The sequence below is a fragment of the Pseudomonas sp. UTLPPB19802 genome (genome assembly GCF_059730225.1).
Genome location: NZ_AP048545.1, coordinates 3,294,722 through 3,410,064, shown reverse-complemented (window position 1 = coordinate 3,410,064; position 115,343 = coordinate 3,294,722). Strand labels below are relative to the sequence as shown.

The following is a 115,343-nucleotide window of genomic DNA, read 5'->3' as shown; positions in this document are numbered from 1 at the left end:
TGATCTGGTGGAAGCGCCGGTCCGGCTCGACACAACTGTCGCCGCTGGCCAACGAGGCATCGTAGTCATCCAGGGCCTGGCGCATGCGCACCAACTGCTCGTCGCTGCGACGCGAGGCGGCCAAGGCCACCGCCTGCACTTCCAGGCCCAGGCGCAACTCGATGACGCGACGAACGTTGGCGGCGGTATCGACCGTCAGGCGCAACCCCAGCCGGGACTCCCGGGCCAGCACGAAGGTGCCGATGCCATGGCGGGTCTCGACCAGTCCGGAGGCCTGCAGCTTGGAAATGGCCTCGCGCACCACCGTCCGGCTGACCCCATGCTCACGCACGATGGATGGTTCCGACGGCAGCTTTTCGCCCGGCGCGAACTTGCCCAGCAATATCTGCTGGGTGAGAAACGCCACCAGTTCATGAGCCAGGCCGTTGGAGCGTTTGCGCCCGGTCGGTGCGCTGTCAGTCTGCATGCAAAAACCATCCACCAAGATAGAACAGCAGCCAGCTTAACACTCCTCAATCCCAACACCGAAAACAACCGCGGCAGTATCCATTCGAGAGCCAACAGGCGAATCAACTTGTCTGACATGCAACCTGTAAATCTGACTCTCACCCACCAAACCAAAACCCTAGAGCCTCAAAAAATCCAAAATCACACCAAAGAACTTATAAAAGTCCTTAAAAATCAATGTTAATAACCAAAAATACGTAAAAAAGGCAAAACCATTCGAATTAGTTCTCTGAAGCATCATTGCCAGAAAAAGACCTACTTGTATGATGTCTATCAAGAAAGCGGCAATGCTGCTGATCTTGACCCCCAACCCGCATAAAAATAATCAGTGGGAGATTTCAATTGTGACCCATTCAAGCAATGCGTCTGCCGCGCCTGGCAACGATGCGATCCTGGCCCGAACCGTCGCCAAGGTGAAGAGCCATGTACTCCCACTGTTCGTGATCATGTTCATCGTCAACTACATCGATCGCGTCAACATCGGTTTCGTCCGTACGCACCTCGAACACGACCTGGGTATCGGGGCTGCCGCCTACGGCCTGGGAGCCGGACTGTTCTTCATCGGCTACGCCCTGTTCGAAGTCCCCTCGAACATCCTGCTGCAGAAAGTCGGCGCCCGGATCTGGCTCACCCGCATCATGCTCAGCTGGGGCCTGGTTGCCACGCTCATGGCGTTCATCCAGAACGAAACCCATTTCTACATCCTGCGGGTGCTGCTGGGCTTTGCCGAAGCCGGCTTCTTTCCCGGCGTGATCTACTACTTTACCCGCTGGTTGCCAGGTGCCGAGCGCGGCAAGGCGATCGCCATCTTCCTCAGCGGCTCGGCCGTGGCCTCGCTGATCTCCGGCCCGTTGTCCGGCGCCCTGCTGCAGATCGAAGGCCTGGGTCTTCACGGCTGGCAGTGGATGTTCGCCATCGAAGGCCTGGCCTCGGTGGTGCTGGGTTTCTTCGTCTGGTTCTGGCTGGACTCCAAGCCCCACGATGCCAAGTGGCTGACACGTGAAGAACAGGATGCACTGGTAGGCGCCATCGACCAGGAACAACGCGAGCGCGAGGCCCTCAGCACGATCAAGCCGACCATCGGCCAGTTGCTCAAGGACAGGCAGATCATGCTGTTCTGCGCCCTCTACTTCTGCATCCAGCTGACCATCTACGCCGCCACGTTCTGGCTGCCGAGCATCATCAAGAAGATGGGCGCCCTGAGCGACATCCAGGTGGGCTTCTTCAACTCCATCCCCTGGCTGATCTCGATCATCGCGATGTACACCTTTGCCGCGCTTTCGGGCCGCTTCAAGTTTCAACAGGCCTGGGTCGCGACCGCCCTGCTGATCGCCGCGGCGGGGATGTTCCTGTCCACCACCGGCGGGCCGATCTTCGCCTTCGTCGCCGTGTGCTTTGCCGCCATCGGTTTCAAGTCGGCCTCGTCGCTGTTCTGGCCGATCCCACAGGGTTACCTGGATGTTCGCATCGCCGCCGCGGTCATCGCGCTGATCAACTCCATCGGCAACCTCGGCGGTTTCGTCGCACCGGCCACCTTCGGCTTCCTGGAGCAGAGCACCGGCTCCATCCAGGGCGGCCTCTACGGCCTGGCCGGCACCTCGGTGCTCGCCGCCATCCTGGTGTTCTTCGCCAAGACCAAACCCGGAACCACCCCGGCAGTGCTCGACGCTGTCTCCGTTCCCAGCCCGGCGCCCCTGGGCAAAACACACTGACTTCCCGATTGCCGACTGACCTGATCAACAGGAAACGCCCATGACCACTGCATCGATCAAGAACGCCCCCGTCGTCACCAGCCTGCAGGTGATCCCTGTCGCCGGCCATGACAGCATGCTGATGAATCTCAGCGGCGCCCACGGCCCATTCTTCACCCGCAACATCGTCATTCTGAAGGACAGCGCCGGCAACACCGGCGTGGGCGAAGTGCCCGGCGGCGAACGCATCCGCGAAACCCTGGAAGACGCCCGCAGCCTGGTGGTCGGCCAGCCGATCGGCCATTACCAGCGCATCCTCAACCAGATGCGTACCACTTTCGCCGCCCGCGACTCGGCTGGCCGGGGCCTGCAGACCTTCGACCTGCGCATCACCATCCACGCCGTGACCGCCATGGAAGCCGCCCTGCTCGACCTGCTGGGCCAGTTCCTGGAGGTACCCGTGGCCGCCTTGCTGGGCGAAGGCCAGCAGCGCGACGCGGTGAAGATGCTCGGCTACCTGTTCTACGTCGGTGACCGCAGCGCCACCAACCTGGCCTACCGCAGCGAGCCGGACGCCAGCGACGACTGGAGCCGCCTGCGTCACGAAGAGGCCATGACCCCGGAGGCTGTGGTACGCCTGGCCGAAGCGGCCAAGGCCAAGTACGGTTTCAACGACTTCAAGCTCAAGGGTGGCGTACTGCGCGGCGAAGAGGAAATCGAGGCAGTCACCGCCCTGGCCGAACGGTTCCCCGAGGCGCGTATCACCCTGGACCCCAACGGCGCCTGGTCGCTGAAGGAAGCGATTGCCCTGTGCCGTGACCAGCACAAGGTGCTCGCCTACGCCGAAGACCCTTGCGGCGCCGAAAACGGCTACTCGGGCCGCGAGGTCATGGCCGAATTCCGCCGCGCCACCGGCCTGCCTACCGCTACCAACATGATCGCCACCGACTGGCGTGAAATGGGCCACTCGATCCAGTTGCAATCGGTCGATATCCCGCTGGCTGACCCGCACTTCTGGACCATGCAGGGCTCGGTACGGGTCGCGCAGATGTGCAACGACTGGGGCCTGACCTGGGGTTCGCATTCCAACAACCACTTCGACATTTCCCTGGCGATGTTCACCCAGGTGGCCGCAGCCGCGCCGGGTGACATCACCGCCATCGACACCCACTGGATCTGGCAGGACGGCCAGCGCCTGACCCGTGAGCCGCTGAAAATCGAAGGCGGTTTCGTCCAGGTGCCGAGCAAGCCGGGCCTGGGCGTGGACATCGACATGGACGCCGTCGCCAAGGCCCACGAGTTGTACAAGAACATGGGCCTGGGTGCCCGTGATGACAGCGTGGCGATGCAGTTCCTGATCCCGAACTGGAAGTTCGACAACAAGAAACCCTGCATGGTGCGCTGAGCCTGTTCCGGACCATCGGGCCGGGGGCTTCAGCTTCATCTCCAGGTAACACGGGGGCACGATCAGTGCCCCTGTTCATTTGCGCCTGCCACCCGTTTTACCAGGCCAATAATGGACGGTTCCATGACCACGCAACCTCTAGTCAGCCGTTCCGCGCTGAATGGCAGCAAACACTCGAAGAATCTCTCCTGCCTGCTCGCCCAGGTACTGACCGATCGCATCACCGATGGCCAGCTGCAGCCGGGACAGAAGCTACCCACCGAAATCAGCCTCATGTCCGAGCACGGCGTCAGCCGTACGGTCGTGCGCGAAGCCATTTCGCAACTCAGTACCCGTGGGCTGGTCGTCACCATCCATGGGCGAGGCTCGTTCGTCAGTGAAACACCCTTCTCTGCGCCCCCGAGGCCGGATGAGTCACTGGAAGACGTCATTGCGGTCATCGAATTGCGTATCAGCATCGAAGTTGAAGCCGCCGGCTTTGCCGCCGAGCGCAGGACGTCGCAGCACCTGGCGTGCATGGCCGAGGCCCTGGTCGCGCTCGCCAATCCGACCAACAGCCGCGATGCCGCTGCCGCAGCCGACCACGAGTTCCACCGACAGATCGCACTGGCCACCGGTAACCGTCATTTTGTCGACATCACTCATTACCTCGGGACCGAGCTGATCCCCCGCAAACGAGTGGACAGCGCCGCCCTCGATGGCACTGACCACACGACCTACTGCCAACGCCTGCACAGCGAACACCAGGCCATCTACGACAGCATCGCCTACCGCGATCCGATTGCCGCGCGGGCCGCGATGCACATCCACCTGAGCAACATTCGCGAACGGCTTCGCCAGGCCAGCTCGCCTCGCCGGGGCTGATCAATGAAGCTCGGGGCCGACGCTTGGCGACCGGGCGGATCGATGATGGGACGCCCTCCCAGCGAAAGCTTGCAACGCTGAAAGGTCACTTTTCTGGTTTGCCGATGTTGTACCGCCCGCCGTGCACTTATCCTGCCTGACCGAGGATTTATCGATAAACCAGAAATGGCAGAGAACCATGATCGAAGTGACCGAACTCTCCATCGCCGAGTTGCGCGATGCACTGGAATCCGGCCGGACCACCGCGGTACAGCTGGTTGAAGCCTACCTGGCGCGCATCGACGCCTACGACACCCCCAACACCGCCACCGCCCTCAACGCCGTGGTGGTGCGCAACCCGCACGCGCTGGACGAGGCCAAGGCTTCGGACCTGCGTCGGGCCCAGGGCAAAAGCCTGGGGCCACTGGATGGTATTCCCTATACGGCCAAGGACAGCTACCTGGTCAAGGGACTCACCGCGGCCTCGGGCAGCCCGGCCTTCAAGGACCTCGTCGCCCAGCGCGACGCCTTCACCATCGAGCGCCTGCGCGCTGCCGGGGCGATCTGCCTGGGCAAGACCAATATGCCGCCCATGGCCAATGGCGGCATGCAGCGCGGCGTCTATGGCCGCGCCGAAAGCCCCTATAACGCCGCCTACCTGACCGCACCCTTCGCCTCCGGCTCGTCCAATGGCGCCGGTACTGCCACGGCGGCCAGTTTCGCCGCCTTCGGCCTGGCCGAAGAAACCTGGTCCAGCGGCCGTGGCCCGGCCTCCAATAACGGGCTGTGCGCCTACACGCCGTCGCGCGGGGTGATTTCGGTACGCGGCAACTGGCCGCTGACGCCGACGATGGACGTCGTGGTGCCCTATGCCCGGACCATGGCCGACCTGCTGGAAATCCTCGACGTGGTGGTCGCCGACGACCCGGACACATCCGGCGACCTCTGGCGCCTGCAGCCCTGGGTGGCAATTCCGGAGACGTCGTCCGTACGCCCCGAGTCCTACCAGCAACTGGCCGCCGGTGCGGGCGTGCTGGCGGGCAAGCGCCTCGGCGTGCCGCGCATGTTCATCAACCAGGACCTCGAAGCCGGCACCAGCGAGAAACCCGGAATCGGCGGCCCGACCGGCCAGCGCATTCACACCCGCCCGTCCGTCATCGCCCTGTGGGAAGCGGCCCGCCAGGCACTGGAAGCAGCGGGTGCTACCGTCGTGGAAGTCGACTTCCCGCTGGTCTCCAACTGCGAGGGCGACCGCCCCGGCGCCCCAACGGTGTACAACCGAGGCCTGGTCACCAAGGCATTCTTGCACGAGGAACTTTGGGAGCTGTCCGCCTGGGGCTTCGACAATTTCCTGCGGGACAACGGCGACCCGGCGTTGAATCGCCTGGCCGATGTCGACGGACCGAGCATCTTCCCCCACGACCCCGGCACCCTGCCCAACCGCGAGGACGACCTCGCTGCCGGCATGGCCGAATACGTGCGCATGGCGCAACAGGGGATCAAGCCGTGGCATGAGCTGCCGTCCTTGCCGGACGGCCTGCGTGGCCTGGAGCAGACCCGCAAGCTTGACCTGGAAGACTGGATGGAAGGCCTGCAACTGGACGCCGTATTGTTCCCGACGGTGGCCGACGTCGGCCCGGCCGATGCCGATGTAAATCCAGCATCCGCCGACATTGCCTGGAGCAATGGTGTCTGGGTAGCCAACGGCAACCTGGCGATCCGGCACCTGGGCGTGCCGACTGTCACCGTGCCCATGGGCGTGATGGCCGATATCGGCATGCCGGTCGGCCTGACCTTCGCTGGCCGTGCCTATGACGACAACCGGTTGTTGCAGTTGGCCTCGGCCTACGAGGCAACCGGTTCGAAACGCGTCATCCCGCCACGCACCCCGCCGCTGAGACGTGACTGACCAGCCGGCCCTCGCAGCAACAGCTGTTGCGGGGGCCGCTGCGCTCTTCTCAGTTCCTTGTCACCATCGACAACGTCCCGCCCAGGAAAAACGCCGGGGTACGCCAACGGGCATACAGCATCAACACCAGGCCAAGCAGCAGGATGGTCATGGCGATGATGAACACCAGGCCCACGCCCGCGATATGCGAACCACTGCCGAACTCGGGTGACATGCTGTCGTAGGCCGTCTGCCAGAAAATCACCGAGAGCATCGACGCCCCCAGCAACGGACAGAGGCCGCGCATCAGGAAATGCCGCAGGCTGAAGAACAGGCTGTGGCGGAAATACCAGACGCAGGCGAACGCAGTCAGCGAATAGTAGAAGCAGATCATCATGCCCAGGGCGGTGATGGTGTCGGCCAGTACGTTGTCGCTCAGGGTGCGCATGGTCACGTAGAAGGCCCCGGTGGCAATGCCCGCAGCGATCGTCGCGTAGCGCGGCGTGCGCGAGCGCGGGCAGATGCTGGCGAAGCGTTGCGAGACCGCCCCGTAGTAACCCATGGCCAGCAGGGTCCGGGCGGGCGAGATGAAGGTCGACTGCAAGGACGCGGCGGTACTCGCCAGCACCGCCACGGACATCAGGATCGCCAGCGGCCCCATCACCGGGCCGGCCAGGTGGGCGAAGACGTTTTCCTGGATCTGCGGATTGCCCAGGCCCCAGCCGGTCTCGCCGATACCGGCGAACTGCAGGGTCGCGGCGGCGGTGAACAGGTACAGCGCGAGGATCACCAGCACCGTCAGGGTGGCGGCGCGGCCCGGCACCTTCTCGCTGCCGACCGATTCTTCACTGACCGTCAGGCACAGGTCCCAGCCCCAGAAGATGAAGATCGACAACGACAGGCCTGCGGCGAATGCCGAGAACGACTCGATATTGAACGGGTTGAACCACTCTGCATGGAACACCACCGGGGCCGAGTTTGGCGCCGCGTGGAACGCCGCGATGGAGAAGCCGATCAGCACCAGCAATTGCAGGGCGACCAGAGCGTACTGCACGCGCATGGTCATGCCGATGCCGCGGCAACTGATCCACACCGCCACGCAGATGAACACGCAGCAGGTGATGATGTTCACCAGCAGGTTTTCCCGCAATGCCGCCAGTTCCGCGATGCCGGTGAGCTGGGCGAGGAACAGGTAGAAGAAGTCCACCGCCACGCCGGCGAGATTGGACAGCACGATGGTGGTCGCCGTGACCAGCCCCCAGCCGCCGATCCAGCCGATCATCGGGCCGAACGCCCGCGCCGACCAGGTGAACGAGGTGCCGCTGTCCGGCTCGGCCGCGTTCAGTTCGCGATAGCCCAGGGCGACCAGCAACATCGGCAGGAAGCCGACGATGAACACCGCCGGCAGGTAGACCCCCACTTCGCGCACGGTGGGGCCCAGTGCACCCGTCAGGGTGTAGACCGGGGCGATGGTCGATATCCCCAGTACGACACAGGCGAACAACCCGACCTTGCCCTGGGCCAGGCCCTTGGAGTTGACGGTGTCGCCCGTGCCAGTCGTCTCGTGGCCCTGGGCGGCCTCGATGTATTCACTCATAAGCCTTTGCCACCTTTTAGAATTATTTTCAGTGCCGCTGGAGCGGGTCAGAGCGGACTCATCGCGCTCGGCGTACCTCGGCGTAGCGTTGACAGGCATCCTTGAATGCCTGGAACAGCGTGCGTGATTCGGGGTTGTCGGCGAAGCGCCATTCCGGGTGCCATTGCACCCCGACGACAAAGCCCGGCGCATCGCGGACCGAGACGGCTTCGACCAGGCCGTCCGGAGCCAGTGCCTCTACCCGTAGCGTCGGTGCCAGGCGGTCGATGCCCTGGCTGTGCAACGAATTGACGCGAAACTCGGGTGGCAGGCCGAACTGCTCGAACACCCCGCCAGGCTGCACCTGCACTGCATGTTGCGGCGCGTAGTGTTCGGCCAGGGTTTCCCCCTGCGGCTCGCGATGGTCGAGAAAGCCGGGCAGCTCATGCACGCGCTGGTGCAGGGAACCACCGAGGCTGACATTGAGTTCCTGGAAGCCGCGGCAGATGCAGAACACCGGAATGCCCCGGTCGATGGCCAGGCGTAGCAGCGGCAAGGTATTGGCATCGCGGGCCGCATCGTGGGCCGTGCCCGCAAGGCTCGGTTCGCCCTGGTAGAGCGAAGGGTCGACGTTGGAAGGAGAGCCGGTAAACAGCAGGCCATCCAGGTGTTCCAGCAAGTCCTGTGGATCGCTGGGAATGCTGCGCGCCGGCAGCAATACCGGCAGCCCGGCATGGGCTGCGGCTTCGACATATTTGTCGCCGACGGTGTGGGAGTCGTACTTACCCAGCAGTTGTCGGCAGGCGGTGACACCGATCAGGGGCACGCGGGACATGGTTATTCTCCAGGAAATGCCGTCAGCGCCGGGCCGACGACAGGAACTCAGACACCCAGGCGATCACGCAACTGGTAGTAGGCAGCGCCCATGGCCGTGAACGGCACACGCAGCAGTCGCCCGCCGGGGAATGGGTAGTGGGTCAGGCCGGCCAGGGCGTCGAAACGCTCGGCCTGGCTGCGCAGGGCCTCGGCCAGCACCTTGCCGGCCAGGTGCGTGTAGGTCACGCCGTGGCCGCTGCAGCCCTGGGAGTAGTAGATGTTGTCGCCCAGGCGACCGACCTGTGGCAGGCGCGACAGGGTCAGCAGGAAGTTGCCGGTCCAGGTGAAATCGATCTTGACGTTCTTCAGTTGCGGGAAGGTCTTGAGCATCTTCGGCCGAATGATCGCCTCGATGTCCGCCGGATCGCGCGCACCGTAGACCACGCCACCACCGTAGATCAGCCGGCGGTCGGCGGTGAGACGGTAGTAGTCGAGCAGGTAGTTGCAGTCCTCGACGCAGTAGTCCTGGGGCAGCAGGCTGCGCGCCAGGTCCTCGGACAGCGGCTCGGTAGCGAGCACCTGGGTGCCGCAGGGCATCGACTTGGCGGCCAGCTCCGGCACCAGCCCGCCGAGGTAGGCGTTGCCGGCCACCACGACGAACTTGGCGCGGACCTGCCCGTGCGAGGTGTGCACCACCGGGTTCGCGCCCCGCTCGATGCGGGTCGCCGGGCTCTGTTCGTAGATGGCGCCGCCCAGGGAGGCAACGGCCGCCGCTTCACCTAGGGCCAGGTTGAGCGGATGGATGTGACCGCCACTCATGTCGAGCATGCCGCCGACATAACGGTCGGTACCGACCACTTCGCGGATGCGCCGCTCGTCCATCAGTTCGAGCTGGGTGTGCCCGTAGCGCTCCCAGAGCTTTTTCTGCGATTCCAGGTGCGCCAGCTGCTTGGGGGTGATGGCGGCGAAAACGCCACCGTCCTTCAGGTCGCAGTCAATGCCGTAGCGGGCGACGCGCTCACGAATGATCCGCCCGCCCTCGAAGGCCATCTCGCCGAGCAACTGCGCCTGGCGGGCGCCGGTCTGGCGTTCGATGACGTCGATATCGCGGCTGTAGCTGTTGACGATCTGCCCGCCATTGCGGCCCGAGGCACCGAAGCCGACCAGCGCCGCCTCCAGCACCGTGACGGTGAAACCGTGTTCGAGCAGGAACAGCGCGGTGGACAGCCCGGTGTAGCCGGCGCCGATGATGCAGACATCGGTCTCGACCGACTCGCTCAGTCGTGGGTAGCGGGTGTCGAGGCTGCGCGATGCCGCGTAGACACTTGCAACGTGGTTGTTCATGGTTGAATTCCTCACGGGGCCGGCCCCTTAGACGGTGTGCAGGTACCAGTTGTATTCGAGGTCGGAAATGGTGGTTTCGAACTCCTGCATCTCGGCCTCCTTGCACGCCACGAAAATGTCGATGTACTCGGGGCTGATGTACTTGTTCAGCACTTCGCTGTCGTCCAGCTCGCGCAGGGCGTCGCGCAGGTTGTTCGGCAGGCTCTGCTCCAGTTGCTCGTAGGAGTTGCCGTCGATGGGGTCGGACGGTTCGAGCTGGTTGCTCAGCCCGTGGTGAATACCGGCCAGGATCGAGGCCATCATCAGGTACGGGTTGGCGTCGGCACCGGCAACGCGGTGTTCGATGCGAATCGCGTCGGAGCCACCGGTGGGCACCCGCACCGCCACGGTACGGTTATCCAGGCCCCAGCTCGGCGCGTTGGGCACGTAGAACTGGGCGCCGAAACGCCGGTACGAGTTGACGTTCGGGCACAGGAAGGCCATCGACGCCGGCATGGTTTCCAGCACGCCGGCGATCGCGTGACGCAACGGCGCGTGTTCCAGTGGGTTTTCGGTGGCGAAGATGTTCTTGCCGGTCTTCTGGTCGATCAGCGAGATGTGCACGTGCAGGCCGTTGCCGGCCTGGCCCGGATAGGGCTTGGCCATGAAGGTCGAGTCCATCTCGTGGTCGTAGGCGATGTTCTTCACCAGGCGCTTGAGCAGTACCGCGTAGTCACAGGCCTTGAGCGCGTCCTCGACGTGGTGCAGGTTGACCTCGAACTGCGCCGGGGCACTTTCCTTGACGATGGCGTCGGCCGGGATGCCCTGCTCCTTCGCCGCTTCGAGCATGTCCTGCAGACAGTCGACGTACTCGTCGAGGTCGTCGATCAGGTACACCTGGGTCGAGATCGGCCGTTTGCCGGAGATCGGCGAGCGTGGTGGCTGCGGCCGACCGTTCACGTTTTCCTGGTCGATCAGGTAGAACTCCAGCTCGAACGCCGCACAGATCGTCAGCCCCAGGGCATCGAACTTCTGCACCACCTGGCGCAGCACTTCCCGCGGGTCGGCGAAGAATGGCCGGCCGTCGAGTTCGTGCATGGTCATCAGCAACTGCGCGGTGGGCCGTTTCTGCCAGGGCTCGGGGCTCAGAGTGTTGGGAATCGGGTAGCAGATGCGATCGGCATCGCCGATGTCCAGGCCCAGCCCGGAGCTTTCGACGGTCGAACCGTTGATGTCCAGGGCGAACAGCGAAGCCGGCAGGTTGATGCCTTTCTCGTAGACCTTGTGCAGGCTGGCGCGCTCGACGCGCTTGCCCCGCACCACGCCGTTCATGTCGGTGATCAGCAGATCGACGAACTGAATGTCGGGGTGGTCCTTGAGGAAGATATTCGCTTCGTTGAGCTGCACGACACGGGGAGAGACTGGGGAGTTCATGGGGGGTACATCCTTGGTGCTGCCGCGCTCGAGCGAAACACTTCGCGAGCCTGGGCAGCGTATTTGTAGTGGGGTGGCTGCGGGCGGCGATCCTGCGGGGACCGGCGCACCTTTCCATGTGCCATTGATTCGAGGTTGCGCGCCGAGTATAAGATGGCACCAGCGCAAGCCACATCGGCAAACTGGCAAAGGAAGATTGCAACGATGCAATATCAAGTCACCCACAGTGACCTGCACCTGGTGCTTGCCCTGGTTCGCGGACGCACCCTGGCCAGAGCCGCCGAACAGTTGCAGGTGGATGTTTCGACGGTGTTCCGGGCGATTCGCAAGCTCGAGGCCAACCTGGAAGTGGCGCTGTTCGACAAGAACCGTCGCGGCTACACGCCGACCGAGAGCGCCAAGGCCATCGCCGAGCAGGCCGAACGGGCCGAGCAGGCCCTGGAGACGGCGCGCATTGCCCTGGCCCACGGCGAAAACGTCATCAGTGGCACGGTGCGCCTGACCTGTACCGATGCGGTACTGCGCAGCCTGCTGCTGCCCGGCCTTTCGACGCTGATGCCGCGCTACCCGGCGATTTCCCTGGAGATTGCCACCTCCAACAACTTCGCCAGCCTGAGCCGCCGCGACGCGGATATCGCCCTGCGCCTGTCCAACTCGCCCCCGGAGCACCTGGTGGGACGCCGGCTGGGCAAGAGTTCCTACTACGTTTGCGGGCACAGCAGTTATCGCGAAGGCTATCGGCAATCGCCGACCGACCAGCCGTGGATCGCCCCGAACGACTCACTGGCCGACCACCTCTCGGTGGTCTGGCGCCAACAGGCCTACCCCGGCCTGGTGCCGCGCTATCGCTGCAGCAGCATGTCATCGGTCGGCGGCCTGGTCGGCGCGGGCCTGGGCGTGGCCGCCCTGCCCGACTTCATGGTCGACAGCCTGGAAGGGGTCGAACGGCTGAGCGAGCCGCTGGAGGGCTGCGATACCGATATCTGGCTGCTGACGCGGCCGGACAATTTGTCGTTGCGTTCTGTGCAGATTTTGTTTGATGAGATGGCTAATTTGCTGCGGGGGATGATTGAAAACGGTAGTGGACGGTAGAGCTGGGTGGTGTGCACGTCAACCAAATGACAGGGCTGGACATACAGCTCGCCACCCTTGTCGAGAGAGATAGACAGAAATCCGTATGGAGACCATGTGGTTGGCGATGATCTATTACTCTGCGCTCAAGGGCGGCCGATGAGCACCATGTGCCTTGGAGAACAAGGCTTGGGCACGACGGTCCACCCAGTAACGCTCGGCACGGCGGGGTGCTTCAGGCCATAAGCCGCACGGTCCTTGCGCGAGCACAGAGCATCCAACGCCCACCACGCGGCGCTGCGAAACGGCTTGCGAGGATGACTGACGTAGGTACTGATCAAATCGTTCCAACCCTCATGGGCCTCTACCCAGCGGCCGGCCTTGAGATGCCCTTCTACGTGGTGCCAGCTCGACAGCAGCGAATCCAGATGATCGTTCACGTCGTCAAGGCGAAAGCCCAGGTTCAACACCTCGAGGGTCATGTCACCCTTGCGATCGCGGCCCACGACGGTCCATTTCCAGCGGCGCTTGGGCTTGCTCCTGTCTACCGGGAGCCATTGAATATGGTCCAGCGGGTTATCGATACGAGGGTTCACCAATAAGGGCGACTCGCCCGAGGTGTCGAAGTATGCGTCCGGCAACGGATGTGTTGCCCCCACAACAGGTGCGGTGACGCGGACCGAGCCTGACTCGATGGGGAAGCAACTTCCCTTGTTGCCGGTCATGTTGCAGTGGTCGCAGGCGAACAGCAGGTTCTCCCAGGTCCAGGCCAGCCACCAGTAATGCGTATCGACCCCAACCCAGACGTTGTTGACGAAATCCTGGGCGATCTTCTTGGGACGAAAATGCTCGACGGGGCGTTTGAACGCATCTTCCTTCTGCTCGCAGAACGCGCATTTACCGTATTGGCGCTCGTGCAAGGCGGTACGGGCTACTCTGTAACCACGATCAAGCAGCTTCTTGAAATCCGCATGGCCAACCCCTAACCGGTTGAAGGCTGCAATGGCAGCCGGCAGGTGCTTGTTTCGCTGCGCGGTGAGTTCCGCGGGCTCCTTGCCCAGCGCAAGCTTAATCATCGTCTTCACCCTGTACCGGTTCGACCAAGTCGCTAACCAACGACTGCGTCAGTTGCCGGTGAAGCGCCTCCATGCGTTCCTGCTGGTGCGCGGTGCGATGAGGGTTGGTCGCCAAGGCCGTGTAGCTTCTGATCGCTTCGCCGTTCTCGTTGAGCGTCAGGCGGTCGAGGCCGAAGTACTCCTGATACAGCTCGGTACCGGTCATTGCCCGAGGATCGGGTTGGGTGTGCAGGTCCTCTTCACGTTCGACACGGTCCCACTCTCCGGTCAAGGCATCCGGGGTGATACGCTCGACGTTGCCGGTCTGCGGGTTGGCCTGCACGCGGATTATTTCTTCCGGCGACAGCGTCGCCAGCACCACGGGGCTGTGCGTGGTGGCAACGAACTGAAGCCTGGGGAAGGTCTTGCGCAAGGCCGGGATCAGGCGCGTCTGCCAACGCGGGTGAAGATAGAGGTCGATTTCGTCGATCAGGACCAGACCTTCGAAGTCATGTGGTTCGATATCACTATCGGCCTCCAGCAGGATATGTCCGACCAGATCCGCAACCCAGGCGATGGTGGATTGGTAGCCATGTGCGAGGGCTATCGCCGGCACCTTCTCGGCCTTGCCGCCCATGACTTGATGAAACCGGTTGCTGTCTACGAAGTGCGCAGCGTGCGCAATGCCGCCCTGCCCGCGCAATTCAATATTCTTGATGTCTTCTGGCAGCACACCCGTATTGACGATCGCACTGCGAAGGATCGATGAATAGGTACGGGACTTCTTGGTGCGGCCAAAGTGCCCAAGGAAGCCAGTACTCGCCAACCGATGATCAGGGTCGAACAATGGCTTCATCCGATCAACCGACGACCGCGCCAACTCAGGCATACGAGCAGACTCCGGCAGGATGCGATGAACCCCATAGCCGATGACGAACCACAGGTGCGCTTCGCTTGCGCGCGCATTATCCAACGGATCCGGGATCCCTTTGGGCGACTCGTCGCTCTCACCATACCAGGACTGAGCGCGCAGCGAGGTTTCCTTGGGTTTGAGGCTGACATGCGAAGTCAGGCGCAGGTCGTTCTTTTCGCCCTTGTGCAGGGGATGGCACTTGGCATCAAGCAGCGACGAGGGCGTGAATGCATAGCGCGCCCGGACCTCCATGGTCGACTTCTGCCGTAAATCCACCAAGTGGGCGAAGGACTTTCCGGCAAGATCGTTGACACGTAGCGTGCCCGCAGCGGTCAGCGCAATGGCTTGCAGGATGCTGGTCTTGCCGGTGCCATTTTCACCGATCAGCACCGTCCACATGCGTGGACTGCCGTCGGCATGGGTGAAGTCGAGGGAAAGGTCGCGCAGACGTTTGAGATTTTTAATGTGCAGGGAGCGGATATACATAGTCGCCTCGGCCACAGCCTTGTGTTTTTAAAGTCATATCCGCTTTGCCGACAGACCATCCAATCGGCGCCACTATGTCTGTGTCACCGCAGCTTTAACAGAACCCGTCAGGCTAGCGCCAAGTGCTGCATTTTCCAGCATTGCCCAGCACACATCAATGCTCGCTCAAGGAGCCTGGGAAAATGCGGACAACTTTATTTTTATCAGCGTTGCAAATCGTGAAAAATGCAACTGCGCCCGTTTCCGAGGAGAAAGCAGAGTACAGGGCATCGGAAGGGTATTTTTCTGGCAGAACATTGAGAAAACAGAGCGGTTTTTGATCGTCCTTTCCTACGAGACGTGCATTGAACGCACCCGGTTAGCCGCCTACTGTGGGGCTATCGCTGCAAAATCAGCGATGCGGACTGGACACCCGTGGTTTATTTAGGATTAATCGCACAATGCCGTGATGAACGGTGTCGTTGTGCCCGCGTTATGGCGGGCTGTGCGCGGGACACTCTGTGTGTGCCGGGTCCTAATCCCCCGGTTTGTCCACCCGCGTACAGTTCGCCACCCTTTCACTGGACAGGAAAAGACTGACGAACTCCTCTCAGTAATTCGGAAGGAGTTTTACTCGTGACCAAGAAAATCACGCCCGACCCACCACCCTGCCGTACATCCAGCCTGTCTGAAAAAGGCGACTATTTACGCCGCGTCCTGCGTAACGCCCTGGACCAGATCAACTCAGACCCACCTGCGCCGCTGCTGCTTGATACCCTCGTGACCACCGCTTTTGATCCCGCCACCACTAACGCCACTCAGGCGCCGTTGTTTGTCGTTCAGCCGGGCATTACTGCCCAGGTGGCACTGGCTCATGTCTCGGATCTGTTGAAAATCGCTGAACTGAATGGAGATGAGATTGGGCCGCGCCTGGGTGGTGTGGAGCGCGATCTGTTCATCGGTTTGATGCACTCGCTGGAGCTGTCGCGAGCAGTGGTGGATTCGCTGTTGGCGGGAGCGGATGCTAGGCCCTCGATCTAAAGCTGCCGTTCATTCAATACGCCCAAGGAAGCAGTCTCATCGAGGCTGCTTCCTTGGGCGCCCCCAGTGGACGCCCATTAGCCGGCCCCGAATCAAGGTCAAAAGCCTTGAAGGGGTCGAACTACGGAGCGAGCCGTTGGAGGGCTACGATACCGATATCTGGCTGCTGACGCGCCCGGATAACCTGTCGCTACGCTCGGTGCAGATTCTGTTCGATGAGATGGCTAATTTGCTTAGGGGAATGATCGAGATCAGCAGCGCCCCGTAGGCACTGGGTCAACCGCACCCAACAGAATTTTGAACTCCTGCCCCCGCACAAAACTCCATCGCTAAGAGAAACACCGTCAGCGAACAGGAGTGACCATGACAACCCAGACCCTGGAAAGCACGGCAGGCGCTTCAGCGGACGAGCGCTGCTACAGCACGGATATCCCCGCCCGCCTCGACCGCCTGCCGTGGACCCGCTTTCATACCCTGCTGGTGCTGGCGCTGGGCATCACCTGGTTGCTCGACGGCCTCGAAGTGACTCTCGCCGGGGCCGTGTCCGGGGCGCTCAAGGACAGCCTGCACATGAGCAATACCGAGATCGGCGTGGCGGGGGCGACCTATATCGCCGGCGCGGTGCTCGGCGCCTTGTTCTTCGGCTGGCTGACCGACCGCCTGGGCCGGCGCAAGTTGTTTTTCATCACCCTGTTCCTGTACATCGCCGCCACCGCAGCGACGGCCTTCTCGTGGAACCTGTGGAGCTTCCTGTTGTTCCGCTTCCTTACCGGCGCCGGGATCGGCGGCGAATACACGGCAATCAACTCGACCATCCAGGAGTTCACCCCGGCCCGTTATCGCGGCTGGGTCGACCTGACCATCAACGGCACCTTCTGGATCGGCGCCGCCTTGGGCGCCGCGGGCTCGGTGATCCTGCTCGATCCCGACGTGGCCGGCAACGAACTGGGCTGGCGGCTGTGCTTCGGCATTGGCGCGGCACTCGGCTTGATCATCATGCTGATGCGCCTGTGGGTTCCGGAAAGCCCGCGCTGGTTGATGATTCACAACCAGCCGGAGGAAGCCGAACGCATCGTTGCCGGGATCGAACGCCATTACCACGAGCGCGGCATCGAGGTGCCGCCCGTGGAAGAGCCGCCCCTGCGCCTGCATGCCCGTGACCACACGCCGCTGCGGGAGGTGTTCCACAGCCTGTTCGTCGACCACCGCCGCCGGGCGTTCGTCGGCCTGACCCTGCTGACCGCCCAGGCGTTTTTCTACAACGCGATCTTCTTCACCTATGCGCTGGTGCTCACCGACTTCTACGACGTGCCTTCCGCCCACGTCGGCTGGTACCTGCTGCCCTTCGCCCTCGGCAATTTCTGCGGGCCGTTGCTGCTCGGCCGGCTGTTCGACGTGGTCGGCCGGCGCATCATGATCAGCAGCACCTACCTGATTTCCGGCGTGCTGCTGTGTGTCAGCGGCTATCTGTTCCAGCAGCAGATGATCGACGTCACCCAACAGACCATCGCCTGGGTGGTGATTTTCTTCTTCGCCTCGGCGGCGGCCAGCTCGGCCTACCTCACGGTGGCCGAAACCTTCCCCCTGGAAATCCGCGCCCTGGCCATCGCCGTGTTCTATGCGTTCGGCACCGGCCTGGGTGGCCTGGTCGGCCCGACCCTGTTCGGCGCCCTGATCGAAACCGGCGAACGCACCAACGTGCTGTACGGCTACCTGATCGGTGCGGCGCTGATGATCATCGCGGCAGTGGTCCAGGCGCTGTGGGGCGTGGCCGCCGAGCGCCGTTCACTGGAGCATGTGGCCAGGCCGCTGTCGTTGGTGAGTGATTGAAGCGAGGGGTATGGCAGAATCTCTTTTACCTGACGACTAGGAGATGACTGTGCTGCGAACCTTCGAACGATGGCTCGACCCCTTCCCGCCCGACGAGGTGCCACCACCGCCCATGGGCCTGCTGCGGTTCCTGTGGGCGTGTACTCGCGGCGCCCGCGGCTACATCCTGGCACTGGCGCTGTTCAGCGCCGGCGTATCGATCTACGAAGCCTGGCTGTTTTCCTTTCTCGGGCAAGTGGTGGACCTGCTCTCCCACTGGAAGGCCAGCGATGGCGTGAGCGCCGAGGAAAGCCGCGTGCTGTGGGGCATCGGCATCGTGCTGCTGACCAGCATCGGGCTGGTGGCGCTGCGAACCATGCTGCAACACCAGGTGTTGGCGATCAATCTGCCGCTGCGGCTGCGCTGGGACTTCCACCGGCTGATGCTGCGGCAAAGCCTGTCGTTCTTTTCCGATGAGTTCTCCGGCCGGGTCACCACCAAGGTGATGCAGACCGCCCTCGCCGTGCGCGAGGTGCTGTTCACCCTGATCGAGATCGCCCCCGGTATCGGCGTGTATTTCATCGCGATCATTGCCCTGGCCGGCGGCTTTGCCCTGAAGCTGATGCTGCCGTTCGTGGCCTGGATCGCCCTGTTCGGGCTGGCCATGGTGTATTTTGTGCCGCGCCTGGGGCAGGTCGGCCAGGAACAGGCCAATGCGCGTTCGTCGATGACCGGCCGGGTGTCGGACGCCTACACCAACATCACCACGGTGAAGCTGTTCTCCCACTCCAAGCGTGAGGCGCAATTCGCCCGCGCGGCCATGGAAGACTTCAAGGACACCGGCTTTCGCCAGATGCGCCTGGTCAGCCAGTTCGAGATCGTCAACCAGGCGCTGGTGGTCGGCCTGATCCTCGGCGCCGGCGGCTATGCCCTGTGGCTGTGGCACCAGGGCGAGATCGGTACCGGTGCCGTGGCGGCGATCACCGCCATGGCCCTGCGGGTCAACGGCATGTCGCACTGGATCATGTGGCAGATGACCTCGCTGTTCGAAAACATCGGTACCGTGCAGGACGGCATGGCCACCCTGACCCAGGGACCCAAGGTGCAGGATGCGCCGAACGCCGGCGAGCTGGTGACCACGGGCGGCGCGGTGACCTTCGACAACGTCAGCTTCAACTACAACGGCGAGCGCCAGGTGCTCGATGGCCTGAGCCTGCAGATCCGTGCGGGGGAAAAGATCGGCCTGGTCGGTCGCTCCGGTGCGGGCAAGTCGACGCTGATCAACCTGCTGTTGCGTTTCTACGACGTCGACAAGGGCGAGATTCGCATCGATGGGCAGAACATTGCCCAGGTCAGCCAGGACAGCCTGCGCAGCGCCATCGGCATGGTCACCCAGGACACCTCGCTGCTGCACCGCTCGATCCGCGACAACATCGCCTACGGCCGGCCCGACGCCACTGAGGTGCAGATCCGCGACGCCGCGACGAACGCCCAGGCCGACGGGTTCATCAGCCAACTGAGCGACCGCCAGGGCCATACCGGCTATGACACCCTGGTCGGTGAGCGCGGTATCAAGCTGTCGGGCGGCCAGCGCCAACGCATCGCCATCGCCCGGGTAATGCTCAAGAACGCGCCGATCCTGCTGCTCGACGAAGCCACCAGTGCGCTGGACTCGGAAGTCGAAGTCGCGATCCAGGAAAGCCTCGATGAAATGATGCAGGGCAAGACCGTGATCGCCATCGCCCACCGGCTGTCGACCATCGCGGCGATGGATCGGCTGATCGTCATGGACGATGGGCGCATCATCGAACAGGGTACCCACAGCGAGTTGCTGGAGAAAAACGGCACCTACGCCCGGCTCTGGCAGCACCAGAGTGGTGGATTCCTCGGCGAGGACCTGGGGGTGGTGGAGACTGTGGAGTAACCGCAATGAGCGCCCCGCAAGCCTGGCACAGAAGGTGTCGGTCTGCGGGGACGGCAACGCTTTCCTAGCGAATGTAGCTGCCGCCATTGACGTCCAGCGTCGCGCCATTGAGCGAGGCCTGGGACGGCCGCAGGGTGAAGGCGACCAGTTCGGCGATTTCCGCCGGGCTGGCCATGCGCCCCACCGGAATGTCGGCCACGGCGGCGGCTTCGCCATGCTGGGCGATGAACTGCTCGGCCATGTCCGTGCGTACCCACCCCGGCGCAATCGCCACGGCCACGACACCCTCGCCGCCGACGCTGCGCGCCAGGGATTTGGTGAGGTTGATCAACGCCGCCTTGCTGGAACCGTAGGGCAACGCCTCGGCAGCATAACCGCGCTGGGCCGCGCGGCTGGCGATATTGATGATGCGTCCGCCACCGTGGGCACGGAAATGCCTGACCGCTTCACGGCACAGGTCGGCAGCAGCGAAGAAATTCACCTGGAACTCACGGCGCCAGGCAGCGCGCCATTGCGAAGCCGGGGCATCCAGGGGAATCTCGGTGCGAATACCGGCGTTGTTGACCAGGCCATGGATGCGTCCGCCACTGCGTTCCAGTGCGGCCTGCCACAATTGGTCCGGCCCGGTTTCCTCGCTCAGGTCACCCTGGACGATCCAGCCGTGGCCACCGATGCGCTCCAGCAGGCGCTGCGCACCCTGGGCGTCACGGCTGTAGTGAATCAACGGCCGGGCGCCTTCGGCCGCCAGTTGCTCGACGATCGCCGCCCCGATCCCCCCCGAGGCACCGGTTACCAGAATGGTCTGCCCGGCCAGGGGGCGCTTGAAGTCACTCATCTGTGCTCTGCTCCTTGTGTTGAGACTCACTGATACCGCCTGCCCCGCAGAAGCAGGCGGCCTGTTCACTTGCCCGGCACTACTTCGCGGCATTGGCCTCGATCGACGCCTTGTCGACCAGCTGCTGGATATCACCCGTGTCGCGTTTCTGCCGAAGGTAGATGTTCAGCACTTCCAGGTCCGCCGGCGAGATGTCACGCCGGACACCGAACGACACACCCTGCTTGGCCAGCGCCGGCTTGGGCAGGATCTCGCGGGTCCAGCCGGGGTTGGCCAGGGCGAACAGGTGGTTGGTGTCGCTGGCATCGACCAGCACGTCGGCCCGCTTGGACATCACCGCCAGGCGCGCCTCATCCATGCCCGGCAGGCGCATGATCTTGCCGTTGCGGATCACCGAGGATATCGCCTTGTCCTGGGCGGTGCCCGACATCACCGCGAAGGTCAGCTCGGGCTTGTCCAAGGCCGAGAGATCGTCCTTCACCTCGGCGAGCCTGGGGTTGTCCTTGTTCACCAGCAACGAGACCTGGTAGTCGGTCGCGGGTACGGTGAAGGCCACCGCCAGGGCCCGCTCCGGTGTCTGGTTGAGGGCCATGGCCAGGTCCCACTTGCTGCTCTGCAGCCCGGCCACCAGGTTATCCCAGTTGGTGTCGACGAAGGACACCTTGACCTTCAGGACCTTCTCGCCGAAGTCGCGGCACAGGTCGACGAAGTAACCGCTGTAGTCGCCGGTCTTGGCATCGCGCATCACATAGGGCGCCGCCACGGCGGCCCCACAGCGCAACACCCCGGCCTTTTGAACGTCCTGCCATAGCGAAGTGTCGGCGGCCTGGGCAGCCGACTGCGCCAGCAGGGCAGCGCACAAGCCGGCACCGACCAGGAAAGCCTTGAGGGAGGACGAGCGGGAAAGAACCATTTTTGAACCTCACTGATAGTCATTGTTTTTGGCAGAAAGGTAAGACATCGAGCTGCATGCTGTTTTGTGTGCATGTTTGTATTCACAATAAAAACTACCAAGGAAGCTGTCAACAGTCCCGAAATCTCCCTCCCTGCAAAAAATCTTCACGGCGTGTTGACAGCTCCGGCGATATCGAAATAGCCTGAATGCATTGCTGTGCACAACACAGCATCCAAAAAAACAGACACGTTTCTTTGCTTGCTCTTCTGTCTACAAAAACAAATCACTGGAGAGATTCAAAATGGCACGGTTCCTTTCCCGCAAGACATCCCGCCACGCTGGTGGTGGCGTTGTCGGCCTTGCTGCAGCCTGGGCACTGCTGGCACAGCCCTACGCTCAAGCCGAAACCCAAACCGGGCAAAACGTGCACCAGGCCGTGGCCTTCTCGGTACCGGCCCAGCTCGATACCCACCTGAGCCAGCGTCGCCAGGCGCTGGTGGAAAAGGCTTGCGCCGAGATCCTCGCGGGCGGAAAAGCCCAGTAACTCCAGCTGACATGCCGGGGGCCCGGCTCAGGGCAGCCCCGCGGAGACGACGGTAATGAACATCCCTCATTTGGTGGCTACCCAGCCACAGGCTTCGCTCACCCCGAATTCGCCACAGGGTGGCGATTTCATCCAACTGCATGACGTGCGCAAGGCCTATGGCGAGCAGTTGGTGGTGATGGACCGGATGAACCTGGACATGCGCGCCGACGATCGCCTGGTGATCATCGGCCCGTCCGGCAGTGGCAAGAGCTCGCTGTTGCGCGTGCTGATGGGCCTGGAGGGCATCCAGGGCGGCAGCATCGAGTTCCAGGGCAAGCCCTACATCGATGGCAGCCGCAAGCTGGGCAAGCCGCTGGACGAAACACTGCACAAGCAGATCGGCATGGTGTTCCAGCACTACACCCTGTTCCCGCACCTGTCGGTGCTGGGCAACCTGATCCTCGCGCCGGTCAAGGTGCATGGCCTGGGCAAGGCCGAGGCGACCGAGAGGGCCCGCGCCTACCTCGCCCGGCTGGGCCTGGAAAGCAAGCTGCACGCCTACCCCAGCCAGCTCTCCGGCGGCCAGAAACAACGCGTGGCCATCGCCCGGGCGCTGATGCTCGAACCCAAGCTGATGCTCTTCGACGAGGTCACTTCGGCCCTGGACCCGGAGATGGTCATCGAGGTGCAGAACGTGATGATGCAACTGGCCGAACAGAAGATGGCGATGATCATCGTCACCCACGACATGCACTTCGCCCGCAGCATCGCCACCCGCGTGGTGTTCTGCGCCAACGGCAAGGTGGTCGAGCAGGGACATCCGGACCAGCTGTTCACCAGCCCCCGCGAGCCGCGTACCCGCGAATTCCTGGAAAAAGTCCTGCACCTGGATTGAGGCCGTGGCGATGAACTATCAATTCGATTTTCACTTCCTGAGCGGCAGCCTGCCGGCGCTGCTCGATGGCCTCAAGGTCACGCTGGAACTGGCCCTGGTGTCCAACCTGATCGGCCTGACCTGCGGCTTTCTGTTGTGCCTGATGACCCTGAGCCGCTGGTTCTTCATTCGTTGGCCGGCGCAGTTGTTCATCGAGTTTTTCCGCTGCACCCCGGCGCTGCTGCAGATCGTCTGGTTCTTCTACTGCGTGCCGATGCTGTTCAACGTGTTCATCGACCCGATCGCCATGGGCTTCCTGGCCCTGGGCCTGAACCTCACCGCATTCAACGCCGAAGCCTATCGCGCCGGGGTCCAGGCGGTACCGCGCGAACACCTGGACGCCTGCGTGGCCCTGGGCCTGCGGCCCTGGCAGCGAACCCTGTACGTGATCCTGCCGCAGTCGCTGCGCAGCGCCCTGCCGGTACTGATCACCAATGGCATCGGCACCCTGCAACAGAGCGCGCTGGTGGCGATCGTCGCCGTCGCCGACCTGATGTACGTGGGCAAGAGCCTGGCCACCGAGGCCTATCGCCCACTGGAAACCTACACCCTGATCGCCCTCATCTACTTCGCCTTGTCGCTGCCGATCGCGCAGCTGGTGCAGTGGTTCGAGCGGCGCCAGGACCTGGCCGGCCAGCGTTGAGGAGACAGCCATGCCACTCGATTTCTCGGTTGTTCTGAACTATTGGCCGGTGCTGCTCAAGGGCCTGGCCCTGACCCTGGCCTTCACCGGCATCTGCGCCCTGCTCGGCAGCCTGTTCGGTTTCGTGGTCAGCCTGCTGCGCCAGGTCAAGACGCCCCTGGTGCGCCTGCCGCTGACCCTGTACGTGGAGTTCTTCCGCGGTACGCCGCTGCTGATCCAGCTGTTCTGGGTGTTCTTCTGCTTCCCGGTGGTGTTCCACCTGGACATCCCGCCGTACGTGTCGGTGCTGATCGCGTTGACCCTGTACATGGCGGCGATCACCAGCGAGACCTTCCGCGGCGCACTGAAGTCCATCGCCAGCGAGCAGCACGACGCCTGCACCGCCCTGGGCCTGACCTCCAGGGTCAAGGTGCTCTACGTGATCTTCCCCCAGGCCCTGCTGCGCGCCGTACCGCCGCTACTGTCGAACGTGGTCAGCCTGTTCAAGGAGAGCGCGCTGATTTCCTCGGTCGGGGTCGCCGACCTGATGTTCGTCGGCCAGAACATCTCCAACAGCACCGCGCGCCCGGTCGAGTTCCTGTCGGCGGTCGCGGTCATCTACTTCCTCGTCGCCTTCCCGCTGACCCGTCTGGTTGGCGTGGTCGAAGGGCGCCTGTTGCGCCGCTACGCCTACTGAAACCCAACCGATTGAAGCTTACCCACCCAAGGAGAGAACCCACATGAAACTCAATGGCATCCTGCCTGCCCTGGTCACCCCATTCGACGCCAACGGCAAAGTCGATCACGACACCCTGGCCTCGATCCTCGAACACCAACTGGCCGCTGGCGTCAGTGGTTTCGTGCCGCTGGGTTCGACCGGCGAATACTACGCCCTGGCCAACGACGAACGCCGGCAGATCCTCGCCACCGTCAAGGAAGTGGTCGGTGACCGCGGCACCCTGATCGCCGGTGCCAACGGCTCGTGCACCCGCGAGGTGCTGGAGCAGATCAGGCAGACTGTCGACGCCGGCTACACCAACCTGCTGATCGCCCCGCCGTACTACGCCCTGCCGTCCCAGGAAGAACTGCTGGCCCACTACAAGACCATTCTCGAGACCTTCCCCGAGATCAACGTGGTGCTGTACAACTACCCGATCCGCACCAACGTCGAAGTCGGCCTGGACGTGATCGCCGAACTGCACCAGCACCCGCGCGTCATCGCCATCAAGGAAAGCAGCGGCAACCTGCTGCGGGCGATCGAGATCGGCGAGAAGTACAAGGGCATCCAACTGTCCTGCGGTTCCGACGACCAGGCCCTGGACTTCTACCTGTGGGGCGCCGACAGCTGGATCTGCGGCCCGGCCAACATCTTCCCGGAGAAGGTCGTGGCGTTCCACAAGGCCTTCACCAGCGGCGATATCCGTGGCGCCCAGCAGGTCATGCGCAGCCTGTTCCCGGCCATGGCCAACCTGGAAAGCGGCAAGTTCGTGCAGAAGGTCAAGTACGGTGCCGAACTGGCCGGCTTCAAGGTCGGTAATGCGCGCGCCCCGCTGCTGCCGCTGACCGACGAGGAAAAAGCCGAGTTCCGCAAGGTCTTCGAGGCTTCGCAGCGGTAATCCAGCGGCCAACCTGCTGGCACGCCTTCCGGGCGGCTGGCAGGTGATGAATCAATCAGGGTCCCGACCCTGCGCACACCCGTGCTACCAGGAGCATCTGCATGAACCGCTACGATCAGTTCTATATCAATGGCCAGTGGGTCAGCCCAATCAAGGGCGGCAGCTTCAATTCCCATGACCCGAGCGACGAAAGCCTGATCGCCACCGTGGCGTCCGGCTCCGCTGAAGACGTCGACGTCGCGGTCAAGGCCGCCCGCGCCGCCTTTGACGAAGGCCCGTGGCCACGCCTGAGTGGCGCCGAGCGCGGCGCCTACCTGCGCAAGATCGCCGATGGCATCCGTGCCCGCCAGGAAGAGCTGGCAACGATTGAAGTGCGCGACAACGGCAAGCCGTTCCCCGAAGCGATGTGGGACATCGGGGATACCGCCGGCTGCTTCGACTTCTACGCCAACCTGGCCGAAGAACTCGACGCCCAGCGCGAAAAACCCGTGACCCTGGCCGATGACCGCTTCAGCTCGCTGGCCCGCAAGGAGCCGATCGGGGTCGCCGGTGCCATCGTGCCCTGGAACTTCCCAATGCTGATGGCTTCGTGGAAGATCGCCCCGGCGCTGGCCGCCGGTTGCAGCATCATCCTCAAGCCGGCCGAGCAAACTTCGCTGACCGCCCTGGAGCTGGCGCGTATCGCCGATGAGGCCGGCCTGCCGGCCGGCGTGCTGAACATCGTCACCGGCCCGGGTTCCACCGTCGGCGCGGCGATCACCGCGCACCCCGGCGTCGACAAGCTGGCCTTCACCGGCAGTGTGCCGGTGGGCAGCCGGATCATGCAGGCGGCCGCCCAGGACATCAAGAACGTGACCCTGGAGCTGGGCGGCAAGTCGCCCTTCGTGATTTTCGCCGACAGCGACATCGAGCAGGCGGTCGAGTGGATCATGTTCGGGATATTCTGGAACAAGGGCGAAGTCTGCTCGGCCACCTCGCGGGTGCTGGTGGAGCGTTCGGCCTACGAACCGCTGCTGGCCCGCCTGGCCGAGGAAACCCGCAAGATCAAGATCGGCAACGGCATGGAAGACGGTGCGCTGCTCGGCCCGCTGGTCAACAAGAGCCAATACGACGGCACCCTGCAGGCCATCTCCCGCGGCCTGGAGGAAGGCGCTCGCCTGGTCTGCGGCGGCGAACGTCCGGCGCACCTGGACAAGGGCTTCTACCTGCAACCGACGGTGTTCGCCGACGTACCGGAAGACAGCTGGATCTGGAACGAGGAAATCTTCGGCCCCGTGGTCTGCATTCGCCCGTTCGACAGCGAGGAAGAAGCGGTAAAATCAGCCAACAACTCGCGCTTCGGCCTGGGTGCCGCAGTGATGTCCAGGGATCTGGAGCGGTGCGACCGCGTGGCGCGCAAGTTCCGCGCCGGCATCGTCTGGATCAACTGCTCACAGCCCACCTTCACCGAAGCGCCGTGGGGCGGCTACAAACAAAGCGGGATCGGCCGCGAGCTGGGTGAATGGGGCCTGAACAACTACCTTGAAACCAAGCAGATCACCCGCTACGACAGCCAGCAGCCCTGGGGCTGGTACATCAAGTGAGGTAACACCATGCGCTGGAAACAGACCCTGCAACTGGCCGAAGTGCACTGCGAGGGCGAAATCGGCAAGGTCATCACCGGCGGCGTGCTGGGCATACCCGGCGCCACCATGCTGGACAAGATGAACCATATCAACGAGGTCGATGACAGCCTGCGTCGGCTGGTCACGATGGAACCACGCGGCTGCCTGCAGATGTCGGTGAACCTGCTGCTGCCGCCGACCCGGCCCGAGGCCCATGCCGGCTTCATCGTGCTGCAGGCCGACAAGGCGCACCCGATGTCGGGCAGCAACTGCATCTGCGTGGTCACCGCCCTGCTCGAACTGGGCATGGTGCCGATGCAGGAGCCGGAAACCACGGTGGTGCTCGACACCCCCGCCGGGCTGGTCACCGCCCGCGCCCAGTGCGCGGACGGGCGCTGCCTGAGCGTGTCGCTGGACATGGTGCCGTCGTTCGTCGAACACCTGGACCTGGCCATCGAGACCGAGGCGTTCGGCACGCTCCACATCGATGTCGCCTTTGGGGGCGTGTACTACGCCCTGATCGATGTGGAACAGACCGGGCTGTCCATCGCTCCGCAGAATGCCCGTGCCCTGGCGGACGCCGGCGTGGCGTTGAAAGACGTGATCAATCGGCAACTGAACATCCAGCACCCGCTGCTGCCGACGGTGAATGAGGTTGCCTATGTGATGTTCCGCAACCGGCTGGATGAGCGCACCTACCAGACCTGCACCACCCTGCCCCCCGGGCGGGTGGACCGTTCGCCCTGCGGCACCGGCAGCTCCGCCAACCTGGCGACGCTGGCGGCCCGCGGCCTGGTGAATCCGGGGGACCACCTGGTGTCGCGCTCGACCATTGGCGGGCAGTTCCAGGTGGCATTGCTCGGCCATACCGAGGTGGCCGGCCGCCCCGCAGTGCTCCCGCGGGTCACCGGACGGGCCTGGCTCTACGGCCTGCAGCAGATGGGCGTGGACCCGGACGATCCGCTGAGCGCCGGCTTCATGCTCAGCGATACCTGGGGCGCCGGCCTGGGCCAGTAACCCATCGCGGACGATGCCCGGTTCCGGCCCAGGCATCGCCCGCGATGTCTCCTGGAAAGCTCGACCCATGGATGGGTAACGATTGACGTAGCAGCCGTCTTCCTCCCATGCTGCGGGTCGCACAGTTGGCAATCGACTGCAATATAACGAAGGCTGGCCTGTATGATATGAGCCAGACCCACCGAGACCTGATGATGGCAAAAGACAACGACACCGAAAGCGGCCCTCGTCGGCACAGCGGACGCTACATTTACGAAGAACTGCGCAAGCAGATCCTGACCCTCAAGCTCAAGCCCGGGGTCCAGCTCGACGAAGTCTCGCTGGCGGCGCAGTTCGGCCTGTCCCGTTCGCCCGTGCGCGATGCCCTGGCACGCCTGATCACCGAGGGGCTGGTGGTCATCCTGCCCAACCGCACCACCCTGGTCACGCCGTTCGAGATCGAGGAGTTCCCCAACTACATCTCGGCGCTGGACCTGATCCAGCGCGCCGTGACCCGCCTGGCCGCCACCCAGCATCGCGCCGAAGACCTGGAGGCCATTCGCAAGGCCGACACCGCCTACCTCAATGCAGTCACCAGCGGCGATTTCCAGGCCATGTCGGAGCTGAACAAGGCGTTTCACATGGCCATCGCCCAGGCCGGCCGAAACCCCTACTTCATCAACTATTACGAGCGCCTGCTCGGCGAAGGCCAGCGCCTGCTGCACCTGCATTTCGACCATGTCGTCAGCTCGGCCAGCGCCCACCGCCTGGGCCGCGACCACGACGAAATCATCCAGGCGATTGCCTCGCGCGATGCCGATGCCGCCGAAGCCGCCGCCCATGAACACACCATGCTGTTCCAGCGCCGTTTCCTGGACTACATGCAACAGAACCTCACGGCCCGCATGTCCGTGGTCTGATCGGCCTGCTCCCCTCTCCCGTCTCCCCTGATGATGTCCCTGGCCGCCAACGCGGACCAGGGGGCATTGCTTGCCACCTCTGAGAACCCACCGATAGCTGCCCTTGCGTGCGCCGGCAGTTGACGGTTTCACTCGTCGCCGATTACATTGCATGCAGAACTGCACACATTAAATCCTGAACATTGCGCATTACAAAAACCACAGGAGTCGACGATGAACAGATTCGAGAACAAGGTAGCGATCGTGACCGGTGCGGCCGGCGGTATTGGTTCGGCCATCGCCGCCCGGCTGGCACGGGAAGGAGCCACGGTGGTGGTCAGTGACGTCAACCTGCAAGCCGCGCAGGCCGTGGTGCACGGCATCGAGGCGGAGGGTGGCAAGGCCTTGGCATTGGCCGCCGACATTGGCGCCGGTGACGCCTGCCGCACACTGGTCGAAGACGTCATGGCGCAGTTGGGACGGATCGACATCCTGGTCAACAACGCCGGGATCAACCGCCGTGGCAACCTGCTGGCCTTGAGTGAGGATGACTGGCACAGCAGCTTCGCGATCAACCTGGACTCGATGTTCCACCTGTGCCGCGCGGTGCTGCCGATCATGATCGAGGCCGGTGCCGGGGCCATCGTCAATACCGCATCGCAGTGGGGCCTGTACCCGGCGCCAGGGCACATCGCCTACAACGTCACCAAGGCCGCCGTGGCGTCGTTCACCCAGAACCTGGCGCGGGACTACGCCCCGCAGAATATCCGGGTCAACGCGGTATGCCCTGGCGAAATACACACGCCGATGCTGGAAGCGGGCGTCCTCAAGTCGGGACGCACGATCGCCGACCTCGACCGGATGGTGCCATTGGGCCGGATCGGCAAGCCGCAGGAAGTGGCCGCGCTGGTGGCGTTCCTGGCCTCGGATGAAGCCGCCTTCATGTGCGGCTCACTGGTCGAGATCACCGGAGCGCAGGCGGTGGCCTGAAGCGGGTCGCCTGTCGCGAGCAAGACGGCGGCTCGCGACAGGCACGTGTCACTGGAACTGGTACTCGAGCCCTGCCCCGGCGTACCACGAACGGCCGGGGGCGGCCTCGTAGTAGCGTCGATTGGTGTCGCCGACGATGACGGAGCCGACATACTGTCGATCAAGCAGGTTGTCCAGGCGGAGCAACTGGTGGAACGTCCATTGGCCGTAGTGCTGCTCGAAACGCGTCCTCCAGTTGAAGACGGCATAGGCCGGTGCCGCCTTTGCGGTGTTGCTGTCTTCCACGTAGACCTGGCTGCGGTACTGCCCTTCCACTCCCATGCTGACGAATGAAGCAGGTTTCCACACCAATTCCCCGTACAGGTTGTTGAGCGGCACACCGGGCAGCCGGCTGCCGCTGTCGATGGTCTGCGTGCCTTGCGCAAAATCTTCGTAACCGATCCATAAACCCCACCTACCCAGCAGTGGGTTCACGGTTTACCGTGGCATCTCTGGCGAGCAGTTCCACGGCAGCAGGGCTTCGTAGTCGGCTACTGACGAGGCATGCGGCAGTCGCTCCAGTACGTGGCGCAGCCACGTATAAGGCTCTTGGCCGTTGACCTTCGCGGTCTCGACCAGGCTGTAGATCTTCGCGCTGGCACTGGCGCCGTTGACGGTATCGCTGAACAGCCAGGCCTTGCGCCCGATGACAAACGGCTTGATCGCTCTTTCGGCGACATTGTTGTCGATGGGCAAGTAACCTGCTTCGACGTAGCGCTCCAGCCGGCCCCAGTTATTCGCCAGATAATGCACTGCCTTACCCAGCGCACTTTGCGCCGTCACCTGCGGCTGGGTTTTATCCAGCCAGCTTTTCAGTTGCGCCAGGATTGGCAGGCTTTTCTCCTGACGGCCGATAAACCGCTGTTCATCGCTGACGTCCTTGAGCTCGCGTTCGATGCCGTACAGCTTGTTGATCATCGTCAGCGCGATATCGGCCCGTCCGGTTTTCCCCTTGGGCTGCACTTTTTGCGCGTCCACGAACTTGCGTCGTGCATGGGCCATGCACGCCAAGCGCTCCACACCTGGCTGCAACGACAAGGCGTTATAGCCGGCGTAATCATCGGTCATGACATAGCCGCGATAACTGTCCAGCAAGCGCAGCGGCACATCCTGCGCACGACTGGACGTGTAATCAAACAGCACAACTTTTCGATCCGGTGGGCCACTGGCTTGCACCCACATCCAGGACTGGCTGGTTGGGTCGCGATCCGGTTCTTTCAGCACCTGCACGCGCGTTTCATCGCAGTGGATGACCGGACTATCCAGTAATCGATCACGCATCAGATTAAGCAGCGGCTGGAAGTATTCGCTGCATTGGATCACCCAGCGCGCCAAGGTTTGACGCGGGATATCAATGCCGTGGCGGCTCAGCACACTTTCAAACCGGTGCAGTGGCAGACCGTCGACATACTTGGTGGTGAGCAGCATGGCCAATACGCTTGGGCTGGCCATGCTCTTTTCGATCAGTTGCGCAGGTTTGTCAGCCGTGACCGGGGCTGCTTCGCAGCCCCGGCAACCATAGACCTTGCGGACATGTTTGATGACACGGATCTGCATCGGCACGATGTCCAGTTGCTCACTGGTTTCTTCACCGATGGCATGCTTGCGGCAACCGCAGGCACAGGTCAGCTCATCTTCAGGCAGTTCGTGGATAACTTCGATACGCGGCAGATCAGCCGACAGCGGCTTGCGTTTGCCACGGCGTGATGTCGGTGCAACAACTTCTTCATCGGCGTCACCGACTGAAGGCATCGGCTCGCTTTCAGGCTCGTTGAACAAGGCCAGTTGCGGCGTGTTGGGCTCCACGGTTTGCTCGGACTTGCGTCCAAACAAACGGTCGCGCAACAGCTTGATCTGTTCTTTCAGATCGACGATGTGGGTCTGATAAGCCTGGGCCGATTCCTCCTGGCGATTGAGTGCCTCAAGCAGCAGTTGCTTGAGCAAGACAGGATCATCAGGAAGGTCATCGGGCAGAGAAATCATGGCCCGGATTATACCGGGTCATGCCACGTAGCGCGGGGTCAAAACTTGATGAGGGCGGTTGCGCCAGAGATCAAAACCGTCGAGCAACCAGTTCAGTTCCTGGACGCTGAGGAGACGCCGTGCGAAGCCACGGCACAGATGGGGTGCTGTCACAAAACGCTACGGCCATCAGCATTGCCGAAACGAAGACCTGTTAATTTTCACAATTCACAGCGCTAAAAGTTAATCCGCCCCCATTTCCCGATGTCGGATTAAACTGGAAAAATCTGTAGGCGACCTATATAAACCTGAATCTTTTCACCTGCCTACCAATATAACCCAAAGTACGTCACAGGATGCATCGCGCCATCCAAAATTTGAAAAGCACAAATTATTGAAATTGAAAAATCTCACAACCATACGAGAAGAATGAACTCCCCGAAACACAACCTAGCCTTTGAAAGCGACCAAACTTATAAATAAATATAAAACCTGAAAACTAAAACACTTTCAGCTTGAGCCCATACAATCCATTATAAGCCATTACCCCCCTAAAGCTATCACAAAGACTTGTAAGCAGCCACTCAGGAAATCTGATTATAAATAAAATTAGCTTGAGCACCTACCAACAAAGCCAGAAACCCTAATACTTATGGCTACGTACCGTTTAGGTTAGTACCCAGACTGACCCTACTCCATCTCCCCAATCCAGCTGTATGTGCCGGTTAGCCAAACGAAGACGCTGTTGAGTACCTCGCGCAAGTGCCGGATGTTGATGTGCGTAACGTCTGGGAGATGGTCTTTACCACTGTTGGTCGTCGCATACCGAAATGCCATCGAGTCCGGGTCAACGTTGTCCAACTGGCGAATGAACTCGTGAACAGCGGTAGCATTCGCGTCAGAGCGCTCCAGACCCAAATCCTTGAGCAGATGCCGCAATTCCGACCACAGAGGCATCAACGGATGCTTGTCGTAGTTCTTGGGCTCTTTGCCTGTCAGAGCGCGAGCACTCTTTAACATCAGTTTGAACAGCAGCTCTAAGGAGTGGCGGTATAGAAAAAGCAAAGGGTAAATGCCGCTATCCAATGGCACCTGACGATTCGCCATAGCCTCCACAAGTCCATCAGCGGCGTCTTTGTATGCAAAAGCATAGAGGTCGGCACGAAAGTGAGACCAGTTCAGCATCGCGTTGTACTGCCAGTCCTCACCTTGGATAAACAGCTGCTGGCCGGAGAAGTCTGCCGGCCACTGGATGGCCTCAAGCTCCGGGTCGAGCATCGGTAGCGATTCATCATCCATATCGTCTCCTCACGTTGGCCAGTCCATAGTGTAGAACTTTACTAGCCTGGGTGGACTACCGGCAACCAGTAAGGGGTTTTCTGGCTTTGGGCTAAGGTGCGAGAAAGCGTGATCCCAAGTTGAGGTCACGGTGCCCTTTTTGCGGGGTACTGACCCCATCAAAAACAAAAGACAAGCTTCTTATTATTAGTTTCAAGCACTTCATAAAGATCGCCGGACAACGAAAATCAGATTATCACTTTGAATCTTGCGCCAGCCAAGCTAGAAAACAAAAAACTCACAAATAGAAACACTTCACACTCACAACATCGACCACTCTATAAAGTCTAGTGATCAAAATTTTCTGACACAAAATTGACTTTTTCCCTGAGCAAAAGTTGGCGGTACGAAACCATGTACTGATGCGGTCTGCTGCCCTGTACGACGTTCTACGAGCCTCACCTGTACTCACTCCTTCAACCGCAGAAAAGGATTGTCGTAGGGTTGCTCGCTGAAAATCAGCATCGGGTCCTTGAGCAGGTAGCCCTTGATGTCGCGGGTCTTGCGGGGGCCTTTGATCTCGCAGCTCCAGAGGTTCTGGCCGTCTTCGCTTTTGTGGTGAACACCCAGCCTGTCGAAACTGCGCTGCAGCCAGCGCCAGTCGCTGGTGCCTTGTAACCTGGCAAGCTGGGCAACCTCGGGATGTTCGTCGGTGTAGCGTTTGAAGATGCCGGGCGAGATCAGAAAGGCCGTGCCGGCTACGCAGTGAACCTTGGCCGTCGCGTCGTTGATGGGAATCTTGTTGGTCAGAATGCCGTGGCGTAGCCATTTGATGAATGCCCTGCCTAGGTCATTGGTTTCCGCTTGAGGTTGAGGGGGGCGAGATCTGGCTTTGAGGGTGACTGGTGCGCAAGAACTGGGCGCTTTCGGGGATGGAGGTGGTGACTTTCGACTGAGCGTGAGTGAAGGGTCTGGCTCTGCTTCAATCGTCTGGCCCTCTGGCGCATCCTCGTCCCAGACGGATCTCATATCCGAGCCAGCGTTGCAGGCTGTGAAATTGTCCTCTGCCTGCTCCCAAGGCGGTAACTCTCCCATACCGTAGTCGGGAATATCCATGATGTGGTGCGGTGGCGGTTCGAGGATGAATGCGCCCTGGATAGGCGTTTGCGGGTTCCGTGGTGGAGGCGATGCAGGGACATTGTCCTCTGGATTTATCAGGTTCGGCTCACTGGCTTGCGACTGTCCGCCCTCCTCGCTGGCCTCTGAGTCCAGCTCGACCGTCACCGAGCCGGTAAACGCAGGTGGTCGCTCTGCGGTGTCCCAGATCAGCGCCGGTGCGACCTTGAAGAAGGTCAGGGTCTTCTTCCATTTGCCGTTCTGGATCGTGACATTCCAGATAGCCTTGCCATGGGCGTTGGGCACAATCAGCGAGTTGTCCTGCATGATGTTGAACAAGATTGCGTTCGACGATGGCACGCCGTCAGCGCCGTTGGACAGCAAGTGTGCACGGAGTCTGTCCGCGACCGTTTTGCTGACCAGCCAGAGTGCATCCTCAGTCAGCCAGCCGTCAGAGGCTTTGACCTGGTTGATTTTCAACTGCTCGGTCACGAGAAAGCGCAGCCCCTCCACCAGACGTCGTTGCAGAGACGACTTCGGAGCGGCCAGTGCCCTGGTGGGATCGCCTCCCAGTTCCTTGGCGACCGAGGCCTGGTCGGCCTGAACGACCAACTCGCCCAGGACACCGGCGTGCTCGTACTGCCCGGCCAGGACATACAGCAGCGCACTCCAGGGCTCCCGGTAGGTGGTCAGCCAGTCGAGTGTCGACTCGGGCAGGATTCGGGTCAGCAGAATGCCTGCCGCGGCGCCGTGGAGTTTGTACTCCCGGCCTTTGACGTACTTGAAGCGATAGGGTTTGTTGAGCGGGCCTTTCCAGGGGTGCCACCAGGCACCGTTGGAGGTTTGCACCTCGACGTCGACGATGATTTTGCCCATGTCATGCAGCAATGCAGCGTAGGCGGTCACCAGGGTCCAGGCCTCGGTCTGAGTCGCTTGGATTTCAGCACCGGAGCCAGTGGGCATCAAATGCGACTGTCGCAGTTTCAGGGCATACACGATGATTTCCAGGCCATGATCGAGCATACCACCGAGATAGGCATGGTGATGGTTTTCCGAGGCGGGCAATTGCTGAACCAGCTCGGCGTATCGCTCGATGGGATACAGGTAGAGATCGGCGAACTGCTGGCGTGACAGCGAGGTAAGTTGCCAGATCTGCGCCATGAGCTTCTTTCGGCGCGGGGTGGCGAGCAACTCACTGGCCGACTGTGGCGTGGTGTATTGAGGCGGCGGTTCGTCTTCGTCTGTGGTGGGCGTCGCAGTCTTTTTTCCTAGCATCCAGCGCCAGAGCATGCAGTGTCGTCCGTGTGCGTTGTCGTGGAAAAGCGTTTCCTTTGGGGAGCTCGACAGCCTTTTCGGGTAGGCCTTTTACCCTTCGTTTTGTTTCCCTTGATGGCCCTTTCCTTTTGACCTTTTCCCTTTGCGTTATGACCCTTTCGCGCCGGCATTTCGAGGGAAAAACAGGACAGCATCTGGCGCGTTTTTCTGGCGAATGCAGGTGAGTTGAGAAATGGGTTGCGAAGATTTCGAAGTGAGTTCTCCTACAGCGGCGGTCGAAGAAGTGGACTGGACCGGCCTGATCTACTTTTCCATGCTGCAGACGTGTTCAGCTGACATTGTCGGCGGCATTTACAGGTAGCCATGATCTGAGAGGCTGCTCCGTGCTAGTCGCGGGATCTGATGAAGGCCGCTGAAGCGTTCGGAAATGCGGTCACTCTCCCAGCCATCTGGGTGAGCGAACGCATGCTGGACAACCCTCGGGGAAGTAACTTCCCTTTGGGGCAAGTGCTTCCCTATTTCCGTGTTGAGAAAGGAGAAGCACATGAATGAGAACGATCCAGTCCAGAAGGACTATTTCAACCAGCACCTCTACGGCGTTGGTTACATCAACAATGTCCGTACCATTACGCCTCCCAAAGGAGATCCGTACATGGTGGTCAGAGTTGCCTCACTGTACGGTCCCGTTGATGACCACAGCTACACCTACTTCGATTGTCGGGTCTGCGGCACGTTGGCCAAAGAGGTCCTCAAAAAGTGCGCGCAAGCCGTTAACTCGGGAGAAACCGTTTTTGTACGGTTCCTGCTGAGTGGCATCTGGGTCGTACCCTTCACCTTCCAACAAGGCGAGAATGCGGGACAACCTGGAGCCAGTATTCGAGCAAACCTGCTCTCGGTATTGATGGTGATGATCAACGGCGAGGTGTTTTACACCGCGCCGACGAAGGAGGAGAACAAGGGTTCTGAGCCACCGGCGCAAGCTGATGAGGATGAATCCACCGATCCGGTACTGCCTCCTGATGAACCTGCTCCCAGCGGAGCACCTGCTGCACTACCCCTGACAGACGTTGAAGAAGCGGCCTGATCATTCAGTTAACCGAGGCGCCCTTACCGGCGCCTTGTTTCACTCACGAGGGAGCGCCGTCCCTCGGGATGGTTGCGTCTTCGTGGAATTGGACGGAGGTCGTAACCATGGCTGTCACCAACGCGTTGCGCAACGCCCCAGTGCTTATGGCAATGGAGCGTGACGAGGAGGATCGAGTGATCGAGCAAGCGATGCAGATTCTGGATCGCCGACTGTTTACTCGGGGAGCCTCGTTGCAGCGTTCTTCAACAATCGGCAATTACCTGAAAATGAAGCTGGCGGCGATGGAGGATGAGGTTTTCGCGGTGGTCTTTCTGGACAGCCTCAACCGAGTCCTGAAGTTTGAGGTGCTGTTTCATGGGCGTCTCGATGCCGTGGTAATTCATCCCAGGCAGGTGATCAAGCGGGTCTTGGAGCACAACGCTGCAGCCATTATCGCGGCTCACAATCACCCCTCAGGGTGTTCGCTGCCAAGTGATGAAGATCGCCGGCAAACCCAGCGCCTGAAACAGGCTCTGGAAGTAGTGGATGTGCGGATGCTGGACCACGTCATCGTCGGCGCTGGCAAGCCGTTGTCCATGGCTGAACAGGGTTGGCTCTGATCTACCGAAGCGCCCCTTTCAGGCGCCTCTTGAAAGTGTTGTCGGCGGGCGTGAGCCTGTCATTCAAACAGGTTGGAGCGCTGGCATTGCTGACGCTTTGATCTGAAACGTATTGCCCATGCGGGGAACACTCCCCGTTCGGGCGAGGTGTCTCTCCGTGATGGGATTATCTGGAGAGCCCATGATGTCGAATACACAGAACGAGCAGCATATTCAGTTGCTCAGATTGCCAATCGTTTTCTCCGAGAACGCCAAGCAAGCAATGAACCTAGAAGGACAGGCCGAGCCTGCGCAGATGTTCCAGCGCAGAAACGTCACGATCCACATCGCACTGATGACCATTGCGTATTGCGCCTCGCCTGAGGTTCAAGCGTTCTATGACATCGAGGTGCCTTGCGACGTCACCACTGGTGATTTGTCTGAGGAGCATTGGTTGAAGCTGCGTGTTGTCGTAGTGCGGCAACGGGATGAACCCTGCGGCTTGCGCATCATGCTCAGGGATGAGGTCCATGACCCTGCACTGCGCATCCCTGGGATCTTTTTCCCACCGGGTTGCCTTGTGACAACGAACGGTGTGCAGGCCTTGATGATACAAGGGCTGCTGGGCGCGTCGACCTACCTCAATCGTCACTTGGTGGGCGATTGGGGGGACGTGTGCAATGACGCCTGGCAGAGCAATGAACACGCGCTGGAGCATGGCCTAAGGCTGTTCTCTGGGTACAAGATCCAAGCGGGAGGAGAAGACAAGCTCTGGATCATCACTGAAGCGGACAGAAGCAGCACTACGCTGCTCTTGCCGTCGGAGTACTAATACCCCTGCCCCAGCCTGGCTGAGGCTCATGAGCCGCTTACTTGCCCTTTTGGGTAGGTAGGCGGCCCATCTATAGCGAATCGTCGCTGCGGTGAGCCGCCGCCGGTATAGCTCCTACCATGGGGAGCATGGCGCCGCACCGGAGAACCTAGTCAACAATGACTTCAAGTCTGATGCGCCAACAAAAAATAGCTCACCGATATCACAGAATCCCAGTTGCGGGCGGGCAAGGACTACCTGTCGCCCATGAACGACTGCTTCGACGGACTCCTGATCATCTGGTCCGAGGGTACTCTTCCAGACGCTGAGCTTGTAAACACCATGATGGATACCGACATCGAGACAATTACTGAAAGTCCCGATTGACCGATTGTACACTCTGACCGCGGCGGCCCATTACCGCTGGCCTACGTAGCTCTCGTGAATGCACAAGGTGCGCCTCATTCGCTCCATATCTCGCAACAGGTGCTCACCGGACAACGCAGCCTGTGAGGGTTGCTCCGGACGACTGAAACGAGATGTACGGCAAGTGGCATCCTACACCGGAGGGTATGACCAGCATCGATTCAAACTCTCACTCGGTGGTTTGAGCCCTTTGGAGTACCGCTAGTATCGGGGAATTACAACATAGTCAGCTCAAGAAAACGTTCGCACCTCCAAGGACTCAGTTCTACATTGGCGGTGACAGGCACCTTGTTAGCGAGAGCAATCCCTAGGTAGCGAGCGCGACCTTACTGTACTCAATCAACTATCACGACCATGACCGCCACGCCAAGCATCACGCCATGCACATTGAGGCATAACCAATCTGCAGAGGTGCCTCTGCTGCAGATTTAAGGGTGAGGCATCTGACCATTGTCATGACAACTGAAATCCTTTCACGCCCAGGGTGCACATGACAAACAATCGCAGTTGCAAATGCCTATCATTTAAAATAGTATGCAATCTTGTTTTGGCGCAAGCCGCATGACGCTAACGAAGTAATCTGAAAAATTTTCATGGAGGGAAGATTTTTGCTACCAACTATCCCGATTTCTTTTTCCCTCCAGAAGTACTTTTCAGTCGATTTCCATATCTCGAATTCTCGAAACCATACTTGAAAGTATAAAAACAATTCATCGATTTCAATTCATTCAAAAATGGGTGCCCAGTTAATTCAAAAAAACGCAGCTAGCTTCCACTTAAAACTCATAGCCGCCCTCACAATCTGTTCAAAGGACAGAACATAAATGCCATACATTAAAATCGGCCATGCCGCTGTTTTTACAGCCATATTTTATTCCACCACTGCAACATCAGCAGAACCACTAACCAATTTGGATAAAGTTCCCAATCGCATCCAGGACCCGTTACCCGAGAGAACATCATATGTAGATACCATTGACCCTTCTAATGGTAATTTAAGCATTCGTCATATGGATCTGAGGATACCTGGAAACGGGCTGCCCATTGAAATTTTTCGAAATTACGACATGCGCAGCACATCTGCGGGACTAAGCCTTACTCATAACGTCTCACATAACTGGACTGCGCTGGGCCTAGGGTGGCGACTAGATACTGCCCCAACAATTTCGGTGCAAAATCAATATATACCCAGCGAAGAGGATCCTCAAACAGCACCTCCAGCGTACTATGTTGAGAACACATTCGACTTTGTTTGTAGGAACATGCCCCTCCCTCAGTGGGCCAAAATGATTCAGCTACGATTACCTAACGGCGGCAATGAAGAATTATTCTACACTGGCAATCACACTGCCAGTAGCAAAAGTAATTGGCGACTTCGATGCGTTAACGACATTATTACTGTCAATTCTCCCGGCGGAATAATTTACGATTTTGGCAACTATCATGCCCAACGCAATATAGGTATCTTCAATAGTGACAATATTGCATGGAAGCAGGTGGAAAATAGCGAGACCTACCTGCAAGCATTAAAAGCAACCGACACCAACGGAAACTGGTTGACTTACACTTATGCCTTTCAGGGACACCGCTACCCAACCTGGAACAATCCAGCATTCTCCAGCATTCCATATTATTCCGATCCAGAGACTGGACCCATGATGGAAGGCACTACCAACCTTCTGAGAAAAATTGAGTCAAGTGATGGTCGGCAGGTTACGTTCCAATACAATCCTACAAGCGGTCGATTGCAAAGTATCTCGGACAATACCGGAAGAACCATAAAATATGGATACTCAGAAATAAATGAGAATACTTTTCATGCTCTTCTGACATCAGCAACAATGCCTACAGGCGACACTTGGCGCTATGACTACCAACCTAGCTTCTTTAACTCGAGTGAGAACTATGCTCCAATATCACCATTAAACAATACCACGGCAGCCAACAGAAAAATAATAGCTCTGCACTACCCAAGCGGTGGAAAAATCACTTACGGCTATACCTTTGTCAATCAAGGAGCACAGGTATATACAAGAAGTCGCGGATATAAATCCGAGCAACCAATGTGGCTTCGTGAAGAGCGTATTGGCACGCGCACCCTATCCTCTGGCGGCTCATGGAGTTACAGCTACTTGCGAGGCGGACCGGGTCAAATGAATCAGACAACAGTCACCGGCCCCGACGGTATACGTATATTTAAATACTTCAGCCTAGGTCATTCTATTCTCACTAACCTCACTATCCCCGCCTCAATCTTCGGCAATGTTGGTTGGAAAGCCGGATCACCCATGGAAGAGCACATACCAAACGGCAACAGCATTATCTATGACTGGCAACCACGCACAATTGCTGCCGGCAAACGCATTTGGTATGAGATGGGTGCAGTCTACGATAGCCAGATCTGGGGGCCTTTATTGAATTCCCGTACGATCAATCGTGACGGTGCGACTTATAGTAGTGTGTTTTCGGGTCATGATGCTTACGGCAACCCAGCGACAATCGTCGAGAGTGGTCCTAATGGTGGCTCCCTTACCACTCAACTTAGCTACCTGAATGACACCAACAAGTGGATTATTGGCAAAGTCAAAAGTAAAACGTCCCAGGCCGGCTCGATGAATCGTAGCTTTGATGCCAACGGCAACATCCTCAGCGAGACCCAAGACGGCGTAACCACCAGCTACACCTACGACACTCAGGGCAACGTGGCCAGCATGACCCTGCCCGGCAACCGCGTACACACCTACTCCAACTACAAGCGCGGTATACCGCAAACAGAGGTGCAGCCAGAGGGGATCACCTTAACCCGTGTGGTCGACGACGCCGGTAACATCATCTCCAAAACCAACGGTGAGGGTAAGACCACTCGTTACACTTACGACGGGTTGGGCCGCGTCACCTCAAGAACACCACCTCAGGGTAACGTTGAAATCACCTCTTATACACCTACTAGCAAAATCACCAGCCGCGGCAACCTAGTCGAGACCACTCAGTACGACCCATTTGGCCGTGTCGCCAAAATCACTCTTGGTGGTATCACAACCAGTTATGAATATGACGGTCTAGGACGTCGCACATTCGTTTCTGCTCCAGGAGCGACCACTGGTACCCGCTATGAGTACGACGCCCTTGACCGTGCCATCCGCATGACCAACGCCGATAATAGCCATCAAGAAATTACCTATGGTGCGGCGAGCCGCACCATCACTGACGAGCGGGGCAAGGCCAGCATCGAAACTTACCGTGGCTATGGTACACCCGACAAATTGCAGTTGATGGCCATCACCGCTCCCGAACCGAGCGCCAGTGTCACCCTTACTCGGGACGCAGCGGACCGCGTTACTTCGGTCAAACAGGGAGCCTTTACACGTACCTATGGCTACAACGCTAACGGCTATCTGACCAGCGTCGCGAATCCGGAAACAGGCAATACGATGTACGGCCGCGACATCGCAGGCAACATGATTTCCAAACAGGTAGGCGCCTCGAATATAACGAACTACACGTACGATGGCCTGAACCGCCTTGTTTCGACGGTCTACTCCGGTACCACCCCGGCTATCACCAACACCTACAACAAGCTCAACAAACTGCTGACCAGTAACACCGCCGGAGGGAACCGCAGCTTCGCTTATGACGACGCAGGCAACCTGATTCAAGAGAGCCTGGCACTGGATGGAAAGGTCTTCACGGCAAGCTATGCCTACAACGCCAACGACCAACTGAGCAGCACAACCTATCCGCAGTCCAATCGCGTCGTGAACTACAACCCCGATGTGCTGGGGCGTCCCACCACTGTCTCGGGCTATGTCAACAACGTGCAGTACTGGCCTTCGGGCCTGATCAAGCAGATCACCTACGGTAACGGTACGGTCACCTATTATGACCAGAACTCGCGCCTATGGCCCGCTAGCTTCAGTATTCAAAAAACTGCAGACGGCGTGTGGTACCTCAGCAGTTCCTACACCTACGATGGAGTTGGCAACCTGACCACCATCAGTGACGCCACCAGCACAAATTTCAACCGCACCCTAGGCTACGACAACATCAATCGCCTGATTAGTGCAACCGGCCCATGGGGTGCTGGCAGCATCAGCTACGACGGCGGTGGCAACCTCACCGGCCAGACCTTCGGCCCCTCCAGCCTTGCCTACAGCTACGATGCCAACAACCGACTGAGCAGCGTCAGCGGCGCGCGCAACAGCACCTACGGCTATGACAGCTACGGCAACATCAGCAGCAGCCAGGGCAATACCTATACCTACAACGATGTGCCCAACCTCGTCTGCATCAACTGCGCAACGCCGGCCACCAAAGTCGAGTACAGCTACGACGGTCTCAACCAGCGCAGCGCCGTGGCCAAGGCCAGCGGCAAGGCTTACGAGATGCACGACTCCAACGGTAAGCAACTGATCGAGCTTGATGCCGGCAATCTCACCGAATACTTCTACCTGGGCGACAAGCGCATTGCCCAACAGGTCAGTCCTTGACTTGGCGCACAGGAGATACACACATGGATGCTTTTAGAAAAATGAGCAAGTGGATTAGCGTCACACTGCTGTCAGTGATGCTGAGCAATGTTGCCCTTGCCGACACCGTCACCTACTTCCATAACGACATCTCGGGCAGCCCTATGGCGGCCACCGACTCGGCGGGCAACCTGCTGTGGAAGGAGAACTACCAGCCTTACGGCGAAAAGATCAATCGGTCGGCCAGCAGTGGCGAGAACAAGATCGGGTTTCATGGCAAGCCCTATGACGATGGTACCGGCCTTTCGTACATGGGGGCTCGCTATTACGATCCTGTGCTAGGACGCTTCATGGGGGTCGACCCAGTCGATTACCAAGAAGACAACCTACACAGTTTCAACCGCTACACCTATGCGAACAATAACCCGTACAAGTACGTGGATCCTGATGGCCAGTATGCGTTTCTTATCGCGCCAGCCGTCTATTTGCTGACAGCTTTAAGCGCCGCGTTCACAGTGAAAACAGCCATGAGTGGAGGTGGTAATACCGCTTCCAACGATTTTGGCATGAGCACCCCCTCTAATTCAGAGAAAAGCTTTGGTAGTCCTGAAACATGGAGTACAGGCAGACCCTATCTACAAGAGAGTTCTGAAGACAACAAGAACATCACAGACGGTCGTATTGACCACGGGAACAAACGGGCCGAGGAAGCAAAAACCGACGCGAACCGTCAGGTTGGAGACAAAAATAAAGTCGTAGAGGGTGGCCGCCACTATGTAGACAACGATACAGGGCACAACGTGCATGTCAAAGGTGATAGAGTGGTTATCACTGACGATAGGGGAAATACAGTATCACAATTTAAAAACTCCAGAGCCAACACTAATGACCGAGTATCCAGAGGAAAGTGGACTCCGGCAGATTAAAGGAGAGTATATGTTTAAAATTCATGAGCTTTGGAAGAATTTAGACTCGAGCACGGTCGCCGTTTACTACTGCTTCGAGGATATGGAAAATAGCACATACTGCGTTCAAAATATGGAGGTTTACAGATTACCCCTAAGCAATGAGCGAGATTGGCAGGCTCGTAAAAACGCAATGGAGCTTTTCATGGAGGAGAGCCCATTGACTCGGTGCGACTGGGCGCCGTCACTCATCGCTGCGGTAAAGCTGCATGATGAGTATTTTAAAGATATTTAAAACTCAATTAAATACGAGAACCTGGAGTGCCTTCTCCTAACAAGAGGCGGCACTTTAAAATACATATGGGAGAAATCACTTCCCCACTTACCAGAAGCTTAACAAGCCCAACCTCCCTATACCTAAACGCTAATAGCCGTTTCTGCACAGTGCCTGTGGTAGGATGGCGGTGAGTGATGATTATACGGAAGTCGACCATGATGCCCTCCAATGAGGCTGGTATACCAGCGAATAGTGGTCCGCCCTATCCAAAGACAACAATATCATTCACTCTTGCTACCCGCAGCCTAAAGGTGAATACACCATGTTATCCCGAGATTTTCATGACGAAAAATTGATATCCATTACTGCGACGGATGACACGCTCACCCTTGAGATATCCGCCGAAAATGGCGTTTACCGGATTATCGTCAGCGACCTGGAAAAATTACGCGTTTCCGACTTCAAGGAAGGCAACATAATAAGCGCCGCTCGCATAGTGCACCCAAAGCAACCTAGCAATAGCGAAAGCACAGCTGCCTCATTGCTTAAGTACGCCTATGAACTGGGCGATGCCAACTTGCAACACAATGCAAAAACCGCATCATTCCTAGAGAAGAAAATCAAACAACATGAGGAAGGCTCTCTTATCATTTTAGAAATAGAGCCTTCCTACGGAGCTTACTTAGTGGCTATAGGCAAAAAAGTTACAGAGAAAAAACGTCCGACTAACGTATCCAAATAGATCTACCGCAAGTTCCATGGTTTACCTGACATCTAACCATAACGCCAACATAAACAGCGCCGATGCTTCCTGCTCGGCGCTGTTCCTCCCCTACAAACCATCGCCAAAGGTGCTCCAAACACGCCTGCGCGTTGATTTGTGAGCTGCATTTTTTTGTGCTCAGGCCACCTGATACACGGCATCATTAGGAAGGAAAGCCAATGCGATATACACTTCCCTCCTCAATTGCTCCTGATTTAGAAGGACCTGAATCCATGCCCCTGCGCTGCTCCATCGGGTACTCCAACAGCCGATCGGTATTTGATGAAGTAGCACGCGCAGAACAATCCTCCAGCTATTGGGGCGCACAACCATGAATACCCTGTCGCCCCCGGACCTGACGCAGAGCGCCGTTGACTGGCTGGTCAGTGCAGGCCGCCTCAAGCGTACCGATGTCGATCGTGCCCAGCAGTTGCAGACAGGGCCGCGCATACAGGCCCCCACCGAGGTTCTGTCGCGTCTGGGGCTGCTGTCCGAGCAGGATCTGGCGTTGGCCTGGTCACAGGTATTGGATGCCCCGCTGCTACTCGCCACCGACGCACCTGAGCTCAATGACAACTTTCCAGAGCTGTCCGTGCGTTTTCTCAAGCACCACGGACTGGTGCCATTGTCAGCGGTCGAAGGCGAGCTGCATGTGCTCATGGCGGATCCGACGCAGACCAGTGCGATCGAAGCGCTGGTCTACGCCTGCCAATGTCCGGTTCGGATCTCGATCGGTTTGCGCAGCGAAATCGAGCAACTGATCGAGCGCTACTACGGCCGTGGCAGAACAGCCATGGGCACGCTGATCGAGAACCTGGAAGAAGACACCAGCGATCAGTTGGCTGATATCGAACACCTTAAGGACCTGGCCTCCGAGGCCCCCGTCATCCGCCTGGTCAACCTGATCCTGCAGCGTGCGGTCGAGCAACGCGCTTCCGACATCCATATCGAGCCGTTCGAAAGCCAGCTCAAGGTCCGCTACCGCATCGACGGGGTGCTGCAAGTCGCAGAGGCCCCTCCTGTCAGTTCTTCGGCAGCTGTCATCTCGCGCATCAAGATCATGGCCAAACTGGACATCGCCGAGCGGCGCCTGCCTCAGGACGGACGCATCATGCTGCGTATCCAGGGCAAGGAACTCGACCTTCGTGTGTCCACTGTTCCCACCAGCTTTGGCGAATCGGTGGTGATGCGCCTGCTGGATCGCGAGACGGTGACGTTCGATTTCCCGAGCCTGGGTTTTGACGGCGAGCGCCTGGACGGTTTTCTGGAAGTGCTGGAGCGGCCCCACGGCATCTTGTTGGTCACAGGCCCGACAGGGTCTGGCAAGACCACCACGCTCTATACCGCCCTGTCTCGGCTCAACACCACGCAGCGCAAGATCATCACTGTCGAGGACCCGGTTGAATACCAACTGGAGGGCATCAACCAGATCCAGGTCAAACCCACCATCGGCCTGGATTTCGCCGGCGTACTGCGCTCGATCGTGCGCCAGGACCCAGACGTGATCATGATTGGTGAGATGCGCGATCTGGAAACCTGCCGGATCGCGATCCAGTCGTCGCTAACGGGTCACCTGGTACTCTCAACCCTGCATACCAACAGTGCGGCCGCCAGTATCACGCGCCTGCTGGACATGGGCGTCGAGAGTTACCTGATTGCCTCGACCGTGAACGGCATCCTGGCTCAGCGCCTGGTGCGTCGATTAATGCCGCAGTGGCGCGAGGCTTTCGAGGCGCCGCCTGAACTGATCGCCGAGCACCAGCTCGACAGATTCACGGATGAAAGGCCGATCCTGCTCTATCGCCCCAAACCGGATGCGCCTGGAACGGGCTATCAGGGACGTAGTGCCTTGACCGAGCTGCTGGTAATGAACGAGACGCTCCGTTCGTTACTTATGCGCCAAGCCGACGCCGCAACGCTCGAAGCCGCGGCACGAGCCTCTGGACTATGCACGCTCTACGAAGACGGGCTGCGCCAGGCGCTGGCCGGTATCACCAGCCTTGAGGAAGTCCTCCGTGTTACCCGCAGCGAGTGAGCATGCAGTCCTATAAGTACCGGGCGCTCGACCCAAACGGCGCCGCCCAGAGCGGTCTGCTCGATGCCGAGAGTACGGAGAAAGCCGCGAGCCAGCTCCAGGAACGCGGCTGGCTGGTGCTGCACATTGAGTCCTCCACCGGCAACGCCGCTCCTGGATTCAAGAACTGGTTCCAGCGCCCGCCGTTGAGCGCCGTCGAACTTGCCCGTTTCACCCAGCAGCTTGCCACCTTGATGGGCGCAGGCCAGCCGCTGGAGCGGGCCCTCAATACCCTGGTGCGCCAACCCGGCAAACCGCAGGCCCGACTGTTACTGGAGCGCATCCGTGATCGCGTCAAGGGTGGACAGACGCTGTCCTCGGCCATGTCACTGGAAGGCGCGCAGTTTTCTGCGCTGTACCTGGGCCTGGTGAAGGCCGGCGAAGCCGGTGGTGAATTGGCCGAAACACTCACCCAACTGACCGCCTACCTGGAGCGGGCGCAGAAGGTGAAGAGCGAAGTCATCAACGCACTGATCTACCCGGCCTTTTTGATCATCGGTGTGCTGGGCTCGCTGATCTTGCTGCTGGCCTATGTGGTGCCACAGTTCGTGCCCATCTTTGCCGGGTTGGGCGTACCGGTTCCGCTGATCACCGAAGCGATTTTGGGCGTTGGCCAGATGCTGAGTGACTACGGCCTTTACCTGATGCTCGCGTTCATCGCCGCCTTGCTGTTGTTCAATCGCCGCCTGCGCAGCCCGGCTGGGCGCCAGGCCTGGGACACACGTATCTTGCATTGGCGCATTGTCGGGCCGTTGTTGCTGCGCCTGGAAACCGCCCGCCTGGCACATACGCTGGGCACCTTGCTCAGCCAAGGGGTGCCGCTGATTGCCTCGTTCGACATCGCGCTGCTGGTCTGTCGCAACCAGGCGATCCGCAACGCGGTGGAGCACACCATCATCAAAGTCAAGGACGGCACTCGCCTCTCCAAGGCGCTGGAGGCCGAGAATGTCTTGCCTGACCTGGCGATACAGATGATTCAGGTCGGCGAAGAGTCGGGCACCCTCGACACCATGTTGCTCAAAGTGGCCGCGGTGTATGACGAAGATGCCAAGCGCAGTATCGACCGTCTGCTCGCGGCCCTGGTCCCCTCCCTCACGCTGGTCATGGCTGCCTTGGTGGCGATGATCATGCTGGCTATCATGCTCCCGCTGATGAACCTCACCAGCAGCATCTGAATGGAATCCACCATGAAACGTGTTCACTCCCTCTCCTCCTCCCAGCGCGGCTTTACGCTCCTTGAGATGCTGGCCGTCATTGTGTTGCTCGGCATCGTCGCGACGATTGTCGTGCGCCAGGTCGGCGGAAACGTCGACAAAGGCAAGTACGGCGCCGGTAAAGCACAACTGGCGAGCCTTTCCATGAAAATCGAGAGCTACAACCTCGACGTAGGTTCTGCCCCCAAGGACCTCAGTGCCCTGACCAGCAAACCTGCCAATGCCCGTAACTGGAACGGCCCCTACGCCAAACCCAGCGACCTGACCGATCCGTTCGGCAATGCCTTCGGCTATCGCGCGCCGGGTGAACACGGCCCATTTGATCTGACGTTCTACGGTAAAGACGGCCAACCCGGCGGCGACGGCTACAACGCTGACGTCGGCAACTGGGAGTAACAGTGAGGCACCGCCATCAAGCCCAGCAGGGCTTTACCCTGCTGGAGATGCTGGTCGTGATCGTCATCATCGCGATCGGCTTCAGCTTGCTGGCCTTCGGGGTTTCCAAGGGATTGCAGAACAGCCGTGATCGCCAGGCCAAGACGGACCTGGCCATTGCCTTGCGCAGTGCACGTACCCAGGCCATCGTGAGCGGCCAGTCGACGCTGCTGCATATTGACCTGACTCGCAACGCTTACCGGGTGCCAGGCCAAGCCGAACACCTACTGCCACAAGGCATGAAAATGCGCCTGACCACCGCCGCCAACCTGACCCCGCAAGAAGGTGCAATTGCCTTCTACCCCAATGGCAGTTCCAGTGGCGGCAACCTCTATCTGGAAAAAGGCACACAGGCCTGGCGGCTGGACATTGCCTGGCTGACCGGCCGGGTCTCCTGGACGGCAGTCGACCAGCCATGACCCCGCTCAAGCGTTCTGCTCAGCAAGGATTCACCCTGCTGGAAATGCTGGCAGCCATTGTGCTGCTGAGCATTGGCTTCGCGGTTTTCCTCAACGCCATGGGATACGCCACCCGCACGCTGACCCAGAGCAACCAGACCACCCATCTCGCCCTGTTGGCCAAGTCGGTGCTCGATGAGCAGACTACCGGCCTGCTCAAGTCCGGACGCTGGGAGGGCAAGGTTGATGATGTGAATTGGCAACTGACGTCGACCTTGCTCCCCGGCCAATCCATGGCACAGCTGTACCGGCTGGAATTGTCTCTGGAGCAAGGCAGCCGCCAGGCACGCTTCACAACGCTGCGGGCGCAGGGCAAAGCCCTTGGATCGGCCAGATGAGATCACGTCATCGGGGCTTCACGCTGCTGGAAGTGCTGATTGCACTGAGCCTGCTCGGCCTGTTGATGGTCCTCATTGCCTCGGCCTTGAGCATGGGCAACCGCACGCTGGAAATGAGTGAGCGGTATTCCGATCGCCTGAACGAAGTCAGAACCGCACAACGCTTTTTACGCAGTGCCATACAGCAAAGCCTCCCTGTTCCCTTTTTGCAGGATGGCAAGAATGTCCGCTGGGTGTTGTTCGAAGGGGAACGCGAGACGATGCGCTTTGTTGCGCCCCTGCCCTCACAGCTGGCAGGAGGCGTTCAACTGCACGCCTTCACGCTGGTGGACAGTGACAACGCCGCTCATGATCTGCAGGTGAGCTTCTCGCAGATCACCCGCGACGGATCACGTCCATGGGGCGAACCCCAGCGCTTGCTGCAGCACCTGGGCCACCTGCGCTTCAGTTATCGAGGGCTGGACAACAACCTGCGCGTAACCGACTGGCTGGAGCGCTGGCCGTGGCCGGAACGACTCCCGCAATACGTACGCGTTGAGCTCTCGGCTCAAGGGCCGATCGACTGGCCACCCTTGGTGGTCGCCATACACCTGAGTCCGGCGGTGAACCCAAGCGGGGTAACGCCATGAAGCATCAACGTGGCGCGGCCCTGATCATCGCGCTGTGGGCGCTGGCACTGCTGAGCCTGCTGATGGGCGCCGTGGTGCAGTCCATACGCCTGGAGAATCGTCAAAGTGCCTACGAACTCCAGCACGCCCAGGCGCAGCTTGCCGCCGAAGCGGGACTGGCATTGGCGATTCAGGCAATGAGTACCTCGCCGGCCGGCATGGTCGCAGATGGACGCCCCTATACGTTGCCGTTCGAAGACGCCCAACTGACCCTGCGGGTGTACAGCGAGCGCGGCAAGCTGGACCTGAACTTTGCGAACGCTGAACACTTCGCGCGCCTGGCCGGCTACCTGGGCGCTTCTGCTGATCAAACCGCGCAGCTCACGGCGCAACTGACGACCCGTCGAGCAGACGGCAAAACCCTCAGGGCCCTTGAAGAACTGCAGCAGTTTGCCGGCATGGATCCATCGCTTTATGAGCGCCTGATACCTGACTTGACGCTGTGGACAGGACTGGGTCAACCTGATCCCTCGTTTGCATCCGACACAGTTCGTTCAGCCCTCAGGCTTGGGCCCGCCGTGCCCGGAAGAAACCCCGGCACCGCCCTGAGCGCGCGCATACGAGCCGTGCTTGCCAATGGGACGTCAGCAGATCTGAACGTGGCTTTTATCCTCAACCCTCAAGGAGACGGCACGCAACTCTACCGCGTGCTGCGTTGGCAAGAATGAAGACAGCAATAGGGAATGGGGCTTCGGCACTGCGGATGCTGAAAAGTCGGCTGTCGCACCAGTGGCGCAGTTCAGAGCTGCCTGCCTTTTTCCAGTGGTGGCGACGGGAGCTGATGGCCTGCCTGCCCAAATCATGGCGCGACGCCTTGCTGGCCTCTGAGCAGGAAGTATTGCTGGTGCAAGGTGTCGATGGCACCTGGATGCCTCAAGGCACACCGCAGCCACTACCGCCCCTCTCGTCGGGTCAGCAACGCCGGCATACCCTCGTGCTGCCACGTGAACAGGTGCTGGTGATCGCGGTGCAACTGCCGCTGGCAGCCTCGCCAGACGCTGATGCTGCGCTCGCGTTCGAGATGGACAAGTACACCCCGTTCAAGGCCGGCGACGTCTATTTCGATAAGGTGCGCGTGCGGGGCTCTCACTCGCACCCTGATTTCCTGGATTTTCAGTTGGTCGTGGTTCTGCGTGAGCGGCTCAACGCCGTACTGGAAGCCGCCGGCCAGGCAGGTCGAGCCATTGATGCCGTCGATGCCTATGGCGACCAAGGCACGCGCCTGAACATTAACCTGCTGCCCGCCGAGCAGCGTCCCAAGCGCCAGCATCCCGTGCGCCGCCTCCAGCAGGTCCTGGCCGGTGTGGGTGTGGTTCTGCTGATATCGGTCATGCTGCTGTGGGTGCATAACCGCCAGGGCGCGCTGGAGGAGATGCAGCGCCAGGTAAAGGTGCTGCGCAGCGATACCCAGCAGATCCAGGCCTTACAGCAGCAGCTCAGCGAACTGCAGGATGCTGGGCGCTTCGTCGAGGACCAAAAGACCCAGGCCATCTCCAAGGCCGCCTTGTTACAGGAGCTGACCACCTGCATTCCTGACAACACCTGGCTGGAACAGTTGGACATCAGCCAGCAAGGCACCGTCAGCCTGAGCGGACAGAGCAGCCAGGCCAGCGAGTTGATCGAGAAAATGAAAGCCTGCTCGCGCTTGGAGGGCCTGCAGTTTCAGGGCATCATTCAGCCTGACCGCAACACCGGCCTGGACCGCTTCAACCTGACTGCCCAACTCCGTATCAAGGATGATCGCAATGCGTCTGCGCCTGACAGCCCGTGAGCAACGAGGCGCGGCCCTGGCCTTGGCTGCCGGCGTGCTGTTGAGTGCCTACTGGTTGGGGATTCACTGGTGGTTTACCGCGCCACTGCAGTCCATTTCGGATGACATGGACACCTTGCGCGCCAACCAGCAACGCTACCAGGCCCTTCAGGCACAGCGCCCGATCATCGAGGCGCAGTTGGCCGAGGCCAGGAACACACCGCAGAACAACGAACGCCTGCTGTCTGACTCCGACACGGGCGCGGCCACCGCGCAGTTGATGCAACTGGTCTCCTCGAAGCTTCAGTCCGTAGCCGCTTCAGGCAACGACTGCAACATCACCAACCGAATGCCAATCGCCGCCAGCGAGTCAGGGCCCTACAAGCAGGTCAAGGTCAGCATCAACCTGGACTGCACGATCCAGCCGCTGTCTGCCCTGCTCTACCAACTGGAAAACGACCGGGTCTCGCTGTTTGTGGATGTGCTCAGCCTGCGTCGAGGCTCACAACAGTCACCTGAGCAAAACCATCGCCTCACGGCCCAGATTCTGGTCAGCGCCTATGTGCGCCACCCCGCCAATAAAGAGGCTGCCCAGTGACCGTCAAAGACTTTGGCCGCTTGAACCTGGCGATGGTGGTGTTCATCGCACTCCTGGCTGCAGCAGGACTGGCGATGCTCGGTGGCTGGGGAACGGCAATCGAATGGCACCCCAGCGCCGAGCCCAAAGCCGCTCGGCCCCAGTCAGCAGCTCTCGCGGCGCCAGCAGCGGTGCCCCTGCAGAACTACAGCGCTATCTGGAACCACTCCCTGTTCAATCAGGACCGGGCAGCGGACCCCGTGGCGCCTGCCGCTAAAGTCGAGACCGCTGCGCCCGTTCTAACAGGGTTGTCACTGACCGGAGTCTTGATTTCACCGCCCCTTCATAAAGCTTTTTTCAAGAGCGCCGATGGCAAGAGTCTGAGCCTGAATGAAGGTGAAGAGCTGCCTAACGGCTGGGTCGTTGAAAAGATCGAAAGCGAGAAAGTCTCGCTGAGCTTCAAGTCCGTCCGCCAGGACCTGCTGCTCCCTGTATTGAAACTCCCGGAATCGGCCTTGCGCTAAACACGCCAACGCTCCCAAGAACCTCTTTATCTTTGCCAAGACCGCCACAGGATTGCTCAACGTGATCAGACGCTTCGCCTTTCCATGCATGACCAGTCTTCTTCTGCTGTCTGGTTGCATGTCCAGCTCCACCGACGAAGCACGGGATGACAGCATTCTCCAGGCAGGCCTGGCCGGTACCGGCCCGGACCGCCAGCCCGTTGCAAGTGCACCGGTAGCAAGCCCTGCGCCGCTGCCGATCAGTGCCGCCACGGTGGCGCAAGCGCCACAACACCAGATCATCCGCGGCACCCGCGGCCTGGTGACCCCCAAAGGCACTGCCGTCAAACCAAAGCCCACTGCGGCGCCCGGTGAAGCCGGCACCATGTTCAACTTCTCGAGCATTTCGATCCAGGCGGTGGTCAACACCATCCTGGGCGATGTCCTCAAGGAGAACTACAGCATTGGTCAGGGCGTGACGGGTGACGTGACCTTCTCCACCTCCAAGCCGGTCGACAAGCAACAGGCGTTTGCCATTCTGGAAACCCTACTGTCCTGGACCAACAACGCCATTATCCGTCAGGGCGATCGCTACCTGGTGCTGCCGGCCAACCAGGCCGTCGCCGGCAGGCTCACCCCCAGCATGTCGATTCCTGAGCCTGGCAGCGGCCTGACCGCACGCTTCTTCACGTTGCAGTACATGTCGCCTGTCGAGATGCAGAAACTGCTCAAGCCCTTTGCCCGTGAAAGCGCGTTCCTCATGGTCGACCCTTCGCGCAACGTCATGGTCATGGCGGGTACTCCCGACGAGCTGAACAACTACCAGCAGACCATCAGCACCTTCGACGTGAACTGGCTCAAGGGCATGTCGATCGGTGTCTTCGGCTTGAAACGCGCCAATGTCAGCCAACTGATGCCGGAGCTGGATCGACTGTTCGGCCCTCAAAGCGGTACGCCACTGGCCGGCATGCTGCGCTTTTTGCCAATCGAGCGCACCAACGCCATCGTCGCCATCTCCCCGCAGCCGGAATACCTGAACGACGTGGCCCGCTGGATCGATACCATCGACCAGGGCGGTGGCAACGAACCGCAGATGTACGTCTATGACGTGCGCAACATGAAAGCCACTGATTTGGCCAAGTACCTGCGCCAGATCTACAGCGACGAGGCGGTGGCCGATGACGCGCCGGCCCAGGTTGCTCCAGGCCTGCGCACGGTGACCTTGTCGAGCAGCGGATTTGGTAATGGTGCCAACAGCGGCCCGACCAGCCTCGGCGGCGGTGCGAACAACATGGGCAGCGGCAACCTGGGTGGTCTCAGCGACAAGCAGCGTACTTACCCAGAGGACGGCACCCAGGAAGACTCATTCGGCAATGGCAACAACAGCAGCAACCGGCTCAAGGGCGGCTTCACGGATGCGGTACGCATCACCGCCCAGAAGAGCAGCAACCAGTTGCTGGTGCGCAGCCGCCCGAACCAATGGGCAGAGATTCAGTCGGCCATTCAGCGGCTCGACGCCATGCCCATGCAGGTGCAGATCGAAACCCGCATCCTCGAGGTCAGCCTCACCGGTTCGCTGAACCTGGGCGTGCAGTGGTACCTGGGGCGCCTGGCCGGCAACTCCACCACCAAGGGCATCGAAAACGTTTCGGGTAGCCAGGGGGCTATCGGCAGTGGCGGTGCAGCGCTCGGTGCCACCGATTCGCTGTTCTACTCCTTCGTGAGCAAAAACCTGCAGGTGGCGCTGCATGCCCTGGAGACCGAAGGCAACACGCGTGTCCTGTCCGCACCTTCCCTAGTCGTCATGAACAACCAACAGGCGCAGATTCAGGTCGGCAACAATATCCCGATCAACCAGACCACCATCAACACCGGCAGCACCAACCTGACCACCAGCACCGTGCAGTACGTGCAGACCGGCGTCATCCTGGACGTGGTGCCGCGCATCAATCCGGGTGGCTTGGTGTATCTGGACATTCAGCAACAGGTCAGCGACGCCAGCAACGCCGTCGATGCCAACGGCAACCCGACGATTTCGACGCGGGCGGTCTCGACCCAGGTCGCGGTGCAGAGTGGCCAGACTATCCTGCTGGGCGGGCTGATTCAGCAGAACGACTCCAAGACCGACAACAGCGTGCCGTACCTGGGCAAGATTCCGGGGCTTCAGTGGTTGTTCGGCAATACCGAGCGCAAGAACGGCCGGTCTGAGCTGATTGTCTTGATCACTCCGAGGGTGATCACCGGCAGCAGTGAAGCTAAAGATGTCACGGATGAGTATCGGCAGAAGATGCAGTTGATGACGCCGATGAAGAGCACAATGACAGATATCTAACTAATTGTTGCAGAGGGAACTGAACATGAAGCTAGCAAATTCACAGAAAAGCTGCCTAGCGCACTATTTTTCAGGCAGCAGGAAGCCCCCTCGGAAACCTCGCTACAGTACAGCAGCAATCACAATGCTGACCTTAATTGGTGCAAGCCAGGCATTTGGAGAACCCTACTACTGGTACAACAATGACCGTACCGCCAAATTTTCATCGGCGCAGGCGGCCTGCAACGGCACTATGTATGCGTTCAGCGAAATTCAACCCGCTAGAAACCCACGAGTAAGCCCATATACAGATGTCGCCTACCATTGCACTTGGGATTGGTATCAACCCTTTGACGGAAACTGGTACGAACAAAGCTGGCAAATGTATTTTGTTTATCGATACGGTGATACCTGCGGACCTGATGCGACCGCTGATTGTGATGCACAGGAGCAAAAAGGAACACCGCCTGCACTAAGTTGTGTCGGCAATCCTATCAATATAGCGATTGGCAACAAGTACGAAAAAGAAGACGATTATGTCTCACCGGACCAAAACGGCAGAGGCTTTTCTAGATACTACAACAGTGTGGATGGGCTCTGGCGACACACATACTCGGCATATCTCAGATTCTCTCTTGATAAATGGGCTCTGATCGCACCCGATGGTAAGGAGCATTACTTCCATACAGTCTTCCGCTATTCTCTTTCTGGCGGAAGTAGCTTGAACCAAGTCGGCGACACATGGGAATGGGTATCAGAAACAGGTGACACATACAAATTCAATTCTGGCGGCGGGTTGATTGGGATAATTAGTACTGCTGGCGCCGAGCAAAAAATTACTGTTGTAAACGGTCAGTCGATCGTCACTGACAGTAGTGGCCGTCAACTCACTTTCACCGAAGACGCTCAGCATCAACCTCTGAGCTTTTCAGCGGGGGACTTGAACATTGCCTATGTCTACGAGGACGGCGCGCACCTCTCCCAAGTCCAACGCACGGCAGCCGGTGCCACCACCGTGCGAAAGTATCTTTATGAGGACACCCGCAACAATGGCCTGTTAACGGGCATTATTGATGAGCGTGGCGTCCGCTTTGCCACCTGGAGCTATGACGCTCAATGGCGTGCGGTCTCCAGTGAACATGCCGGTGGTGCCCAGAAAACGCTCGTTGCCTATAACGCCGATGACTCAAGGACGGTTACCAACGAGCTGGGTAAGAACACAACCTATCGCTTCGTGACAGTGGGCAATGTCAAACGCGTGAGTGCGATTGAGGGAGAACCTTCAGCCAACTGCCCAGCAAGCAACTCCAGCTTCACGTACAACACCCTCGGCCAGATGCTGACCAAAACCGATGCGAAGGGATTGATCACCACGTACACCTACAATGACCGCGGCCTGGAGACCAGCCGAACCGAAGCCAGCGGCACCCCGCTTGCCCGTACAACTACCACTGAGTGGGATCCTGTGCGGTACCTCAAGACCAAGGTTGTTGAACCCTCCCGAACCACGGTATACACCTATGACGCCCAAGGAAGGTCGCTGAGTCAGCAGACATCACCCAACTGAGCCTAATCGTTCTATAGAAGGATCTGACAATGATATCTCCAAAAATCCTGGAAAAACCTTACAGGTTACTTTCTCACTCACTCCTAAGAAGAAGTATTGTACTCGTAAGCCTTGCGACTTCCGCTATGTGCCTTAACACTGCGGCGGCCGAAGACTACTATTGGAGCTACTGGGTTTTAGGACCAAACGTCCACTTCCCATCGGCGTATGAAGCATGTGCCATTTACCTAGACGAAAATAATACCTTAACCATCGAAATGGGGAGTGAGATATTAGCGTGGTGTAGATACAAAAGGTTATCTGACGGAGCTATTGAAATGGGCATGGGCGTAGACCGTCGTGGCGATGGATGCCCAGTAGGTAAAATCCATGACCCGCAGTTTGGGCGATGTTTAGCTGGACCAATCAATGATAGCTTTTGCTCAGCTAGCCCTGGCGTGAGCGCTACGGGTGAGCGCCTATCTATCACTCAACCGAGCACTACAAGCGTCAATTTAAACATCCCAAATGTATCAATGCACTACAATAGCTCTTCCGCTGCGTGGAACGACAACTACTCTGACAGACTTAACATCACAAATGGCGACATACTGGTTATCAAGAGTGATGGTCAAGAGCTTTCGTTCTCAAGAAGCCAAAACACAGCCACTGCGATTAAAGGCGTCATAGGGTCTCTACAAAAAAATCTTGAAGGGTGGAAACTTGAAACGCCTAACGAACCTGACCTGATTTTCGATGAGCAAGGGACACTAATTAGAACACAGGGCGTAAGCCCAGGGTCAAACTTAACCATCCAGCGAACAGGTCTAGCGCGTGTAGTGACTAATGAGTTCGGAAAGAGCACTACGCTGACTGAAAATAATGCGCACCAGGTAACATCAATTTCCTCACCTGAACTCATCACAGATTATGTGTATGACAGCAACGGGCGACTAGCATCTGAAACGCACATCCAAGGCACGCAAACATCAACTATAAATTATGTTTACGAAGATACAGCCAATAACAAGCTCTTGACAGGAATCATTGATGAACGCGGTGTGCGGAGTCATTCTTGGTCATATGACAGCAAAGGGCGAGTACTGACTAGCAGCTTGTCTGGCGAAACCAATCGAGTAACATACGATTATAGCAGCGAGGGAGCCGTCAAGGTCACGAATGCGCTCGGAAAGCGCTCGACTTATAACTTCCAAACATTCCAAGGTACCCGGCGAATCACCTCCGTCGCAGGAGAGGCGTCTGCAAATTGTTCGGCTAACAACTCAAGCTATACATACACCGACAACGGCCAATTCCAGAGCAAAATAGATAGCGAGGGCTTAGTTACTACATTTAGCTACAACGATAGAGGCTTGGAGACCAGTCGGACCGAGGCCAGCGGCACCCCGCTCGCCCGAACCACCGTTACTGAGTGGGATCCTGCACGGTACCTCAAGAGCAAGGTTGTGGAGCCCACCCGCACCACGGTATACACCTATGACGCCCAAGGAAGGTCGCTGAGTCAGCAGACCACGCCCAACTGAACCTGGCTCATTTTCTCAAGGATTTGAACATGCAGCACACGATCTTCCGTTTTAGCGCTCTCGCACTCGCTTGCGGCTTCTGGGCCTTGCCCGTTTCAGCCTCGACCATCAGCTACACATACACAGCTCTTGGCCAGATTGCCACGGTCGATGGTCCTCGTACTGATGTGTCAGATATCACCAGCTTTGCCTATGACGCTCAAGGCAATCTGACCACCATCACCAATGCGCTGGGCCAAATCTCGACCCGCACGAACTTCGATACCTACGGCAACCCGCAAACTGTCACTGATCCCAATGGCGTAGTCACCACACTAACCTACACCCCTCAAGGTTGGCTGGCCTCGAGCACGACCGCCGGCGCCACCACTCAATTCGCCTACAACGCCGTTGGGGACCTCATTAAGATAACCGCACCTGATGGGAATTTCTTGGCTTACACCTACGACAGCGCTCGACGTCTGACTGCGGTGACCAACACCCAAGGGGAGACACAGAGCTACACCTTGGATGCTATGGGCAATCGGACCTCAGCTCAAATTAAGGACCCTTCTGGAAGCCTTTTACTCCAGCAGCAGCGCACCTTTGACGAACTCGGCCGCCTATTGACTCAAGTTGGGGCTGGCGGTCAGGTCACTCATTACGCGTACGATCTCAACGATCAAGTGACCCAACAAACTGATGCGCGCAGCAATGTGACGAATCAGGCATTTGACGCATTAGGTCGTGTGGCTCAAGTCACTGATCCGCTTGGTGGTATCACTGCACTGACCTACAACACCGACGACCAGCTCACCCAAGTGGTTGATCCGCGAGGTGTCACGACGCAGTACGCTTATGATGCTGAAGGGCTTCTACTGCAGATCAAAAGCCCTGACGGAGGAACGGCCTCCTTCACTTACGATGATGCTGGAAACGTCAAGCAAAGAACCGACGCACGCGGAGTGGTCACCGACTATCAGTATGATGCTCTGAACCGATTAACCGCCCAACGTTATCCAGCTAGCCCAGCACTGAACGTGAGCTATATCTACGATCAGACAGAAGACGGTAACAAGGGTGTTGGCAGGCTCACTTCAGTTCAGGATGCCAGCGGCACAACGACCTATGTTTATGATGACAATGGTCAGCGAACTAGTCAGAGTCGACTTCTAAATTTGGCTGGTCTTAATGTCAGCGCCGTTACAACCTACAAATACGACAGCGCTGGTCGGCTCGTCCAGCAAGGTTATCCCGACAACATATCGGTCAGCTATGTTCGCAATAGTGCGGGACAAGTCAATGCCGTCACACTTACCCTCAACGGGCAAAATTTCCCCATTGCCAGTAACATTGAGTACGCCCCCTTTGGCCCAGTCAAGCAACTGACTTGGGGCAATGGCTTGACCCTAAACCGCACTTACGACCAAGACTACCAGCTGACAGCTCAATCCATGGGCGTGTGGCAAAACCAATACAGCTTCGACCCGGTCGGTAACCTAGGCAGCCAGCAGAGCAGCCTGTGGGGTACTGTGCAATACCAATACGACGCGTTAAATCGACTGACGCGGGAGCAAAACTCGGCCACACAGAAAGACTACACCCTTGACGCGACAGGAAACCGTACGGAGCGCAAGACCACTGACCTAGCCACCGGTACGATCATCGAAACGCAGACCTCAACTATCGCCGCAGGCAGCAACCGTGTGGAGACACTGGCAGGGTTACCTCTTCCCTATGACACTGCCGGAAATCTGCTGCAGCACACTACAGGCCTGCGCTACACCTACGATGATAGCGGTCGAATGAATGCGGTTTACCAAGCAGGTGCTCAACGAGTAGCTGCTTTCACCTATAACAGCCAAGGCCAGCGCACCCTCAAGGTAAGCTTTGATCCTGCAAGCGGTTCTCTAACCGGTGGCACCACATACCTCTACTCTCCTGATGGAGACATCATTAGCCAGGCCGACTACGCGGCCAACGGCCAACACCTGCTCACTCGCTATTGGGTCTGGCTGGACGGCATGCCTTTAGCTCAAGTGGAACTCAACTATCTAAACGGCGCCGCCAGCGGTTTTCAACTGATATTTCTGCATTCGGACTATCAGAACACTCCACGCCTAGCTAGCACACATCAGGGAATTGTTTGGAGCTGGGCCAGCGACGCTTACGGTGCAGCCGTCCCCAACGAGGATGTGGCAGGAACCGGTAAAGCAACCCATATACCCCTGCGGTTCCCAGGGCAGATCTACGACGCCCAAACACAGCTCAACTACAACTACCACCGGGACTACGATCCGAATTTAGGACGGTATGTACAAAGCGATCCAATTGGCTTGAACGGTGGGCTCAATACATACGGTTATGCCGATAGCAATCCCGTCAACAATGTCGACCCTGATGGACTTGCAGCCTGCGTGGTACTGTTCCCTGACTATCCCATTGAATATGCTGACGGGCAGACCAGTACTTGGCTTGGCGGACACGGTGGTGTCTTGGGATACGATTCGAAAGGTGTTACTCAGTACTATGAATATGGAAGGTACAACCCAAACTCCTCTGGCGTAGTCGGAAAAAAACTAAGCTCTGATGATGGCAATGTTCGGAAAGTTAGTATCCCGAATCTAAAAATAGGTATTGACGGGCAACCGACAGCCGACTCCATGGATAAACTTAAAAAATCTCTATCTTCCGCCGCAGGAAAAAACACCACTGCAAATCTAACGTGCGACGCTAAAGCGGACGAAGAGAAAGTCTATGAGTACGCCATGAGCATCGCCAACAACGATAAACGCCCCAAATATAACTGGACTCCATGGAACGCGAATCAGTGTCGGACATTCTCACAGAAAGCCTTCAACGCAGGGCACAAGGAAGAAAAATGAAAATATCCGTCTCCAAAACAGCACTAGTTCTATCCCTAGGAGGATGCCTTTATCTGTCTTACCTGGTAATCGATCGCTCCATATCCTTAAGCTATTCAAATCAGAGCATCGAAACCACTGCACGTACAGCCTGCCAACTGAGCAGCCTACTAACAAGTACCTGGAGAGGGTTACCCAAGGAAGTAGTCTTTCAACGACTACAGATGGAAGCCGAAAAAAATAAAGACAAAAATATAGTATTGAAAAAAGAAAATGAAATTATCTGGCTCAATCAGACCGCCTTCTATTTTGAAAATGGAAAGCTGAAGAAAATTGGCGAAGACTGCGAAATAACCAGATAAGTACTAGAGCCACCACAAAACGATCTGAGTCCAATGACTCAGATCTAAAAAAAATATTTACCCTCCACATGACTTGGAAAATCAATTTAGAGCAGCATAGGAAAGATAGCAAAATTCCGCTTAGGCTTTCCTCTAGCACCAAGCTCGCCAGCTTGCTCACATCGAAACTCTGGAAATAGGGCGCTGACAACAACGCCTGGCTCAGTTAATAATCAAATAAACAGAAAATTAACAAAAACACCAGTAACAAGTTATCCATCATGGCCAAGGCAATTGCAGCCTTGGTCATTGCAGTTGCAGCAGTATTTTTGTGGCAGACGAAAAACTTCCATCCAAAAAATACGTACCATTATCCACTTTAGTCGATGAAGCAGGAAGAATCGCCCTACCAAATGGGGCCTCTCTTATTGAAATATCTAAGAACCATAAAACCAGTTCCGCAATCGTTTCAAAAAAATACAAAGCCTCGCTAAACCAAGGCGAGATTTTCGAGCATTACAAAAAAACCTTAGGGGCAGCTGGGTGGCGCCATATCACCAATGACACAGCGCTCATTGATTCCTATTGCAAAGGAGAGCTTGAAGCGGAGATCCAATACAACACATCTCTTAGCTCTTATAATTTTTCCGTTGCGTGGTTTCAACGCGGAAATAATAAATGTGGAAGCCCAACAAAATAGCCGAAAATTTTCACCTACCTAGGTTATGCAAATGTGTACCCATTATCATACATAAATCATTTTGACCTTCACCCTGGCGACAAACTGTTTGGATTGCCAAAAGCTTTTTGGAAATGGCTTCACAAACAAGGCGACATGAATGATCTGAAAGGGCCCAACGGGCAGGTCACAAAATAAACGACTGAAGAATACTATAAAGAGTGGCTAGAAAAAAGACAAACCTAAACCAGATTCAAAAGGCCGACTCAATGATATATTGGAATTTATTCTGCCTCCTGGATTCGAGGAAGCGTGCGAGCTAAATCCCACAATGCTCGGTTGTCCCAAACCAGAAATTCCAATGTGCTAAACCTAGGAGCGAAAATAACCATATTAGAATACAGCCTCTCAATAATTGGAACCAAAGAAACCTCCGCACGGTTTCTGGAGGCTTATGAAGGTGATAAGAACCACACAATCAGAAAGACTAACGGTACAGCCAGCGTACCCATAGAAGATTTTGAATTTTCAGAGTGGTCAGACTTCAACAAAAGAGCCTCCGAATTCCTTCAAAGGCTACATGTACTTACTTCACCCCCTCCATCCAACAGCAAAGCCACTTTGCGCACAGGGCTTTATTAAAACATCAACGAAACTAGCACTTTAGAAATAAGCTTATCAAACGAATTGCTTTCAAAGATATCAGAAACCGGCCTAAACTTAGAGGTATCATGCTATCCATGCAGTGACTAAATGTGTAGTGGTCAACAATTCCCGGACACAGAATTGAGTTTTTCTTCCGCCACCGCCGGCGGTACGAAACCGTTGTGCTGATGCGGCCTTGTCCAGTTGTACCGCTGCATGAGATAGCGGCCGATGTCCTGCTCAGCCAACGCTGTCGTCATGTAACCCACCGTCGGCACCCACTCCGTTTTCAGGCTACGAAACAGCCGCTCCATGGGGGCATTGTCGTAACAATTTCCTCGTCGGCTCATGCTTTGGGTCATCCGATAGCGCCAGAGCCGCTGGCGAAAACTACGGCTGCCATATTGACTGCCTTGGTCGCTGTGAAACAGGACACCCCGTGGTCTGCCACGCATCTCGTAAGCCCTGTCGAGCGCCTTGATGACCAGTTCGGCATCAGGCTTGGCCGACATCGCCCAGCCCACCACTCTGCGGCTGAACAAGTCCAATACAACGGCCAGGTAATTCCATCGACCCTGTGCCCAGATATAGGTGATGTCACCGCACCAGACCGTGTTCGGCGCTGCCACGGTGAACTGCCGATCAAGGACATTGGGAATGTCGGGGCGCTCAACCGTGGCCTTCTTGTAGGCATGAGAACCAGGCTGTTTGCTGATCAAACCCTGCTCCTTCATCAATCTTCTGACTTTGAAACGCCCGACCTCGACGCCTTCATCCCGGAGCATGGCAACGAGACTGCGGCTACCCGCTGAGCTACGGCTTTGACTGAACAGCTCGTTGACGCGGCTGCGCAGGCTCACTCGGCGCACATCGATACGACGGCGCCGGGCCAGATGGGCGTAGTAACAAGATCGGGGCAGTTCGAAGACCGAACACAACAGTTGAACAGGGTAGTGTCTTGCCAACTGCCGAATCGACTTCAACGTCTGCGCCCGTGTTCCTCGGCCATCAAGAGCGCAGTGGCCTCCTTTAAGATTTTCTTCTCAAGCTCCAGCCGGTTGATGCGGGCCTGAAGCTCCTGGATCGTCTGCTGCTCCGGCGTGAGCGCCTTGGCAGTGGGGGTAATGCCGCCGCGCTCCAGTTGCAACTGGGCGACCCAGCGACGCAACAAGCTCTCACCCACGTCGAGGGATCTGGCGGCCTCGGGGCAACTGTAGCCTTGATCGAGCACCAGGCTGGCAGCCTCACGCTTGAAGGCGGGGGTGAAAGTACGTCGTTGTCTGCTCATCGAACACCTCTGTATGGCGATCATTCTCGCCTAAAAAGGTGTCCGGGGTTAGTAGACCACTACATATAAGAATGTGTGCAATACTCCTCCGCCCCCTACAGGCAACGCCTGTGCAGATATGAGAAACAGAATCAAGTGGTTAAAACAGTGTGCAGGCATGAGGCAAGACTGGGATGATCGCTGGTTCCCAGACAGACACAAAGCTGATATCAAGAACCTTAACAATAGTATTGCGCGACTGACGAGAATATATGAAAACTCCTGGAGCTGCAAAGATGAACCATTGGACTGCGATTGACACCCAAACACTTTGCATAATCGAGGCAGAAAAATGAAAACAATTCCGCTTGAGAGTGACTGGGGTGATGTGGAAAGTTTCCTTGACCTTCGAGATGCCTATCAAACGTTTAACGGAAAGGACAGCGAAGAAGCAGAACAGCTATTCTATGAAAATGTTATTGCACGCTGCGCAGACTTAAGATGGATGCCACCGATACCTTTCCAGTACTACCTTCTTTCCTTTCGCGACCATATTACATCTGGAAAATTCGACGCTTTCAGCAAACCGGACGCAGCCAGCTGTTTCATTGAAATAGTAAAAGCCAGAGTCACCGAGCACCCAGAACATTTGACACCAATATTCAATGAGCTCCTACCCACACTTCGGGAAATAGCGAATAATCAACTTTCCTACGAGGCAGACCCTGACATATACGGAGACTTTAAAGAGTCTCTGCAAGAAATCCTAACAGCGTATAAACCTTAATTTTTTGAGCCTAGCTGGTCTACTTACTCCGGACATCTCTGCAAGACGAACATTTTCGCCTTAAAAGAGCCCGAAGCTAGTAGACCACGGCAAATAACAATCGAGCTCAACAGACTCAAATCTCTACTTCTTAGTCCTTAACCTTCGATAGCGGGAGAAGCTAACCCCTGAAGCAGTAAAGAGGATAATAGAATAAAGCAAATGTCTAATTGCCTTATCCAGAAACAAGCCTGGACTTGGTATTGGCGGACCAGATGACAGCCAAAAATTATACACGGCACTATTAAAATACAATAACGCAACACCCGCACACAAAAAACAAACAAAAATCCAGAACGCGACTTTCACAAGCCTCATCTCCTACACTTATTAATGACCTCATTCACAAAAGACTGGCACTGATTGAACGGTCCCCAACGCCCTAAAGCCCTGCCAATCTCAAGTTCTACATTCACACAGGCTTCATCTATATCGGGCTGGATGTCACATTGCGCATTGGCTTGTAACGACTGATCTTTGTATGCGATCCATAAACCCCACCTGCCCAACAGTGGGTTAACGGTCTACCGTGGCATTTCTGGCGAGCAGTTCCACGGCAGCAGGGCTTCGTAGTGCTCTACCGACGAGGCATGTGGCAACCGCTCAAGTACGTGGCGCAGCCACGTATAAGGCTCTTGGCCGTTGGCTTTCGCGGTTTCGACCAGACTGTAGATATGCGCGCTGGCGGTGGCTCCGTTGACAGTGTCGCTGAACAGCCAGGCCTTGCGCCCGATGACAAACGGTTTGATCGCTCTTTCGGCCGCGTTGTTGTCGATAGGTAAGTAACCTGCTTCGACATAGCGTTCCAGCCGACTCCAGTTGTTCGCCAGATAATGCACGGCTTTGCCTAGTGCACTTTGCGGTGTCACCTGCGATTGGGTTTTATCCAGCCAACTTTTCAGTTGCGCCAGAATCGGCAGGCTTCGCTCCTGGCGACCGATAAACCGTTGTTCATCGCTGACGTCCTTGAGTTCGCGTTCGATGCCGTACAGCTTGTTGATCATCGTCAGCGCGACATCGGCCCGTCCGGTCTTACCTTTGGGCTGCACTTTTTGCGCGTCCACGAACTTGCGGCGTGCATGGGCCATGCAGGCCAGACGTTCCACGCCCGGCTGCAACGCCAACTCGTTATAGCCGGCGTAATCATCGGTCATGACATAGCCGCGATAACTGTCCAGCAAGCGCAACGGCACGTCCTGCGCACGGCTGGAGGTGTAATCAAACAGCACGACTTTTCGATCCGGCAGATCGCTGGCTTGCACCCACATCCAGGACTGACTGGTCGGGTCTCGGTCCGGTTCTTTCAACACCTGGACGCGGGTTTCATCGCAGTGGATCAACGGGTTTTCCAGCAGCCGGTCACGCATCAAATTAAGCAGCGGCTGGAAGTGTTCACTGCATTGGATGATCCAGCGTGCGAGAGTCTGGCGTGGAATATCAATGCCATGCCGACTGAGCACCGTTTCAAACCGATGCAGCGGCAAACCGTCGACATACTTGGTGATCAGCAACATGGCCAATACGCTCGGGCTGGCCATGCTCTTTTCGATCAGTTGGGCAGGCTTGTCAGCCGTGACCGGGGCCGCTTCGCAGCCACGGCAACCATAGATCTTGCGGATGTGTTTGATGACCCGAATCTGCATCGGCACGATGTCCAGTTGCTCGCTGGTCTCTTCGCCGATGGCATGTTTGCGGCAACCGCAAGCACAGGTCAGTTCATGCTCGGGCAGTTCGTGGATGACTTCGACACGCGGCAGATCGGCGGACAACGGCTTGCGTTTGCCACGGCGCGCTGTCGGTGCAACGACTTCCTCATCAGCGTCACCCACCGAAGGCATCGGCTCGCTTTCGGGTTCGTTGAACAAGGCCAGTTGCGGCGTATTGGGTTCAACGGTTTGCTCGGACTTGCGTCCAAACAGACGGTCACGCAACAGCTTGATCTGTTCTTTCAGATCGACGATGTGGGTCTGATAAGCCTGGGCTGTTTGCTCCTGACGATTGAGTGCCTCAAGCAGCAGTTGCTTGAGCAAGGCCGGGTCATCAGGAAGGTCATCGGGCAGAGAAATCATGGCCCGGATTATACCGGGTCACCCCACGTAGCGCGGGGTCAAAACTTGATGAGGGCGGTTGCGCCAGAGATCAAAACCGTCGAGCAGCCAGTTCAGCTCCTGGACGCTGAGCATAATCGCCTCGTCCGAGGCATCGGGCGATGTTTTAAAACGTTCGGATTCCAGGCGCTTGAGCCAAAGGCAGAAGCCATTGCGTTCCCAATACAAGATCTTCACTCGGTTACGGGATTTGTTGAGGAAAACGAAGAGCACGGGGTCGAATACCGCGACTTTTATATCCAGCTCGACCAACGCGGCGAGGCCGTCGATGGATTTTCGGAAGTCGATAGGCTTGGGGTAGAGGTAGACTTTTTCGACTTTGGCGTCGGGTCGCATCATGAGGTGCTGGCTCCGGAGGGAATCGGGAGTACAGAATCCAAGATCATCTGGCCGCTTTGAATGTGGGGTTCATGGAGCGGTTACTGATCTTTGTGATCAACCACCTGAACAGGGGAAAATGGAAGGTACTATTTCCATCCTGTGCGGGAATCTCTCATGCATTTGCTCCCATACCGGCTTCTTTGGTATCAGTTAACAGCCATTCATGATTCATCTGAATCAAAGGGAAAACCATATCTGCTGGTCGACTGCATACATATTGTTCGGGCCTAGTAGACCACTACATATGCGAAATTCTCAAAAACAGATCAAGACACCTGCTCGTCTTTGAAAGCATTAAAAAACTCTCGAAGATGCCCTTGATAAGAAAATCGCAAACCCAGACGCCTAAGCCAGCTGAAAAAATCGGCACTCAAAATATCAACTGAACGACCTAGACGCCTTTTATTAAACCCTCACGCCGCTAGCTTTGGTAAATATCAAAACTAATATCCAACCCCAGCCGCCCTACCTTTTCAAGAAGACCACTACCAAACGTTTCTCCAATATTCCTATCTCCAAACCATCCAATAAAAAACTCTACTGAATTCCCAGCCAGCACATGGTTTCTTAGCTCACCTGAGAGGCCTTCAAGCTTTCGAGCCTCATCAAAAAGAAACTCACTCAAACTTCCACTATGACTCTTGCAAAGCGTAAACGAACAGTAGTTTTTCTCGTAAACACCACTTAAAAGCTTTCCGCTCGGCGAGACCCTAGGCTGGTCCTTTCTATGAATCGTATTAGGTTCCACCCCGAGAGATCGAGCAACTGCATCCGGATCGAAATTAGGGCCGGCGAACCTCAAGGACACACTAAAAGTATATGGATTCATCTTTCACTCAATTAAGGCAAGTAATCATCGATTGGGCCATTGTTGACAGCATTTCCGTCAGCATCGCCGGTGTAGACATCACCATTTGGAGCAACCCCAGTCCAATCTCGCGGACCTGCACCAACGCCATCCTTAACACCGTGTAACGCATCTTTATCCAAACCAGGCACCTGATCAATTGGAATCGTCCCTGAAGGGCAACCTTTGGGCTTAGAACCAGGTTTTGGTTTAGCGAACATGGGCTGAGAAAGCCAATTACTGATGGCGGCGCCCACACCTACTCCGGCAAACACGCCTGTACCAGCAGCAAGCGAGCCACCAGACCCTGGTACATACACATTAATGGCACCGGTTGAGCTCAGACCCTGCTTGTCGATTCTGTTAAAAGGATTGCTACTGGCATACCCATAAGTATTGAGCCCACCCTTGAGTCCGATCGGGTCACTCTGTACATACCGTCCCAGGTTGGAGTCGTAGTCGCGATAGTAGTTGTAGTTCAACTGCGCCTGAGCGTCATAGATCTGACCCGGGAAGCGCAGCGGAATATGCGTCGCCTTGCCACTGCCAGCGACATCTTCATTGGGCAGTGCTGCGCCGTATGCATCGCTGGCCCAACTCCACACGATACCTTGATGAGTGCTGGCCAGGCGCGGGGTATTCAAGTGGTCCGAGTGCAGAAAGACCAGTTGGAAGCCACCGGAAACTCCATTGGCATAATGAAGCTCGACTTGAGCCAATGGCATGCCATCCATCCAGACCCAGTAGCGCGTCACCAAGCGCTGGCCGTTGGCTGCATAATCAGCCTGACCGATGATTTCCCCCCCAGGTCCGTACAGGTAAGTACTGCCACCGAGCAGAGCACCACTCACCGGGTCAAAGGACACCTTGAGCGCGCGCTGACCCTGACTGTTGTAAGTGAAGGTGGCGACACGCTGGGAGCCAGCCTGGTAAACCGCATTCATGCGACCGCTATCGTCATAGGCATAACGCAGACCTGTGGTGTGCTGCCGTAGGTTACCTATCGCGTCATAAGGCAGCGTCAGTCCATCAAGGGTTTCCAAACGATTGCTGTCGGCTGCGACCGTAGCCGTTTGGGTTTCAATGACGGCGCCGGTATTGATATCTGTGGTCTTGCGTTCTGTGCGATTGCCCGTGGCATCGAAGGCGTAATCCTTCTGGGTGGCCGCGTTCTGCTCGCGCGTCAGACGATTCAACGCATCGTACTGGTACTGCACTGCCCCCCACAGAGTGCTTTGCTGATTGCTGATATTGCCCACCGGATCAAAACCATACTGGTTCTGCCAGACACCGACGGTTTGAGCCGTCATCTGATAGTCCTGGTTGAACGTCCGACTCAGCGTCAGCCCGTTGCCCCAGGTCAGTTGCTTGAGTGGGCCAAAAGGGGCATAGGCGATGTTGCTGGCGATTGGGAAGCTCTGGCCATTGAGCGACAGTGTAACCGCACTGACTTGCCCGGCAGCGTTGCGGGCGTAACTGACAGAAATATTGTCCGGGTAACCCTGCTGGACGACCCTACCAACGCTGTCATAGCTGTAGGTCGAGGGGGCACTGATGTCCAGACCCGCAAGGTTCAAGCTACGGTTTTGGGTGATTCGCTGGCCAAACCCATCATAGCTGTAGACCGTCGTTCCGCTCGCATCCTTGATCGTAGTGAGTCGGCCCACACCCTTGTTGCCCGAATCGGTTTGATCGTAGGTGTACGTCACGTCCAACGCGGGTGTTGCGGGATAACGCAGTGCTATAAGACGATCCAGCGCATCATATTGGTATGTGGTGACAACGCTCCGGGCATCGACTCTTTGCTTAACGTTGCCGGCCTCGTCATACGAGAAACTCGATGTTCCTCCGTCAGGACTTTTAACCTGGAGCACCCGCCCCTCGGCATCGTATGTATATCGGGTGATGACCCCACGTGGATCCACTACCTGAGTGATCTGGTCGTCAGTGTTGTAGGTCAGAGCAGTGACGCCCCCGAGCGGATCAGTAATGCGGGCGATCCTCCCCAAAGCGTCAAAAGCCTGAGAAGTCGCGTTGCTGCGCGCATCAGTTTGCTGGGTCAGTTGATCATTAAGGTCATAGGCATAACGAGTGACCTGACCACCAGCACCCACTTGGGTCAGCAAGCGGCCCAATTCATCATAGGTACGCTGCTGCTGACGAGCCAAGTTCCCGCTCGCATCCTTTACCTGGGAAGAGGTCCTATTGCCCATGGCATCCAGAGTGTATTTCTGAGTGTCGCCAAGCATGTTGGTGACAGCAATCAGTCGATGAGCATCGTCATAGGTATAGGCCAGGAAGCTACCATCGGCAGCGGTGACCTTGGCCAGATCTCCAACAGGGTTATAGGCGTACTGGGTCGTTGCGCCTGCGGTCGTACTCGTGGCCAACCAGCCCTGGGATGTGTAGGTCATCGTAGTGACCACACCATTGGGATCAGTGACGCTTTGGGGATTACCGTAAGCATCGAAGTTTGCACGCTTTGAAACCTGGCCCAAGGCATTAGTGATGGTGGTCAGGTTGCCCTGGGCGTCATAAGCAAACTGGGTAATGTCAGACACGTCGGTGCGAGGACCGTCGATCGAGGCCACCTGTCCCAATGGCGTGTACGTGTAGTTGGTGGTCGAGGCAAGCACCGGCAAGGAAGCAAGGCTACAGACCAGCGCCAGAGCACCAAAACGAAAGGAAGCATGCTGCATGTTCAGCTCCAGTGAGAAAAAGTACCAACTCCATAAAATTGTCGCCAAGCCCTAGGCCTGTGACGTTTTCAATGCAGCTAAATTGGCGTGATTTTCTTGGACAGCATGTAGCCTTGAGGTGAATAAGTGTATTCTACCAACTTGTCAGGCTTCGTTACCTTCAAAGGCACTAAGTATGTTGGATGCCACTCAGTAATAATTTTTCTCTGCACCGCAGTCCCAACTGCCTCTATCTTTTCCACAACCAAGTTACGGTCATTGTACTTGAATGTTGTCGTCACACCTTTAGCATCCGTTTTAGAAACGACTCGAGCCAAAGAATCATAGACATAGCTTGAATCACTAGACGGGCAATTTGGCGAGGGTTGCCCCACAATTTTCGTTATGACGTTCTGCCCATTAATCCGTGCAAAGTGATACTCGGTTTTCTTCCCATAGGAGTTTGTGACAGTTGTCACCTCGGGGTCTTCACGAATGAAAGTGTACTCAAAAACTGGATTAACATAAGTCTCCTGATAGAGCCTAACCTTGTATTCCAACGCTGTTTTTTCTGCGCCACCGGCGTGCTCACTATAAATAGCCCTAGCGTGCTCCGCGTCGTATCGCCAACTGGCAAATTTATTGCCCGCCTCATCGACAATCCCTGTTAACAAGCGATGCCGTGGATCCTCGTAAAGGTAACGCCTTGTCAGCGTGACGCCTTTATTTGTCTTTTTGACAGCAACCAGTTGCATGCCAGCATCATACTCATATACTACTGAGAAGCCGTTGATCGTGGCACTGCTTATCTGGTTTATACCGGCATCTTCCAACACCAGCTGACCACCAGCATCGTCACTAATTGAGATTTTATTATTAGGACCATAAGAAAGCTTTTGCGATCGGCCATTCAATGTAACTTTAGAAATCAGCCGACCAGAATCATCAAATGTCTTTTTAACACCATCCACGCCCTGAAAGACCAACTGGTTGCCTGAACGTGTTAATACCCCCCTACCGCCGCTAAGCCATGCGAGACTTTTAGAATCAAAGCTAACCCTATAGCCCGTCCAATCGGTAAAAGTAATAGTATAGACACCTATTAGTAAATTATCGGAATAATTATGCCGCCAGAGCCCATCGGTGCTATTATAAAATCGCTGCAAAACGAGTGTAGAAGCACCACCCGGTACATAGTCAACCTCCTCCTGTACCTTCACCCCATTCATCATGTTGATGGGGTTCCCTACAAATGCGCAGGGTGCTATGCCACCATCCAAATCGGGATCTGGATCCGGTATTTTTGGTTGATCGGGGAATGGGTTCCCCATATCCAACTGCGCCGGGGCTACGGGTTCACAGGACGCATAGGTTATTCCCGAAATCAGAAATAGCAAGCAAGATAGTATCGAACTTTTTTTAGTAGACGACGAATTCATCAGCATCACTCACGAAACCAATATAACGTTTGCTTTTATAGAGACAACCTGATCGAGCTGCACCGGCGACAGACAAACCCCAGAATTCAATGACCCTACTACGCCAGAGTCAAAATATAAATCAGAGAGCGTCTTTGCCCCCAAAAAATAATCGCGACCAGTCAATGCATACTTACTTGCACATACACCTTCTCCAAGCTCCATCCTTACACCTGAAAACCTACCATCCGAAATTACAAAAAAATCAATATATGAACCCGCAGTCATTGGCCCGAAATTAACATAGCCACTACGAACTACAGGGACAGGAAAACTGTTTCTAAAATTTACTCTCCCACCTTCCAGTCTTGCTACTTTCAGGCCAGGGGCAATTTGTTTGGACGTGGCACGATATACATCTGGAGGAACCAAGTACACATATCCATCTGAAACAACCTCACCAAACGCATTGAAAAAAATTAACTCCACATCGAGGTCACCCAGCTCATACTCTGAGTCGTCACTCATAGAATACTTCTCAAGAAACCCCTTTAGCCTATCTGCAACAGAACCTGGCTCAACCCCCGAAGCCACAATCTTATAATTATTTACCGAATCATCACCACTGACTGACATAAAGGCCGCAGCTGGAGCCAACGACAAAAATTTAAGAATAGAGCGCCTAGACGCTAAAAATGAGCAGTTCAACGATCAAACTCCCACCGTGCGTCTGTGATTATCAAATTACTATTAGGGTATGCAATACATGGCATAACATACCCTTGCCTAATCTGCTCATCACTCAGAAAGGCCCCCTCTGACTGATCTACGGAACCTTTGACGATTTTCCCAACACAGGCTGAACATGCGCCTGCACGACAAGAAGACGGCAGTATCACCCCTGATAACTCCGCTGAATCGAGGATATATTTATCGCTATCCGCATTGAACGTACACCCGTCAATGGAAACCCTAAACGTACTGATTTCACCCTCAACGGGAAGATCCGGCAATTCAAGCGCTCCGCCGCTCGAAGTTGCATTACCAATAACGCGCACATCCCCATCACTCATAACCTACTCCTCAACAGACAGCACAAGGTCTATACGACTCTTTATTCCAACAACAAGAAGGCCCAGGATGAAGCGAGTCGCACGATCCTCGTGAGGTTATGAGCGAAACAGCCAATCGTTCGTAGGCTGCTACTTTCTCTCCCCCTCCATCGAGCAGCTAGGGACACACCCTCCTACGCCAAGCACAATGACGTATGGCATGGAGAGATTTTCAGTTTTTTTCAACAGAGCTATTACCCAGGCAGGCGCTTGGCACGAACGTCCCAAGCGGTAAGCATGCGTGCATTGAGGCTCCCCCCACTAGCAACCTGACTCTTATCTACTAGGCCAAGATCTGGCATCGATTAAAGTCGACTCAAGGAGAGTCCACAGGAGCCAATCCGGAATGAAAGTTGCTCTGGAATCTGGTCCATTTTGCCCACGGTCGCCGCCTCCCAATACCACCAACCTCCAGAGCCGTAGACCCGGTTGTACCACTCGGTCTTGCGGGCCTTTTGGGCGAGGTACTCAGGAGAGTCCATGCCGAAGACTTCCAGAGGGAAGTCGCACTTCATGTCCAGGAGCCAGAAATCGGGGAAGAACTCACACTCGGCGGCGTCGTAACGCAGGGGCTTCTCGAAGCTGCGAGCGTCCGCAACCAGCCTCGACTCCAGAATGGACTCGTAGTCGGAGTCCAGCGGTATCCAGCGCTGGCTGATGTGCATGAGCGCCAGGTCAGTCACTTGGGCCCGCACCTGGGTCTTGTCAGCCTCTAGGTTGAGTTGAGCCAACACCATGATGCGCTCGCCGCGCTTCCAGGCCGCCACTTCAGTGTGGAAGCGTTTCAGGGCGTCCTCCCAGACCTCAGGCGCCATGCTCAGGTACGGAATGCCATAAGGCCCCGCAACGGGCAGCTTGGACATCGAGGTACCGTGCTTGCCGGCGTCAAAGCGTGCCAGAGGAGAGATAACGAGCGCCCTGCGCCCAGCCTTGCTCACCTGCTGCGCTACCGTCATGTTGGCAGCCTCGGCCCTGGAGCGTGGCGCGGCAGACACCATCAGCACCTCGTCGAGGGCCACTCGACTGGCCTTGATGCGCTTAGCAGTTTTTCGGAGCAGGCCATGAACCTGTGCGCTGTTGCGTTTGCCCTCCATCGCGGGGTACCAGATGTTCAACCGGGCTTCCTGCCATAGCAGGCAGAGCAGCCCCAGAAGCGTCATGGTGCGCTTGCGGGTACCACTGAAATGCTGTTGAAGACGATCGTCGCGAGCGCCGCCTACCCTGGCGGGTAACTCAATCAGGCCTCGGGCCAGACGAACCCGCAGGGTACCGTCATCGCCCTCCTCGACCACACCCACCTCATAGCCCTGCAGGCCTGAACGTTCAGGAGCGGGGGCATAGAAGCGGCACTCGTTGGCGTGTTCAGGTCCTGTGCCGGCGAAGCGGGCCAGGTGAAAGCCATCGGTGTCGTCACGACGCTTGATGGCCAGTTTGCGCTCGCCCTTGCCTGGGCAGCGGCAGATGGCGTGGGTGCGACCATAGGCTTTTTCGAGCACGGCCTTCCAGGCGCTGGCGAACTCGTCCTGGGTCTGGAAAGTCGTGGAGAAGGGTTTGCCGTCAATGACGACGGGGAATCGCTCATACACCATGCGCAGGCACTCCTTGCCTTGGTCAGTTATGCAGTGGGGCTACTGATCGACTTTACCGCTGCGGGTATGAGGCTCGAAGTGTCGTGGCGTTACAAGTTGTTTGCCGGCCACAAGACGGCGTCTCCTGATCTCCGACACACTTGGAAAGACACGAAATGGCCCTCCGAAAATACACCGGTTTCCTACGTGTTATGGGCATGGGAGAATATTGTGTGCGTCAACGGTGGTGACTAGAGTCCGAGGGTCGCTGCACATTCAGCGATGCGGGTTTCGCAGCCCGGCGATGAATAGGCGCACAGCGCCGCGAAAGCGGCTTTTTTGTGTCCGCGTCATGGCGGGCTGTGCGCAGGAGGCTTATGCCTGCCGGGTTTCCTATTCACCGGTCTGCGAACCTGCGTACAGCTCGCCACCCTTGTGTCGCAGCGAGAGTGGAGGAGTCCCCTGAACGTAATAGGAGATTCACCATGGTCAAGAAAGTCACCCCCGACCCACCACCCTGCAGTACGTCCAGCCTGGCGGATAAAGCCGCCTACCTGCGCAAGGTCATACATGAATCACTGGCGCAGATTCAATCGGCACCACCTGATAGCCAGGCGCCGATTCTGCTCGACACGCTCACCACGACAGCCTTCAAGACTGTCGAGCCTGATACGTCCTTCGCACCATCGTTGTTCTCTGTTCAACCAGGCGTCACCGCCCAGGTCGCGCTGAACCAGGTATCGGAGTTACTCCGGTGCGCCGAGCTGAACGCCGATGAAATCTGTCCGCGACTGGAGGGCTTCGAGCGAGATCTGCTTATGGGGATGATCCATTCAGTGGCTCTTTCACGAACCGTGGTAGAAGCACTGCTTGAACAGGCATCTGCGGCCAACTGAATGCCGCAGGCCGGTGGCTGCAGGACCGCAGCTGCCGGCGACTGAAGGTGCGGTGGTGAAGACCCACCATGCTCGCCCAACTTCAGTTCCGTCGGTGGCTCCGCTTGAAGCCCGACGACAGCACGAGCAGTACTCCCGCCTCCTCATAAAGCAGCCAAGGATGCTCATAAAATCAAGAATCACAGAAGCGCCTCTGGCGGTCCGTTTCCTGATGTTCAGAAGGTTCTTGGGGAAGAACTCGTCACGCTCCAGAGCAGGACTCAACGGCTACACGCTGATGCCCCTCACCACTGTTGCATAGCTGACCATTGCCCTCCACCCTCCATCGGCGCACAGCTCGCTGGCAGCACTGGCCTGCCGCCCGTTATCAGGCCTCGTGCAGGCAATTCTGGGAAGAATTGGCTCACCCTTCCAGGTGAGCCGGTGGTTTATTGGGTCAGTGCCAGCGACCTGATGCTGGCGCGCTCTGCCGGCACCTACACCAGTTTTTCAGTAATCCAGTACTGGAGCTGATTCCAGATCATGGCCAGGTTGAGGGTCGGTTCGCGCTCGGCCATCAGCATCGCGGCCAGCAGCACCGAGCGTGGGTCCTGCGGGTTGGTGCCCTGCTCTTTCGATATCAGCGCCCAATGCCCCCACAGGCGCATTTCTTCATCGAAGCTGACCTGGCGCCAGCGGCCCTTGCGGTACTCGATGCCGAGCATCGTTCGGCGTGTGGCGACCTCCTTGGGAGGCAGCCCGAATATCTGCTGGAGCATGGGAGAACTGGCCCCCAGATACAGCGCTCGACGAATCAGGTCCTCCTCCTCGGTACCCCTGGCATGGGCCAGGACACGCTGGACGATATCGCTATCGACCAACAGCGTGAACCAGGGCGCCGGTGAGTTCACCAGCGCGCCTACGCAACGGGGATCGCTCAGGGCCTCCAGGTCCCGTTCCTTAAACCCCATGGCCAGGCAATTGCGCAGTTGACCGTTCTTGATGTTGCTCATGACTTGAAAGGCGACAGCCAGATTCAGCGGGTGCATAGGAAACCACTCCATGGTCAGGTGAGGGCCCGCGAGCGGGCCGGTGTGCTTCACGCAAAGGGGGTCGTTGGGTAAGCACCGTGCTCACTGCCGGTGCCAAATTCGACGCTGAGGATATCGACGCCTGGCAAGCCGTCCACGAAGCCGGCCAGCTCGAGCAGAAAACCGTCCCGTCGCAGGGACTCGACGTTGATGTGCAGCAGGATCTGGCAGGTCTCGCCAGCGGTGTGATCAGAACTCAAGTGCATGTGCGGTACTCCCTGTAATCACTGTCGCAGCAAGGCTGCGACAGGTCTGATGGATGAGCAGATCGCAAGCGCCTCCAGGGAGTACCAGAACGGTTCCTGGAAGCGAACACCGCTCGCTCCTGCTACTCGATTGTGGTGTTGCCCATGAATATGTAGTTGCTGGGCCCAGGTCTATCTGTAGGACGACGCGGCGTGCCACTGGGGAAAAGCAGGCACCTGCTGTGAGGCTGCAGCTAGCTGCTGGGTGGTTGCCGTCGATGGTTCACTGCTCAGAGCGGCGCCGGCGGGATGATGTGGTGAGCCTCAACTGAAGTACTGAACCAAGAGGCCAGCCTCGAATGCGCTCACTGGGGACAACCATATTCAGCGATGCCTGACAGGTGCAATGCAAAGGCTCCTGCATCCGCTGAGGGGGTAGCGCGACGGGGAAGTTTTGATTTCATACACGGCGCCAGCGTCGGCAAAAGCTTGTTGCAGTGGGTGCTTTGACAGTCTTGGGGTTGGGTATTCATTGTGCAGGGGCGTACTGCTGGCCTTGTCAGCAACATGCCAAGGTAGCTGGGACCTCACGGCTACGCTGCGCCATTGCGCAGGGTCCAACACCAGGTCGCCAAGCTTCCAGTGATGCGACTAATCGACTGCCATTGCGGTCGATGGAAGCGTTGCTGTTCTGTTGTTTCCCCTATACGGGTCTTGCCCGTATGGGCAGGCCCTCCCTATGAAATCTGGAGGTCTGATGAAACAGGATGTGAAATGCCACCCGTCGCGGATCGCGACCGATGGACGTAAGGAAAACCTACTCAGTGCAGGTGAGCCCATGGAGGACGAACCACCTTCATGCTGCGCCAGCATGGCTTGTATTGCCCAACACCTCGATGAGCTGAAGCTGGATATCTCCATGCTTCGTTCTCAAGCCATCTTCGACCTGTCACGGCTTCATATCGACACCTCGACGCTGTGTTACAGGCTACGCAAGATCGACACCAAGCTGGGCGCCCTGAATGGCTGGCTGATCGTACAGCTGCTGTCGTTCATGACCCTGGCAACCGTGGCCGGTGCAGTGATCGTGCTGAACCTGGACTGCCCAAGCTAACCCACTGTTTCAACCCACCCGCGCGGGGACTCCTCTCCCGCCGGGGCGAGAGGTTCTCCGTGTTCGCCTTTGTGAATCAGGAGCATCATCATGGAAAAACTACTGAACGTTCTGCAGCTCATTTTCCCGTTTGTTCGTAACCCCTACGCACCCCACTCGTTTCTGCGGCTGGATGCGTTTCACAAGCAGTTCACCATCGTCTGCTCAGGCGTGACATGGCTGCCACTCAATGAACCTGGCGTAGGATGTCGCGAGGTCAAAGCGCAATACATCCTGGGCTACCGTAGCTCGATCGAGGATGCCATCAGGCTCTGTACCACGAAGTTTCTGGACCTGTATGCCCACCCGCAGATCAAGGCTGGTTCCTCGTTTGAACCGCAGCGAGTGGAGGTCTACTACACCGCGGCCAAGGCTTACCAACCCACCGCTCAAGCCTCGGCTCAGGGCGCTACCTGTATCCTCTCCGGTACGGTCGAGGAGGCGGAAATCGTCTGGTGCCGCCCTGCTGCCGTTGTGAATGAGATCTTCGAGCTGGAGATCTGGCTGGATACGTTTCATCGCAAGGTCAGTGAGCAGGCCTGCGCCGGCGAGTTGGATATCGCCAAAAGCGTCTGCCGGGAAGCCGCAGAGCTGAAGAGGTTCTTCGATTCGTTGAAATGGAAGAACTTCGTGCTCAGGGCTCTCGATCAAACCGGTGTGACCTGCACGCCGGAGGAGTACCCGTACAGCAGCGGCTATTGAGAACAGGCCACTGCATAACCACTCAGGCCAGGCGCCTCGCCTAGCCATTTGAAAGACCCTCACCTCAGCCCGACTCTGTCGGGCTTTTTCTTGGGTGTCGCGGGTGGTGTGCCCGGGCCTCGGCGGGTGGTGCTGTTGCTGGCCGAGAGGGCGGGCCAGGGTTGAGTCGATGGACTGCAGCCCAGGGAATACTCTCCCCTTCGTCACGGCACAACAGCTCAAGCGGTCGGTCATCGCGCCGTGATAGTTTTGACGGTTTTGGACTGCTGGCACCGGTTGTATGAACCTCCTGGCTGGCACAGCAATGCCCTCTTTCACGGACCGATTCATGTCGCTCAAAACCACCTTTGCTGCGGTGCTCAAGGCCATGCGTGCCACGCGTGGGATATCGCAGAAAAAACTCGCTGAAGTCAGCAGCCGTACCTACATCTCGAAGCTGGAGCGGGGTCAGTGCTGCCCAACGCTGGAAATGATCACCGCGTTGAGTGTGCCGCTGAAGGTGAGCCCGTTGACGCTGACGGCGATCACACAGGGGGCGCAGAGCGGCGAGCCCATCTTGGGGTTGGTGAGTCAGATAGAGCGGGAGGTGACGGAGCTAGCAAAGTCCGGAGTGCTCCAGAAACTGCAGATTTCACTGGGTGAAGAGCCACGGGTTTATGACCGCCGCGCCAGACCTCGGGCCACGAACTCGACGATGCCGACTCCGCAGGCCGAGTTCTGCTTTACTGAGTAAACATCTGAATCGATAGTTTTTAGGGGCTGGTATCGACCCATTGCAGTCGGTCGCGATATTACGAGGTTGAGGTACCAGTAGCACCGCACCATGATTCGATTTTTCAATGGGTAAACCTGAGGTTTAAAGCAGATGATCGAGTCATCTGCTTACTCTAGCCTGATAAACCTACAGGATCTACTGCTTACTTCAACCACTTGTACAAACGATAACCACCATATCCAGCAACTGCTATTGCAGCCGCAGGCCAAGCTGCTGCGCTAGCCACAGCCATCACACCTGCTGCCATTCCACCACCGCCCGCAGCAACGGCACCTCCACCGAGGGTGGCTAGTGCGGAGCTGGTTGCGGCCGCACCGGTCAAGCCTGCCGCATTCGCTGCAGCAACAGCCCCGCCATAAACTATCGAAGCGTTGGCTATGCCAGCTGCCGCGCCAGTGGCGATAGCAGAACCCGCTGCTGTTTTATCACTTATTTCCATGTGGTCACCAAATCTGATTTGATCGGAACTCACATGATAGCATTTTAGTGTCACTCAGAAAGCCTAATGAAACATCGACGCCGACACTCTGGTTTTGGTACCGGCCTCCCCCCCCCTCCAACCTCGCCAGTTGCCGCCATTGCGGTCATTCCATCTGAGGCGATGAACTGGATGGCGTACCCAAGTCGAGCGCTGCAGACTTGTGGAAAGAATGACATCCCCCCTTTTTGATTCAGATCCCCCCTACTGAAAGACTCATCTTTTCAGCGCGGATAATGGCACTGTAGAATCACCACCCGGAAGAGGCAGGTTCTTCCTCTCGTGCGAGCGAGGGTGGTTCTGATAATGAACGGTTGCGACCGTTGAGCGCATGCTCACCGATCCCCTTTGGGGATGTTCAATGTACTCAATTACTCCTGCCTTCTTCCCCTAATTTCAAAGGAGAGGTGCGAGTGAAGGACAAGGTTTGGTTTACCTACAAGGCACGCATCCAGGCACAGAAACGCCTGGAGTGGTTGGATTTCCACTCGCAGATGCTGCTTGTCTGGTATGCCATCCTCAGTACCATCCTGGGCGTACTGACCATTCGCTACTCCCACATCATTGGTCCTGACACCGATGTCTTGGCCGCCGTGCTTTCGGTTGCATTACTCGGGGTATCCCTCGCTGTGACCAACCGCGACTTCAAAGGTCGAGCCATGGCAATGCGTAACAACTACCTGCAGTTGCAGAACTTGTACAACGTATTGGCTGCTGAGACAGTTGCTGGAACCCCTCCTACGCCGGGCCAAATTAGCAAGTATAGCGACCTCCTGGCCGAATCCGAAAATCACCGAGAGATTGATGATCGGATCGCTCGTGTGTTTGCCGGCAAACTCGAAAGCCGACAGCCAACAGTGTATGAAAGTGTGTACGTATTCTGCTGGTTCAGTGTTCGCCTGGTAGTAACCGTAGCGCTCTACGCACTGCCATTGGTAGCGGGCGTACACGATTGGGCAGGGAAATGAGCGCCGCACGCAGCTTCAAAAAGCACTTTGCGCACGAACCGCTGCGTCGAATCTACACCGACAAAATTAAGACGTCGGGCGCAATCGGCCTGGATCGTACTCGGCCCGCCACCCTGGACGCTTATCTGAGCGATGAACTCGATCTCATCATTCAGAAAGTTCACCAGGGCAAATATCGATTCACTGCCTACAAAGAAAAGCTGATCCTCAAAGGGGCTACCTCCCACCCTCGCCAGATCTCGATTCCAACGGCCAGAGACAGAATCGTGCTACGCGCCTTGTGCGAAAGCTTGGCAGAGGTGTTCCCCGCAGCAAAGCTTTCGCTGCCTCAGGAGGTCATCGATGACCTGAGGGCCGGACTGAATTCGGGCAATTTTGCAGAGTATGCGAAGATCGATCTGAAGAACTTCTACCCCTCGATCCCGCACTCGCTGATCAAATCAACGATTTGGAGGAAGGTGCGCAAGGCGCAGTTCAGAAACCTGATCGAATCAGCGATCTCCACGCCCACGGTACCCGAAGCCAAGGGCAGAAAAGACTCGCCTGATTCAACCCTCGGGGTACCGCAGGGTCTTGCGGTATCCAACTTGCTGGCTGAGATTTCCCTCCAGGATATCGACGCATCGTTCAAAACTCGCCAGCATATTTGGTACAAGCGCTATGTCGACGACATCCTGATCCTGGCGCCAAAGGGCGAAGCCAAGCGCGTGGCCGATGAACTGATCACCGCCCTGAAAAGCCTCGGCCTCAGCCCCCATGACTTCGGCCCCGACTCCAAATCAAAGGTAGCGGAGCTCACCGATCCTTTCAGCTTCCTTGGGTATCAAATCGAGGGTGGCCAGATAAAAATCCGCCACGAGAGCATTCTTCGGTTTGAGTCCTCCCTGGCCAAGATCTTCACGGCCTACCGGCACAAGGTCGCGACCGCAAAATCGCCGAAGGATCTACAGCGCGCCAAGGCTTACTGTGAATGGAAGATCAATCTGCGGATCACCGGTTGTTTTTTCGAAGGTAAAAGACGGGGATGGGCCTCTTACTTCGCTCAGATCACCTCAACAGCTCAACTGCGGTCGGTTAATCACACCATCGACAAGCTCACTCGGCGCTTTTCACTGCAAGGTGAGATTCGAACGAAATCGCTGATCAAGACCTTCTATGAGTTGAAACGAGGGCGACCTGAAAGTCACTCTTACATCCCCAATCTGGATGCCTTGGACGTCGGCCAGAAGCGAGCGCTGCTGGCTATATGGATTGGCGATGAGGCGCGAAACCTACCCGACGCTCATACTGAACGGCTCTTCGCGATCAAAGTAACCAAGGCTGTTCGGGAGCTTGAGGAAGATATTGCCCAAGCTTCGTGATGTGATCTGCCCACATACCACCACCGTGCTTCTCCGGCACGGTCTCCAGGCGCTGAGATTGGATTGCACCCATGAGTAGGTCTTCGCTGCCCCGATGCGCAAATACCCTACCCTCGGCTCCCTGGATCCCTTGCGCCCACCCAACCACCCAAGCCACCGGACCGACTCAAGGAGAGCAGATGAAACAACGGACACTCGACTGGCGTAAACGCCGCAGCTGGCTCGGCTCGATACGCTTCTACGCAGGCGAGCTGTTGGATCCCGCCCTGCGCCGGCACCTTGAGCGCAAACGCCCAAAATGCTGGTCAGATGATTTGTCTTGGCTGCCTGACCATGAGGAACTCGTTCCCGCTTTCTGTGACAAGCTGGCGAGCTACTACAGCCATGCGAAAGCGTTTCATGGCTGCCGGCCCGAGGATATCCGATCCTATTACGAGAACGGCCTGCAGGGGCATCAGGCAGACCGTATCCAGGCCAGATTTCGAGAGCTGTTCCACGATGTCGCTCCCGACCAACTCCAGAAAGCTATCGATGAGCTGGGGAACCGGAGCACCAGTGAGAAAGGGAAAATCTGGTTGACCGGGGACGATCGCGAAATGCTTGATGGCTTCGGCCACTACTCGATCAATGGCAGCGAATATCTGTTATCGCTGGCTGCCAGGCTGACCCGTTTTGACCGATATGGCGAGGACTATCGCTGGAGGCTTCGCGAGATTGGTGTGCCCACTGTCCTAGAGGTGGATATCCCATTTGCCCTTATCCGCCCTGGGCAGCGAGTTGAAGTCGCGAACATGATCCTGTCTGCATGGGGACAAAACGTGACAGGCAAGGATCTCGGACTGGACTCATCCCCCTGCTACGTGATCCACGGAGATATCCCAGCTGACTGCATCAAGGATCACTACCATCCTGAGCGCATCCGTGACCTCCACCGTGAGCCGGGCATGTACGTGAGCAACGTAACCAAGTGTGAGATGTGTGCGTAAGATGCTGCCCAACAGCATGGACATGTGGGTGGTTTTGAACCTCATGAGCCGGCCAAGGCACTCAACCCAGACGATCTGAAGGCGGTCGTGTTTGGCATGCGTATGAGTCAATCTGACGTGGAAATGCCCGCATCCAATGGCCGCTTATGGCTGTGGATTCAACCGGTCAACGCAACTCAGCGCCTGAGCAGACGTATCCCTTTCGCTTGAGTGAAATTTCCTAGAAAATCTCGAGCGCTTGCGCCTGCTAATTCTAGTGAACTAGTCTCCGGAACGTCATCGTCCACGCGGTGACTCGGTTTTGACAGACTGAAATACACAGGCACAAACAGCCCCAACCACCCTGCTGGCGTTCTCCCTATGCCGGCGGTTCGGTGTTATGGCGGCTGTGCGCAGGGCATCTTCGGATGCGCCGGGTATCCTGTGTCCGGTCTGTCAACCTACGTACAGCTGCCACCCTTACTGTTTGACAGCAGTGGGAGGTAGTCACTCATCACAGGAGCGACACCATGTTCAAAGCTACCCCCAATCCACCGCCTACACCCAAGGCCGGAACCATCGATCCACGCATCGCCGATCGAGCTCTCTCCCACTATGATCTGGGGCCAGAAGCGACTTCGAAATCCGCTCCAGCGTCAGTAGTCTCTAGGGCAACTGCGCCACCAAGTCAGCCGCCGGCCTCGTCGAGCCACGAAGACGCTCTGCTCGACCTCCACTCGATCCTGCAGTCAGCCGCAGCCACCGCCTACGAGAACGCCGATAACCAGACCGGCTGTAACCGCAAGGTAGCGATGGGTGTGGTGCACCTGATCGAATTGGCACAGTTGCGGATGGACTCGATGCTGGAGAAGCAGGCCATCGGCGCTAACGGCTGACAGCACTCTGCTGAGAAACGGGAAGCACCACTTCCCGTTCTGCCTGGGCGTTGGCCTAGCAGCTCGGTGAAACAGGCTAGCCAAAGCTGAGCGGCGTCGAGAAGTGAGCTGGTGAGACCTACTTCACACAGCAGACGCAGCGGAGCCCGACAGCAGTTACCGCATGCGTCCTACGCCTGCAGCAGAGCACTACATGCAGTCGTTTTCCAGATCTCATACAGGTCAGCTCCACCGGAAAAAACCTGTTGCAGATGGAGCTTTGACAGGCAGTAGCCAGGGTATCCATTGTGTGGGGGCGAACTGCTGACATTGTCGGCACATGCACAGTAGCTTGGGATCTGAAGGGCTACGATGCGCCATTGCGCATGATCCAATCCTCAGGTCGCCAAGCTTCCAGTGATGCGACCAATCGACAGCCATTGCGGTCGGTGGAAGCGCTGCTGGACATGATGTTTCCCCCTACGGGCCTCGCCCGTATGGGCAGGCCCTCCTCATGAAACTGGAGGTCTGATGAAACTGGATATGGCTCTATACAAGGCGCTCGTAGCGTCCAACGTACCGGAGCAACATGCTACTGCTGTCATTGATGCGATGGAGAAAGAAATGACCTCAGTCTTGGCTAGCAAAAATGACCTCTCGGAGGTTCGCACCGAATTGAAGGCAGAGATCACGAAAGTGGCTAACGACCTAAAGACCGTGGAGCAAAGTCTACTGAAAGAGATGGCGCACCTGAACACCACGCTCACCGTGCGCATGGTAGTTGTCATGACCGCACTGCAAGGGATTGCAGGGAGCTTGTTATTTGCTGCACTGAGGTTCTTCAAGTAGGACCATCTGCTTTACCTACCCACGCGGGGATCACTCCCCGCCGGGCGAAGTGTTCTCCGCATTCTGTTTCTGAATCAGGAGAATCGCGAAGCCCTGCTGTTGTGCCTTCGAGCGTTGATCGCTCCTGTTTGACTTCGTCGGCCCTGGGCTGACTCGCTGATCCGGATGCCGGCCTCTCGTGAGGTTCGTTGTTCATCGGCTTTCACTTAATGGGTGTGCTGCTGATCGGCACGCCCACCTGACACTCACTGCCCTGCCCCCTGATTTTTCATCAGGTTTGTGGTGTGGCAGATACCTCACTTCGCTGCCTAGTTGTGCCGGCTGCTGATCGCTTTGGCGGTTTGCGTTTCGGGTGTCTTTGCGCCTGCGCCGGTGTCTGGCCGCGGCTTGAACCTGACATCCGTCCATAGGGATTTCCTTGCCCTATGGGGCGAGGTCCGTCCCGCCCTTAGGAGTGCTGCATGGAAAGATCTATGAATGTTTTACGGCTGCCGTTTCCGTTCATTCGCAACCCTTACCTACCCGGTTCGGCGTTGCGGCTGGATCGGTTTCAACGACAGTTCACGATTGTCTGTACCGGTGTGCTGCGTCTGCCGGAAGACGAACCGCATGTGGGGTTCTACCAGGTGCCCGGTGAGTATGTGGTTGGGTATCGCGGGTTGCTTGAGGAGGCGATTGCGTTGTGTATATCGCGCTTCTACGAGCTGCATGCGTATCCGAGGCTCAGTGCCGTGGCATCGTTCGATCCCTGCGCGGTGGAGGTCTACGACACGCGGGTCAGGGTCTATCGGCGCAAGCCCATAACCTGCGCCGGCGACGATGTACAACGGGTGCTGTCCGGGGTCATTGGGGCATCGGGGATCGTTTGGCGACGTCCCTGTAGTACGACTGCAGAGGTTGGGGCAGTTGAACAGCAGATGGCAGCGCTCTACGAGCAGGCGCACCAGGACTTGAACCAGGAGGCTTATGAATCGGCCAGGATGGCCCGGCGGGAAGCCAAGGAATTGAGGGGCTTTCTGATTCCACCCAGATGGCGAGGGTTTGCCCAGCAGGCACTCACCAACACAGGCGTTACCTGCTGCACCGCTTGATGCTGTAATTGAAGTCGCTGTAACCGGGAAACCACTTCCCGGTTGGGGCTGGTGGTTTCTCACAATCATGGAGAAATCAGATGCCCCAGATGAAAAAACAACGCGTTGGCCAGGCAATGGAATATGGCATCGCGATTACTGCACAGGTGTGGGACCAGGTGCTGCTGGATCCGGCCGATCGCCGGCGCTCGAGCTACGAGAGCCGGTTGATGGGTTTGTTTCAGGCAGTGGCCAAGGCTCACAACCAGCGTCCTCGGGCGAGGCAGGTGCATTTTGACCTGTCCTCGCCAGGGCACAAGGAAGGTGCTCTGGCGCTGACGCTGAGGCTTATGGATTCACCTGAAGGAGTGCCGTATTTGCTCCTGTCGTTGCAGGGAGAACCGGTCGAGGAATGACTGGGTTCTTACTGTAGCAGCACTTCACCGAAGCCCGACTCTGTCGGGCCTTTTCCGCAGCCGTACTTGAAGAGACGTATTATGCGATCGTGTCCCAGGAAGTGGTGTAACTCATCGTGGCCTTGGCCACTGAGTTTGCCGTTTAGTTGATCACGGCCGACAGCTTGGCCTGCGGATTATCGCTGACCGCTTCGAAAGCCTCCAACTGCATGTAGCGCCGTTGCAGGCACCATTCGTCGTTCTGTTCCAGCAGCATCGCGCCAACCAGTCGGGTAATGGCCGGATCGTTGGGGAAAATGCCAACGACTTCAGTGCGGCGCTTGATCTCTGCATTCAACCGTTCCAGCGGGTTGGTGCTGTGCAATTGCTGCCGGTGCGCTTTGGGAAACGCCATGTGCGCCAGCACTTCGTCCTCGCAGCCATCCATCAGCGCCGCGATCTTTGGGTATTTCTCACGTAACTGGTCAGCCACCAGGCGCCATTGCTGGTGGCATTCCTGGCGGCTGTCCTGAGCGAAGACCGTGCGCAGCAGCGCCGCCACCATGGTGCGCTGCCCCTTGCCGACATGGGCCATGGCGTTGCGCATGAAGTGCACGCGGCAGCGCTGCCAGGTGGCATGGAAACCTTGGAAACGGCGGCCTTGAGGCCTTCGTGAGCGTCGGAAATCACCAGCTTTACCCGCGTAGCCCACGCCGCATCAGGCTGCGCAGGAAGTCCGTCCAGAACGGCTCGGCCTCTGATGGGCCAACCCGCATGCCCAGGATTTCACGGCCACCATTGGTGTTCACGGCCACGGCGATTATGACGGCGACCGAGACGATACGCCCGGCCTCCCGCACTTTGACGTAGGTCGCGTCGATCCAGAGATAGGGCCAATCGCCTTCCAGCGGACGATCGAGGAAGGCATGAACGCGCTCGTCGATCTCGCCAGCCAGTCGTGATACCTGGCTTTTCGATATACCGGTCATGCCCATGGCCTTGACCAGTTCATCAACCGAGCGCGTCGATACGCCCTGGATGTAGGCCTCCTGGATGACGGCTGCCATGGCTTTCTCGGCGGTGCGTCTCGGCTCCAGGAAGCCCGGAAAATAGCTACCTTGTCGCAGTTTTGGGATCTTCAGATCAACGTCGCCAGCGCGGGTTTGCCAGAGGCGATCACGGTAGCCATTGCGACTGTTTACCCGGTCGGGGCTTTTGACGTCGAAGCCAGCGTTGCACAGGCCTTCGACATCCAACTCCATCATGCGCTGGGCAACGTACTGGATCATTTGCTTGAGCAGATCGGCGTCTGCCCCTTTCTCAACCAGCTCGGTCAATGCGATAGTGGGCTTGGTCATCGTGGTTTCTCTGGTGAAGGTTAAGTCCGCAAACTCAACGTTAGCCAAGAACCACGATGACCATCCTCTTTTGCCCACTGGGCACCTTCGGCTGGTTCAGTTACACCACTTCTCGGGACACGATCTATTATGCCGAAGCGTAGTGATCAATTTGCATCACTGGCGGCGTATCTAGCAGCTCTCCGCCAGCCTAACTAGAAGACTTTGCTGGGTATTCCGAGGAAGGGAATCCGCGTACCGCATAATCCACCCGCTCTCCCGAATAGCCAATTATCGAAAAAAGTAGCTCATAAAAAAGCTTTATAGATGAAAAGGTCAAGTCAACCAACTTTTGCAATTTATCTCTAGACTCTGCTGTTTTGGCTGCATGCGCCATCATATTTCGAAGTCGACTCCAAACCTCATCAAGACCTGAAGTTATAAGGCCATCTCTAGCAAGCGCGCGCAATGCGGTTCTCGCCCTAAAGCCCCCCGCACTACTTAAGTGCGCAAGCAAGGATTTTTTTACCCGCTCGTCCAGCTCAAGCTCTCTCAGCTTAGCTTCAGCCGCCTTGGAAAGCCTCGAAAATTCATTATCCTCCCCCAGTTTTCGGAAGTAACTTCCCAGCAAACCCTCTATACAGACTGAAACATTGAGCGCGGTAGACTCGATACCTCCTTGCCAAGCTCGATTTAGCTTATACCATTGATCATAAAAAACTTTACCTTCATCTTTCGACAGGAAAGAAAATAAAGAAACGAACAAAGACTCAAACACATCAACTCTTCGAGAAAACCTACAATCGACAGATTTAGGCAGTGAGCGATTTGGCATACCCAAATTTTTAGAGTATAGCTCTATCGTTTTTTCTTGATTCAATATTTTCTCAACCACAGCCAATTCAAGCTGGGCTCCCGCCATTACATTCAACGTCCGTCGTATCGAACTTGATAAACCATCAGAGAGTCCGCACCCAGTGACTGAAACATCTCCTCCTGATTCATGACTATCAATTTTTATGGTGACACCTGATGACACAAATTCATAACCTGCCTCAGTAAAAAATGGATTAGCTGGAAAGTTATCATGGAAAAAATAGATCTGATGAATGCTATCCGACCTAGGCTTATCAATCGTCGACTCGGTAATTAACACATCAATTTCACCTTTCAGAAAACCTAGTGCAGCACTGTGCTCACCGCGCACATCTATCATTTGCGCCTTCCACACGACCCCACGTGAGTCCTGACCTTCGAAATCAAAAAGTGTATCGGATCCAACCAAGGCTCCTGCGACCCCATTAAACCCCAGCCTCATACTCCGAGAAAACTCATCGCCAGAGTGCCTATGATACATTTCGTATTTAATCACCCCGTCATCTGAAAATATCTTCCCCGGGCCTGTGTAAACCAAAGGATTTTCTGCACACTTTTGAGTAAGAGTCACCGAGCTAAAAACAATATCAAGCGAGCCACTGAGAAATTTCTCTACATCAACACCATGCACTATCAATTCCGAATGCCCCACAAAGCAAAAACAAAGCAAAAAAATAAAAAACGTTACAACTTAGCCACTACCCAGCCAACCAAATTAAATATGCTATCAAACCCTTAGCACCCCTTGCATGACAAAGCGACGCTTATAAAGCCATCCATGGCCGACCTTAATTCCTCAAGGCGTTAACCAAGACATGGCATACTGAGGATAAATCCCTACCACTGAAATAAAAAGAAAAACACACGCAACTAGAAAGCCCGAATTACCAGAGAACATTTTAGTTAGGCTAGCAAGAAGCAACCAAAATCTTTGCATACCACCTAGAACACGTTGATTCATAAGAGCCAAGTAGTGCAGAAACATCCCAAACGACCAAACAATCATAATAAAAATAAACACAACTCCAAATACATGCAAAAATAGGAAATGCCGCCACCAATCATTCAGCCCATGCATATAGAAATCAAAAAATCTCATTTGCTGGGCACGTTCGACCATCCATGAAGGAAAAACCTCACCCGCCTTTAGCAAAACCACTGCCGCACACACTTGTAGAACGAGAGGAATTACAGTGTAAAACCACCACCCCCCAGAGGTATAATGCCCTTTAAACCATGAGAAAATAATAGAAACAACACTAAAACTAAAAAAACCAACCAGCAAATTAAAAATACAAAGCTGTATCTGAAACGGCATAGTTGCGTATTTCCAAATCACCCACCCCACCGCCACAGCGAACGCTATGAAAAGTGGTGCATCATCACTTCCACCAGGAGCCCTTCCGCCATAATAGTTATTGACATTTTTTATGTACACATTCTTTGTCTGCTGTACGCTGATACCAACTGCCTCTCCCTGAATCGCCAGCGCCTTAGTCGAACTTCCAAATATCAGGCTCAGGAAAAGCCCCACTACAGGGCTAATCACCATACTTTGCACAAGTGGATCATTAAAAGCCTTAATCAGAAAATCCATATTTCACCTGAATGATAGCCATGTAATTCTTTCACCTAATGCTAACCTCCCGCCAAAAGCACTAGAAGCCAGAATCCAGCGAAGATTTTAGATCAAATAGTAACTATTAAGGATATGACAGTGAGGCGCGATAGCAGCCGTCGACCTGATATTCGAAATCAAACTCATAGAGCGTTAACGGCTTCAACATAGGAGTTTGCCTCCCCAAGTAAAAGGTGAACGCGTTAGGAGCTGAAATAAATAAATGAAACCGTTCTCGCCGTCCTATCCCATCCCCCAAACGCGCAGAGATCAGATTCGTAGCCAGCTCTTCAGCTAGTCTGTTTGCATGCGTCCCAGAGCCGATAGCTTGAGCGGAAGCTCCACAGGGAAGCTTCGCAACAATTAACCGCCGGACCTCTGGCAGGAACTCCGCAACATACTGCCGCACAGCCGCTTCAGTTTCTCGAGTAACACTGACAGCACAAGCTGTGCCACTACCAGCGGTATTGAGCTCATACTCTTCAAAAACCCAGGTAGGCAAGCTATCCGAAATAGGCTCATCATCTGGAGCCCAAATTTTCAATACTGGAGTCCGCTGTTCCAACTCGGCGATCCGACCAGACTTAGTATCGAGTACAACCCCTGCTGCAAACGCTAGCGTCGCGTGTGCCTCAATCGCCAGCCTAACACGTCCCTCTTCTGTTGGGACTCCCAGCAAAAACTCACGCAACTTGGGTAGAAGCTCATTACGCCAAGCAGCCTCCTCCTTGATCATCCGCCCGTCAAAACTCCCCACTAAATTGAGGACCTGAACACAACGATTCTCCAAACGGTCAAGAGCATGTTCAAACGACTTAACCCCAAAAACCTTGGGAGTTCGGGTGGAGCGAGATGCAAGAAGTCCTTCTTGAGAACACTTATCCCTAAAGCTCTCACGATCGAACACAGTCCTACGTTGGCCGACCCACTCAAAGATATTTGCATCGTAGATGATAGTGCTGGAGTTTGGATCTGGCCGAACCAATCCATTGGCTCTACATGCCTCATCAAGAAGGCCTCGCAAGGCATCTAAAGAGTCTCGCGTCAGGTTAAACCCCAGATTGCCACATAACGCCCGAAGCTCTACCTCATCAATTTTTAGATGATCACACCACAGCTTACGCAGCTTTCCATTGGCACTACGAGTTGTTTTTCCCTGAAAAAGCCCATCGACATCCAACTGTAGCGTTTTGGAACGTATATAGCCATGAAGAGTATCTAAGTGATCAGCCATATGATTGGTCACTAGTACTAAACGGGAAACGATGCCGTTGCTACTATCATGTCGATGAGCATCCAGAGCACGCTGCAACATTGAAGTTGTGGTGGCATTTATGTATTCAGGGCTAATTAGATCGCTGTGAGAAAAGACTCCGGGTGTTGCATGCCATTTGCACTGCATGCGCTCTATATGAAGCGAACACCCCAAATTATTCTGGGGTGCACGCGCCGGATCATACTCAATCCAGATATCATCGAACCCTTTCAATCCAGATTCGAATCCGACTCGAACAATCGGGCTTTCGTCATCCAACAAACGAGCTGCATGCAACCAGAACATCCGAGCTTGAAACACATCGCCGTCTCGACGAGTGACTACCGCCTGGGTCATGTTGACCTCCTTCAGCCATTCGAACCAAACACCTAATCTGGCCCCACATTTCTAGCGGGGCAAGGTATAGGGATAGATCAACGATCCTGGAACTCTGGCGTTGGAGACATCGACTGCGCCACTAGCAAAGCCTGACGAGCTTCCACAGCAGCGTTCGGGTATGCCCCTAGGATGATCGATGGGATCAGTCTCTGATTGAGATCGGAAAAGGTAAACCCCGGTGTTTTATCGTCGCGGGGACCGGTCACTTTTACAAGCAATTCGATAGCCTGGGGAGGAAGATTCAATCCTCTTAGGTTGAGATCAAGCAGATACCGTCGCTGGGCTTCATCAGGGCGCCCAAATGTCAGTATCTCTGCCGCACGACGCTGAACTGCTGGGTCCAATGCCTTAAGCCGGTTTGTACACATGATAACTGCCGCAGGCAGCCTTTGATTAGCAATCCGATCAATACCTCGGATGAACGCGTTAACCCCCGCCCGATCCTCGTGATGCATTTGAGCGCTTTCCCGGGATTGGGCCAACGCATCGGCTTCATCAATCAGCAGCAACACGGCACCGCGAGCTTTGCCATTGCGGTTTGCTAGCTTCTCAGCGGCTTCAATCGTGTAGTCGAAAGCCGCTGAGACCAGTTGAGTCATCTCGCCCACCCGCCCCTGCCCACGAGTAGCCAAGCTCAGCGGATACAAAGTGATATCAATATCCTGTTGCCGCGCCACTGCATCACCGATGGTTTCGGCCAACTCAGTTTTACCTGAACCGACATCCCCTGCTAGCACTACCAACGGTGGCCGTCGCAGGACCGTACTTATGGCAGCTTGCGCCTCTGGATGGTGTTTATTGGCCCACTCCTGCAAGCCAGCTGGGTTCACCAATAGACCCAATGCTTTTGTCAGTCGCTGCTTATGCTCATCCATTCCCACCAACCGAGCCAAACGCTCCCTCGGCTCAAAGTCAGGAAAGGTCGAACGGCGCTCGAAAAGCTCATCTATTGAAGGCTTAGTATTCATTATAGACTCCTCACACAGGCACGACTGAGGGCGCGGCCACCCGCAGAGTAGGTTTTATCGCTTTCGAGATAGCCGTTAATGCCGGGTGCAGAAGCACCTGAACGCTTGAACGGCAAATCTTCCAGCGCACTTTCCCTATCTGCTGAGGAGGCACTCGAATACTTAGCGTTGTAGGTGAGGTAGCTATAAAAAGAGGCCTCAGAAACATCGCGATTCGGACGAATTCGGCCTGGATCGTCATCTGCGCCTGAACCACTCAAATCTGATGAGGTGTAGCGCAACGTCGGCTCAATCCAATCATTATTGCGCTTAAAACCGTAGCTCACTTCTCCCAAATATCCCGCCTTGAGCAAAACCACGAGCTCAGCCTCGTACTCCTGAATCTCGGTATCACTAGGATATCCATACAGCCGCTGCATCCGGTGCAAATCCGTTGCAACTTTGGCTGCCATATGGCGCGCATGTACGACGGTAAAAGTCTGAGAGTCCGAGAAGGTAAAACTGGATGAAGACATAGTGTTTACCCCTGGAAGGACGATCCGAAGACTTTCTGCCAATACCCAACCGTCAGTTGCTTATTCGGAGCGCGAAGCGCTGAATCGATCGCATCCCCGGCATCCAAAGCGGCATCGATGATCGCATCAACGTTGCGTTGGTCGTAAAGTCGGGCCGCATTGTTTTTAGGGTTAACAGGATCGATGATCTGTACCAGGTCATCCAGCGGGCCTACTTTAGACGCAGCGTAGTTGTCCTCGAAAACGATTCGTTCCCGCAGCTCAGAGGTCACTAGGTAAGTGAAAAACGTCTGCAATGCCTCCGGATAGTCAGAAAAATCGACTCCGTCGTCGCACAGCTTGGCCAAGATCAACTCAATCATGAATGACTTGAACCGAAAATCTGAGCGCTCTTGCTTCATCAGCCTTGCCCAGTGTTTAGCCAGCCGCACCACCTGTGCAAAATGCGTTGGAGCTGCGCGCTTACGCGCCTTCACAAACTCAAGATGCAGCGGGATGCTGGTTTCCAAGAATGAACCATCATCTTGGCTCACCAAATTGCCACGCCACTGCGGCAATCCTGAGTAGAGGACTGGTACCACATCGACATTCAGCCCAGACCCCATGAAGGAGACCGTTACCGAATAGGTTTGTGGTTGAACCTGCTCAGGGCGGAAATTCGGAAAAGCTTTACGCAACCGCTCGGCCAAATAGTCGAGCAACTCCCGAGTATTTTTTGGTGCCTCTGATCCGGCGATGTATACCGCCACATCGATATCATTCAGCGAACGCAATGCTGTGCCTTTGGCCAGACTGCCAGACAGCATCATGCGCTTTAGTGAAAAATCTGGATGCTCGGCCAGATAGGTCTCCACCTTGTCTTGCAAGCGTTGAGCCTGCTCACGGTACTCTTGCGCCCTTTCCTTGGGCAGGTTCACTTTCTCTTCAGCGAACCGCGCGATATCCCTATGGTCCACATGTTCTCTGGACATATAGTCCTCCTAGCAGAGGTCTCACGCTGTTAAGGCTTGACGATGGGCGCAAGCAGCTCCTCGACCAGCCGGAAAAAAAGTTCGGAATAACGAACTTTTCACAAAGGCTGCATGCGGCTATCGTTTTTGTCAAACGTTTTGTTCGGAATCGTGGTATAATTTTTTTGCCGATTTATGAGGAGACACGACGATGACTACACGTCTCGGCGAGAAGCTCCGGGACTTGCGCAAGCAACGCGGGCTAACGCTGGAAAAGCTTGCGGAGATGGCCGGACTGAGCAAGAGCTACCTATGGGAGCTTGAAAACCGTGAGTCACAGCGGCCATCAGCCGAAAAGCTCACGGCGCTGGCGGACGTTCTAGGAGTAGCAACTGCGTACTTTTTCGAGGATGATTTGCGTGCACCAGAGGAGAGGCATCTTGATGAAGCCTTTTTCCGAGGCTACAAGAATCTCGAACCGGACGCCAAAGCGCAACTGAGGAGGATTCTAGATACATTCAAAAAGGATTTTTGATGAAGTCTCAATATGCGGTATGGACACCGCAAAAAGCAGCAATACGCCTGACCAAAATCTGCGACCTGGTCAGCGAAGCGCACAGCGTAGCTAGGTTCCCGGTCAATGTCAGCGAGCTGGCATTGCAAACTGCGGAAGTTTTCAACTGGTCCGATCCGATTGCAAAGGTGGAAGCCGTCGACATCAAGGGCTTTGATGGCGCGCTTTTCCCCAATGAGTCACGCACCCGTTGGATGATGCTGTACAACGAGACACTTTCCTCTCAAGGGCGCATTCGTTTTACCCAAGCGCACGAGCTAGGTCACTACATCCTGCATCGCCTCAAACGAGATGAGTTTCGGTGTAGTGGAGACGACATGCTTTCTTGGGAAGACAAGACCATCGAGGCGGAGGCAGACATGTTTGCCTCCTTCCTCCTCATGCCGCTCAACGACTTTCGTCAACAATTGACTGCAGATATCGACATTGAAAACCTGCGCCATTGTGCTAACCGCTATGGCGTTTCGCTCACAGCCGCGGCCCTGAAATGGATCAATCAGACTGACGAGAGTGCCGTGTTCATCCTGTCTAGAGATGGCTATATGAAATGGGCCTACTCCAGCAAGGCTGCAGTAAAAAATGGTGCGTATTTCGCTACGCGGAAGAGCGCCGTGCCTATCCCATCAGGATCCATCGCTGCATCGACAAGCATTAGTCAAGAACGGAAGGGAATTGAACTACCTGCATCCATCTGGTTCCCAAATGCCGAGAACATCACCACCTTGCGAGAGATGAAAATACAGTCTGAACAATACGAGTACGTAATAACCTTGCTTTGTCTACCCCGTTCGGCCTCAGTTTGGCCACCAAACAAAAATGGCTATCGGACATTGTGGAAACGGTAAGGAATTGTAGGAATTTTCCAAAACAGTAATCGATTCGGCAGCAATAGCAATAAAACGCGGATCATTCGGTCAGCGGCAAGACAACTCTCTTTCCCTTGAGTGAAATTTCCGAGAGAATTCCAAGTGCTTGTTTGCACCCAATCTCGCCGATAGTCTTCGGCTCGTCACTGCTCATCAGTGACCAGGTTTAGTCGCCTGGAAATATTACATTGGGCGCACAAGCGTCACCTTTCATTCGGGCATTTCTGTGCCCTGCTTGATGGTGGCTGTGCGCAGGGCGCTTTCGAGCGCGCCGGGTTCCCAATGTTCCGGTACGACTAACCTGCGTACAGCTGCCTCCCCCTCGTTTAGTCGCGATACAGGCAGCTCCATCTAACATTGGAGATGCACGATTATGTTCAAGGTCACCCCCAATCCGCCGCCGCGCCCCAATGCGGCAAACATAGATTCCCGTATCGCCGACCGGGCGCTATCGCACTACAACCTGGGTCCGGATGCAGGCCCGGCTCCCACTCCTCTGCCGCCTCCTCCGCCTGCTGCGACACCGCCATGCGTGTGCCCATCACTGAACCAGGAGGAGACTCTGGTCGACATCCACTCAATCCTGCAGTCGGCCGCAGCCACGGCCTATGAGAACGCCGACAACCAGGCCGGCCCTAATCGCAAGGTGGCGATGGGCGTGGTGCACCTGATTGAGTTGGCGCAGTTGAGGATGGATCAGGTCCTGAGTGGGCAGGCAGTCAGCGCCAACAACTGATCGCGCTGGCTTCTCAAGGAAAAACGGGAAGCCGGAGCAGAGCTTCCCGCTCTAGTCGTACCAGTCGAGTTTGAGGCCGATGACCTTGCGAAAGCTGTCCAGGACGCTCATGAACTCCGCCCGATCGAACGAAACTGGTGCAACGTTCTCAAACCAACCGACCTCGGGGTCAGCGTCATGTATCGAGCCGCGCATCACCCCGAACCGCTGCCAATGAATGCGGTCTTGATCCGCAACTTGCTCTGTCACCACCACAGCACAGCAGAAATCGAGATCCTCCGAGCACACCAGCAGCGGAACCAGCGTTCTCCAGCCTGGGGCTGTTGAATAGCTTCGGTCCCAGATCAGCTCGACATCATGATCGAGATCGACTCCCCAATGCGCGCTGACCAGATTCATTTCCGTACTGGGATCTTGCTGCGGTAGCCAGACCTCAAACGGCACGCCATCGATGGCGAACGTCGGGTATGGTTTGGTGATGTATTTGGAGGTGTGGTGATGTATTTGGAGGTGTGGTGAACGATGGTCAGGCGGTTCATTGCGGGGCTGTCGTCCGTGTTCGGTTCCATGCTCCAAGCAGGCTACAGAAGCCTCTGCGTTGCGTCCACGCCTCTGCTCACCCGCCTTCGGCATGCGACCCGGTCGAAGGTCTTGTAGCCATGAGCCCCTGAGGAGCATTTCAGTAGCCTTGCCAAGCTGGCTTTTTCAAGCAGGGCCAAGGAAGCGCTGGCGGCCAATCAGCTATAGCTGGCATCATCCGGCCACTATTTCGGAACCGAGAGCCAGGACGCCGTGCTTAACCTAATGGATGATGAAAAGCTCCGACTTGCCTGCAAAAGTCTGCTGGAAAACGTCGTGTCACTCCCAGGTAATCAGGCCTGGATCAGCGAGCTGCTTACCTGGATGCAGCGCATCAGGGATGTAAGTCACGACGAATTCGTCAGTGAACAATTCCAGCTTGAGCTCTGGAACAACCAGGCCGTTTCAGCCACGGGAATGGGCCATGTCGACATCTCCAGAGTGGCAACCGATGCAGAGGTGGCTGAACAGCTCTGGCAGTTGAAACTCGACTATGCCAATACCCCCACTGCGCTGGGCCGCGAAGTGCTGATCAATAACGCCTGGTCCAAGATCTCCGGCCTGGTCGCTCAGCTCACCAAACGTCGTCCCAGACTGAAGATGTACCGCCTGTTCGCGCTATTGTGCCCTGGCTCCTTCACCACCATCGCTGACGTGCGCAAGCTGCTTGAGCTCACCACCCAAATGGGCTTCAAGTACTCGAACGGGCCCTATCCCCCACTGCATAGGCTGGTGCTCGAACGCCTTGAGGAGGTCCTTGGCTCGGCCCCTGATACGCTGACCCATGAAGGCATTACTCGACTGACCCTTCCCTGGCTCCTGTACGCCTCCCACGTGCAGAACCAGGAGCAGGAGTCCACAGAAGTGTCAGATCCGGATAGCCGTGTTGTACGCCTCAACCCACTGCCTCCCGAGCGTAGGCGACGTGGCATGCTGGCGATCGGCGGCGGCCTGGCGACGATCCTGGCAATGACCGAGTTCCTCGTGCAGGGCAGTACTCGGGACGACTTCATTGAACATCTGCAGTCCATGAGTCCACAGTCCAAGCGCTCGACCCTTCACACTCAACTCAATGCGCTGATAGCCGAGTGGGGAGTTGTTCGGGCAGATCAGAACAATTTGTATCTGACCCCACGTGGTGAAGCGCTGCTGGAGTCCGGCGACCAGAACGAAGTCATCGACTGGATGATTACCCGCATCCTGGGCTTCGACTATCTGCTCAAGGCGCTCAGTGTCCAGCGCTTGAGTCGTCGCGACGCACTGCTCAAGCTGCGCGAGGCCAATCCCAACTGGAAATCTGACTTTGCCCTAACAAGTCTTTTCGGCTGGCTGCGCACGCTGCAACTGGTTGAACTCAACGACAAGTGGGTGCATTTGACCGACCTTGGAGAGCAATGGACCCAGCGCATTGATTGGACGCCCAAACCGCTGTTCATTGAGAAAGAAATCGACCCCTTGGTCGCAGACCCGCAAACAACAACGTCGAGAGAAGAAGCCGAACGCCCGGCGCTTGCGGACATCATCAACGGTTTCGACTCGAGCTTGCCCTTCTCGCCCAGCTTGATCGGCCAGCTCGATGCCGGGCTCTGGAGTCATCCTCGCCGGCACTTTGCAGTGCTCACAGGCCTGAGCGGCGCCGGCAAGACACAACTGGCCCGCGGCTATGCCTTGAGCCTCTGGCAGGGGGAGCAACAGCCATCGGATGGTCTGCTGATCGTCCCGGTTCAGCCCGGCTGGCACGACTACTCAAGCCTGTTGGGTTACGTAAACCCGCTGGAAAGCGAATCCTATGTGCGCACCCGCGTTCTGGAGTTCGTCCTGCAAGCAGCCTCGGACCCCACTCGTCCCTATACCCTCGTGCTCGACGAGATGAACCTCTCCCATCCCGAGCAGTATCTGGCTCCCTTCCTTTCCGCGATGGAGACCGGCGAATGCATTGACCTGCATGGCCAGGCCGAAGCCATCAATGGCGTGCCTGCGGCCATCGCCTATCCGTCCAACCTAGTGATCATCGGCACGGTCAATATGGACGAGACCACCTATGGGCTGAGTGACAAGGTGCTAGACCGGGCCTCGGTGATCGAGTTCTGGGACATTGATGTTCATGCCTATCCCGGCTGGGACAAGGCGGACCTTGCCACGGAGCAACTGGCGACGCTGCGCGAGCTGATGGAGCAACTGATGACGGTTCTGCGCCCTGCCCGTTTGCACTTCGGCTGGCGAACCCTGCACGACATCATCGGCTACCTGCAGCAGACTCAACAGGGTGGAATCATCGAGTTCCAGGAAGCCCTGGACCAGGCTATCTACTCCAAGATCCTGCCCAAGCTGCGGGGTGAGGACTCACCTCGCCTGCAGAAGGTCTTCAAGGAGCTTCAAGACTCTCTGGAGCACTTCAAGCTAGCGCGCTCTGCAATGAAGGTTAGCGACATGCTACAGGACCTTCTGCACAGTGGATCAACGCGGTTCTGGCGGTAACGACGGATGCGACTTCATTGCCACTGCGCCAGCAATGCAACGCGTCTGGAGCTGGTCCCCGACGAGCTCACGGCGGGATTCATCGAGCAGGGTGAGTACTTCATATCGGTGCATCCTGGCGCGCAGTTGTACATTGATGATCAGCCTCTTGAGGTCGTCCTCCACCGCGGCTCGCAGGCGTGGTGCTGGTCGGTGGGGTACTACGCGGGTGAGGTCGTGGGTGAGTTGGTCGATGCCGAGGGCAACCCGTTGGCGATCTATCGCCTGGACGTGTCGCCCCATCCAGGCAAGTTGGGCGCAGAGATCTTTGCCGGCATGATGCAGGACATCGCCGACTTCGATCCGCAGCTACTGTACGGATCGGAGCAGGCCCAGAGCCTGATCGGTACCGACGGCATACTGTCCAATCCTCATCTGCAATACGCTAGGCTACGTCGGTACTGGAAGCCCATTATCAATGCCTACGCTCAGGTCCTGCGCAAGCCGCTGACTACCCTGCACCGCGAGCGCAGGTCAGCGCCTGCCCATCAGGTCAAACGCATGGACGCCACCACCGTCCGAAAGGCCATGGGCTCTCCCAATGGCCTTGCCCTGCTCCACCCTGATGTTCGAACGCGCCCGGCCCTCAACACCGTCAGCCTGGACGTTTCCTTGGCCCATGAAACGCTGGACAACCCCGCCAACCAGGCGCTGGGGTTGGTCCTGCATGAGGTGCTGCGCCGCTGCAACAGCGTCATTGCTGACTTCTCGGAGCTGGAGCGCAGTGAACGAGCAAGCGATACCCGTACGCCCCTGGCGCCGCGTCTGCGTCGCCGTATCCAATTTCTGAATCAACTGCGCCAGCGCCTGGAGCGTCTCGCCAACGCCCCACTGTTTCGTCAACTCAGCCGCCGGCGGCTATCGGCAGCAGGCCTCAATGCCATCTCTGCTCACCCTGACTATGCCCGCGCCTACCGCTTCACCTGGTATGCCTTGCGGGCAGGAATTCAAGGCCAAGCGTCAGCCGAGTCGTTGTGGATCAGCCCCACCTGGGAGATCTACGAACGCTGGTGCTATGTGAAGATCCTTGAGCAGTTGCGCCTGTGCTACCCGCAGATGCGCTGGACTCAACACTGCCCTTCGATGAAGGTTGATCGATTTTTCTGGCGAGGTGCCGACGAACAGGAAGTTATTGAGGTCTGGCTTCAGGCGCGTTGCCCGGCGGTCGATCGACCTCACTGGCAAGGGTTTACCAGCCTGTCTCGCGAGCGAAGCCCTGACATTGTCCTTACCCTGACTCGCCAAGGGCTGCCGGCACGCTTCATCGTTCTGGATGCCAAGTACCGGTCGTCACGCACCAATGTGCTGAACGCGATGGAGTCCGCTCACCTGTATCACGACAGCTTGCGATGGAAAGGCCGCAAGCCGGATCTGGCCCTGCTGCTTATCCCGAATGCCAACCAGGTGCAGGCGCTGAAGGAGCCTGCTTTTCACGCCGAGCATGGGGTGGGAGTCATTGAACTGAGTCATGCAGAAGATGCACTGAACATAGCTTTATCCATACAAAAGTTATTGGTGGCCACTCCCTGAGCAAAGCCGGACTCCAACTCAGAGACCGTCTTTTCAGGTAAAAAAAAGCAAAAAATTAAACTGTTAGATAATGCACACCCCAAGACGTAACTGGAACAAAAACGCCCACATCTTAAGCTAACTTACAGGGCAGGTATCGATTTTGGCGAGGCAAGTCGCACAATGCTTTTTGAAACCACTGGGCCAACCCGACAGTGCAATCGTTCCACTATCTTGCAATCCAACTCGAGAAAATCTGGAGTTCGTCTCGTACGGAGTAGGCCAGTTCTTTGCAGCGTAAGCCGCTTTTGCTGCCGGGGTCGGATGACCATACATAGCACCATGTGAGATAGCAAGCTTTGAGTAGTTGCCATAGCGCGCAGGAGGAATACTTCCAGGGCGCTGCAGATTCCCACCATGATGGCTGGCGATAAGATTAAAAAACTTTAGCGTCCCAGGGAGATGAGAAAAAACAGACGAGAACTCTGCATCAGCGGGGCATAAGGTATATCCGTTCCACTCTTCGTGCAGAAGAGCTGAAAAAGCTATCCCCGTATTATTATTGTTAGATCTGATACCGTGCCTAGGCACACACTTTACAAACCAATCTCCCCTCGACGATTTAACGGTATTCAGCAATGTTGGCCAAATCATCAAATTACCACGACGATACAGTGCCAACACAAGGCGCCACGAGGTAGGGGAAATCCGTTGACCTGAGCTAGATCTTCCTTGATTAGGGACTAGCCATTTTCGATTACTAATTGCATCAAGATCCCAATGAATCGTCAAACCGCGTGATCCATATGGTGATGACCCATATAAAGGTTGTCCTAGCGCTGCGCCAGCCCAATGATCCATATCCCAATGCGAGAGGATCACCGGAGCGCCGGATAGAACAGTTGAGGCACCCAAAGGTTTGAGGGGAGGCGTAGGTAATGTTTTATAATTCCAACCCGTCGGGACACCAAAATCAAAGAACATGTGCACCGTTGGCGGTGAATGAGGGCAGTTGTGGGTATCGACCAAGGCATTCCAGTTTGCTTGACCAACGTCATAGACTGTTATCATGGGGTTTCTGATACCATCTACTGCCTGATCTAACAACAACTTGATTTGTGCTTTCGTTGACCTCGGAGCACCTCGCAACCTGGCAAAGCGATTCAACTTATTAAGTATACTAATGCTGGTCAACATTTGTACCCCTGTTACGCGGACCCTCCCAGGGCCCGCATCAGCTACTGCTCGCAGCGGCAGCAGGAGCCCATTGCTATCGGGCCCATCATCTAGTTCAAACCTAACCTCATACCATATAACTTCCCCTCTATTATCGGACTGTAATCCGCTGACCTTATTATAACTGGGCGACCCAGGATCAAGCGAAAAAATCCATGTTTCCGGCTCCCACCTACCCTCATTCGAAAAAATGGTTTTGGGAGCACCTTTAAATGATTGCACATCGACCCCATCAAAGACTATTGGTGCATTGGCCTCACTCTCCCAACGATCCTCATCCACGCAAGCATATATAGTCTTCAATCTCACCCCCTGTAACAGAACCTAACATTTAATGCATTGGTTCTTTCAACATAAAATCAATCCGAGTTTCGTTTCCACGGATGCCAATTTCTAACCATCATCCTGAAATACATGATGATGGCAACATTGCTAAATCCATCTGAGTGCCTACCACGCGCTGAACGTGAAAACCATTCAGACGCCATGTCCTTACGATGCCGCAAACACATGACCGACATGATTTATAAAAGGGCGCACAGGGTCACCGGTATCAAACCTGACGCAGCCATTCTTAGTTTCAAAGCCCGTTTCAGTTACAATGCTCAGGGCGTAATCCTGCACGAACACACAGCGCAGGCTGGGCACGGAGTATTGCTTGCGGCTGCAAAGCCAGCGTGCCATCTGGCTGAACCTTCAGAGCGGATGCCGCAGTCCTTCCCAGCTCACGGTAAGCCCAAAACAGATATGAACTGCTGCTGAAACCTGCGCCCGGAGTTGTCAACTGAGGAAAGTACATGTACTGGTCCTTAGGTCTTATAGTGGTGGCGTTGTGGCCGTAGTAAGCCGTAATCAAACAGCTAACCGGATGCTCAGGTGTTTCGCATTTCTCAGCATTGAAAGCAAGCTGCACCGCTTGTTGATCCCAGCCAAGCTTGATTAGCCAGATGCGGCTCGGAGGCAAGCCACTCTCTGGAGGCCAAATGACTTGTCCAGGCACTACGGGGTTCAGCCATGCAGATGTGTTGTAGCCAAGTGGTTTGGTATTCGCCGAACCAATCGCGCCCTCGCACACTGCGTCAAAGTTCGACAACTCATCCGGGAATTTCAGCGTGACTTTCTCCTTAAGCAGCATGCTGCGCAGGGAACAGAGGTCGGCCATGCGCCCTTCGACGTCAGCTGCAGCGTCTACAACGATCACATCGCGTGCTCCACGGCGCAGCAAGCTGTAAACGCCCAAGTTCTCCGAATGTCCGCCATCGCTGAGGTGAAAACGGCTCGGAGAATCCTGAAACTGGTTCCTGACTGACTCACCCCATTCGGCCAGGGGAAACAGAAAGTTGCGCGGAGACAGCGATTGGGCGTACTTCTCCCCTGCGCCCTGAGCATCCAGTGCGGCAGCCGAGGCTCGAACTGAGGTACCAAGATCCGGAATACTGGGCGCCCCTTCGCGTAAGTACCCAGTGAGCTCTGAACCTTGCCCAAAGGGTGTTATTTCGAAGATTCGACTTTGATCAGTACCAGCTCCTTGCGGGGCACTGCTAGCATTGAGAATCCATAGCGGCAGCTTCCCTACCGACTTATTTTCATACAAGTCTCTCAATTGCTGCCAAGTGGCTTTTTCCGGGTCCAAGTGCCAGCCGGATGTTTGCGGCTTGCTGCCGGTATCGTTCGTGTAACTAAAGTCCTGATAAGCGCTGGTTCGGGGGTTTGGGTTCATGGCCCAGGCTCGTTCAATGCCGTATTGATATGCAGAAGGCACGACGCCGGTTTTGATTAGGGGAGAGATGAGGACTTCGCCCAAACTAGTAACAGCTAGGCGAGTGGTCTCCCACCATGGGGCGCCTTGCATGTCCCCGGTAGGGATGGTCTCTGAATACCGAAAGATGTCCGGCCAGCGAGACAAGTGAACCTGCCACCTATATGGATCGCCTTCCCGGAAATGCCGACTCTGCTTGCACTGCTTCATACTTTTGAATCCATCAGTACCTTGGCCTGCAAGCTCAAGCGCTTTTCGTATTCTGTGCTTGGTTAGAAAGTCAGGATCGTCGAGAGCGGGCGGTTCCTGTCACCAAAGCGGGACGCAATCGTCAAATATATCGCTGTAGGCTGCGCCGGATCTTTGCGACTCCAGCCGCTTGGTGTAGTACCACAATGCGGTATAGCTACCACCGGACACAGTCGACATAGCATCGAGGTGGGTGAGCACTCCATTGTCGTTCAACCCTTGTAAGACGCCATGAGCAAACATGGCCGCGCGAGTCCCTCCACCTGAGAGCGCAAGGCCCACTGCAACTGGGGCACCGGATTGGGGTTCGTCAGCGTAGTCTTCATTCAAGGTTTCCAAGGATATCTGCGCCAAGGGGCGCAGAGGCTTGACGCCCGGTGCTTGTCCTTTTCGGCCTTCGGCCCACTGCTCGGGAATTGAGCTACAGCTGGCTAGTCCCCCGACCAGCCCAAGGGCTATTAGATGCCCGAAAAAAGCGCAAACAATCCTTGTCATGGATTCAACTCCTAGGTCACTACAGCGCTCAGAGGGAACAGAGAGAAGAGTGTAGATAGGATTCAGCTAATGCGCTGGTGATTGAAATGACTGTTACTGTGCGGGCCGTCGGAAAGCGTTCATGACTATCGACCGAGACCCGCTCTCGCCCAAAAAGTATCTAACCGCAATGTGGCAAGGTGGGGTTCTTTACCATCTCAACGGACGGTTTGGAAAGGGCTGAAAACTTTAAATTTTACCGGGTGACTCTACGACGCACTCAGGGTCTATGGAAAACTGCCGGGTGATGCCGACGAGACCCGTCATATATTGCTCATACTTAAAGTGATGTTGCCACCTTTCATGGTATTTTTTATGCCTACATCAGATTGAGAACGATTCCGCCCCTCCCACGTACCAGAATCGACAATCCCAATATTGCTTGATGAATCCGAATGGCCGCTTCACATTACGGGTCATTGGCATCGAGCACCTGTATGAGATCCGCAACCACAGGTTCTTTGAGATCCTAGTGCGAAACGGACACTACGCGAATCATGCCAAAATGGCATTATTCGACGAAAAGACCGTTCAGATGGACTCCAGCAAGATGAAAACAAATTCGAATGAATATAGAAAATTCTAAAAAAGTCAACAAATTGACGTCAGTTTTATTGCTCTTATCGACCATTGACTTGAATAGCAAAAAGCCATTATAAGCAAGGCGCAACTAAATCTATATTGTTACTCCACCACGAAAGGAACTCATAATGGTAGATATATTAGTAACTTGTATTACCAAGCCAAACGTTAATAGCACCCACGAACACATAACGCATCTTGGAAATCCAGCAGCAGGCTGGAGGTGGACAAGGGAACAAGTTATTCAAAGCATCGATGCGAATTCGTACACATTTTATGTCCTGGACCCTAATAGTGGTAAAAGAGCCAACATTGGCGTAGTTAGAGAACAAGGCAAAGCAGCATATCTTCGAACCTATGCTGACGGGCAGTGGAACAACAACCTGCTCTCTCTAAATCAATGCCCACTGTTATAGGCTGTGTACGAAATTGTTTGAAACGCAGATTAGGCAAGGCGAAAATCGGTGAGGAAGCGGAGTTTACTGGAGTAAATGAGCATTCCGAGCCGGTTTTTAACACCGCATAACCAAGTTTCAAGCAGTTTCGTACATAGCCTAGGCTCCCAACGCCTAAACGGGCTTAATCGACTCGACTTCGAAGTACCGGAACTTCTTCTTTTTCGCCTCGGCTTTGGCTTCCTGTTCAGCAATGAGGGTGCTCAGGGTGTTGGCGTCGTAGGTGAGGACCTCGACCTTGCCTTCGAACTCCTTCGAGGCGTGCAGGATCACGCGCAGCTTCGGAGACAGCGGCTTGGAGGTGGGCCGGCGTTTGGGGGCAGCAATTGGCGCCGGGACCGGGGCCGGAGATGCTAGGATGAACTCGATTTCAGGTACTGATGAAACGATTGGTTCAGCGACTGGTGTGGAGGAACCGAAAAGCGCCAGTCGCATTTCTTCCTCGCTCAGTTCTGTGCTCATTGCGGGTGTCTCAATTACGGAATGGTTTTTATGTTTAGGGGGCTAACGAACTCTATCAGACTCGTTTGGCATTTGCGTGGTTCAAACTGGACAGGCGCCGCCGCATTTACCTCGGGAGTCCAGGACTGGGCCGCAGCTCCGGTAAGGTCCGTAGGGGGTCGCCGCTGATGTGACACCCCTGCTCACACACCGACAGGCAATATTCTGACGATGTTGGTTTACTATCGCGCAGCCCTGTCCTGGGCATCGCCGAATGGTTTCCTGCATCTCAAATCAATGGAGCTTCATCGTGAATCGGAATCTACACAAAGCCGGCCTCTACCTGCTGCTGGCGCTGGTCAGCGCCTGTTCGACCGTTGAGACACGTCGCCCTACCGAGTCAGCACCTGTCCCCGCCCCATTACCTCAGGTCACGGGGGCAGCGCCGCAGATCGACAATTGCTCGGTGGGCTGCCCTACCGGTGGGAGCAGTGTCACGCTGGTGAGAGCCGCCTACACGCTGAACAACGATGCGCAGACCAAGTTTGCCAAGTGGGTGGCGTACAGAGTGACCAAGGACACGCCCTACCCCAATCGCCCGCGCAACTGGAAAACCGATCCGGACATTCCGGCTGGCGAGACGCTGGACGATGCGGACTACAAGCTGGCGAATGAGACGCTGAAGACCGACCGCGGGCACCAGGCGAACCTCGCCTCCATGGCTGGTGTCAGTGACTGGCAGACGCTGAACTACCTGTCCAACATCACCCCGCAAAAGAGTGATCTGAACCAGGGTGCCTGGGCGCGATTGGAAGACAAGGAGCGGACGCTGGTGAAGCAGGCGGGGATTGAGTCGGTGTACGTGCTGACCGGCACGCTGTACGAGCGTTACATCGGTACACTTCCCAGTACCACCAAACAGCACACCATCCCCAGCGGCTACTGGAAGATCATCTTCACCAACAGCACGCCAACACAGGGGACATTTGCAGCCTTCATCATGGATCAGGACACGCCTCGGGCTGCCAACTTCTGCAACTACCAGGTCACCGTTGAAGAGATCGAGCAGCGATCCGGCCTGAAGGTCTGGACGACGTTGTCGGCGGCTGAACAGGCGGCGCTCAAGCCGGTTCGTGGGCAGTTAGCAAAGGACATTGGCTGTTAGGGATGTTGCTTCATGGCCAATGAGGGTGAGTTCGCCGTGAGAGTACCCAGAGCTTGAGCCATACACCGCTTCGCGAAGCTAAAGTAATTAGCTTAGATCTTGGATATATTTATATAATCTGACTAGGTCAAGTTTTCACCCCTACTAAGTTCAAGAGGGCGTGCGCCCTTCCTACCATCAGGAGGAATTAGTTATGACAATAGGCTTAATCGATACAAAAATGCTATGGGGAAGAGCCGGTGGCCGCTGTTCTGCGCCTGAGTGCAATGAAGACCTAACAGAATTAGTTGCGCAAGGGCGTTATGTTATCGGTGAGATGGCTCACATTATTGGTAGCAAACCCACTGCTGCAAGAGGAACACCTGAAGGAGGTGAAGATACGTACGAGAACCTTATCCTGCTCTGCCCAAATCATCACACACACATTGACAAGTCCCCCGAAGGCACATACCCGACCGAGTTGCTCCATAACTGGAAACAAGCTCATGAAGACAAGATCCGTAACGCAGGAAAAATTGTAATATATGAAAGCTTCGATGCACTTCGCACCGCAATAGCAAGATTACTAATCTCCAACAACACCATCTTCGAAAATTATGGCCCTGGCAGCATTACCGCTTCATCCGACCCCAGTTCAAATGCATATTTAATCTGGGAGCTTAGGCGGGTTGACCGTATTATTCCGAACAACAAGAAAATTTTAAATATAATCGATGCAAACATTGAACTAATTACCGATACTCCCGCGATCTATGCCATAGAAAAATTCCGCACACATGCGGAATCCTACGAAAGGCATGTTTATCACCGGCTGGACTCATATCAAAAATTCCCAGAAGAATTTTCAGAGATATTCTCATTATGAAAAATGGCTCAAACTCATGGAATGTATCCTATAGCCGAATTACCTGGCTAGAAAACGTCATCAAGAGTCATGACAACGTCGTTAGCTTTCGCCGTCATGACGACATAATCATAGAAGTAAGTCGAAATAGAGGGGCCCCGCTTGTAGTCATATGCCTTGACGAATATACACTCGGAGAATCGGCTGTAAGCAGGATCATGCAAGAGTTCCCAACGGTGAATTTTATTTACGTTGGAGGAAACTGGAATGGGTACACACCAGAAGCAAAAGAAATATGCCTATCCAAAGGCATTGGACTATACAATGCCGGCGAGTTATCAGGGGCAATTTTCAAAGATGAATTCTGGACCTACCACAAGAAAGATGATGACGGAAATCCTACATATCCATACAAACAGCCCTGAGTTATTGGCAGTATATGGATTCGGCTCATATTTTAGGAACTCAAAAGCAAATGATTGCGACCTTCTTCTGGTCGTTGCGAACAACTCAGAAAATCTAGGACTCCTACACATTGATCTCACGAAAAAATTCTCCACATTAGGTGAAAAACTTTCGATAGAGTTCGACCTTACAATACTAACGGAACGAGAACACTTTAAAAAACCGTTAAGAGAGCACGATAGCCTAATACCGCTTTCGGTGAATCTACAGTAAAAACGACTCCAGGAAAGGAGGGAATCCCTCCCGACCTGAATATCGAGCGAGTTTGTTCAGGACAGTGGTTAATCGCCGCCAAAATCCAGATCACAACCACCCAGCCTCCCCATCACCTCCCCCGCGCTCAAGACTCTGTAGAGCTCCCGATTCGCGACCTTAAACACACGATACCCTCCACAACTGATCCAACCGCGTCGTGAAGCTACGGCTCATCATCTCCCGGCGCATGCCCCACTCGGGGTTGGTCGGGACGCTGGCGGCGCGCAGGGTGCCCCTACCCCAGCGCTGGTTGATCTGGTCCAGAACGGTCATCACCCTCGTGGCCTCGGCCGGCTGCGATTCAGCAAACAGGTCGTCGGTGTACTCGCCGCGCTGGCAGAGATTGAGCAGCAGGACTTCGGCCTTGCTGTACCGAAAGCCGGGTCGAAAAAGCTGATCGAGGGCGTCAACGGCCATCTTGGTCAGCAGGCGCACATCGTCCGTGGGGTACGGCAGATCGATCACCACTCCGCTTGCGTATTTGGCCTCCTCCGGATTGAACATCCCCGTCCGGATGCTGACCCGAATCTTCTTGCACAGAGACTGCTGGGCCCTGAGCTTTTCCGAGGCGCGCATCATGTAGGTGGCGACCGCCTCCTTGATTGGCGGCAAGGTCTGCAGGCGCTGACCGAACATCCGGCTGCAGCAAATCTCCTGCTTAGGGACGTCCGGCTCATCCAGTTCCAGGCAAGGCGTGCCGGCGAGCTCACGAGCGGTTTTCTCGATCACCACACTGAAGTGCTTGCGCAGCATCCAGGGGTCAGCCTGGGAGAGCTGCCAGGCGGTCCTGATGTCCATGCCGGCCAAGTACGCCGTCATCTTGCGGCCAATGCCCCACACATCTGACACATCACAGGCCTTGAGCAGCTTTTCCCGGCGGTGTGGTGCCCGCACATCCAGGACGCCGCCCAACTGCGCCTGCCACTTCTTCGCGCCATGGTTGGCGAGCTTTGCGAGGGTCTTGGTACCGGCGATACCCACCCCGACCGGAATGCCGGTACTCCTGAGCACTTGGGCGCGTATACGGCGTCCCAATGGCTCTAGTGGCTCGGTCATGCCGGTGAGTTCAGCAAAGGCCTCATCGATGCTGTAGACCTCCAGCGCCGGCACCATGGATTCGATCACAGTCATGACCCGCTGGCTCATGTCGCCGTACAGCGCGTAGTTCGAGGAGAACGGCACAATCCCATGCTGACGAAGCTTGTCCCGAATCTGAAAGTACGGCTCGCCCATCTTGATGTGCGGCTTGGCATCCGCGGAGCGGGCAATCACGCAGCCGTCGTTGTTGCTCAGCACCACGATGGGAGTATGGGACAGGTCGGGGCGGAACACGCGCTCACAACTTGCGTAGAAGCTGTTGCAGTCGATCAGCGCGAAGGCTGGCGCTAGGGACTTAGTGACCATGACTGCGCACACTGAAGGTCACTACCCCCCAGATCGACAGCTCATCGCCTTCCATGACGTAGCGGGACGGGTACTGCGGGTTCTCCGACATCAAGATCACCTGAGGCCCCTGCTTGCGCAGTCGCTTGCAGACCGGGTCGTTGTTCAGCAGCGCAACGACGATGTTTCCGTGCTGCGCCTCAAGGGATCGGTCCACCACAGCCAGGTCACCGTCGAAGATGCCCGCGCCCTGCATGCTGTCGCCCTGGATCGACACCAGGTACACGTGGGGCGCCCGTATGTTCAAAAGCTCGTCCAATGAGATCTGCCGCTCGATGTGATCAGCGGCCGGTGACGGAAATCCCGCCGGCACCTTGAAGGAACAGAACGGCAGCGCAACGCCGCCCTCAACCAGAGGACCTAGAATGGTAAAGCTCATGACGCACGACTTCCGAAATACCTGTACGAATATACAGTTAACGTTGTGGGCATCTTGCGGTCAATTCAAATGAGTGTGATTGCGACAGGCGGAGGTGGTCGGCATGTGCGGACGATTTGCGCAGTACCAGGGCATGGCCGACTACCTACGCGAGCTACAGGCCGAGCAGGACGTCATCAGCGGTTACGACAACGAACTGATCGCTCGCTACAACATCGCCCCCACTACCCGCGTACTGATCCTGCACAGCGTGGAGGAAGGTCTGCGGATTGATCCGGTGCATTGGGGCTGGGCGCCCTTCTGGGCCAAAGGCAAACGCCCTGACCCGATCAACGCCCGAGTCGAGACCGTCACCACCGGGAAGTTTTTCAAACAGCTCTGGCCTAATGGGCGGGCGCTGGTGGTTGCTGATGGATGGTATGAGTGGGTCAAGGATCCCGATAACCCGAAGAAGAAACAGCCATATTTCATTCGGCTCAAGAGCCAGGCGCCGATGTTCCTTGCTGCATTGGCCCAGGTGCACCCTGGACTTGAACCCCACGAAGGCGACGGCTTCGTGATCATCACCGCCGCCAGCGACCAGGGCATGGTGGACATTCACGACCGACGTCCGCTGGTGCTGTCACCAGAACACGCCCGCGAATGGATCGATCCCGACCTCTCCCCCGAACGAGCCGAAGACATTGCCAAGAACCTGTGCCTGCCTGTCGACGAATTCGAGTGGTACACCGTCGGTACCGCGATCGGGAACGTCAAAAATCAGGGAGCGGAGCTGATACTGCCTGCGCGGCAGTGAACCAGCGAGAGGAGTACATTTGTACTCTCTCCATTTTTAGCTGCCTATACGGCAGTGAACGGTCCTGAAACAAAATCTAACGGTGGTCTAACTTTCTGAGCTGCCTATACGGCAGTGAACCTATCCGCGCGGGCAGCCGCCGGCACCGGAGCTTTCTGAGCTGCCTATACGGCAGTGAACTTCACTGCTGGCGGCTTACCTGATCAGTTTGATTTTCTGAGCTGCCTATACGGCAGTGAACGCAACAAAGACGCTACCTCGGCAGATGGCTCATTTCTGAGCTGCCTATACGGCAGTGAACTCGGCGACGTGCCGACGTGGGAAGCGGTCAAGTTTCTGAGCTGCCTATACGGCAGTGAACCGGACGGGGCGGACGCGGAGCTCGTAGTGCTTTTTCTGAGCTGCCTATACGGCAGTGAACATGGTTCAGCGCGCCGTCCCCTTCAGCGTACATTTCTGAGCTGCCTATACGGCAGTGAACGTTTTATCGGTGCCTGTGGTTCTGCGCTGTTTTTTCTGAGCTGCCTATACGGCAGTGAACCTCGATCAACTTGGTAACCGGATCACTTTCAATTTCTGAGCTGCCTATACGGCAGTGAACTAGACGCTTTGCTCGGTAAGACCTTGTCCATAAAGACAAATGTCTTCCTTTTCTCAGTTTACCCCTCTTTTTTCGCGTCTTCGTAACTACTTGTTTTTAAAGGGCGTCCATCACTCCCCAAAAAAGAGGGTCAGAAAAAAGGAGTCTCAACAGGTCCCTGAGCACGGCCAGCGCATCAGAAAAGGCCCGAGCGGAGACGAGTCCTCCGCGCAGGCACCCACCCCGTTTCAGAAGATCTGTTTTGCAACGGGCATACCCACAACTCCTGACAAATGCTCTCTCAACTTGCCAACAAAGGTGATCAGCCTCACGATTAGAGCTATGGTATGATTTGATAACCCTGATAACCCAAGGAGAACATCCATGAGCGTCGTCGCAGACCATCCGGGCGTCTCCACCCTGGTCGGTACGCCCAAGCAAGTACAGGCTCGCCTGGGTAAATCACATGCCAGTCGTGTTCTGGCGTTGACCTTTGATGATGTCCAGCCCGCAATGTTCGAGACACTGGCCGAGAACATCGCCAACGTTACATCGTCCATGTTCGAGATCCTGCGTGAGCAGCAGTATCGGCAGTCCTTGGAGCGTCTGGCAGAAGTGCTGGTGCCCCGCACGCCTCCTTCTCCTCGCCTGCTCAAGGAAGCGGCCATGCTTGTGCAGGCACGCAAGGCGGTGCTTGAAAGCGGTGATTGGCTGACCGCTGCCGAGGTGGCCCAACTGGCAGGCCTCAGCACTCGTAACCCCAGTGCGCAGCCGAACAAATGGAAGAAACAGGGGCAGATCTTCGCAATCAGCCACGCCGGGGTAGACTACTTCCCAGGTTACGGGCTTGATCCGGATGCGGACTTCCGGCCAGTCAAAGCCATGCTCCAGGTCATCGAGGTATTTGCTGGTCACAAGGATAGCTGGGGCATGGCCTACTGGTTCCGCTCCGACAACAGCATGCTCGGCGGTAAACGGCCTCAGGATCTGTTGGCTCGCGCTCCTGATCGAGTGATCGCTGCCGCCCAGGATGAGGTCCAAGGTGTTGCCCATGGCTAGGCGCAAATCTGCAGACGATGTGCCGAGTCATGATGGTGAGGACGCCACCACGACACCCACACCACCTGCCAAGCTGCATATCACCGTCACTGAGTTGCCCGCTGGAAAAGCCCTGCATCGCGTACACCAGGGCAAATATCGGGCCACTCAATTCAACCCTGGCGTCCAGGGGAATGCTCGTTTCAGTCCGATACTGAATGAACAAGGCAAGGCGATTCCAACCCTGTACGCCGGCACAACGCTGGAGTGCGCCCTGATGGAAACGGTGTTCCATGATGTGCCTCACACTGCAGGCTTCAAAAGCTTCGCAAAGGGCAAACTGGAGGACCAGGTTCATTCAACTGTTGAGCTTACCCAGCCACTGCGACTGGTCGACCTGGCGAGCGTTCCCCTGCGCAAGCTGGGTGTGACACGCAAGCAACTCATCGATACCGAGAAAGACCAGTATCCCGCTACCCGCAAGTGGGCCGAAGCGATACATAGCCAGTGCCCGGAAGCACAGGGGCTGTCATGGGTTTCACGTCAGGATGATTCAGCACGTGCCGTGGTGCTGTTCGGGGACCGTATTCAGGATGACGCCATTCATCACTCTGGCCCTTCGACCAGTATCGTGAGCGACGGCAACACTTACGATGCCGTGCTTGAGCTGGCTGAGCGTATCGGTGTTCATATCGTGCCAGGTAAAGGTTAGAAACCTCGCCATCTGGCCTTCACCGGATATCACGCGAAACAAGCCAGCATGATCAAACCCTGCCTAAGCGGCGGTAAGCTGCGTCGTGGTGTTGGAACGTTTGTTCGCGCTCTTCTGAGTTGCCTACTCGGCAGCATACTTCCGCGATTGGACTCACCCCACAACCAACCGGTCATGAAGGTGCCCATGATCGCGCAGCGATGCATCAGCCGAGAACCTTGGGCTTCACGGGCTCAATCGAAATGTAATCAGCGTCGGATTGAGAGGAAGGTGGCGTGATCGTAAAAATCGAAGGCAATGAAGCCCACTTTTTTGGAGTGCCGGCAGACTTCAATTCTGTTTCTCGAGCCATTCGAAAATGTAAGCCGGGCGCAGTGATTATATTGCCATTCGAAAAAACCAGGATGGCTTTGCCTCGTTGAGTATCCACTGCGCCGCTAGGGACGGCTCTATTCGAGTGCGAGGGGATGATATCGCTATCGTCTACCCGGAACGGCTACGAAATCCATTTTCCTCTTACTTCGCGATGCCCGCTGAAACCCAGCCAGGCTCCCTATTTTTCATCAGCAGATCACAGATTGAGTTCCTGCAGGCGTTCGAGGAAGACTCTCTCGATCTGGTGCTTCATGTGAGCCGAACCTAATCCGCTCTACCCACTCGCGGAAATACCTTCTGCCTATACGGCAGTGAACAGAAGCGCCGCCGGGGTACTCCCGAACGGCATTTTCTGAGCTGCCTATACGGCAGTGAACAGGAGCCACCTGTGTTGGAATCGCCGATCCCTTTTCTGAGCTGCCTATACGGCAGTGAACGGCCAGTCCTGCCACCCGAGCGGCGCATACAATTTCTGAGCTGCCTATACGGCAGTGAACGCGAAGAAGGCAGCTTTCGCTGCCTCCAGTTTTTTCTGAGCTGCCTATACGGCAGTGAACAGCCCAAAGACACATTTCCAAGTGTCAGTTCATTTCTGAGCTGCCTATACGGCAGTGAACATCTTGACTACAGGCAGCCTGCACAAGCTGAATTTCTGAGCTGCCTATACGGCAGTGAACAGGCTAAAGGTCGAGAACGAGGCCATTCGGAATTTCTGAGCTGCCTATACGGCAGTGAACTCCACGCCATTGGCTGCAACCTGGGCGGATGGTTTCTGAGCTGCCTATACGGCAGTGAACATTGA

General features: G+C 56.6%; 100 protein-coding genes, 3 pseudogenes and 2 CRISPR repeat arrays (2 of these 105 running past the window's edge). Of the genes and pseudogenes, 65 read left to right on the top strand and 38 right to left on the bottom strand.

What is annotated here, in order from left to right:
- Window positions 1-466 carry the 5' portion of a FadR/GntR family transcriptional regulator gene (locus tag AC6I6U_RS15315; protein ID WP_497882742.1) on the bottom strand. Its footprint begins 251 nt before the window's first position, so the window shows 466 of its 717 coding nt (coding positions 1-466); it begins with the start codon at window positions 464-466; the stop codon falls past the left edge of the window.
- A gap of 385 nt (window positions 467-851) precedes the next feature.
- Here AC6I6U_RS15315 and AC6I6U_RS15310 point away from each other — a divergent pair, with 385 nt between their 5' ends.
- The 4 genes from AC6I6U_RS15310 to AC6I6U_RS15295 all read left to right on the top strand — a co-directional run bounded on the left by AC6I6U_RS15310 (window position 852) and on the right by AC6I6U_RS15295 (window position 6,355).
- Window positions 852-2,219, top strand: coding sequence for an MFS transporter (locus tag AC6I6U_RS15310; protein WP_497882741.1), 1,368 nt, complete (start codon window positions 852-854; stop codon window positions 2,217-2,219).
- A 40-nt stretch (window positions 2,220-2,259) separates the two neighbouring features.
- Entirely contained in the window at window positions 2,260-3,603 is a 1,344-nt protein-coding gene (gene gudD, locus AC6I6U_RS15305; protein WP_497882740.1) for a glucarate dehydratase, read from the top strand.
- 123 nt (window positions 3,604-3,726) lie between these two features.
- Window positions 3,727-4,467, top strand: a complete 741-nt coding sequence (locus tag AC6I6U_RS15300) for a FadR/GntR family transcriptional regulator (protein ID WP_497882739.1) — start codon at window positions 3,727-3,729, stop codon at window positions 4,465-4,467.
- Window positions 4,468-4,645: 178 nt separating this feature from the next.
- Window positions 4,646-6,355 carry an amidase gene (locus tag AC6I6U_RS15295; protein WP_497882738.1) on the top strand — a complete coding sequence of 570 codons (1,710 nt, stop codon included), beginning with the start codon at window positions 4,646-4,648 and terminating at the stop codon, window positions 6,353-6,355.
- Window positions 6,356-6,404: 49 nt separating this feature from the next.
- Here the strand turns inward: AC6I6U_RS15295 and AC6I6U_RS15290 are convergent, their stop codons facing one another.
- Genes AC6I6U_RS15290 through AC6I6U_RS15275 form a run of 4 tightly spaced genes read right to left on the bottom strand, consistent with a single transcriptional unit; the run spans window position 6,405 to window position 11,483 of the window.
- Window positions 6,405-7,931, bottom strand: a complete 1,527-nt coding sequence (locus AC6I6U_RS15290; RefSeq protein WP_497882737.1) for an APC family permease — start codon at window positions 7,929-7,931, stop codon at window positions 6,405-6,407.
- Window positions 7,932-7,989: 58 nt separating this feature from the next.
- Window positions 7,990-8,745, bottom strand: coding sequence for a gamma-glutamyl-gamma-aminobutyrate hydrolase family protein (locus AC6I6U_RS15285; protein WP_497882736.1), 756 nt, complete (start codon window positions 8,743-8,745; stop codon window positions 7,990-7,992).
- Between the two features lie 47 nt (window positions 8,746-8,792).
- Window positions 8,793-10,070, bottom strand: a complete 1,278-nt coding sequence (locus tag AC6I6U_RS15280; RefSeq protein ID WP_497882735.1) for an NAD(P)/FAD-dependent oxidoreductase — start codon at window positions 10,068-10,070, stop codon at window positions 8,793-8,795.
- A 27-nt stretch (window positions 10,071-10,097) separates the two neighbouring features.
- Complete coding sequence (locus AC6I6U_RS15275) at window positions 10,098-11,483, bottom strand: glutamine synthetase family protein (protein ID WP_497882734.1); 1,386 nt, start codon at window positions 11,481-11,483, stop codon at window positions 10,098-10,100.
- Between the two features lie 204 nt (window positions 11,484-11,687).
- On the opposite strand from AC6I6U_RS15275, the gene AC6I6U_RS15270 reads away from it, so the two are divergent.
- A complete protein-coding gene (locus AC6I6U_RS15270; RefSeq protein WP_497882733.1) occupies window positions 11,688-12,575 on the top strand; it encodes a LysR family transcriptional regulator in 888 nt (295 codons plus the stop codon).
- 125 nt (window positions 12,576-12,700) lie between these two features.
- Here AC6I6U_RS15270 and AC6I6U_RS15265 read toward each other — a convergent pair whose 3' ends face one another.
- Window positions 12,701-13,630 carry an HNH endonuclease family protein gene (locus tag AC6I6U_RS15265; protein ID WP_497882732.1) on the bottom strand — a complete coding sequence of 310 codons (930 nt, stop codon included), beginning with the start codon at window positions 13,628-13,630 and terminating at the stop codon, window positions 12,701-12,703.
- Window positions 13,623-15,008: an AAA family ATPase gene (locus AC6I6U_RS15260; RefSeq protein WP_497882731.1), complete on the bottom strand. Its 1,386-nt coding sequence runs from the start codon at window positions 15,006-15,008 to the stop codon at window positions 13,623-13,625. Before AC6I6U_RS15260 ends, AC6I6U_RS15265 begins: the two co-directional genes overlap by 8 nt.
- A 615-nt stretch (window positions 15,009-15,623) precedes the next feature.
- Between AC6I6U_RS15260 and AC6I6U_RS15255 the strand changes: the two genes are divergently transcribed.
- The 4 genes from AC6I6U_RS15255 (at window position 15,624) to AC6I6U_RS15240 (ending at window position 19,761) form a co-directional block, all read left to right on the top strand.
- Window positions 15,624-16,028, top strand: a complete 405-nt coding sequence (locus tag AC6I6U_RS15255) for a DUF6124 family protein (protein ID WP_497882730.1) — start codon at window positions 15,624-15,626, stop codon at window positions 16,026-16,028.
- 136 nt (window positions 16,029-16,164) lie between these two features.
- Window positions 16,165-16,296, top strand: coding sequence for a hypothetical protein (locus AC6I6U_RS15250; RefSeq protein ID WP_497882729.1), 132 nt, complete (start codon window positions 16,165-16,167; stop codon window positions 16,294-16,296).
- Window positions 16,297-16,391: 95 nt separating this feature from the next.
- Window positions 16,392-17,858, top strand: coding sequence for an MFS transporter (locus AC6I6U_RS15245; RefSeq protein ID WP_497882728.1), 1,467 nt, complete (start codon window positions 16,392-16,394; stop codon window positions 17,856-17,858).
- 49 nt (window positions 17,859-17,907) lie between these two features.
- Window positions 17,908-19,761, top strand: coding sequence for an ABC transporter ATP-binding protein (locus AC6I6U_RS15240; RefSeq protein WP_497883035.1), 1,854 nt, complete (start codon window positions 17,908-17,910; stop codon window positions 19,759-19,761).
- A gap of 64 nt (window positions 19,762-19,825) precedes the next feature.
- On the opposite strand, the gene AC6I6U_RS15235 is transcribed toward AC6I6U_RS15240, so the two are convergent.
- Both AC6I6U_RS15235 and AC6I6U_RS15230 read right to left on the bottom strand, forming a co-directional pair.
- Complete coding sequence (locus AC6I6U_RS15235; RefSeq protein ID WP_497882727.1) at window positions 19,826-20,596, bottom strand: SDR family NAD(P)-dependent oxidoreductase; 771 nt, start codon at window positions 20,594-20,596, stop codon at window positions 19,826-19,828.
- A gap of 79 nt (window positions 20,597-20,675) precedes the next feature.
- Window positions 20,676-21,509, bottom strand: coding sequence for a transporter substrate-binding domain-containing protein (locus tag AC6I6U_RS15230; protein ID WP_497882726.1), 834 nt, complete (start codon window positions 21,507-21,509; stop codon window positions 20,676-20,678).
- A gap of 283 nt (window positions 21,510-21,792) precedes the next feature.
- On the opposite strand from AC6I6U_RS15230, the gene AC6I6U_RS15225 reads away from it, so the two are divergent.
- From AC6I6U_RS15225 to AC6I6U_RS15185, 9 genes are all read left to right on the top strand, one after another.
- The gene (locus tag AC6I6U_RS15225) at window positions 21,793-22,035 is read left to right on the top strand and encodes a hypothetical protein (RefSeq protein WP_497882725.1); all 243 of its coding nucleotides are present in this window, start codon (window positions 21,793-21,795) and stop codon (window positions 22,033-22,035) included.
- Window positions 22,036-22,090: 55 nt separating this feature from the next.
- Window positions 22,091-22,912, top strand: coding sequence for an amino acid ABC transporter ATP-binding protein (locus tag AC6I6U_RS15220; RefSeq protein ID WP_497882724.1), 822 nt, complete (start codon window positions 22,091-22,093; stop codon window positions 22,910-22,912).
- A gap of 10 nt (window positions 22,913-22,922) precedes the next feature.
- A complete protein-coding gene (locus AC6I6U_RS15215; RefSeq protein WP_497882723.1) occupies window positions 22,923-23,594 on the top strand; it encodes an amino acid ABC transporter permease in 672 nt (223 codons plus the stop codon).
- A 10-nt stretch (window positions 23,595-23,604) separates the two neighbouring features.
- The gene (locus AC6I6U_RS15210; RefSeq protein ID WP_497882722.1) at window positions 23,605-24,270 is read left to right on the top strand and encodes an amino acid ABC transporter permease; all 666 of its coding nucleotides are present in this window, start codon (window positions 23,605-23,607) and stop codon (window positions 24,268-24,270) included.
- A 43-nt stretch (window positions 24,271-24,313) separates the two neighbouring features.
- A complete protein-coding gene (gene dapA / locus AC6I6U_RS15205; RefSeq protein WP_497882721.1) occupies window positions 24,314-25,189 on the top strand; it encodes a 4-hydroxy-tetrahydrodipicolinate synthase in 876 nt (291 codons plus the stop codon).
- 101 nt (window positions 25,190-25,290) lie between these two features.
- Entirely contained in the window at window positions 25,291-26,772 is a 1,482-nt protein-coding gene (locus tag AC6I6U_RS15200; RefSeq protein WP_497882720.1) for an aldehyde dehydrogenase family protein, read from the top strand.
- Between the two features lie 9 nt (window positions 26,773-26,781).
- Entirely contained in the window at window positions 26,782-27,810 is a 1,029-nt protein-coding gene (locus AC6I6U_RS15195) for a proline racemase family protein (protein WP_497882719.1), read from the top strand.
- Window positions 27,811-28,001: 191 nt separating this feature from the next.
- Window positions 28,002-28,709, top strand: coding sequence for a GntR family transcriptional regulator (locus AC6I6U_RS15190; RefSeq protein ID WP_497882718.1), 708 nt, complete (start codon window positions 28,002-28,004; stop codon window positions 28,707-28,709).
- A 213-nt stretch (window positions 28,710-28,922) separates the two neighbouring features.
- A complete protein-coding gene (locus AC6I6U_RS15185) occupies window positions 28,923-29,678 on the top strand; it encodes an SDR family NAD(P)-dependent oxidoreductase (RefSeq protein WP_497882717.1) in 756 nt (251 codons plus the stop codon).
- A 48-nt stretch (window positions 29,679-29,726) separates the two neighbouring features.
- Here AC6I6U_RS15185 and AC6I6U_RS15180 read toward each other — a convergent pair.
- The 4 genes and pseudogenes from AC6I6U_RS15180 to mobH form a co-directional block, all read right to left on the bottom strand.
- Window positions 29,727-30,107: pseudogene (locus tag AC6I6U_RS15180) on the bottom strand (TonB-dependent receptor); the annotation flags it as partial.
- Between the two features lie 48 nt (window positions 30,108-30,155).
- Entirely contained in the window at window positions 30,156-31,700 is a 1,545-nt protein-coding gene (gene tnpC, locus AC6I6U_RS15175; protein WP_497882716.1) for an IS66 family transposase, read from the bottom strand.
- 669 nt (window positions 31,701-32,369) lie between these two features.
- The gene (locus AC6I6U_RS15170; protein ID WP_497882715.1) at window positions 32,370-32,978 is read right to left on the bottom strand and encodes a hypothetical protein; all 609 of its coding nucleotides are present in this window, start codon (window positions 32,976-32,978) and stop codon (window positions 32,370-32,372) included.
- Between the two features lie 447 nt (window positions 32,979-33,425).
- Entirely contained in the window at window positions 33,426-35,363 is a 1,938-nt protein-coding gene (gene mobH, locus AC6I6U_RS15165) for a MobH family relaxase (RefSeq protein WP_497882714.1), read from the bottom strand.
- A 529-nt stretch (window positions 35,364-35,892) separates the two neighbouring features.
- On the opposite strand from mobH, the gene AC6I6U_RS15160 reads away from it, so the two are divergent.
- From AC6I6U_RS15160 to AC6I6U_RS15050, 23 genes and pseudogenes are all read left to right on the top strand, one after another.
- A complete protein-coding gene (locus AC6I6U_RS15160) occupies window positions 35,893-36,432 on the top strand; it encodes a DUF3577 domain-containing protein (RefSeq protein ID WP_497882713.1) in 540 nt (179 codons plus the stop codon).
- Between the two features lie 107 nt (window positions 36,433-36,539).
- Window positions 36,540-37,034: a RadC family protein gene (gene radC / locus AC6I6U_RS15155; protein ID WP_497882712.1), complete on the top strand. Its 495-nt coding sequence runs from the start codon at window positions 36,540-36,542 to the stop codon at window positions 37,032-37,034.
- A 181-nt stretch (window positions 37,035-37,215) separates the two neighbouring features.
- Window positions 37,216-37,845: a hypothetical protein gene (locus tag AC6I6U_RS15150; RefSeq protein ID WP_497882711.1), complete on the top strand. Its 630-nt coding sequence runs from the start codon at window positions 37,216-37,218 to the stop codon at window positions 37,843-37,845.
- An 85-nt stretch (window positions 37,846-37,930) separates the two neighbouring features.
- Window positions 37,931-38,455 (top strand): annotated as a pseudogene (locus tag AC6I6U_RS15145) (transposase family protein); the annotation flags it as partial.
- Between the two features lie 619 nt (window positions 38,456-39,074).
- Window positions 39,075-42,737 carry a hypothetical protein gene (locus AC6I6U_RS15140; RefSeq protein ID WP_497882710.1) on the top strand — a complete coding sequence of 1,221 codons (3,663 nt, stop codon included), beginning with the start codon at window positions 39,075-39,077 and terminating at the stop codon, window positions 42,735-42,737.
- Window positions 42,738-42,760: 23 nt separating this feature from the next.
- Window positions 42,761-43,642, top strand: coding sequence for an RHS repeat-associated core domain-containing protein (locus AC6I6U_RS15135; RefSeq protein WP_497882709.1), 882 nt, complete (start codon window positions 42,761-42,763; stop codon window positions 43,640-43,642).
- Window positions 43,643-44,220: 578 nt separating this feature from the next.
- Window positions 44,221-44,640 (top strand): hypothetical protein, encoded by a 420-nt coding sequence (locus AC6I6U_RS15130; protein ID WP_497882708.1) that lies wholly within the window; start codon window positions 44,221-44,223, stop codon window positions 44,638-44,640.
- Between the two features lie 352 nt (window positions 44,641-44,992).
- Window positions 44,993-46,696, top strand: a complete 1,704-nt coding sequence (gspE, locus tag AC6I6U_RS15125; protein ID WP_497882707.1) for a type II secretion system ATPase GspE — start codon at window positions 44,993-44,995, stop codon at window positions 46,694-46,696.
- A 2-nt stretch (window positions 46,697-46,698) separates the two neighbouring features.
- A complete protein-coding gene (gene gspF, locus AC6I6U_RS15120; protein ID WP_497882706.1) occupies window positions 46,699-47,910 on the top strand; it encodes a type II secretion system inner membrane protein GspF in 1,212 nt (403 codons plus the stop codon).
- A gap of 12 nt (window positions 47,911-47,922) precedes the next feature.
- Window positions 47,923-48,345, top strand: a complete 423-nt coding sequence (gene gspG / locus AC6I6U_RS15115) for a type II secretion system major pseudopilin GspG (RefSeq protein WP_497882705.1) — start codon at window positions 47,923-47,925, stop codon at window positions 48,343-48,345.
- Window positions 48,346-48,347: 2 nt separating this feature from the next.
- Window positions 48,348-48,803, top strand: coding sequence for a GspH/FimT family pseudopilin (locus tag AC6I6U_RS15110; protein ID WP_497882704.1), 456 nt, complete (start codon window positions 48,348-48,350; stop codon window positions 48,801-48,803).
- Window positions 48,800-49,180: a type IV pilus modification PilV family protein gene (locus tag AC6I6U_RS15105; protein WP_497882703.1), complete on the top strand. Its 381-nt coding sequence runs from the start codon at window positions 48,800-48,802 to the stop codon at window positions 49,178-49,180. The genes AC6I6U_RS15110 and AC6I6U_RS15105 overlap by 4 nt, the downstream gene beginning before the upstream one ends.
- Entirely contained in the window at window positions 49,177-49,809 is a 633-nt protein-coding gene (locus AC6I6U_RS15100; protein WP_497882702.1) for a type II secretion system protein GspJ, read from the top strand. The genes AC6I6U_RS15105 and AC6I6U_RS15100 overlap by 4 nt, the downstream gene beginning before the upstream one ends.
- Complete coding sequence (locus AC6I6U_RS15095) at window positions 49,806-50,516, top strand: PilX N-terminal domain-containing pilus assembly protein (protein ID WP_497882701.1); 711 nt, start codon at window positions 49,806-49,808, stop codon at window positions 50,514-50,516. Before AC6I6U_RS15100 ends, AC6I6U_RS15095 begins: the two co-directional genes overlap by 4 nt.
- A 35-nt stretch (window positions 50,517-50,551) precedes the next feature.
- On the top strand, window positions 50,552-51,619 hold the full coding sequence (locus AC6I6U_RS15090) for a PilN domain-containing protein (protein WP_497882700.1): 1,068 nt from the start codon (window positions 50,552-50,554) through the stop codon (window positions 51,617-51,619).
- The gene (gene gspM, locus AC6I6U_RS15085) at window positions 51,594-52,196 is read left to right on the top strand and encodes a type II secretion system protein GspM (RefSeq protein WP_497882699.1); all 603 of its coding nucleotides are present in this window, start codon (window positions 51,594-51,596) and stop codon (window positions 52,194-52,196) included. Before AC6I6U_RS15090 ends, gspM begins: the two co-directional genes overlap by 26 nt.
- Window positions 52,193-52,699, top strand: coding sequence for a hypothetical protein (locus AC6I6U_RS15080; protein ID WP_497882698.1), 507 nt, complete (start codon window positions 52,193-52,195; stop codon window positions 52,697-52,699). Before gspM ends, AC6I6U_RS15080 begins: the two co-directional genes overlap by 4 nt.
- Window positions 52,700-52,787: 88 nt before the next feature.
- Window positions 52,788-55,010 (top strand): type II secretion system secretin GspD, encoded by a 2,223-nt coding sequence (gene gspD / locus AC6I6U_RS15075; protein ID WP_497883034.1) that lies wholly within the window; start codon window positions 52,788-52,790, stop codon window positions 55,008-55,010.
- A gap of 124 nt (window positions 55,011-55,134) precedes the next feature.
- Window positions 55,135-56,556: a DUF6531 domain-containing protein gene (locus tag AC6I6U_RS15070; RefSeq protein WP_497882697.1), complete on the top strand. Its 1,422-nt coding sequence runs from the start codon at window positions 55,135-55,137 to the stop codon at window positions 56,554-56,556.
- A gap of 29 nt (window positions 56,557-56,585) precedes the next feature.
- Window positions 56,586-58,079: a hypothetical protein gene (locus tag AC6I6U_RS15065; RefSeq protein WP_497882696.1), complete on the top strand. Its 1,494-nt coding sequence runs from the start codon at window positions 56,586-56,588 to the stop codon at window positions 58,077-58,079.
- A 29-nt stretch (window positions 58,080-58,108) separates the two neighbouring features.
- The gene (locus AC6I6U_RS15060) at window positions 58,109-60,943 is read left to right on the top strand and encodes an RHS repeat-associated core domain-containing protein (protein ID WP_497882695.1); all 2,835 of its coding nucleotides are present in this window, start codon (window positions 58,109-58,111) and stop codon (window positions 60,941-60,943) included.
- On the top strand, window positions 60,940-61,284 hold the full coding sequence (locus AC6I6U_RS15055; protein ID WP_497882694.1) for an Imm58 family immunity protein: 345 nt from the start codon (window positions 60,940-60,942) through the stop codon (window positions 61,282-61,284). Before AC6I6U_RS15060 ends, AC6I6U_RS15055 begins: the two co-directional genes overlap by 4 nt.
- 310 nt (window positions 61,285-61,594) lie before the next feature.
- On the top strand, window positions 61,595-61,963 hold the full coding sequence (locus AC6I6U_RS15050) for a hypothetical protein (protein WP_497882693.1): 369 nt from the start codon (window positions 61,595-61,597) through the stop codon (window positions 61,961-61,963).
- Window positions 61,964-62,706: 743 nt separating this feature from the next.
- Here AC6I6U_RS15050 and AC6I6U_RS15045 read toward each other — a convergent pair.
- Window positions 62,707-63,875, bottom strand: a protein-coding gene (locus tag AC6I6U_RS15045; protein WP_497882692.1) for an IS3 family transposase whose coding sequence is annotated in 2 segments (ribosomal slippage) — window positions 62,707-63,614 and window positions 63,614-63,875 — 1,170 coding nt in all. Because the reading frame shifts where the segments join, the coding sequence is not laid out codon by codon here.
- A 331-nt stretch (window positions 63,876-64,206) separates the two neighbouring features.
- Here AC6I6U_RS15045 and AC6I6U_RS15040 point away from each other — a divergent pair.
- A complete protein-coding gene (locus AC6I6U_RS15040) occupies window positions 64,207-64,641 on the top strand; it encodes a hypothetical protein (RefSeq protein ID WP_497882691.1) in 435 nt (144 codons plus the stop codon).
- A 563-nt stretch (window positions 64,642-65,204) separates the two neighbouring features.
- On the opposite strand, the gene tnpC (AC6I6U_RS15035) is transcribed toward AC6I6U_RS15040, so the two are convergent.
- The 8 genes from tnpC (AC6I6U_RS15035) to AC6I6U_RS15000 form a co-directional block, all read right to left on the bottom strand.
- On the bottom strand, window positions 65,205-66,749 hold the full coding sequence (gene tnpC / locus AC6I6U_RS15035) for an IS66 family transposase (RefSeq protein ID WP_497882690.1): 1,545 nt from the start codon (window positions 66,747-66,749) through the stop codon (window positions 65,205-65,207).
- Between the two features lie 18 nt (window positions 66,750-66,767).
- Complete coding sequence (tnpB, locus tag AC6I6U_RS15030; protein ID WP_497882689.1) at window positions 66,768-67,127, bottom strand: IS66 family insertion sequence element accessory protein TnpB; 360 nt, start codon at window positions 67,125-67,127, stop codon at window positions 66,768-66,770.
- Between the two features lie 463 nt (window positions 67,128-67,590).
- Window positions 67,591-67,998, bottom strand: coding sequence for a DUF4279 domain-containing protein (locus tag AC6I6U_RS15025; protein WP_497882688.1), 408 nt, complete (start codon window positions 67,996-67,998; stop codon window positions 67,591-67,593).
- 11 nt (window positions 67,999-68,009) lie between these two features.
- Window positions 68,010-70,715 carry an RHS repeat-associated core domain-containing protein gene (locus tag AC6I6U_RS15020; protein ID WP_497883033.1) on the bottom strand — a complete coding sequence of 902 codons (2,706 nt, stop codon included), beginning with the start codon at window positions 70,713-70,715 and terminating at the stop codon, window positions 68,010-68,012.
- Window positions 70,716-70,792: 77 nt separating this feature from the next.
- Window positions 70,793-72,133, bottom strand: coding sequence for a DUF6531 domain-containing protein (locus AC6I6U_RS15015; protein ID WP_497882687.1), 1,341 nt, complete (start codon window positions 72,131-72,133; stop codon window positions 70,793-70,795).
- A gap of 9 nt (window positions 72,134-72,142) precedes the next feature.
- Entirely contained in the window at window positions 72,143-72,820 is a 678-nt protein-coding gene (locus AC6I6U_RS15010; protein WP_497882686.1) for a hypothetical protein, read from the bottom strand.
- Complete coding sequence (locus tag AC6I6U_RS15005; RefSeq protein WP_497882685.1) at window positions 72,817-73,185, bottom strand: 2Fe-2S iron-sulfur cluster-binding protein; 369 nt, start codon at window positions 73,183-73,185, stop codon at window positions 72,817-72,819. Before AC6I6U_RS15005 ends, AC6I6U_RS15010 begins: the two co-directional genes overlap by 4 nt.
- A 344-nt stretch (window positions 73,186-73,529) precedes the next feature.
- On the bottom strand, window positions 73,530-74,813 hold the full coding sequence (locus AC6I6U_RS15000) for a DUF1173 family protein (RefSeq protein WP_497882684.1): 1,284 nt from the start codon (window positions 74,811-74,813) through the stop codon (window positions 73,530-73,532).
- Window positions 74,814-75,277: 464 nt separating this feature from the next.
- Here AC6I6U_RS15000 and AC6I6U_RS14995 point away from each other — a divergent pair, with 464 nt between their 5' ends.
- Window positions 75,278-75,688, top strand: a complete 411-nt coding sequence (locus AC6I6U_RS14995) for a DUF6124 family protein (RefSeq protein WP_497882683.1) — start codon at window positions 75,278-75,280, stop codon at window positions 75,686-75,688.
- A gap of 476 nt (window positions 75,689-76,164) precedes the next feature.
- Here AC6I6U_RS14995 and AC6I6U_RS14990 read toward each other — a convergent pair whose 3' ends face one another.
- The gene (locus tag AC6I6U_RS14990) at window positions 76,165-76,716 is read right to left on the bottom strand and encodes an STY4526/YPO1902 family pathogenicity island replication protein (protein WP_497882682.1); all 552 of its coding nucleotides are present in this window, start codon (window positions 76,714-76,716) and stop codon (window positions 76,165-76,167) included.
- A gap of 50 nt (window positions 76,717-76,766) precedes the next feature.
- Window positions 76,767-76,964 carry a hypothetical protein gene (locus AC6I6U_RS14985; protein WP_497882681.1) on the bottom strand — a complete coding sequence of 66 codons (198 nt, stop codon included), beginning with the start codon at window positions 76,962-76,964 and terminating at the stop codon, window positions 76,767-76,769.
- Between the two features lie 736 nt (window positions 76,965-77,700).
- Between AC6I6U_RS14985 and AC6I6U_RS14980 the strand changes: the two genes are divergently transcribed.
- The 10 genes from AC6I6U_RS14980 to AC6I6U_RS14935 all read left to right on the top strand — a co-directional run bounded on the left by AC6I6U_RS14980 (window position 77,701) and on the right by AC6I6U_RS14935 (window position 86,555).
- On the top strand, window positions 77,701-78,057 hold the full coding sequence (locus AC6I6U_RS14980) for a hypothetical protein (RefSeq protein WP_497882680.1): 357 nt from the start codon (window positions 77,701-77,703) through the stop codon (window positions 78,055-78,057).
- 90 nt (window positions 78,058-78,147) lie between these two features.
- A complete protein-coding gene (locus tag AC6I6U_RS14975) occupies window positions 78,148-78,798 on the top strand; it encodes a hypothetical protein (protein WP_497882679.1) in 651 nt (216 codons plus the stop codon).
- Window positions 78,799-79,126: 328 nt separating this feature from the next.
- Window positions 79,127-79,531 (top strand): helix-turn-helix domain-containing protein, encoded by a 405-nt coding sequence (locus AC6I6U_RS14970; protein WP_497882678.1) that lies wholly within the window; start codon window positions 79,127-79,129, stop codon window positions 79,529-79,531.
- A gap of 933 nt (window positions 79,532-80,464) precedes the next feature.
- Complete coding sequence (locus tag AC6I6U_RS14965) at window positions 80,465-81,019, top strand: SLATT domain-containing protein (protein ID WP_497882677.1); 555 nt, start codon at window positions 80,465-80,467, stop codon at window positions 81,017-81,019.
- Window positions 81,016-82,380 (top strand): reverse transcriptase domain-containing protein, encoded by a 1,365-nt coding sequence (locus tag AC6I6U_RS14960; RefSeq protein WP_497882676.1) that lies wholly within the window; start codon window positions 81,016-81,018, stop codon window positions 82,378-82,380. The genes AC6I6U_RS14965 and AC6I6U_RS14960 overlap by 4 nt, the downstream gene beginning before the upstream one ends.
- Window positions 82,381-82,559: 179 nt before the next feature.
- Window positions 82,560-83,366, top strand: a complete 807-nt coding sequence (locus AC6I6U_RS14955) for a hypothetical protein (RefSeq protein WP_497882675.1) — start codon at window positions 82,560-82,562, stop codon at window positions 83,364-83,366.
- 509 nt (window positions 83,367-83,875) lie between these two features.
- A complete protein-coding gene (locus AC6I6U_RS14950) occupies window positions 83,876-84,241 on the top strand; it encodes a DUF6124 family protein (protein WP_497882674.1) in 366 nt (121 codons plus the stop codon).
- A 510-nt stretch (window positions 84,242-84,751) separates the two neighbouring features.
- Window positions 84,752-85,069, top strand: coding sequence for a hypothetical protein (locus AC6I6U_RS14945; RefSeq protein ID WP_497882673.1), 318 nt, complete (start codon window positions 84,752-84,754; stop codon window positions 85,067-85,069).
- 473 nt (window positions 85,070-85,542) lie between these two features.
- Complete coding sequence (locus tag AC6I6U_RS14940) at window positions 85,543-86,160, top strand: hypothetical protein (RefSeq protein WP_497882672.1); 618 nt, start codon at window positions 85,543-85,545, stop codon at window positions 86,158-86,160.
- 80 nt (window positions 86,161-86,240) lie between these two features.
- On the top strand, window positions 86,241-86,555 hold the full coding sequence (locus AC6I6U_RS14935; RefSeq protein WP_497882671.1) for a hypothetical protein: 315 nt from the start codon (window positions 86,241-86,243) through the stop codon (window positions 86,553-86,555).
- 142 nt (window positions 86,556-86,697) lie between these two features.
- On the opposite strand, the pseudogene AC6I6U_RS14930 reads toward AC6I6U_RS14935, so the two are convergent.
- The 7 genes and pseudogenes from AC6I6U_RS14930 to AC6I6U_RS14900 form a co-directional block, all read right to left on the bottom strand.
- A pseudogene (locus tag AC6I6U_RS14930) lies at window positions 86,698-87,892 on the bottom strand (IS256 family transposase).
- 190 nt (window positions 87,893-88,082) lie between these two features.
- Window positions 88,083-89,378 carry a hypothetical protein gene (locus AC6I6U_RS14925; protein WP_497882670.1) on the bottom strand — a complete coding sequence of 432 codons (1,296 nt, stop codon included), beginning with the start codon at window positions 89,376-89,378 and terminating at the stop codon, window positions 88,083-88,085.
- 165 nt (window positions 89,379-89,543) lie between these two features.
- Window positions 89,544-90,344: a hypothetical protein gene (locus tag AC6I6U_RS14920; RefSeq protein WP_497882669.1), complete on the bottom strand. Its 801-nt coding sequence runs from the start codon at window positions 90,342-90,344 to the stop codon at window positions 89,544-89,546.
- A 106-nt stretch (window positions 90,345-90,450) separates the two neighbouring features.
- Complete coding sequence (locus tag AC6I6U_RS14915; RefSeq protein ID WP_497882668.1) at window positions 90,451-91,977, bottom strand: SAVED domain-containing protein; 1,527 nt, start codon at window positions 91,975-91,977, stop codon at window positions 90,451-90,453.
- A gap of 77 nt (window positions 91,978-92,054) precedes the next feature.
- Window positions 92,055-92,987 (bottom strand): AAA family ATPase, encoded by a 933-nt coding sequence (locus tag AC6I6U_RS14910; RefSeq protein ID WP_497882667.1) that lies wholly within the window; start codon window positions 92,985-92,987, stop codon window positions 92,055-92,057.
- Window positions 92,987-93,502: an HORMA-1 domain-containing protein gene (locus AC6I6U_RS14905; protein ID WP_497882666.1), complete on the bottom strand. Its 516-nt coding sequence runs from the start codon at window positions 93,500-93,502 to the stop codon at window positions 92,987-92,989. Before AC6I6U_RS14905 ends, AC6I6U_RS14910 begins: the two co-directional genes overlap by 1 nt.
- A 5-nt stretch (window positions 93,503-93,507) precedes the next feature.
- Window positions 93,508-94,473, bottom strand: coding sequence for a CBASS oligonucleotide cyclase (locus tag AC6I6U_RS14900; RefSeq protein WP_497882665.1), 966 nt, complete (start codon window positions 94,471-94,473; stop codon window positions 93,508-93,510).
- Window positions 94,474-94,663: 190 nt separating this feature from the next.
- Here AC6I6U_RS14900 and AC6I6U_RS14895 point away from each other — a divergent pair, with 190 nt between their 5' ends.
- The 3 genes from AC6I6U_RS14895 to AC6I6U_RS14885 all read left to right on the top strand — a co-directional run bounded on the left by AC6I6U_RS14895 (window position 94,664) and on the right by AC6I6U_RS14885 (window position 96,628).
- Window positions 94,664-94,987 (top strand): helix-turn-helix domain-containing protein, encoded by a 324-nt coding sequence (locus AC6I6U_RS14895; RefSeq protein WP_497882664.1) that lies wholly within the window; start codon window positions 94,664-94,666, stop codon window positions 94,985-94,987.
- Window positions 94,987-95,871, top strand: a complete 885-nt coding sequence (locus AC6I6U_RS14890) for an ImmA/IrrE family metallo-endopeptidase (RefSeq protein ID WP_497882663.1) — start codon at window positions 94,987-94,989, stop codon at window positions 95,869-95,871. The genes AC6I6U_RS14895 and AC6I6U_RS14890 overlap by 1 nt, the downstream gene beginning before the upstream one ends.
- Window positions 95,872-96,265: 394 nt before the next feature.
- Window positions 96,266-96,628 carry a DUF6124 family protein gene (locus AC6I6U_RS14885; protein ID WP_497882662.1) on the top strand — a complete coding sequence of 121 codons (363 nt, stop codon included), beginning with the start codon at window positions 96,266-96,268 and terminating at the stop codon, window positions 96,626-96,628.
- Between the two features lie 51 nt (window positions 96,629-96,679).
- Here AC6I6U_RS14885 and AC6I6U_RS14880 read toward each other — a convergent pair whose 3' ends face one another.
- Window positions 96,680-97,027, bottom strand: a complete 348-nt coding sequence (locus AC6I6U_RS14880) for a hypothetical protein (protein ID WP_497882661.1) — start codon at window positions 97,025-97,027, stop codon at window positions 96,680-96,682.
- A 405-nt stretch (window positions 97,028-97,432) separates the two neighbouring features.
- Here AC6I6U_RS14880 and AC6I6U_RS14875 point away from each other — a divergent pair, with 405 nt between their 5' ends.
- Together AC6I6U_RS14875 and AC6I6U_RS14870 are read left to right on the top strand one after the other, a co-directional pair.
- Window positions 97,433-99,685, top strand: coding sequence for an McrB family protein (locus AC6I6U_RS14875; RefSeq protein WP_497882660.1), 2,253 nt, complete (start codon window positions 97,433-97,435; stop codon window positions 99,683-99,685).
- Window positions 99,686-99,691: 6 nt separating this feature from the next.
- Window positions 99,692-101,254 (top strand): DUF2357 domain-containing protein, encoded by a 1,563-nt coding sequence (locus tag AC6I6U_RS14870; RefSeq protein WP_497882659.1) that lies wholly within the window; start codon window positions 99,692-99,694, stop codon window positions 101,252-101,254.
- Between the two features lie 117 nt (window positions 101,255-101,371).
- Here the strand turns inward: AC6I6U_RS14870 and AC6I6U_RS14865 are convergent, their stop codons facing one another.
- From AC6I6U_RS14865 to AC6I6U_RS14855, 3 genes are all read right to left on the bottom strand, one after another.
- Window positions 101,372-102,430 (bottom strand): hypothetical protein, encoded by a 1,059-nt coding sequence (locus AC6I6U_RS14865; RefSeq protein ID WP_497882658.1) that lies wholly within the window; start codon window positions 102,428-102,430, stop codon window positions 101,372-101,374.
- Between the two features lie 631 nt (window positions 102,431-103,061).
- Window positions 103,062-104,189 carry a hypothetical protein gene (locus tag AC6I6U_RS14860; protein ID WP_497882657.1) on the bottom strand — a complete coding sequence of 376 codons (1,128 nt, stop codon included), beginning with the start codon at window positions 104,187-104,189 and terminating at the stop codon, window positions 103,062-103,064.
- Between the two features lie 348 nt (window positions 104,190-104,537).
- Window positions 104,538-104,972: a patatin-like phospholipase family protein gene (locus AC6I6U_RS14855; protein ID WP_497882656.1), complete on the bottom strand. Its 435-nt coding sequence runs from the start codon at window positions 104,970-104,972 to the stop codon at window positions 104,538-104,540.
- Window positions 104,973-105,721: 749 nt separating this feature from the next.
- On the opposite strand from AC6I6U_RS14855, the gene AC6I6U_RS14850 reads away from it, so the two are divergent.
- Window positions 105,722-106,009, top strand: coding sequence for a DUF3892 domain-containing protein (locus tag AC6I6U_RS14850; protein ID WP_497882655.1), 288 nt, complete (start codon window positions 105,722-105,724; stop codon window positions 106,007-106,009).
- A 153-nt stretch (window positions 106,010-106,162) separates the two neighbouring features.
- Here the strand turns inward: AC6I6U_RS14850 and AC6I6U_RS14845 are convergent, their stop codons facing one another.
- The gene (locus AC6I6U_RS14845; protein WP_497882654.1) at window positions 106,163-106,510 is read right to left on the bottom strand and encodes a hypothetical protein; all 348 of its coding nucleotides are present in this window, start codon (window positions 106,508-106,510) and stop codon (window positions 106,163-106,165) included.
- Window positions 106,511-106,796: 286 nt separating this feature from the next.
- Here AC6I6U_RS14845 and AC6I6U_RS14840 point away from each other — a divergent pair, with 286 nt between their 5' ends.
- The 3 genes from AC6I6U_RS14840 to AC6I6U_RS14830 all read left to right on the top strand — a co-directional run bounded on the left by AC6I6U_RS14840 (window position 106,797) and on the right by AC6I6U_RS14830 (window position 108,923).
- Window positions 106,797-107,654, top strand: coding sequence for a DNA/RNA non-specific endonuclease (locus AC6I6U_RS14840; RefSeq protein ID WP_497883032.1), 858 nt, complete (start codon window positions 106,797-106,799; stop codon window positions 107,652-107,654).
- 193 nt (window positions 107,655-107,847) lie between these two features.
- Window positions 107,848-108,519, top strand: coding sequence for an HNH endonuclease (locus AC6I6U_RS14835; RefSeq protein WP_497882653.1), 672 nt, complete (start codon window positions 107,848-107,850; stop codon window positions 108,517-108,519).
- A 197-nt stretch (window positions 108,520-108,716) separates the two neighbouring features.
- A complete protein-coding gene (locus AC6I6U_RS14830) occupies window positions 108,717-108,923 on the top strand; it encodes a hypothetical protein (RefSeq protein ID WP_497882652.1) in 207 nt (68 codons plus the stop codon).
- A gap of 412 nt (window positions 108,924-109,335) precedes the next feature.
- Here AC6I6U_RS14830 and umuC read toward each other — a convergent pair whose 3' ends face one another.
- Complete coding sequence (gene umuC / locus AC6I6U_RS14825; protein ID WP_497882651.1) at window positions 109,336-110,622, bottom strand: translesion error-prone DNA polymerase V subunit UmuC; 1,287 nt, start codon at window positions 110,620-110,622, stop codon at window positions 109,336-109,338.
- A complete protein-coding gene (locus AC6I6U_RS14820; protein WP_497882650.1) occupies window positions 110,612-111,040 on the bottom strand; it encodes a LexA family protein in 429 nt (142 codons plus the stop codon). The genes umuC and AC6I6U_RS14820 overlap by 11 nt, the downstream gene beginning before the upstream one ends.
- Window positions 111,041-111,143: 103 nt before the next feature.
- Between AC6I6U_RS14820 and AC6I6U_RS14815 the strand changes: the two genes are divergently transcribed.
- The 3 genes from AC6I6U_RS14815 to AC6I6U_RS14805 all read left to right on the top strand — a co-directional run bounded on the left by AC6I6U_RS14815 (window position 111,144) and on the right by AC6I6U_RS14805 (window position 114,166).
- Entirely contained in the window at window positions 111,144-111,836 is a 693-nt protein-coding gene (locus AC6I6U_RS14815; protein WP_497882649.1) for an SOS response-associated peptidase family protein, read from the top strand.
- A 32-nt stretch (window positions 111,837-111,868) separates the two neighbouring features.
- Window positions 111,869-112,437: a CRISPR direct-repeat array (repeat unit 28 nt; unit sequence TTTCTGAGCTGCCTATACGGCAGTGAAC).
- Between the two features lie 363 nt (window positions 112,438-112,800).
- Entirely contained in the window at window positions 112,801-113,475 is a 675-nt protein-coding gene (locus tag AC6I6U_RS14810; protein ID WP_497882648.1) for a hypothetical protein, read from the top strand.
- On the top strand, window positions 113,468-114,166 hold the full coding sequence (locus AC6I6U_RS14805) for an RES family NAD+ phosphorylase (RefSeq protein WP_497882647.1): 699 nt from the start codon (window positions 113,468-113,470) through the stop codon (window positions 114,164-114,166). The genes AC6I6U_RS14810 and AC6I6U_RS14805 overlap by 8 nt, the downstream gene beginning before the upstream one ends.
- Before the next feature lie 724 nt (window positions 114,167-114,890).
- A CRISPR array of direct repeats spans window positions 114,891-115,343; the repeat unit is 28 nt; unit sequence TTTCTGAGCTGCCTATACGGCAGTGAAC; it runs 235 nt beyond the window's last position.

Excerpts from the sequence above, each read along its gene's own strand:
- gudD (WP_497882740.1), top strand. The coding sequence starts at position 2,260 with ATGACCACTGCATCGATCAAGAACGCCCCCGTCGTCACCAGCCTGCAG.
- AC6I6U_RS15300 (WP_497882739.1), top strand. The coding sequence starts at position 3,727 with ATGACCACGCAACCTCTAGTCAGCCGTTCCGCGCTGAATGGCAGCAAA.
- AC6I6U_RS15295 (WP_497882738.1), top strand. The coding sequence starts at position 4,646 with ATGATCGAAGTGACCGAACTCTCCATCGCCGAGTTGCGCGATGCACTG.
- AC6I6U_RS15290 (WP_497882737.1), bottom strand. The coding sequence starts at position 7,931 with ATGAGTGAATACATCGAGGCCGCCCAGGGCCACGAGACGACTGGCACG.
- AC6I6U_RS15285 (WP_497882736.1), bottom strand. The coding sequence starts at position 8,745 with ATGTCCCGCGTGCCCCTGATCGGTGTCACCGCCTGCCGACAACTGCTG.
- AC6I6U_RS15280 (WP_497882735.1), bottom strand. The coding sequence starts at position 10,070 with ATGAACAACCACGTTGCAAGTGTCTACGCGGCATCGCGCAGCCTCGAC.
- AC6I6U_RS15275 (WP_497882734.1), bottom strand. The coding sequence starts at position 11,483 with ATGAACTCCCCAGTCTCTCCCCGTGTCGTGCAGCTCAACGAAGCGAAT.
- AC6I6U_RS15270 (WP_497882733.1), top strand. The coding sequence starts at position 11,688 with ATGCAATATCAAGTCACCCACAGTGACCTGCACCTGGTGCTTGCCCTG.
- AC6I6U_RS15265 (WP_497882732.1), bottom strand. The coding sequence starts at position 13,630 with ATGATTAAGCTTGCGCTGGGCAAGGAGCCCGCGGAACTCACCGCGCAG.
- AC6I6U_RS15260 (WP_497882731.1), bottom strand. The coding sequence starts at position 15,008 with ATGTATATCCGCTCCCTGCACATTAAAAATCTCAAACGTCTGCGCGAC.
- AC6I6U_RS15245 (WP_497882728.1), top strand. The coding sequence starts at position 16,392 with ATGACAACCCAGACCCTGGAAAGCACGGCAGGCGCTTCAGCGGACGAG.
- AC6I6U_RS15235 (WP_497882727.1), bottom strand. The coding sequence starts at position 20,596 with ATGAGTGACTTCAAGCGCCCCCTGGCCGGGCAGACCATTCTGGTAACC.
- AC6I6U_RS15230 (WP_497882726.1), bottom strand. The coding sequence starts at position 21,509 with ATGGTTCTTTCCCGCTCGTCCTCCCTCAAGGCTTTCCTGGTCGGTGCC.
- AC6I6U_RS15225 (WP_497882725.1), top strand. The coding sequence starts at position 21,793 with ATGGCACGGTTCCTTTCCCGCAAGACATCCCGCCACGCTGGTGGTGGC.
- AC6I6U_RS15220 (WP_497882724.1), top strand. The coding sequence starts at position 22,091 with ATGAACATCCCTCATTTGGTGGCTACCCAGCCACAGGCTTCGCTCACC.
- AC6I6U_RS15215 (WP_497882723.1), top strand. The coding sequence starts at position 22,923 with ATGAACTATCAATTCGATTTTCACTTCCTGAGCGGCAGCCTGCCGGCG.
- AC6I6U_RS15210 (WP_497882722.1), top strand. The coding sequence starts at position 23,605 with ATGCCACTCGATTTCTCGGTTGTTCTGAACTATTGGCCGGTGCTGCTC.
- dapA (WP_497882721.1), top strand. The coding sequence starts at position 24,314 with ATGAAACTCAATGGCATCCTGCCTGCCCTGGTCACCCCATTCGACGCC.
- AC6I6U_RS15200 (WP_497882720.1), top strand. The coding sequence starts at position 25,291 with ATGAACCGCTACGATCAGTTCTATATCAATGGCCAGTGGGTCAGCCCA.
- AC6I6U_RS15195 (WP_497882719.1), top strand. The coding sequence starts at position 26,782 with ATGCGCTGGAAACAGACCCTGCAACTGGCCGAAGTGCACTGCGAGGGC.
- AC6I6U_RS15190 (WP_497882718.1), top strand. The coding sequence starts at position 28,002 with ATGATGGCAAAAGACAACGACACCGAAAGCGGCCCTCGTCGGCACAGC.
- AC6I6U_RS15185 (WP_497882717.1), top strand. The coding sequence starts at position 28,923 with ATGAACAGATTCGAGAACAAGGTAGCGATCGTGACCGGTGCGGCCGGC.
- tnpC (WP_497882716.1), bottom strand. The coding sequence starts at position 31,700 with ATGATTTCTCTGCCCGATGACCTTCCTGATGATCCTGTCTTGCTCAAG.
- AC6I6U_RS15170 (WP_497882715.1), bottom strand. The coding sequence starts at position 32,978 with ATGGATGATGAATCGCTACCGATGCTCGACCCGGAGCTTGAGGCCATC.
- mobH (WP_497882714.1), bottom strand. The coding sequence starts at position 35,363 with ATGCTCTGGCGCTGGATGCTAGGAAAAAAGACTGCGACGCCCACCACA.
- AC6I6U_RS15160 (WP_497882713.1), top strand. The coding sequence starts at position 35,893 with ATGAATGAGAACGATCCAGTCCAGAAGGACTATTTCAACCAGCACCTC.
- radC (WP_497882712.1), top strand. The coding sequence starts at position 36,540 with ATGGCTGTCACCAACGCGTTGCGCAACGCCCCAGTGCTTATGGCAATG.
- AC6I6U_RS15150 (WP_497882711.1), top strand. The coding sequence starts at position 37,216 with ATGATGTCGAATACACAGAACGAGCAGCATATTCAGTTGCTCAGATTG.
- AC6I6U_RS15140 (WP_497882710.1), top strand. The coding sequence starts at position 39,075 with ATGCCATACATTAAAATCGGCCATGCCGCTGTTTTTACAGCCATATTT.
- AC6I6U_RS15135 (WP_497882709.1), top strand. The coding sequence starts at position 42,761 with ATGGATGCTTTTAGAAAAATGAGCAAGTGGATTAGCGTCACACTGCTG.
- AC6I6U_RS15130 (WP_497882708.1), top strand. The coding sequence starts at position 44,221 with ATGTTATCCCGAGATTTTCATGACGAAAAATTGATATCCATTACTGCG.
- gspE (WP_497882707.1), top strand. The coding sequence starts at position 44,993 with ATGAATACCCTGTCGCCCCCGGACCTGACGCAGAGCGCCGTTGACTGG.
- gspF (WP_497882706.1), top strand. The coding sequence starts at position 46,699 with ATGCAGTCCTATAAGTACCGGGCGCTCGACCCAAACGGCGCCGCCCAG.
- gspG (WP_497882705.1), top strand. The coding sequence starts at position 47,923 with ATGAAACGTGTTCACTCCCTCTCCTCCTCCCAGCGCGGCTTTACGCTC.
- AC6I6U_RS15105 (WP_497882703.1), top strand. The coding sequence starts at position 48,800 with ATGACCCCGCTCAAGCGTTCTGCTCAGCAAGGATTCACCCTGCTGGAA.
- AC6I6U_RS15100 (WP_497882702.1), top strand. The coding sequence starts at position 49,177 with ATGAGATCACGTCATCGGGGCTTCACGCTGCTGGAAGTGCTGATTGCA.
- AC6I6U_RS15095 (WP_497882701.1), top strand. The coding sequence starts at position 49,806 with ATGAAGCATCAACGTGGCGCGGCCCTGATCATCGCGCTGTGGGCGCTG.
- AC6I6U_RS15090 (WP_497882700.1), top strand. The coding sequence starts at position 50,552 with ATGCTGAAAAGTCGGCTGTCGCACCAGTGGCGCAGTTCAGAGCTGCCT.
- gspM (WP_497882699.1), top strand. The coding sequence starts at position 51,594 with ATGCGTCTGCGCCTGACAGCCCGTGAGCAACGAGGCGCGGCCCTGGCC.
- gspD (WP_497883034.1), top strand. The coding sequence starts at position 52,788 with ATGACCAGTCTTCTTCTGCTGTCTGGTTGCATGTCCAGCTCCACCGAC.
- AC6I6U_RS15070 (WP_497882697.1), top strand. The coding sequence starts at position 55,135 with ATGCTGACCTTAATTGGTGCAAGCCAGGCATTTGGAGAACCCTACTAC.
- AC6I6U_RS15065 (WP_497882696.1), top strand. The coding sequence starts at position 56,586 with ATGATATCTCCAAAAATCCTGGAAAAACCTTACAGGTTACTTTCTCAC.
- AC6I6U_RS15060 (WP_497882695.1), top strand. The coding sequence starts at position 58,109 with ATGCAGCACACGATCTTCCGTTTTAGCGCTCTCGCACTCGCTTGCGGC.
- AC6I6U_RS15055 (WP_497882694.1), top strand. The coding sequence starts at position 60,940 with ATGAAAATATCCGTCTCCAAAACAGCACTAGTTCTATCCCTAGGAGGA.
- AC6I6U_RS15040 (WP_497882691.1), top strand. The coding sequence starts at position 64,207 with ATGAAAACAATTCCGCTTGAGAGTGACTGGGGTGATGTGGAAAGTTTC.
- tnpC (WP_497882690.1), bottom strand. The coding sequence starts at position 66,749 with ATGATTTCTCTGCCCGATGACCTTCCTGATGACCCGGCCTTGCTCAAG.
- tnpB (WP_497882689.1), bottom strand. The coding sequence starts at position 67,127 with ATGATGCGACCCGACGCCAAAGTCGAAAAAGTCTACCTCTACCCCAAG.
- AC6I6U_RS15025 (WP_497882688.1), bottom strand. The coding sequence starts at position 67,998 with ATGAATCCATATACTTTTAGTGTGTCCTTGAGGTTCGCCGGCCCTAAT.
- AC6I6U_RS15020 (WP_497883033.1), bottom strand. The coding sequence starts at position 70,715 with ATGCAGCATGCTTCCTTTCGTTTTGGTGCTCTGGCGCTGGTCTGTAGC.
- AC6I6U_RS15015 (WP_497882687.1), bottom strand. The coding sequence starts at position 72,133 with ATGAATTCGTCGTCTACTAAAAAAAGTTCGATACTATCTTGCTTGCTA.
- AC6I6U_RS15005 (WP_497882685.1), bottom strand. The coding sequence starts at position 73,185 with ATGAGTGATGGGGATGTGCGCGTTATTGGTAATGCAACTTCGAGCGGC.
- AC6I6U_RS15000 (WP_497882684.1), bottom strand. The coding sequence starts at position 74,813 with ATGGTGTATGAGCGATTCCCCGTCGTCATTGACGGCAAACCCTTCTCC.
- AC6I6U_RS14995 (WP_497882683.1), top strand. The coding sequence starts at position 75,278 with ATGGTCAAGAAAGTCACCCCCGACCCACCACCCTGCAGTACGTCCAGC.
- AC6I6U_RS14990 (WP_497882682.1), bottom strand. The coding sequence starts at position 76,716 with ATGCACCCGCTGAATCTGGCTGTCGCCTTTCAAGTCATGAGCAACATC.
- AC6I6U_RS14985 (WP_497882681.1), bottom strand. The coding sequence starts at position 76,964 with ATGCACTTGAGTTCTGATCACACCGCTGGCGAGACCTGCCAGATCCTG.
- AC6I6U_RS14980 (WP_497882680.1), top strand. The coding sequence starts at position 77,701 with ATGAAACAGGATGTGAAATGCCACCCGTCGCGGATCGCGACCGATGGA.
- AC6I6U_RS14975 (WP_497882679.1), top strand. The coding sequence starts at position 78,148 with ATGGAAAAACTACTGAACGTTCTGCAGCTCATTTTCCCGTTTGTTCGT.
- AC6I6U_RS14970 (WP_497882678.1), top strand. The coding sequence starts at position 79,127 with ATGTCGCTCAAAACCACCTTTGCTGCGGTGCTCAAGGCCATGCGTGCC.
- AC6I6U_RS14960 (WP_497882676.1), top strand. The coding sequence starts at position 81,016 with ATGAGCGCCGCACGCAGCTTCAAAAAGCACTTTGCGCACGAACCGCTG.
- AC6I6U_RS14955 (WP_497882675.1), top strand. The coding sequence starts at position 82,560 with ATGAAACAACGGACACTCGACTGGCGTAAACGCCGCAGCTGGCTCGGC.
- AC6I6U_RS14950 (WP_497882674.1), top strand. The coding sequence starts at position 83,876 with ATGTTCAAAGCTACCCCCAATCCACCGCCTACACCCAAGGCCGGAACC.
- AC6I6U_RS14945 (WP_497882673.1), top strand. The coding sequence starts at position 84,752 with ATGAAACTGGATATGGCTCTATACAAGGCGCTCGTAGCGTCCAACGTA.
- AC6I6U_RS14940 (WP_497882672.1), top strand. The coding sequence starts at position 85,543 with ATGAATGTTTTACGGCTGCCGTTTCCGTTCATTCGCAACCCTTACCTA.
- AC6I6U_RS14935 (WP_497882671.1), top strand. The coding sequence starts at position 86,241 with ATGCCCCAGATGAAAAAACAACGCGTTGGCCAGGCAATGGAATATGGC.
- AC6I6U_RS14920 (WP_497882669.1), bottom strand. The coding sequence starts at position 90,344 with ATGGATTTTCTGATTAAGGCTTTTAATGATCCACTTGTGCAAAGTATG.
- AC6I6U_RS14915 (WP_497882668.1), bottom strand. The coding sequence starts at position 91,977 with ATGACCCAGGCGGTAGTCACTCGTCGAGACGGCGATGTGTTTCAAGCT.
- AC6I6U_RS14910 (WP_497882667.1), bottom strand. The coding sequence starts at position 92,987 with ATGAATACTAAGCCTTCAATAGATGAGCTTTTCGAGCGCCGTTCGACC.
- AC6I6U_RS14905 (WP_497882666.1), bottom strand. The coding sequence starts at position 93,502 with ATGTCTTCATCCAGTTTTACCTTCTCGGACTCTCAGACTTTTACCGTC.
- AC6I6U_RS14900 (WP_497882665.1), bottom strand. The coding sequence starts at position 94,473 with ATGTCCAGAGAACATGTGGACCATAGGGATATCGCGCGGTTCGCTGAA.
- AC6I6U_RS14895 (WP_497882664.1), top strand. The coding sequence starts at position 94,664 with ATGACTACACGTCTCGGCGAGAAGCTCCGGGACTTGCGCAAGCAACGC.
- AC6I6U_RS14890 (WP_497882663.1), top strand. The coding sequence starts at position 94,987 with ATGAAGTCTCAATATGCGGTATGGACACCGCAAAAAGCAGCAATACGC.
- AC6I6U_RS14885 (WP_497882662.1), top strand. The coding sequence starts at position 96,266 with ATGTTCAAGGTCACCCCCAATCCGCCGCCGCGCCCCAATGCGGCAAAC.
- AC6I6U_RS14880 (WP_497882661.1), bottom strand. The coding sequence starts at position 97,027 with ATGAATCTGGTCAGCGCGCATTGGGGAGTCGATCTCGATCATGATGTC.
- AC6I6U_RS14875 (WP_497882660.1), top strand. The coding sequence starts at position 97,433 with ATGGATGATGAAAAGCTCCGACTTGCCTGCAAAAGTCTGCTGGAAAAC.
- AC6I6U_RS14870 (WP_497882659.1), top strand. The coding sequence starts at position 99,692 with ATGCGACTTCATTGCCACTGCGCCAGCAATGCAACGCGTCTGGAGCTG.
- AC6I6U_RS14865 (WP_497882658.1), bottom strand. The coding sequence starts at position 102,430 with ATGTTGACCAGCATTAGTATACTTAATAAGTTGAATCGCTTTGCCAGG.
- AC6I6U_RS14860 (WP_497882657.1), bottom strand. The coding sequence starts at position 104,189 with ATGAACCCAAACCCCCGAACCAGCGCTTATCAGGACTTTAGTTACACG.
- AC6I6U_RS14855 (WP_497882656.1), bottom strand. The coding sequence starts at position 104,972 with ATGACAAGGATTGTTTGCGCTTTTTTCGGGCATCTAATAGCCCTTGGG.
- AC6I6U_RS14850 (WP_497882655.1), top strand. The coding sequence starts at position 105,722 with ATGGTAGATATATTAGTAACTTGTATTACCAAGCCAAACGTTAATAGC.
- AC6I6U_RS14845 (WP_497882654.1), bottom strand. The coding sequence starts at position 106,510 with ATGAGCACAGAACTGAGCGAGGAAGAAATGCGACTGGCGCTTTTCGGT.
- AC6I6U_RS14835 (WP_497882653.1), top strand. The coding sequence starts at position 107,848 with ATGACAATAGGCTTAATCGATACAAAAATGCTATGGGGAAGAGCCGGT.
- AC6I6U_RS14830 (WP_497882652.1), top strand. The coding sequence starts at position 108,717 with ATGCAAGAGTTCCCAACGGTGAATTTTATTTACGTTGGAGGAAACTGG.
- umuC (WP_497882651.1), bottom strand. The coding sequence starts at position 110,622 with ATGGTCACTAAGTCCCTAGCGCCAGCCTTCGCGCTGATCGACTGCAAC.
- AC6I6U_RS14820 (WP_497882650.1), bottom strand. The coding sequence starts at position 111,040 with ATGAGCTTTACCATTCTAGGTCCTCTGGTTGAGGGCGGCGTTGCGCTG.
- AC6I6U_RS14815 (WP_497882649.1), top strand. The coding sequence starts at position 111,144 with ATGTGCGGACGATTTGCGCAGTACCAGGGCATGGCCGACTACCTACGC.
- AC6I6U_RS14810 (WP_497882648.1), top strand. The coding sequence starts at position 112,801 with ATGAGCGTCGTCGCAGACCATCCGGGCGTCTCCACCCTGGTCGGTACG.
- AC6I6U_RS14805 (WP_497882647.1), top strand. The coding sequence starts at position 113,468 with ATGGCTAGGCGCAAATCTGCAGACGATGTGCCGAGTCATGATGGTGAG.